This is a genomic window from Desulfofustis glycolicus DSM 9705 (assembly GCF_900130015.1).
GTDB lineage: Bacteria > Desulfobacterota > Desulfobulbia > Desulfobulbales > Desulfocapsaceae > Desulfofustis > Desulfofustis glycolicus.
This window is the reverse complement of sequence record NZ_FQXS01000004.1, coordinates 1-115,343: the sequence shown is the minus strand read 5'-3', so window position 1 is coordinate 115,343 and position 115,343 is coordinate 1. Positions and strand designations below refer to the sequence as shown.

Genomic DNA, 115,343 nt, shown 5'->3' with positions numbered 1-115,343 from the left:
TCAGGGACTCGACATAGTCGAGACGCGCTTCCGGATCCGGGTGAGTAAGCAGGTATTGGGGAACCTGCCCCATTCGATAGCGAGTGATTCTGCGCATAGTCTGCAGCATTTTACGCTGACCGTCCGGGTTTCTGCCAAGTTCCTTGAGCCAGTGGTAGGCAAGCAGATCCGCTTCTTTCTCGTCTTCTCTGCTGAAATAGAGCTGGGCGCTCTGTCCTGCAGCAAGGGACCCGGTTAACAGCGCCTGGGACGCGGCACCGCCGCCTCCCAAGGCGATGGCGGCCAGAGCGGCGCCGAGGGCGGCAATATTGACGATCGTTCCCTTTTTCATCCGAGAGGCCAGATGCCGTTTGGCCACATGGCCGATTTCGTGGGCTATTACCGATACCAGCTCGTCTTCGCTATCCATGGACTGGATCAGTTCGGTATAAAAGAAAATCAGCCCTGAGGGTGCGGCAAAGGCATTGAATTGTTTGCTTTTGACGATGAAAAAGCGGTATTCGAAAAATTGAATGCCGGCAACGTCGAGGACCTCCTGGCCGAGATCATTGATGTATCGATGCAGGTCAGGATCGCCAATGATCGGAAAGGCGGAGCGCACCTGGTAGAGCAGCTTTTCGCCAAGCTCGCGTTCTTCACCGATGGTAAAGGCTCGGGCCGTCGGCAGGGAACCGGAATGGACGAGAAGGACGACGAGCAGGATAGTGATCCCTTGTTTGATCTTGTTGCGCATCAGATGCTGCGAATCCAGGTTAATAATCGCTGCTGTCCCTCAGCCAGTGAGACGATCGGCTGGTATCCTATGTCGCGTAGGGCCTTGGCATGGGAAAAATAGTGTGACCTGGACAGTTGTTCAGCGAGAAATCGTGTCATTTTCGGTTCACCTCGCAGGTTCAACGAACGATAGACTGTTTCCAGCAGTGCTCCGGCGCAATAGGCCAAAGGTCTGGCGACACGGCGGCGCACCGGCGGTATCTGCAACTCGGCAAACAGCTCGTTGATCCACCGCCAAAGTTTTACCGGATGCTCCTGTCCGATAAAATATGCCTGACCACCGCATTTGTCACTCTTTTCCAGACACTGCCAGGCAAGCAGGTGGGCATGGACGACATTGTCGATATAGCTGATATCGACCTGATTGGTGCCGTCGCCGACAATGCTCAACTCTCTCCGCCTCCCCCGGTCGACGAGACGTGGAATCAGATGGGGATCTCCCGGTCCCCAGATCAGATGCGGTCTAATGGCGCAGGTTTTCAACCGTTCCGAATTGGCGGCCAGAACCTGATGTTCGGCTCTTGCTTTGCTGCGCGCGTAATGGCAGAGAAAATTGTCAGAATACGGCAGCGTCTCGTCGCCACCGGTAATATCGGCGCGATCAAAGACTACCGACGGTGTCGATGTATAGACCAGCCGGGCAACCCCATTTTCCCGGCAGGCCTGGATAACGTTGACGGTTCCGTGCACGTTGGTCTGTTCGTACTCCTGCCGCCGCCCCCAGATACCGGCCTTGGCGGCGACATGAAACACTGTCTCGACATCGCGGCAACTGCGCCGGACGCAGTCGAGATCGGTGATATCGCCGATCAGGCTGCGGCCGCCGTGTCTTTCCAGTTCCGGATAATAATGCCTTGCCAACGCGGTGACGCGGTGGCCCTGCTCGCAGAGCCTGGCAACCAGGGCGGAACCGACGAAACCGCCGCCGCCGGTGACGAGTATCGTATTCATCGTGACAAGCGAAGTTGACGTTGTGCCCAGATTTTCAGTTTTTCACGAAAAATCTTGGCATTGTGGCGAATATCCACCGGAAACGAGGGATGGACGAGAATGTGCTCGATCCGCTTGGTCAACGGATGGTGGCCGACCAGCTGCATGACTTCATCGATCACCTCCTGCTTACGTCGTCGCACGCTCGTTTCCAGTTCGATGATTATCACCGGAATTTCCCAGCCGCGGTCGGTATCGACTCCGACGAGAGCTGAACGAAAAACGTCGGGATGGACGTTGATGACGGCCTCGCAGCAAATCGTATAGAGGATCCCGTCACGACTTCGGACTCGGTGGGCCTTTCTTCCGCAAAACCACAGCCTATCCTGCTCGTCCAGGTAGCCGACATCGCCCATTCGATGCCAGAAACCTGAATCGTCGGGGATTTTTGCAAACGTTGTCTCATAACTGTTATTCTCGTACGCTCGGGTTACCACATCTCCCTTGACGATGATCTCGCCGATCTCATCCGGTCCACATTCCCGACACGCTGAAAACGAGGCAAAGGCCTCATCAGAACAGGCGATTACCTTCAGGTCGATCCCGGGCAAGGCTTGGCCGACGCAGGCTCCCCTACCCTGCTTGGTCTGCGACCAGGTCTGAGCGATAATTTCTTTGCCTTCGATGGAAACGATCGGCAGGCTTTCCGTCGCCCCGTACGGAGTGTGGATTTTTCCGTCAGGGGCAATGATTTCCGCCACCGCGGCGACCAGTTCGCCACTGACCGGGGCACCGGCCATCAACACGGTTTTCAAGGTCGGACATGATCGCTTGTGGAGATGACACCACCTGCTCACCACTTTCCAAATGGCCGGCGAACCGAAGGAATAGGTGACGCCGTAACGATTGATCGAGGCAACGAATTTTTCGGGATCGACCTGGGCCGGCCGGGTCGGATCCATATCCGGAATCACGGCTGTTGCTCCAAGAGCAGCGGAAAACAGGGCAAACAGTGGAAAACCCGGTTGGTCGATATCGCCCGGTCCGATGTTGTAAAACGAACGAATATGCTCCAGCTGGGCGGCGAAAATGCGATGTTCAAAACGGACCCCTTTGGGGGGGCCGGTCGAACCCGTCGTAAAGATAATGGCTGCCAGAGAGTCTTCATCCGGCACGAACTCGGGGTGGGCCAATGAGCCGTGTCGGGCCGCCTGTTTCTTGACATCCGTCGTGCCCAAGCCGGGTGCCGGACCACAGGAGAATCTTCTCCTGATCGTGCGAAACGGCCGCGGAAACAGGCGGCTGAGCAGGATGACGGCAGGGATGCCGAGCAGATGATCGGGCCTGACCGACTGGATACAGCGCAACACATTGCGATAGCCCATGCCGGGGTCGATAAGGATGACCGGTGCCCCGAGGTGAAACAGCGCGAAGGCCAGCGAGATGAAATCAGCCGAGGGCCGGACCATCAGCATGACCCGATTCCCCTCGTCGACACCGTTCACGGAAAGAAACGAGGCGTAGCGGCGGGCACTTTCGTCAAGTCGTTGAAAACTCAAGCTACGGCCGCTGCGCGCCTCAATGAGCCCGGTTTTTTCGCCGTGCTGTCGGGCAACAGCGGTCAGTGTGGCAGCGATGTTGTTCATGGTAGCCGAGTTCCCTCTAATCGTGCAGAAATGATGCGATCAGCGGCTCTACCATGCCGTGCCCATCTTCCAGCACATAGTGACCGGCGGCGGCGAGATAGTGACACCGGGCGTGGGGAAAACGTGTGGTCCATTGCCGGTAGAAATGATCGTTAAAGCAGAAATCCTTGCCTCCCCAGACAAGCAAGGTCGGCGTCTGGCGCTCGGCCAATCGATTGAGGCCGTCCCCGATCTCAACCAGGGTCCGGAAAGACGGGTGGGCCGGAGAAAGCGGGATATCCTTGACGAATCGATGGATGCCGACGCGCTGCCGCCAGGAACCATATGGGGCGAGATAGGCGGCCGCCACCTCTTTGGCCAGCGGTTTTTGCACGGCCATGAAGGTAGCCGGCCAGGCAAATCCGTTGCAACCGCGAACAATCAGTGCACCGAGCAGCGGCCACCGGCAGATCCTGATCCGCAGCGGTATGCGACGGGATGGAAAGGCAGCGGTATTGAGGATGACGAGCCGCTGAATGGACGCGCTGTTTCTGGTCGCATAGCCCATGCCGATGGCTCCGCCCCAATCGTGGACAACAAGCGAGCAGCTATTGATATGCAGATGGTCGAGCAGATACGATATATTGTTAATGTGATTGTTTAGACAATAGTCGTATCCTTCTGGTTTGTCGGACAAACCGCAGCCGATATGATCGGGGGCAATGACCCGGAACCGAGACGACAGGGCGGTGATCAGGTGCCGATAATAATACGACCAGGTCGGGTTGCCATGCAACATGATCACGGCCGGTCCGGACCCTTCATCGATATAGTGCATGCTGCCGCCCGGAGTCTGGACAAAATTTGCAGCGAACGGATAGTCTGGAAACGTCGGCCGCCTCTGTCCGGCATTCATTTGTGTCAAAGCGAGATCGGTCATGACCAGTTCAGGTTCTTGCCGTTTCTGATGACAGCAAGCAGGGTGCGTACGCCGATCCCGGACGGCCCTTTCGGGATATAGGGCTTTTTCGTGAAATCCCAGGCGGTGCCGGCTATATCGAGGTGTGCCCACGGCGTATCGCCAACGAATTTTTCCAGGTACGCCGCAGCGGTTATCGCTCCGGCTTCTTTGCCGCCGATATTTTTGATGTCGGCAACATCTGATTCAATCTGCTTGCTGTACTCCGGACCGAGCGGCATGCGCCAGAGCGGCTCGCCGGTCGCTTCCCCGGCTGACAGAACCTGTTCGGCAAATTGATCGTGATTACTGAATAAACCGCTGCGATGATGCCCCAAACCGATGATAACCGCCCCGGTCAGGGTGGCCAGATCGATCACTCCATCCGGCTTGAATTTCTCGATGCCATAGGCAAGAGCGTCGGCCAGGATAAGCCGTCCTTCCGCGTCGGTATTGACCACTTCCGCAGTCGTGCCGTTGTAGTGGGTAATAATATCGCCAGGTTTGAGGGCAGCGGAACCGGACATATTATCTGTTGCCGGTACAACGCCAATAACCCGCAGGGACGGTTTTTCCGCAGCCACCGCTTGCATAACGGCCAGAACGGCGGCGCCACCGCACATATCGTATTTCATGTCCTGCATGCCGGCTGCCGGTTTCAGACTGACGCCGCCGGAATCGAAGGTAATTCCTTTGCCAACCAATAACAGTGTCCGTTTATAGCTTTTCGGTAGGTACTCGAGCACGATGAGTTTCGGTCCGACAGCCGATCCGCGATTCACGGCCAGAATACCTCCCATGCCGGCTTTCTGCAGATGGCTTTTTTCCAAAACCGTGTACTTCATGTTTTTGCCCTTGCCGAGATCGCGAGCAAAGTCGGCAAACGACTGAGGCGTCCATGAACTGCCCGGTTCATGGGCCATGTCACGGGCGACAATCGCAGCCTGGGCGGATACTGCGGCACGCTTCGCCGCCTTTCTCACCGATTGTCGCTGCGAGGTGAGCAGCGTCAATTCCTCGATCCCGGGGAAGAAGGGATCTTCCGGATCCTGCTTTTTGTATTTGTTGAAGTGATAGTCGCCAAGCAGCACTCCTTCGCAGATCTGTTCAGCACCACGGTCCGTAAGATCGATTAAAAAATGCGGGGCGACGACTGCCACCGACTCGGCCTTGACCTTTTGTGCCGTCCCGGCGATGATACCGCCGGCACAGCGCAGACGCTCCAGGAGCTCGGGTTGCGGTAATTCTTTTTTTAACTCGCCGAGACCGATCAGCAGCAATCGCTTGGCAACAACAGGACCGGCAAGCGATACATATTGGCCGTAGTGTAGGCTTGTCTCCTCTTTTTTACCTTTGAAATCGCCAAGATGAAAAAGATCGGCAACGAGATTGGCAATCATCTCGTCGGCGGTCGGCGGTGCACTCTTCTGTTCGGCGGTCAAAAAGACAAGCAGGGAGGCCGCGCACGCCTGAGGAGAGTGATCAGAGACGACTATTTTGGTGTCTTTCATACAATGATTCCTTTGCAATAGAGCCTTTTGCAAAATTTAGATTTTCGTTCAAAATCAAGACATGCGAAAAATTTTACCGCAGGCATATACATGATATTCCGAGGATAAAATTTTGAGCATAACGCAGAGTTTGGGCGAAAAGATTGTTTTGCAAATGGCTCAATAGTTTGTCCGATTAGCGATGCCCAAACAGCCGACACCACCATACCACAGATCTATACCATCTTCGACTCTGTGATTGATCATATCGATGAACCAACGCGCCTCAATATTTCTCTCGCCGGGCTCCTATCCGGCAGACTTCGGCAGAACCGGGCGACCCGGGAAACTGATTTTTAGAAAAAGACCGCTCAGGTTCCCGGGATCCCTTTTGTATAGAAATAAGATCATCAGGTTACTATTATAGAGGAGCTTGAAAATTCGGAATTTCGTTCAAGATCGAGGCGCATAAGAAAATTTTACCGCAGGCATATGCATGATACTCCGTGGATATAATTTGATTGCGCAACGATGAGATTGGGCGGAATGATAATTTTTCAAGGTTCTCTATAGTTCAACCTCGCCAGGCTGATTGCCGCGACGGCGTGTTTTGTGGGTATCCGCCGGGAAGCCGTTTCATTAGGTAGTGAACTGGAAAACCTGGCACGACCTCCGGGCAGCAGACCGTTGTGGTTGTCGTGTCACCGCAGGTCCGACTGTTTCGGGCGAGCCGTTCTTATCGGTGGAGAAGACACATGTTGCAAACACTCGTCTTGGCTGTTTCCCTGGCCATAATCGTTTCCGCCGTCTGTTCTCTGTGCGAGGCTGTCCTCTACTCCCTTACCACGAGTCAGGTAGAAATGTTGCGAAAATCGGGAGCCCGGGCAGGGACCATTCTGCAGCGACTGCGCGAGGATATCGACGAACCGATAACGGCAATCCTGACGTTGAATACCATCGCCAACACGATCGGCGCCGCCGTTGCCGGGGCCACCTTTGCGAAGCTTTACGGGGACGAGAACATCTTCGTTTTTTCCGCGGTTTTTACCCTATCGATCCTGATTTTTTCCGAGATTATACCGAAGACCATCGGCGTCAGTTATTCGTTTCGGCTGGCATCGTATATCGCATTGCCGTTGCGCTTGATGGTTGTAGTGCTGAAGCCGATTATCATCCTCTGTCGAGCCATCACCCGCCTCATTCCGCAAGACCGGGAAGATGGCATGATTTCCGCCAAGGAACTGCAGACCATCGCCGCCCTGTCCCGGCAATCCGGCCACTTGGAAGAAGCCCAGGAACGAGTTATCAGCAATATCATCGATCTTAAGCAGAAAACGGTCCGCCAGGTAATGACGCCGCGCACCGTGACCTTTTCCCTCGAGGAAGAGATGACTGTCAACGATGCGATGCAGATGCTTGCCCAGTTGACGAGTCACAGTCGGGTACCCGTGTATCACGAAGAGTCTGACAACGTTACCGGTATCATCATGCGTAAAGATGTGTTGCTGGCAGCCGCCCAGCAAAAGCTCGACAGCCGGTTGACCGAATTGAAACGGCCCGTCCACTTCGTTGCCGAATCAATGCCCCTCAATTTGGTACTGATCGATTTTTTCGAACAGCGCCAGCATCTTTTTATCGTTGTCGATGAATACGGCTCAGTAACCGGGGTTATCTCAATGGAGGATGTCCTGGAAGAAATCGTCGGCGAGGAGATCATCGATGAGTCGGATCGTACCAGGGATATGCGCGAGTTGGCCCGCCGACGTGGCCGTTTTTAGGCCACTCACCGGTGCGTGCAATTGTTACTGGACTGCGGTCAGTTCAACGCTCGTGGTAAACGACCGTCCTTCGCGGATACAGGTCAGCTCGACGGTATCGCCAACCCGGAATGATTCGAGGACGGTACGGATATCATCATAGGTGTGTACCCGGGTGCCCGCCACCTCGACGATGATGTCGCCGAGGACAATCTCGCCCAGGTGCTGTCTAGTCGCTTGCAGGCCGGCACGTTCCGCCGGTCCGCCGGGCTCGACTTCCCGGATCAGGATGCCGTCGATACCGAGCTGCCGGGCGACCCGCTCGTCGACCAGTGTCGCGCCGATCCCCGGCTTGATCAACCGACCGTGTCGAATCAACTCCGGGATGACCCGATTGACTTCTTCTACCGGGACCGCGAAGCCGATACCGGCGTATGCGCCCGACGGGCTGTAGATAGCCGTATTGACGCCAATCAACCGACCGGCGCTGTCGAGCAGCGGTCCGCCGGAGTTGCCGGGATTGATCGCCGCATCGGTCTGGATAACGCCGCGGATGGTCCTGCCGGTAATGGCGGTTATTTCTCTATTCAATGCTGAAATGATGCCGGAGGTGATTGTCTGGTCCAGGCCGAACGGGTTGCCGATGGCAAAGACCTTCTGGCCGACCAACAGGTCGCCGGCCGCCCCGATCGGGATCGGTCTGAGCAGTCGCTCGGGAGCACTGACCTGCAGAACGGCCAGATCCTTGTCCGGTTCCGCGCCGATCAGCACCGCTTTGTGCGTTGATTGATCAGCCATGGTGACCTGGATTCGGTTGGCATCCGAGATGACATGATAATTGGTCACTACCCGCCCCTCGTCATCCCAGACAAATCCGGATCCGGTGCCGGCCGGAATTTCAACTGCATTGAGGGAAAATAGACTGCGCCGCAAGGCGATGCTGGTGATATAAACGACCGATGGCGACGTGTTGCGAAAGATCTCGATCGTGTTTTTTTCGTCTTCTGCCAGATCCCCGCGTGCCGTTATCGCCCGCGGCTCGGCGTTGTAGGTGACGGGGCGCCTGATGGAGTCGCCGAAGATCAGCCAGAGACCGACGGCAACCAGCAGCAGCAGGATAAACGGGTTGATTCGGGACACGGTCATCTGGCTCCAATAATAAGGACACTGTTCCGGTTGCTGGTAGCGCTGCTCGCTTAAAGTCCGAGGATGAGTTTGGCTGAATAAAAATACATCAGAACGCCGACTATATCGATCGCCGTCGTGACAAATGGCCCGGTGGCGATTGCGGCGTCAAAATCGAATCGTTTCAAAACCAGTGGGATCAAGGTCCCGAGTGTTGCCGCCATGATCATGGTACAAAAAATGGAAATGCCGACGACCAGGCCGAGCAGCTGCATTTCCTGATGGAGAAAATAGGACAGGGCGCCGAGGAAGAGGCCGTAAATGAAGCCGAGAATGACCCCGACCCGCATCTCCTTGAAAATAACTCTGAACAGCGCGTTCATATTCACCCGGCCGGTGGCGATGCCGCGGACGATAATCGTCGAGGATTGTGTCGCGATATTGCCGCCCATGCCCATGACGACCGGAATGAAGGAGGCCAGTGCCAATACCTTGGCCAGCTCTTCTTCGAAGGACCCTATGATCACCATCGCCATTACACCTCCGAGCCAGGAGGCAAAAAGCCAGGGGGCCCGCAGCATGGCGTTTTCAAAAGTCGATTTGAGAAGGATTTCCCTGTCTTTACCGGCACCGGCCATCTGCAGGAATTCTTCGGTGGCCTCCTCCCTTATAACATCGATGATATCGTCGACGGTAACGATTCCAACCAGATTGTATGAGGAATCGACGACCGGTACCGCGAGAAAATTATACTGTGAAACAACATGGGCGACTTCGCCCTGAGTGGTGTCGGTGTTGACCGATATCACATTGGGATTCATAATATTCTTAAGCTTCATGCCCGGCGAGTTCATCAACAATTCGCGAAGCGAGATCACGCCGGCGAGTTTCCCGTCGCCATGGGTGATGTAGAGATAGAAAACCATTTCCATCTCCTCGCTTTTTTGCTGCACGATAGCGATCGCTTCGCTGACCGTCAGGTACTCGTCCAGACTCATGAAGTCGGTGGACATCAGGCCGCCGGCAGTTTCCGGGTGATACTTGAGCAAACCCTCGAATTCTTCCCGGTCCTGCTGCTCCATATGCCTGCGGACCTCATCGGCCAGCTCGACCGGAATGGTCTCCAGCAGGTCGACGGCATCGTCCGTTGCCATGTCGGAAACGATATCGGCGAGATATTGGGGAGTGAGCTGTTGCACGAGGGCGATCATGATGGCGTCGTCCAGTTCGCTGAGGAATTCACCTACCTGCTTGGTCTGGGCGATGATGTTGAAAATTTTCTGCCGTTCGTCTTCGTTGAGATGCCGAAAGACCCAAGCCATGTCGGCCGGATGGGTTTTTTCGATGAGCTTGAGCAAATGGCCGGTGGCTCCCCGACGATTGAGCCGTCGCACCATGTCAAGCAGGACCATCCCTTCATTGCCGAGCAATTCCCGTTTTGTTTTTTCACCCTGCAGCATGGCCATGGTCGAATCTCTCGGGGCAGATATTAAGCTCCCTTGCGGCGAACAAGGACAACCTGTATAATAACGTCCATCATTTATAGTCAATACAGTTCTATTTGCACGCCATTTCTCAAGCGCACACAGCGCGCCGAAGAACCAATCAAAAGACCTGCATGCACCGTCCGTGTAGCATCCAGCCAGCAGCTATTATTGGATCATGTATCACAACGAACCTCTGACACAACAAGATGTGGTGAAACAACTTGATGAAGCATGCGCATTGCACCAGTCCGGCGCATACGCCGAGGCTGAGGCGCGCTATCGTCGCCTATTGTCGCACCTTCCCGACTGTTGGCAGCTGCTGTACAATCTCGGGCTGCTCCTGCACGATTGCAAGCGCTACGATGAAGCCACCGAGAGCTACCGTCGCGCGCTCCGTCTCGGCATTGAAGACGGTGATCTCTACTTTAACCTTGCCTTGACCTGTAAGCAACGAGGTCACCTCGATGAGGCGATCATTTATTATCAAAAAGCGCTCGATTTGCAACCCGAGGACAGTGATTACCGCTATAATCTAGCCGGCTGTTACCTTGCCGATGGCCGCCACGACGCGGCCATCGCTGCCTATGAAGCGGTGCTCCGGTTCGACCCCGGCCATCTACCAGCGCTCAACAACTTGGCGTATCTTAACCATATAACAGGAAAGATTGAACGTGCCATCGAGCTCTACCAACTCGTGCTGACGCTTCGTCCGGACAGTCCCTCCGCCGAGTACATGCTGGCCGCCTTGAGCGGGGAGCGGCGGATTACCGCTCCGGCAAACTATGTTCGCGACATGTTCGACCAGTATGCCGATCACTACGAATCAAGTCTGCTCAGCAACCTTCATTACAGCGTCCCGAACCGTCTGGGTGCGCTGGTAACATCGGTTACCAGCAAAGAGGTGTTTTCCGGTATGCTCGATCTCGGCTGCGGTACCGGTTTGATCGGCGAGCGTTTTCAGGACAGTGTTGAGCAACTTCATGGCATCGATCTTTCCAGGAAAATGATATCTCTTGCCGCCAGCAAAAATTGTTATGATGCTCTTTACGTAGAAGAGATTGAGCAGTTTCTCCGGCAGTGTACAGAACGTTATGACTTGATTGTTGCCGCCGACGTTTTTCCCTATGTCGGTCAGGTAGATAACATATTGCAGGGCACCAGAGACATCGCCACCGACGACGCCTTGTTCTTTCTCACCATCGAAGAATTGACCGGCAGCGATCGGGCACTGCACCTCGGTCCAAGCGGCCGATTTGCCCACGCGGACCACTTTATTAGACGCTGTGCCACCGATTGCGGCTGGACGGTGCTTTGTGCGGAACGCATCCCGCTACGAAAGGAGCGTGACCAGTGGGTTGCCGGTATCATCTACGGACTGAGTACGTCTCCTCGGTAGTCCGGTTCAGTCTATGGCCGGTGCCCCGCCGCACAAACGCCAAAACGTACGTTCCTGCCGGGGCTTCAAAAGGAAGCAACTATTGAAAGGAAACGTCAGGAAAACAAGGAGGTTTTCTGTACGACCCAGCAAATCAGGAGCCCACCACCAAGAGAGATAAAGCCAAAGACTCGCATGGTTGCAGGCGGCAGCTCGCTTAGCGTGAGCAGCCATTCCCTCATCTTTTCGGGAGCGACCGCATACGGCAATCCTTCAACTATCAAAACCATCCCCAGGATGAGCAGCAATAATTTCATAACATACAATTGATTTACCGACCGGCCTGCAGCCAGTCGGTAAATAGACTATTTATATTTACAAATCAGAGCCAATAAGGTATGAAAAAGCTCTCTTCCAATCGGCAGTCAGTGAATATCAGAAACCGTCTCATACAATCGATTTACCGCTCCGTCTCCTTGAGCAGGTATCAGCGTAAACCGGCGATGGGGATTTCGCAATCATCATTTTTTTTCACTACCAACGATCATGACTGAAAACAAAGGTTCTCAAAAATATCGCGAAGCCGGCGTCGACATCGACAAAGGCAATGCTTTTGTCGATGGTATCAAAAGCATTGTCGCTTCCACTCAGCAGCGAGGCGTTTTAAACGAGGTCGGCGGATTTGCCAGTTTTTATGCCATTGATAAAAACGCCTATACCAACCCGGTACTGGTCTCTTCCACCGACGGTGTCGGCACCAAACTGGCCGTGGCCATCCGTTGCAACAGGCACGATACGATCGGCATCGACCTGGTCGCCATGTGCGTCAACGATATCATTGTCAGCGGGGCCAAACCTCTCTATTTTCTCGACTACTTTGCCGTCGGTCAACTGGACCAGGAAATGGGTACCGATGTCGTCAAGGGAATCGCCGAAGGCTGTCGCCAGGCCAGGTGTGCGCTGGTCGGCGGCGAAACAGCCGAAATGCCGGGACTCTATCAAGACAAGGACTACGACTTGGCCGGTTTTGTCACCGGCATCGTCGACCGGGATGAAATTATCGACGGTTCGATCATCAGAGTCGGCAACAAGATCATCGGGTTGGCTTCCAACGGCTTGCACTCAAACGGTTTTTCGTTGGTTCGGAAAATCTGTTTCGACGATCTCGGCCTCTCCGTAGATGATAATATCGAACATCTCGGAACGACGCTCGGTGAAGAGCTGCTTCGGCCGACCCGGATTTATGTCCAGGCGATATTGAACGTGGTCAAACACTTCAAGATCAACGGTATGGTGCATAATACCGGAGGCGGTTTTTACGACAACACTCCTCGCGTCCTGCCCCAGGGGTGCAAAGCGGTCATCAACAAGTCGACCTGGCCGGTTCCCCCAATTTTTTCATTTCTCGCCGAAAAAGGAGGCGTGGATGAGACGGAGATGTACCGGACGTTCAATATGGGGATCGGCTTCATGCTGATCGTCGAGGAGCGCTCCCTCAACGATATCATGCAGCAACTCACCGCGCTCGGCGAGACACCGTATTATATAGGCGATATTTTACCGGGTGGCGACGGTGCTCCGTCGGTTGAACTGATCGACTGAAACACCGCGATCAACAAGGATGGGCCTATTTGAGGTTCTTCTTCAGACGCATGCACACGCGCGGTGCATCGATATGGTCTCTCCTCGGGAGGCGACGGATGGCGCCGCTGTAGGGCGTCTCATGAAAGTTTCCGGGGAAAACCACGAATGGCCGAACGAGGGTGGGCTTTAATCCGGACAAACCATTCATTGCTAGACGGCAGCACAGTCTGCCGGGGAGCCTTTGATCTTGTCCAAGGCATGATGCAAGGCCGGCAGAACGACGCTGATATTTTCCAGGGCCGCCTTACGACTGCCTGGAAGATTGATGATCAGGCTGCCACCCCTGATTCCCGCACGTCCCCTGGATAAAACCGCCTGCGGCGTGATGGCGAGACTCGTAGCCCGCATTGCCTCGGCGATCCCAGGCACTTCCTTGTCGAAAAGCGAGTCCATCGCTTCCGGGGTAACATCCGATGGCGACACCCCGGTGCCGCCGGTAGTCACAACCAGATCGGCACCGTCTTCGTCGATCGCCCGTTTGACTGCGATGATGATCGCTTCGATATCGTCGGCAACCATGGAGTAGTGACAAAACCGGTATCCCTGCCGGTTCAAAAGTTCCTGCAGAGCCGCCCCACTGGTATCTTCCCGTTCACCGCGCACGCCCTTATCGCTCATCGTAATGACGGCATAACGATACGTCGACCGATCGCCTAGCCGGCCCTGTGCTTCAGGACTGTTCTGCATTGCGTGCAGCAACCACTTTCTCGGCGATTTGCGCCGGAACTTCCTCATAATGAGAGAACTCAATGGAGAATGATCCAAGTCCGCCCGTCATCGAAGTCAACTCATTGGCATAGGTCTGCGACTCGGCCATCGGCACCTGGGCAGTGATTATTTCACCTTTTGGGGACGAATCCATCCCCATGACTTTGCCGCGGCGCGAGTTGAGATCGCCCATGACATCTCCGACACTATCCTTGTGCACCGTAATCACAATGTTCATGATCGGTTCGAGCAAGACCAAACCGGCTTCCGGAGCTGCTTTTTTAAAGCCGAGCGAACCGGCGATTTTAAACGCCATCTCCGAAGAGTCGACCGTATGGTAGGACCCGTCATAAAGTACCACCTTGACATCGGTTACCGGATAGCCGGCCAGCACCCCTCTCTCCATTGCCTCAATGATGCCTTTCTCGACAGCTGGTCGGTACTGCTGGGGAATAACACCACCGACGATCTGATCGACGAACTCGAACTTCTCACCGGGGATCGGTGAGATCTCGATCCAGCAATCACCGAACTGACCGCGCCCGCCGCTCTGTTTCTTGTGTCGTCCCTGGGCCTTGGCGCTGCCGCGGATGGTTTCCATGTATGGTATTTTCGGCAGGCTGAGTTCCATCTCAACGCCGAACTTTTTCTTGATCCGGTTGCCGACTACTTCAAGATGCACCTGGCTCATGCCGGAAACAAGCGTTTCTCCGGTCTGCTGCTGCCGAGACATCTTCAGAGACAGATCTTCGTCGAGCATCTTGCTGATCGAACCGAACAATTTTTCCTCTTCGCCCTTTTTCGCACTGACTGCATAGGTGATGACCGGGGCGAGCGGATCGGGTGCCGGCAGGATGATCTGGTTGTCGGAGTTGCAGAGGGTGTCACCGGTGGTTGTTTCCTTCAGTTTGGCGACAGCGACGATCATCCCCGGGCCGGCACTGTCAACGGGCCGCTGCTCTTTTCCCTCGATGAGAAATAGGTGCCCGAATCGCTCCTGGCATTTCTTGTTCGCATTATAAAACGATTCTCCAGACAATGTTCCTGAAAATACACGGAAGATTGTCAGTCGGCCGGCATATGGATCGGCCATGGTCTTGAAAACCAGACCGGCGAAGGGTGCATCGGCGACCGGAGCGCACGTCAACGGCTCGTCACTGCCGGGTTTGATACCCTGACGCGGTTGACATTCGGCAGGTGACGGGAGATAGTCGTTGATCAGGTCGAGTACCGCCGCGGTCCCCTTGTTCAGTGTTGAGCTGACCGGGCATACCGGTGAAATTTCACCGGCAAGGACTGCCTTTTTCAGACCCGCCACCATTTCCTCTCTGCTCAGTTCCCCTTCCTCGAGGAATTTTTCGATTAATTCCTCGTCGGTTTCGGCGATGCTTTCCATCAGCGACTCGCGTTGTACTGCCACTTCGTCGGCGAGGTCATCGGGAACTCCGGTCTCCTTGAGCCCCCCCTTGCCAGTATCGTCGAACAGATAGGCGGTATTTGCAATGAGGTCGACGATGCCGTTAAACTGATCTTCCGCTCCGATCGGCTGAAAGACCGGCACCGCTCTGAGCGGCAGTTGATCTTTGATCTGCTCGACCGTCTGCGCAAAATCGGCCCGTTCCCGATCCATGTTGGTGATAACAATCACCGACGGAACGGAGTTATCGGCGATCAGGTCGGCAAATTTTTTCGTCTGCCCGCGGACACCGGCCACCGCCCCGATAGCAAACAACGCACTATCACATATATGAGCAGCAAAGATGGTTTCGTTGAAGAAGGAGTCTTCCCCTGGTGTATCGATCAGGTAGACATCGTGCTTCTTCCACCTGTAATTGTTAAAAGAAGTACTGATCGAAATGGTTCTGCTGATTTCTTCTTCGTCGAAATCCATACTTGCACTGCCGTCATCCACCTTGCCGAGTCGGTTGATCTTGCCCGCAGTATACAACATGGCCTCAGCCAAGGAAGTTTTGCCACTATTTCCGTGTCCTATCAGTGCTACGTTCCTGACCATCGTTGTATCCTGCATCTGATTCTCCTCGATTTCTCTGTTTAAACCGTGACAAGCTCAACATCTGAGCAAGAAGCCGAATGGTGTATGGGTGAACCGAACCCCACCATATATTCAATTCTCGCGAAATAATGTCAAGTCTGAACGAGCGTGGACCACTTTTTCACGCAGCTGTGAGATGTCAATGCAATTTCCTTCGCGGACTGCGAAGGATTTGCTCGTAAATTTACCGAGGAATGGGTAACCTTGCCACGCCGTTTTTCTATACGAAAATCAGTTCCACAGGCCGAACTCCTCGGGTTGGTTGATTCTCTCGGAGGCTGCCTCGTGAAGGCCCGGCTGGGCTAAGGATCGGCCCGAAGGGTGGCGGACAGGCCATGGATGGCCTGTCTATCGGCCTCGGAGGCCAACCGATCAGGCCGCAGCGCAGCAGCCGAAGGGAGGATCAGCCAGTCCATCCGACAACGATGTCGATTTTCATGCTTCGTTGTGACCGTCAGTCATGGGGGGTATATCAGTTCCCCGGGCTAGCCGGCCCTGCCGGAGGCTGCAGCGCGATAGTGAGCAGAGGACGGGTTAAAACCTGTCCCGCCGTTGGCCGCAATTCAGCTGATTTTCATTGTTTTTTTTGAGACTTCCAGCCATGGGGGTTATACAATTTCTGTAAGCAGCTTCCCCGTTTCCCTATACGAACCGTGAGTAACCCCAACGACGCATCGCCGGGTCTGGCTCGGTCAGCGGCCACCGTCTCAATTGCCGTCATGTTCAGCAGAGTCCTCGGCCTGATCAGGGAACAGGTTTTTGCCGCCCTGTTCGGTGCCGGGTATGCCTATGATGCATTCGTGGTCGCTTTCAGGATACCGAATCTTCTCAGAGACCTGTTTGGCGAGGGTGCGCTTTCCGCTGCTTTTGTCGCGGTATTTTCCGACTACAACGCAACCCGCAGCAAGGAAGACACCTGGCGTCTCGCTTCCAATGTGCTGTGCTTCTTTGCCGTTGCCGTGTCAATCATCGTATTGCTGGCCGCACTGAGTGCCGGGTGGATCGTCTCCGTTCTGGCCCACGATTTCGCAGCATCCCCCGGCAAGCTTGCGTTGACGGAGACAATGACCGTCATCATGATGCCCTTCCTGCTCTTTATTTCTCTAGCTGCTGTCGTCATGGGCATGCTTAACACCAAAGGGAAATTTTTTGTTCCGGCCCTGGCTTCGAGTTTTTTCAACCTCGGCTCGATCATCGGCGGTACATCTCTGGCTTTCATCCTGCCGACTTACGGACAGCCGGCAATCGTCGGCATGGCCTGTGGAACCCTGATCGGTGGTTTTCTGCAACTGGCCGTGCAAGTACCAACGCTGAAAAAAACCGGCTTCCGGTTCAAACCAACGCTCAGGCTTACCGATCCCGGACTGGTGCGTATCTTGAAGCTGATGGTGCCGGCGACCATCGGCCTGTCTGCAACCCAGATCAATATCTTTATCAATACAAATTTCGCCGCATCCTGCGCGGAAGGTTCGGTATCCTGGTTGAACTATGCGTTTCGTCTCGTTCAGTTGCCGATCGGTCTGTTCGGCGTGGCCATCTCCATAGCCGCCCTGCCCGTTCTGGCCCGCCAGGTATCCCTGGGCAACACGGAAGAGATGAAACAGACCTTTGTCTCATCCCTGGCGCTGGTATTCTGTCTGACCGTACCGGCGACCATCGGTCTGGTGCTGCTGTCCGAGCAGATTATCGGGATTATTTTCGAGCACGGGGCCTTCTCGGCGCTGGACACCCGAGCAACTGCGGTGGCCCTGTCGCTCTATGCGGTGGGATTGTTCGCCTATTCGGCCAACAAGGTGATCGTGCCGGTCTTTTATGCGATCAATGCCGCCCGGTATCCGGTTATCGGCAGTTTTGGTGCCATTGGCGTGAATATCATCATTGTCCTGCTGACCATCGACGCCTATCAGCACAAGGCGATCGCCCTTTCGACATCCATCACGATGATCGTCAATTTTATCTTCCTGGCAACGGTACTCTATGTGAAAATCGGTGGATTTTCGGTACGATATCTCGGCGCAGGACTGCTCAAGATCAGCGGTGCCGGGATCGTTATGGGCAGTGCACTATTTTACGTTCGGTCGGTTTTTTCTCCTTACGTTTCTTCATCCCTGTTGCCGCAGGTAGCCTTTCTGCTGCTACTCATCGTATCGGCGGCCCTGCTCTACGGAGCCCTGCTACGTCTCTTCGGTCTACCTGAGCTGAACTCCGTGCTGGCGGTCATCGGCAGGATGCGCAGTCGTTTCAGGTCACGCTGATGGGCCGCCGCTCTGTTCAAGAATCTCCAGTTTAGCTTTGATCTCGAGAAGTTCGGTCCTTAGTTCGGCGAGATCCGACTTGGAGGCGCAATCCATTTTTTGCAGTACCGCCTGGACCTGCTCTTCAATTTGTTTTTTCAATTCAGCCCGAGATTCTTCTGATTTTTTCAACAGTTCGGCGACGAGCTTTTCACCTTCTTGTTCTGACAGTTTGCCCTTATCGATCAAATCGCGGGCCACCTCCTCGATTTTCTCCTTGCTGAGACTGAGTACGCCGATACCGGTGAACATTGCCTTCTTGACGAAATCGAACATCATTCCTTCCTCCTCTGGTGGTACGGGGTTCATGCCGCCTGGCGAAAGAATTCGCCGGCGCGTTCAGCGGCCTGTTCAAGCGACGAACTGCTTTGCACTCTACTTGCCAGCAGGTGACCGAAATCGTGGGCAGATGCGAAATAGTGGGTGAATTGTTTCAGTCTGCCGAGCCGCCTCTCCTGCGGAAATCGCTGCTTGAGCAGGTCAATGAACGCGAAGTATAGTCCTTCTCGGGAATACTGCGCAAGGGGTGATTGGCAGCAATACAACTCTCGTGCTATGTCACTGATGAGCCACGGCCAGCGAACCACACCCCGGCCGATCATCAGGCCGGCGGCACCGGTGCATTCGAGACAGCGGCGGGCGTCTTCGACACTGAAGATACCGCCGTTGGCCAGCACCGGCACGTTGAGCCGGTCGGGCAGTCCGTCCAGAAGCTCCCAGCGGGGACGTCGACAGAATTTATCCCCGGCCAGTCGTGCATGGATGGTTATCAGGTCCACTCCTTCGTCTTCCAGAAATCGACAGGTCTGCAGCAATCGGGTTCGATCCGGCTGATCACCGATTCGGATCTTCACACTGACCGGCAGTCTTACAGCTTTGCGCAAACGGCGCAGAACGTTGACAAGTTCGCCGGGCCGATCGAGCAGAAACCTGCCGGCCCCGATTTTTTTTAATTGCGGCGCGGGGCAACCGAGGTTGAGATCGACTCCCTGCGCATCGAGTTCAACGAGCTTGTCCACCGCCGCTTCGATAGTGCTGCTTTCACTGGCATAAATCTGATAAAAAAGGGGGCTCTCCAGAGGGACTCTGATCAGGCCCGGAGATATCGTCTCGTTTTCAGAGGGCAGCCGTTTGGCACTGAGCATTTCCGAAAACAGCAGCCCGACGCCACCGAGTTGGACGAGCAGCGTCCTCAAGGCGGAATGGGACAAGCCAACCATCGGCGCCAGGGCAAGAGGCGGATGGATAGCGAGATCTCTGATCTTCAATACCATGTGGTTCGTACCGTGCGCTTTGAATTGGGGAAAGTGGGCAGCAAGCGATATCGGTCAGATATCGAGGTTAACGACCTGGGTTATATCGTGGGGTTCCATGTTCCGGTAGAATCGCACATGCACCGAAAAGTGTTGGTCGTCATCCCGGTGTCCCTGAACACCGACTATTACACCGAAACATTTCAGGATATTACCGTCAGCCAATCGCATTTCCGAAACGATTTGCCGGCCGAGCAACAAACGGGCGTTTTCCCGGCTCGTGATATGCACGGAAAAACAGAGCCCTCCTCGCGATATATCGGCCAACTCACCCCTGAACTTTCTCTTGCCGGCGTTGCCATACGGGTCGAGCAGCAGGTTGTTGATGAAAATATTTACGCCGTAGCGAGGATATTCGCGGCGATCAGAGCCGGCCATTTTCAAAAGTTCCGGAACGGTATCGTATTTGTTGCAGAAGGCAAAAAGTTTGTTTGCTAGCTCCGGATACGTCGCGGTCAGCATTTCGTAGTTTTCCCGGGATAAGACATGCACCTGGGTTTCGGTCTGGGCAGCGAGCGAGATCGTCCAGACCGAAGCGGAAAAGAATTGGGCAACTCCGATTACCTCGCCGGGCCGAAGCCGTTTCAGAAAAGTTTCCCGGCCGCCGCTTTTACAACTCATGCGAATGATGCCGGCGTTGACAAAATAGAGGCTCGGATCAGTCTCCCCTTCCCTGACAATAATCTCGTCTACCCGGTAGACCTCCTGTTTCATCGCAAAATAGAGCGCGTTGAACTCTTCAGTGGTCATCTGTTCATAGAGCTCGCTCCACACCGCAACATGGTGATTGGAGAGCGAGGAACTCTTTTCTTCTTCGATAATTTCGCCCAGACGGATCACCTCGGACAACGCCAGTGGGTTGATTTCAAGCATTTTGTCACGCAAGAGCTCGGCCGAGGCGAAGTCCTTGTCGCGAGCGGCGGTAACGGCGTTAGCAAAGAGCTTCTGGCCGGCGCGTTCTAGATCGCCCTGTGCGACGAGTTCCTTGACGCTTCTTTCAATTCTCCGCAGCGACCCGGCCTTGTCGGTGTCGGTAGCGAAACGGAAATCCGATTCGACAGAATCTGTTTCTCCGCCCGCCGCTTGCGACTGGTGTCGATAGCGCGGTTCGAGAATGAGCAGAGTGTCCCGGGCGGCGACAATAACCGGATCGGATGGACCGGCATGCCTCTGTCGTTCATCGATCAACTCGTTGAGAGCCGGGATGACATCTCGGGTCGATGAAAACTTAAAAGCGACACAGATCTTGACCAGCAACTCGATATAGGTTTCCCGATTCAGGCTGTCTCGTGACCTGAGCAGGTCGAGCAGAGCAGCGACGACTTCGTCTCCGCCGATCTGACTGAGCTGCATGATAATCTGCATTTTCAGATCGTCATGCACCAACGGCAGGGCCTCGATCAGACGACGCTGCAGTTTCCCGCCACTGATCTTGACCATGCAGCTCAAAACCTGCTGCTGGACTCTGATGTCTGGATGAGATAAGTAGGGCCTGACGATATTGTATAAAGAACCGTTGTTGAGTTCGGAGATGATGAAAACGATGTTGCGGATAACATACCACGGCGGCTTTTTGTCAAGACACTCTGCGAGCACCGGGACGGCGACATTGCCGGTTCCGGGGATCAACTTGATCAATTGCAGACGCTCCTCCTTGCTCTGTGAATGCATCAGGCGATTGAGAAGATAGACCACCGAGCGGCGCCCGAGGTTCGTCATGATCGTTTCGGCGCTATACTTCAGATTGGTCCGTTCCTGCAGATAGCAGGTTGCCAGGGTATCAAGGAGCTGTTTGGTTGCCAGGCTCTCCAGCAGCTTGACAGCCATGCCGCGGATCGAGTTGTTGCGATCGACAACCCCTTCCTGAATATGGTGCAGGGTGATCAGCAGCGGTTCGGTTTCCGACCAATATTTCTTATTGCCCAGGAGCTTCTGGGCGAGTTTGTGCAGTTGACTGCAGGCGATGCCGAATCCGCTGATGTATTTTTCTTCGCACTGTATCCAGGCTACCAGCGGCTTGAACGTGTTGAGCAGGAGCTCGAGGTCGTTATACTGGTCGAGCGCGGCCGAGCTTTTGCTTAAGGCATCAACCGCTTGCTCACGCAAGTCGTGGTCACCGTCGCAAACCAGGTTGCCGAGCATGGCCAGGGTATCATGAACAATCTGGCGCTGACCCGATTGATAACAGTGGAGAAGATGGGAGCCGAGAGCGGAAGCAATTTCCTGTCGGAGTAATACTTCACGGTCTCCGGCAAGGAATTGCTGGACGGCGTGATTTATTTTATCTCTGTTTTTTTCCTGTTCCGCCTCCAACAGTACCTGTCTAGCTTTCTCCAAGGCCCGTTGCTGTTTCACGTGTCGTCTGCCCGTCAGAGGTGATGGCAAGAGAGGCGGTCTGCCCCTCCACACCGGATTATCCGGACTCTGTGGCGCGCTCCCCTGCCGGAAATGGACAGATGTCCGTCATCGATCCGTGTCCGGCAGGTCCTTCAAGCTCTTGGAGTCCCGGCGGGACCGAGTTAGTTCTAATTGCCGATAGGCTCGCCGAACGGATTGAGCTGTTTGGCGGCGGCAACATCCGAGGTAATGTATAACTCGACATAAGTCTTGCCGAGGGCACCGCCGAAACCTTCGGAAAGAACGACCATACAGGTCTTGTTCGGTTTCGTGAAAGCGAGCAGGATGTTTTCATAGGAAGCTTCTCCGACATGCTTCCATTGATTGTTCTTCATTGAAGAAATGACGAAGTCTTTGAGCGAATTGATTTCGACCCGACCGGTGTAGTGAAGAATGCCGCCGCGAAACGATTCAGTTTTAATGGACATCGTCTTTTTCAGGTCCAACTCCATCTCAGCCGGCAATTCGATATCATCGAAGTTGCTTATGACACTTGGGATCGGACTGATCTCGACCGGCGGAACCGTGGCCGACTGCCGGGCGCAACCGCCAAGACCGGTGAAAAAAGAGAAAGAAACGATACAGATCAGGGCGGTCTTCAGGACTCCTTTAAACATAGTGGTTCTCCATTTTCCTTGCCGGTAAGATTGATGGTGTGTACAAATGTACCTGTCTTGTGCATTTTCAGGATGGAGCAGTTCACGAAAAAGCGGAAACGAGTTCCCTGAGGCAGGCCCCAGATCATCACTCCGTTTCGTTAAAAATAGCGTGCTTCATCGATAGATTGTAATCGATTCAAATAAGAACCACAAGATTGTTGGCGCTCCAAAAACGCAACGGCGTCTCCGTCTTCCGATGGAACCAATCTGCAAGCATTTGCGTCCACCCCATTTCCCGACAGATGATCAGATGAAAGAACACGTGGTCGAAATTGGTGGTTACCCGATCCGCCTCGGTCAGTTTCTCAAGCACGCCTCGGTCGTTTCCGACGGCGCTGCAGCAAAAGAGCTTATCCGCACCCATCGCATCGAGGTAAACGGCGTCATCGAGACACGTCGCGGCCGGCAATTGCAGCCGGGAGACCGAGTCTGCTTCGATACTACCTGTTACATCTGCCGTTGACCGATACCATGGCTAACCAATTGCCGTTACGCGAACAATCGCCCCTGGCCGAGCGGTTACGACCGGAAAGACTCGATGATTTTTTCGGCCAGCACCACCTTCTCGGGCCAGGGAAATTCCTGCACAGCCTGGTATCCTCGGGTTCTATCCCGTCCCTGATTTTCTGGGGACCACCCGGTACCGGGAAGACGAGCCTGGCCAAGATCATAGCCCGTCGTATCGGCGGCCACTTCGTCTTCTTTTCAGCAGTTCTTTCCGGTGTCAAGGAGATCAGGGAGATTGTCGCCACGGCCCGGGAACGACTGGCAACCAGCAAGCAGCAGACCGTCTTGTTCGTTGATGAAATTCATCGTTTCAACAAAAGCCAGCAGGACGCGTTTCTGCCCCATGTAGAAAACGGTGTATTAAAGTTGCTCGGCGCAACCACTGAAAATCCGTCGTTCCAGGTCATCGCGCCCCTGTTGTCCCGCTGTCGGGTTATCGTGTTGGAGCCGTTGCAGGATGAAGATTTGTTAAAAATCTTCCGGCGGGCGTTAACCGATAGTGAGAAAGGTCTCGGCAAACATAACCTGGACCTTACCGACGAGGCAGAGGCGCTGTTGGTTGAATTGGCCGATGGCGATGCCCGCCGGGGGCTCACGATTCTCGAGGTGGCGGCAACCCTGACACTGCAACAGCATGGCGACCAAGACACGGCAGCGGTGCTGACGGCAGAGATTATCGCCGAAGCGGCGCAGAAAAAGACCCTGCGTTACGATAAGCGGGGCGAAGAGCATTTCAACCTGATATCCGCTCTGCATAAGAGCCTTCGTGATTCCGACCCGGACGGCGCTCTCTACTGGTTTTATCGGATGATCGAGGGGGGAGAAGACCCGCTCTACATTTCCCGGCGTTTAACCAGGTTTGCCGCAGAGGATATCGGCCTTGCCGACCCGCAGGCCCTGGTCCAGGCCAATGCCGGCAGATCCGCATTTCAAGCCTTGGGGCCGCCGGAAGGACTGCTGGCATTGGCGCAAGTCGTTGTCTACCTGGCCACCGCTCCGAAAAGCAACGCGGTCTATGCCGCGGCCAACGAGGCAACCGCGTTAATCGCAAAAACCGGGTCCCTCCCCGTTCCGATGCACATCAGAAATGCGACGACCGGGCTCATGAAACAGCTCGGTTATGGGAAGGGCTACCGGTATGCACACGACGACAAGGATGCACTGGTCAGTCAGACTCATTTGCCCGAAGAGCTTGCCGGAAGAATTCTGTACCGGCCGACCAATCGCGGCTACGAAGCACTCGTCAAAGATCGTCTGGAAAAATGGCGAACCATCTTAAAGAGCAGAGAACAATGAAAGCAAAAGATACTTTCCCCATCGGTCCCCTGATTGCAATCCTCTTTCTCGGCTCCTCGCTCCTCTTCCAGCCGTCGTCCGGTTGGGCCGAGCCGGCCGACTTTGCCGTCTTTTTTTCCGGCAATGTTTTTGGCGAACTCGAGGCCTGCGGCGGCTGAGGCGCCAACAAACTGGGCGGACTGTCCAGAAAGGCAGGAAGAATCGATGAAATCGCGAGGGAGCACAACCTCCCCTATCTGCTGGTTGACGGGGGGAACCTGCTGTTCAACCGTCCCGGCGTCGACGCCTCCGGGCAGCAAAAGGTCCGAGTTGAGACGATGGCAGCCGTCTATCGGCAGATGAACTATGATGGCGTTGCCGTCGGTGCCTATGATCTGGCGGCCGGCCTCGATGTCGTCTTGACGGCGGGTAGGCTTGGCGTGCCGTGGGTTTCCGCCAACCTGACGGATACAAACAACACTTTGCTCTTCACGCCGTATCGCAGCGTCCGTGTCGGCACGCTGCGTGTTGCCGTGATTGGCCACACGGCCGAGGACGATGCTCGTGGGCCAGACGAGTATCTGGTTATCCCGGCAAACGAGGCCCTCTCCGGTCTGCTGCCGGACATATCCGATGATCACGACCTGATTGTCCTACTGAGCAGCGGCTCTATCACACAGGCAACGCAGATTGCCGAACGTTTTCCGGAGATCGATCTGATTGTCGGAGCCGACCCGAAACGTGACAGTGTTCCCTCTTTTCTTGCCAACAACGCAATTGTCGTGCAATCCGGCAACCGCGGCATGTCGCTCGGTTTTCTCAAGGCTCGTTGGACAGGACAACCGTGGGGGATCGATCCGGAGCAGGAACGGGCTCGCCTGATGGAGCGACTGGCCTCGCTTTCCTGGCAGATTAGTCGGCTCACGAATCAGAGTCATCGAGAACCGTCTGCCTCCAGCCGAAAAATGGAGGCGTTGCTAAGTGCTCAACAGCAGGCCGAAACGGAGTTGGCCCGGATAACAGCAACACGTTCCGAGAGCGTCACCGGCGACAGTCCAAGCACGTTGCAGGCGCTCCTGCTGCCGTTGCGTAGCTCCTTTGCCGAGGACCCGACAATCCGTGCTTTGATAGATACAGGAAAACAGCGCGCCATGGCACAGAACGGGAACAACTAAGAAAAAGACCCGGTTGCCGCTGTTGCGACAACCGGGTCTCCATCATCCGCCTCAACCTGCCGGGCGGGAAAAACGCGCGAGCGAGCGGCTAGCAGCCAAACGCTTTTTGCAGGTTCGGAACGGTCTGTTTCTTGCGGCTCATCATGCCGTCAATCCACATTGAATTGTTTTCCAGCTTACCGTTGAAAGCTTTTTCGATCAATGCCGGATCGTCAGACAGCACGACCAGATCGGTGCCCTCCTTGACAACATCGGTCAGCATCAGCAGAACACTGTGACGCCCTTCCGCCTTGACTGCTTCCATCGCCTTGAACAGTTCACCGCGCACATCGGCAACCTGGTCGATGGTGGCCAGTTCGAGTTGGCCGACGCCCACTTTTTGGCCTTTCATATCAAAATCCTTGTAATCGCGGAAGAGCAGGTCTTTGGCCGGTACGCCGGCAACTGCCGATTTGGCTTTGAGCATATCCATGAACAGCGCGTCGGTATCGGCTACACCGGCGACGGTTTTAAGGTCGGCGACAGCGGCTTTGTCATCATCGGTACAGGTCGGCGATTTGAAATTCACCGTGTCGCTCAAGATAGCGGCAAGCATACCGCCGGCCACATCTTTGGGGATGGCCACGCCAGCTTCCTTGAACATTTTGTTTAGTACGGTTCCGGTACACCCGACCGGCTCGGCCCGGAAAAGGATTGGGGTGTTGGTCGTCACATCACCGATTTTGTGATGATCGACAATGGCAACCACTTCCGCTTCGGCTAGATTGGCGGGTCCCTGGGCAAGATCGCTGAAATCGACGAGTGCGATCTGCTTGCCGGCTGCGTCGGAGATCTGCTCCGGCATCGCCAGACCGAAACGCTCGATGACCACTTTGGATTCGGGATTCAGCGCGTCTGCCGAGCTCTGCATACAGGCTTTGGCATCCTTACCCTGTGCTTTCAAAAGAGCTGCATATGCGATTGCCGAGGTAACGGAGTCGGTATCGGGGTTCGAATGGCCTACCACACAAATTGTCATGTTGTTCCTCCCTGTGAATGAATTTCTTTTACATTTTTTCGTAGTGGAAACGCTGTCATAAATTATGACATTTCTTATCTGAGACAGTCGCCTAGCATAGTGTTTTCGCCGGTGTCAGTCAAGCAGAAAAGCAGCGGCAACGACGCTGCGCACAGCACCTGCCGTTTGCTTGAAGGTCACGATAACCAGCTGATACGGTATCTCTTTTCCCGGTATTTTCGAAGAACAATTCGTTCGTGACTTCTCACTGATGAGACAGTATAGTGGGTCAGCTGAATGAGTCCGGTAAAATAGCCACCCCTATCCTGTCGCTTGCAATGACCGAACAGAATCAGACTCCTCCACCAAAACGGCGTGTAGAGCGGAACGCAACAGCTAAATTCGTTATCGGGTTGCTGTTTCTGATCATCGCTGCACTCGGCACCATCTACGTTCTGTTTCCTGAATCTCTGGATACGTTCACCGCCTGGACCGACCGCTCGAAGACCATACCCAGTGGGCAATCACCGGCCGAATCAGCCGAAGATCGGGGCCAACCGGAGCAGGACGACCGTGCCGCAGATACCTCCGTTGCCACCGGCGCAGATGGCTCGGTCAGGCCCTCCGAGTCCCTACCCTCGGAGACTAGCGGGCGACTCTCAGATACAGCGTTGCCAACCATCGCACCGATCGGCCGAACCGAAAACGAAGGCCGCGACCAGTCTGCCGCCGAAGAAACTTCCCGGGAAATAGGCTGCGCACGGCTTGCCGATCCTGTTGAAAATTTTTTCGACACACTTGATACCCGACCGTATCTGCATGCCTTTCAACTCGACGAAAGAAGCAGCAGCTATTTTCCGCAACTGATTCAGAAACTCGTCGACAACCCGCCGGTGGTCACCGGAGAAACCGACGACCTGTTCACCATCCTGCAAAATACCGCACATTTTTTCCGTATCATCGGCAAAAAGAACATCCTCGTGCTTAAAGGCATTCTCGATCGCGAACGGGACACCTTTGAGCAGGTTCTCGCAGATTTCTACCAATTGACCGACTATCCTGATTGCCTGCAGCAGCGGTTCGACCTGGAGATCGGCGATGAGCCGCTATACCAGTACGCCGGTTTTTTTCTCAACACGATGGGCGGCCGGCTCTATCTGTTTCGCCGCGATTCGATGTCCAGAATGGTGGTCGTTTACTATGCGATCCTGACCATCGACCAGGCCAACCGGGAAGGCAGGAACAAATACGGCATCGACGTCGGCCCCGCTATCGACCGGTTGATCAATGAGATAGAAAGCAGCAACATTGATCTGCGTTTGCGCGATCGCTACCTCGAAACACTCTATGGACTGGAAGGAAAATACCAGTAACTGCACCATGAAGGCTCCCCTGGCAGACAACCAGCTTAATCCCCAGACGACCGTTAGCCGTGCGGTTTGGATCTCTTTCGACAACCGCCCCGACTAGTTTGCAAGCAACCCGATATGACGAGTATCTCTCCCGCCTTGGTTAGCCAGATTTACAACAGATCAGGAGCCTCCGGCAGTACCGGCGTGTCGTCGTCGGCCCCGGCTGGACACGAATCTTCCGCTGCGGACGCACCGGTCGGCTTCATCGACGATATTGTCGAGGTATCGTCGCAAGCTCGGCGTAATGCACTATCAGATGGTGCCAGTTCTCGCGGCGACGATGCAAAACGATCGACAGCTCCCGGTCACCCCGAGCGGTCTGCTGCCGCTGCCGAACAGACCGTGGTGCGCGAGTTGCAGAGCCGCGACCGAGAAGTCCGAACACACGAACAGGCCCACCTTGCCGCCGCCGGTGCCTATGCCCGGGGAGGCGCCTCCTTCGTCTACCAGAAAGGTCCTGATGGCCGCATGTACGCAGTCGGAGGAGAGGTCGGCATCGATGTTGGCCGTGCTGCTACGCCGGAAGAAACCATCGTCAAAATGCAGACCGTCAGACGCGCGGCATTGGCTCCGGCCGAACCGTCCGCCGCCGATCGCCGGATTGCCGCTCAGGCTTCGATCAGGCTCGCAGAAGCTCAGCGTGAACTGCAAGCCGCTGCATCGCATGAGCAGGACACGGCGGCAGACGGTTCGGCCGGCGATGGTTCAGTTTCGTCTTCTCCGCAAGCGGCGCCAATTCCCGCTGCCGAAGGAGCTCCCGACAACAGGAGACTGCTGATTATCGCCGCCTACCAGGCGGTCACCGAACTCTTCTCGCCACGGCCCGGGTAATAATGGCAATCACCGACTCAGTCGCATCGCTCTTTTCCTTTATCCAACGCAGCCCGACTCCGTTTCATGCCGTCGCCACCATGCGACAACGCCTGTTGTCTGCCGGCTTCAGTGAACTGCCGGAAGGAAAGCCGTGGCTCCATGTCGGCACCAAGGGTTTTGTCTGCCGGGCCGGCTCCCTGATCGCTTTTTCGTTTCATCCGGAAGCCCCCTTAACTGATGGGGTGCGTATTATCGGCGCCCACACTGACAGCCCCGCTCTCCAGATAAAACCGAACATCAGTCGTCGATCACCGCCGTATCTGGCCGCCGGAGTCGAGGCCTACGGCGGGGCGCTACTTCGCTCCTGGTTCGACCGTGATTTGTCACTCGCCGGCAGAGTTTGCTGTCGCACGCAGGAGGGTTCCGGGGAGATCGTGCTCGTCGATTTTGAACGACCGGTCGTCTGCATTCCCAGCCTCGCTCTCCATCTTGACCGAAAGGCCAATGAGGGGCAGGAAATCAACGTCCAACGCGATCTCTGCCCGATCATCGGACTCGATTCCGACAGCGCCCCCGCTACCCTGCAGGAAATGGTGCTCGACCGGATAAAGGCGGTTTACCCGGATCTCCGCGCAACCGAGGTGCTCGGCCTTGATCTGTTCTGCTACGACCGCACTCCCCCCTACCTGGCCGGCCTGAATGACGAATTTATCGCGTCTCCCCGCCTGGACAACCTGCTCAGCTGTCACATCGGGATCGAGGCCATCTGCAGTCACCAGGGTCCGAGCAACTGCCTGTTGTTCTGTCTCAACCATGAAGAAATCGGCTCAACCAGCTATAGCGGTGCGCAGGGCAATTTCCCTGCCGTCATCATCGATCGACTCCTGCCGACCAGCGAAGATCGAGCCATCTGCCTGCATCATTCACTGCTTCTTTCATTGGACAATGCCCACGCGACCCATCCAAACTATCGTGACCGGTCGGATGAAAATCATGAGATTCTGCTGAACCGCGGTCCGGTGATCAAGCTCAATGCCGCCCAGCGCTACAGTTCTACGGCCGCATCGGCGGCGATTTTTCGGATGATTGCCGTAGAGGCGGGATTAACGACACAGGATTTCGTAATGCGCAGCGACCTGGCCTGCGGCAGTACCATCGGTCCGCTGACCGCGGCGAAGCTCGGTGTTGAAGCGGTCGATGTCGGCGCACCTACCTGGGGGATGCATGCCATCCGCGAGATGACCGGAGTCAAAGATCCCGATTTGCTGCTCCGGGCCGTCGATCATTTTGTCAATCGTCCCGTTCTGCCGGTAATCAGCGAACGCTGGTAGACGCGAGGATGTGGGCGGCGATTCCGTTCCCGTTGTTCAGACGGCCAGATCTATTTGTTGTATCGTGCCGGTCGAACCGTTTTCAGAGAGAAATAATCCGGTCGACCGAACCTGGCCATGGAGATTGTTCGACTCGTCCTTCAGAGCAAACGGCGTGTTGACATGTTCCAGGTAGATGGCGCCGACTCCTTTCTGACCAAGGGAAAACAAGTGCGACTGCCCTGCCTCATCGCGGGTCCAGATACGCAATCGGTCGTAGACGGCGTCGTTTTCATCGATCCAACCGTTGCGATCGGAATCGAATTGCTGCAGTTCGGCGAACCCCTCACCACTGAGTGGCCCGAACAATTCGCTGCCGTCATTAATGACCTCATCGCCATTTCGATCCAGGGCGAGAAAGCCGCTGCCCGCGCCGACGAAGTGGATCTGATCGGAAGCTCCGTCATGATCGATGTCAAAAGCGAATCGTGTATCGGACAATTCGGCGGCTGTCCCGGCAAAATTGATTACCAGCGGATCCTTCAGAGCATCTCCGGCGCGAAGGGAGACATGTTCTTCGCTGAAGAACTCCCTGCTCATGGTTAATCGCGCCTGAAAGGAGATTTCTTGCCCATCTGCGGTAACGATGGTTCCCTCGGCGCTGAAGTCGGTTTGTTCCTGTTCGTAATGCGATTCGTAATATTCATAAATGATCCCCCAGCCCTCTTCGCCGGCGGCGTCTTTGGCGGCAGCATGCTTTTCGCCTGCAGGAGCGGCTGTGTCTGCCTGCTTCGCAGTAAATCGGGCCGGATCTTCAATTTCGATTTTTTTCCCGAACATGCGTTCGAACAATGCCTTGAGTATTCTCATCTTGAGATCGGCTATCGGCATGTCCTCCGGGTCGATCCCTCCCGCCAATTCCCGAACGAACCGCGGCTGAGCCTTACCGGCCGCTGATACATCGACCAGCACCGCTTCCCGCTGGGCGATGAATGCCTGAGCGTCCCGTGCCGCTCCGGCACCGTCGGCAACCTGTAGTTGCCGGCCGGCTTGCCAGGCGGTCATTGTTTCCCTGACAGTATGTTCTTCCTGGTGAACGTGGTCACTGGTAAGATTGATTGCAGATGCGGCGATGATCACGGCATGCCCTCCATGGCAGGTGATGTTGTTGGCTGGGGGGTCGTCGTCCTGACAAACCGGTCCCCATCACGTATCGGCGCAATCGACGTTCATCTTAAGTGCTGCACCACTATTTTTTTTAAAACAGTGCGGTCTGCAATCCGGTCAGGCGATTGTCATTGCAGCACAGGGGTCTCGGCAAGAATAGTTGAACAGATGATTGTTTTCCTTTGCTTGCCAATACCTCTTGTCGTAGAATGGAGGTCATCTTTTCTACGGAGGAGAAAGAGCCGTTATCTTTCTTAGCGGTTTCGGAAAAACCGGTGTGCCCCGGCGATCACTATGTCAGACGAAAATAGGTGGTTGATGGTTAGGCAAACACGGTTTTGACGATTTCGTCAACCTTTCACTACAAGGAGGCACCATGAGAAAATCGTTCATTGTGGGGCTGGCCTGTTTTGCGATCACAGCACTGACGGCGTGGGGAGCCTTCGGTGCCGGCGGTCCGAAACCGGAGCCACTACCCAAGGCGAAGACAATCAAGGAACTTGCTGAACGCTATGATTCCAGTAGTTGCATGGATTGTCACGAAGACATCCACGACGAGTGGTCCAATTCTCTGCACGCGCGGTCGATCCTCGGCACTCCCCGAACAGCACCGACGATCATCACTGCCATTGAGAACGGGTTGAAAATTTTCCCCTACTCCGGTGTTACCAAAGATGAGGATATTACTGTTGAGCACTTGATGATGTGCGCCAAATGCCACCTTCCGCAGCTCGATGAAGCAACGGACGATGTCGCCCGGGAGATCGTCGCGACCATCCGCGGCTGGCAGCAGGCATACCGAGACGGAGACTATGACAAGGTCGACGAACTACAGGAAACCATCGAGAGCCTGAATATCGGCTGCACCGTCTGTCACAACAAACTGGCGTTTATCCATAAGTGGGCCGACGGCTACGCCCAGCCTGACACCATCTACGGCGCCATGGAAGGCGACCACGAAGATGAGGTCTACACCAAGATGGCCGAAGCGCCGGCCCTTGGCGAGTCGATTTTCTGCGGTCAGTGCCACGGTCTCGGTCCCAACTTCGAGCTCGAACATCCTTCGCAGTGCGCCACTCTGTACGGCAGTTACCTTTACTCTTACGTGGCTCACGGCGGCAGTGAATCGTGCCAGGAATGTCACATGGAGAAATCGGGACTCGGCCACGACATGCAATCATACAAAAGTGATGAGATGATTGATATGGCCGTCGATGTCACGGTGGAAGGACGCTCGTTGTTCTGGCGAAAGAACAAGGAAGACGGTGTTCTGCCGATCGGCGTCATCAATGTCGAGATTTACAACAAGGCGGGCCACGTTATCCCGGACGGCTGACCGACTCCGAACCGGCTGGTCCTGGATGTGACCGCGACAAACACTGATGACAAAGTTATTTACAATAGCCAGAAAATCTACATGCCGTTCCCGGGAAGATTGGGACAGGGCAAAGAAATGGGCCGCGGCCCCTACGAGAAGAGCGGCCTGCTCCGGGAAACAAGCATCCCGGCGCTGACCAGAAAACATGAGACGTTCGAAATTACCTACCCGTTTGAAGATGTTGAAAAAGATGGGAAGACCACGAGAGAACTAATCAATGACGAGCTCAATGTCACGGTTACGCTCTGGTACCTGCCCTTCGGTGAGTTCGACGGCAACGAAGTTGCCTGGTATGAGGAAGAGAAAAAACTCGATCTGCAGACCGAATGGGTTTGGAGATAGACTCATCCAGAAGAAACTATCGACGTAATTCCTGACCGCGGGGAGATGTGCGGGTGGTGTCTTGGAAAAGACGAAAGCCGCCCATCTCCCCGCCAATGTTATCCGCCGCTCGCTTACCCTGCCTGGTCACCGCAACCCACCGGCGACTCTTGTCTCTTCACCAGTTCATCATTACTCTATTGAAAACTCGTTAAGATAGCGACGTCCGGCAACTGACACTTAATAGTGAAGTGTTTCCGGCTCGCTACCATCAGAGATCCGCGCAAAACTACGATCACCGATCAGGCAGGCGTGGTTCTCTTGTATTCTGCTGCAGTGCAATTGCACGGCGATTTCCGCTCATTTTCATCGAGGCGTTGCGTTCGCCCTCAGTCCCAATTTGGATGCCCGGCCTCTCGGTGAAACCGGCGAAAGAGAGTGGAAAAGATGTTACACACCTTTATTAATTAATTATTTACTTTATTAATTGCGCCGAAATTGGTAAAATCCTGTGCGAAGGATGATCGTGACGATTACAACTCAAGGAGGAATTACTATGAAGAATCATTGGCTACGGCTTGGTATCCCACTTACCCTCTTGGCTGTGACGCTGTTGTTTGCCGGATGTGCCCGGGACACGGCAAGCGTTGCCCAGCAGGAGCAGGCATCAAGCGCCCAGACAGAAAAGCAGGCAGCCGCTGTCTATACCGGCTCCATCGTCGGCAAGTCAAACAAGGCCCAAACGGTATCAATCGAAGTGGGCAAAGGTGCCGACGCTCAGACCTACATGCTCAAATTCGATGACGATACCACCGGTATTGAACATGCAGAACCTGGCGAAGCGGCAATAATCAATTGGGAACAGCGAGGCGAAGACAAGTTCGCCGTTGATATCAAGCCGAAGCTGGCCACCCTGCCGGAAGGCGTGACCGAAATCGATGTCGATGAGCTATACCAGCTGATCGAAAACGATACTCCGATGGTTCTTGCCGATGCACGGCCGGAATCAAGGTACAACCAAGCGCATCTGCCTGGAGCAGTCAATCTTCCGGTTCCGCTCTTGACAGAAAAAAAGGAAGCGGTACTACCGAAAGACAAAGACACCCTGCTGATTTTCTACTGCGGCGGCTTCACCTGAGGTATGACAGGTGCTAACGCCGGTCTGGCGAAAAAACTCGGTTATACCAACGTTCGCGGCTTTTTGGGTGGAGAACCGGCCTGGGTCAAGGCAGGTCATCCGGTGTATGCTTCCTACGATTACGTCGAAAAGGGCAATATCGTTCTGATCGACCTGCGTCCCGGTGGGGAAACAGTGGAAGGCCGGATCCCTCGCTCCATCCCATTGACCATCGACGAACTTGAGCGACGGATCAACGACATTCCTCGTAACGCACCGGTCGTGCTGTATGGCGATGATCAAGACGATGTAATGTACGCTTTTGATGAACTGCGCTGGCAGGGATATAAGAACGTTTCCCTGGTGCGCGGCAATTATGAAGGTTGGGTCGCCGCCGGCAAACCGATCGTCACCGGTCCGGTTTTCTCGACCGAGATCAAGTGGGTCAGAAAACTCGGCAAAGGCGAGGTATCCGTTGAAGAGTTCAGGAAGGCAACGCTCGGCCAACTGCCCGACACCTTTGTCATCGACGCCCGTACCGACGAGGAAATCGCGCAACTGGGGATCTTCAAGAATACCGTCAATATTCCGCTCGACGAGATTCCCAAGCGCATGGATGAGATTCCGAAAGACAAGCGCATTTTTATCCACTGCTCAACCGGAGCACGTGCCGATCTTGCCTATCGCGAGCTGGTCAAAAACGGCTACGACGTAAAATTCCTGTTGCTCGACATCTCCGATCCGGAATGTGATTGCCCGATTATCAGACCGTAAGCAACGAGCCATTTTTTCAAAAAGGGAACCTCCGGCCTGCGCCGGGAGTTCCCTTTTTTCGTTTTCCCGTGTAGAGTGCACCCCGTAAAACCACCGTTCAAAAACCTCCGCCACCCACAATTGTTATGAGCAACGACGAGCAGAAAGTCATCTATTCGATGATCAAAGTCAGTAAATTCTACGACAACAAACCGGTTCTCAAAGATATCTCGCTCTCCTACTTTTACGGGGCGAAAATCGGCGTGCTCGGTCTCAACGGTTCCGGCAAATCCACGCTGTTGCGCATTCTGGCCGGTCAGGATACCGAATTCAACGGAAAAACGGTATTATCGCCCGGGTACACCGTCGATTACCTGGAACAGGAACCACAACTCGACCCGAATAAAACGGTCAAAGAAATCGTCGAGGAAGGTGTCCAGGAAACGGTTGACTTGCTGAGCGAATTCAACACAATCAACGAGCGGTTTGCCGAACCGATGGACGATGACGAGATGCAGGCGCTGATTGAGCAACAGGCCGTGGTCCAGGATAAGCTCGATACCCTGTCCGCCTGGGATCTTGACAGTCGCCTCGATATGGCCATGGATGCCTTGCGCTGCCCGCCATCGGACACTTCGTGCGACGTTTTGTCGGGCGGTGAACGACGACGGGTAGCCCTGTGTCGTATTCTGCTGAAAAAGCCCGACATACTTCTTCTCGACGAACCGACCAACCATCTTGATGCCGAATCCGTCGCTTGGCTGGAACGCCATCTGCAGGATTATGCCGGCACCGTCATCGCGGTAACCCATGATCGCTATTTCCTTGACAACGTAGCCGGTTGGATTCTCGAATTGGATCGCGGGGTTGGAATTCCCTGGAAAGGCAACTATTCCTCCTGGCTTGAACAAAAGGAAAAACGACTGGCCAAGGAGGAAAAGCACGAAAGTGAGCGCCGCAAAACCTTGCAACGGGAACTGGAGTGGATCCGGATGTCGCCGAAAGGTCGACGCAGTAAAGCCAAAGCAAGGATAACCTCTTACGAGGAACTGCTTTCTTCCGGTTCTGTCGAAAAAGCGAAAGATCTGGAAATTTATATTCCTCCCGGACCGCGCCTGGGTAAGAAGGTTATCGAGGCCAATGGGGTAAAAAAAAGCTATGGGGATCGGCTGATTGTTGACAACATGAGTTTTAATCTGCCCGCCGGTGGCATCGTCGGCGTTATTGGACCGAACGGCGCCGGCAAGACGACACTGTTCCGCATGATAACCGGCCAGGAAAAACCCGACGAAGGTTCGATCAATCTCGGCGAAACGGTCAAACTGGCCTATGTCGACCAGAGCAGAGAGACGCTTGATCCGGAACAGACCATCTGGCAAGAAATTTCCGACGGTCAGGACACGATCTGGCTTGGCACCAAAGAAGTCAATTCCCGTGCCTACGTGGCGCGTTTCAACTTCTCCGGCACCGATCAGCAGAAGAAGGTCGGCCTGCTGTCCGGCGGTCAACGCAATCGCGTTCATCTCGCCAAAATGCTTAAAGAAGGTGGGAACGTCCTGTTACTTGATGAACCTACCAATGATCTCGATGTCAATACGCTCCGCGCGCTTGAAGAGGCGTTGGAACACTTTGGCGGGTGTGCGGTGGTTATCAGCCATGATCGCTGGTTCCTCGATCGGATTGCCACCCATATCCTTGCTTTCGAGGGGAATTCTGAAGTTGTCTGGTTTGAAGGAAACTATTCCGACTACGAGAAAGACCGCAAGAAGAGGCTGGGCGCCGCAGCAGACCAGCCACATCGTCTGAAATATCGACAACTGACACGCTGAGCAGCGCCTGCGGTCGGAGATCCACACCTGCCAAGCCTATTCCGGCGGCAGCCTCCGGCAGTACCGGCCAGTACGGAAGAGAAGATAATCACAGCGTTTGTAGCTCCACGCCGAATCGCTCCAAGACCGAAAGGTGTTCTTGCGCAGCGGCAAGATCGTTGGCCCGTGCCGCCGTTTCAATGCTCAGGGCTACATCGCGGATGCCGTGCATGCCGAGGCTGGCGGCGGCACCCTTGATCGAGTGCGCCGCTGCTCGTACCTGCTCCGCATCGTTGTTTTCGAGTCCTCGTTCGATCAGAGTGATATCGTTGGCGCAGGATCCTTTAAATAATTCGAGGAGTTCCTGAAGCAGATCGGCATCGTCTGCCGCCTGTTGCAAGGCAAATTCCTTGTTCCAATTGAAGTTCATCATGGCTGCCGGTCCACAGTTCCTGTTTATCATCCTGACACTGATCGCTTCCTGAATGGGTTGTACGCACCTGGTATGCGAGCATTACCATGAGCCGGGAAAAAACTCAATTACCGTGTATCGGCATGCCGGTCGCCGTCAACAGGGAAAAATCGATTCTACCAGCCCTTATCAGTCGTAACTCCCCCCCTTCCTGGGTTATGACCGTGGAACATTTGCCGCCGTTTCGTTCACCGTCGTCGAGGATCAGATCGATCGTATCTCCGAACTGGTGATAGATCTGCTCCGCTGACCGTGCCGGTTCCATTCCGGAAATATTTGCGCTGGTCGCCGTGATCGGGCCGCCAACGGCCCGACAGACGCCGTTGGCAACGGGATCGGAAGAAACCCTGATACCGACTGTTGCAGTTGCGCCGGTCAGCCACGGAGAAAGAAGGGGCACGGCGGGAAAAATCATCGTCAACGGCCCCGGCCAATACGTTGCCAGCAGCGGTCTATAACAGGCGGGGATAGCTGCGGCCAGCTGTCGTAGCCACTCGGTCCCATCTATCAGCACCAACACCGGTTTGTGGCGCGACCGCTGCTTGACGGCGAAGAGCCGCCTGAGTGCTTGCTCATTGAACGGATCGACAGCAAGCCCATAAGATGTCTCGGTCGGTAGAGCGACAATGCCCCCCGCAGCAATGAGCGCCGCCGCTTTTGCCAATGCGGCAGCGCTCACCACCTGAATCCGGTCAACCTTTGAGCGCTCGGGCCTTTTCATGCACTTCCGCAACCATCTTGGCGCGGAAATCACGCAATTTCTGAGCGATTTGCTGATCTTCCAAAGCCAGGATACGGCAAGCGAGAACTGCCGCGTTTTTCGCTCCGGCTTTGCCTATCCCCATTGTCGCTACTGGAACGCCGGGCGGCATCTGGACGGTTGCCAGCAACGCATCCATACCACCCAGCGGCGATGCATCGAGCGGAACACCAATTACCGGCAGATCGGTATGGGAAGCAATGACACCGGCCAAATGGGCTGCCATGCCGGCCCCGGCGATGATGATCTTGATCCCCCGCTCCGGTGCTGATCGGGTATACTCCATAACCAACTCCGGCGTGCGGTGCGCAGAGGCGACCGTCATTTCGCACGGTACCTGCATACTCGCAAAAATATCCGCGGCAGCGCGCATTACCGGCAGATCGGAATCGCTGCCCATCAGGATGCCGACCACCGGCTGCGATCCGGCGTCCGACCTCCGCTGTATAGCTTTATTACCGATATCAGAACGATAATGGCAACCGGCCCAACTGATCTTGGCAACCGCCCGGTAGGCGCAGTCGCGTGCTGCGTCAAGGCTCTCGCCGATGGCAGTAACGCCGAGCACTCGGCCGCCGGCAGTCACCAGTCGCCCCTTGTTTCGCTTGGTGCCGGCGTGAAAAACGGTCACCTCAGGCGAATCCGGAACCGCTTTGAGTCCACGAATCTGTTTGCCGGTTTCATATGACCCGGGATAGCCACCGGATGCCATGACGACGCAGACGGTCGGTCGTGGATCAATCTCCAACTGGAATTGTTCGAGCCTGCCGTCGATAGTCGCCTCAAATATATCGATAATATCGGTCTTCAACCGCATCAATAACGGCTGGGCTTCCGGATCTCCGAATCGGCAATTGAACTCAAGAACATTGACGCGACCGTCGTCAATCATCAGCCCGGCATAGAGCATCCCTTTGTAGAACCTTCCCTCGGCCGCCATGCCGCGCACGGTCGGCAACATGACCTCTTCCATGACGAATCGGGAAATCTCGTCGGTAACCACCGGCGCCGGCGAATAGGCGCCCATGCCACCGGTATTCGGCCCTTGATCGTCGTCAAAAACCGCTTTGTGATCCTGCGAGGTGGGCAGCGGCACTACAGTCTTGCCATCGGTAAAAGCGATAAATGACGCCTCTTCTCCAACCAGACATTGTTCCACGACGACTTTACTGCCGGCACTGCCAAATTTTTTCTGTTTCATGATCAGATCAACCGCTTCTTTCGCCTGATCAATTGTGGCCGCAACAATAACACCTTTCCCTGCAGCCAGACCGTCGGCCTTGACGACGATTGGGGCGCCGCATTTCTCAATATATTTTTTCGCCTTCTTCGCTTCGCCAAAGATTTTGAAATCAGCGGTGGGAATCCGGTATTTCTTCAGGAACTCCTTGGAGAACGCCTTGCTGCCCTCCAGAGCTGCTGCGGCACGGTTCGGGCCGAATATTCTCATGCCTTTTTGTTCAAATGCATCGACGACTCCGGCTGTCAGCGACGCTTCCGGGCCGACCACGGTCAAGTCAATGGCATGCTCTTCGGCAAACGCCGTTAAGGCCTCGATATCGGTGACATCGATAGCGACGCATTGAGCGAGATCGGCGATTCCTGCATTACCAGGCGCACAGTAAATATCGGACACCTTGGAGCTTTGTCTGATTTTCCAGACCAGTGCATGCTCCCTGCCTCCTGAACCAATAACCAGGATCTTCATAACTCCCCCTTTTACGATTCTGACGAAATGGGCCTTTCACCGGTCGATGAAGGCGCCGTTTCTGCTCGGAAATGTCACGACACGAGACCGAGACCAGAGCGTCTCGGTCATTCCGGCACTACGTTCACGGAGACAACAGTCACCCCGCACCTTCCGAGAGACCGGCTTGGAAAATTCCCCCTGCAGGCCCGCAGCCGACGAACGGAGCTGGCATGTTCCAGAGTAACCTATAAGGGGAGCTTGAAAAATCGTCATTTCGCCCAATCTCGTCGTTGCGCAATCATATTTTATCCTCGGAATATCATCTATTCCTGCGGAAATATTTTCTTGCGCGCCTTGATCTTGAACGAAGCTCGGAAATGTTCAAGCTCCCCGTAAGATTAGTCGATTTCGACAATCTTACAATCACAATATGTTCAGTCAAACGTTTCGCCCGGCCGCCCTCACCGTACAATTGTTGAGAAATTTTTCCAGGCCGGCGTTGACAAATGGCATGCCAATGAGTAGATGAATGAATAGTCATTCATCTACCCTTTACACTGTTAATCTAAATAGATGTCATGAAATCCGTCGAAAAGCACAACAAGATTCTCGTCTCAGCGACCAAGGTCTTTGCAAAGAAGGGGTTCTTTAATGCCAGGATCTCCGATATAGCCAAAGAGGCCAAGGTTGCGGACGGCACGATTTATCTCTATTTCAACAATAAATTCGATATCTTGATCTCCGTTCTTGAAGAGGAAATCGGCAAAATTATCGAACAGATACAAAAAGCGATTAAAAAAGAGACTGATCCGCACAAGATGCTTACCATTTTCGTCCACAAGCACCTGGCGGCGATGAAACAGAACAAAAATCTGGCCGAGGTCATTCACATCGAGCTTCGGCAGAGTGATAAACTCGTCAAAGAATATCGCAACAAAACATTCAAACAATACATCGACCTGATATCGGAAATCATCAGGCTTGGCCAAGAGCAGCACATCTATCGCAAGGAAATCATGCCGGGAATTGCCAAGAGAGCCTTTTTCGGTGCACTGGATGAAGTCTCCCGTGTCTGGACGGAAACAAGCACTTCGAGCTACTCTCTGGAAGAAACGACGGAGCAGGTCCTATCCCTTTTTCTGTTCGGCATGATAGAGAGAAGAGACTGACAACAAGACGCACCTCTTGTCAGGCAATCTCGGCGGCCGAGATGCCGGTGACCTCAAACTCCCTATTGCCCCCCGGGGTTCGAGCCAGGACGTCATCCCCGACTTCTTTGCCGATCAGGCAACTCCCCAGAGGCGAGAGGACTGATATCGATCCCTTTTTGACATCCGCCTCCTCCGGCCCAAGGAGCTGATAGCTGATTTCCTCATTGGTATCGAGATCGAGCAGACTGACGATCGTGCCAAAGACGGCACGGTCACATCTGACTTTTGTGCAATCGATCACCTCGGCACGGCTCAGTTTGTCCTTGAGCTCAAGGATCCGGCCTTCTATGTGGCCCTGTCGTTCTTTGGCCGCGTGATATTCAGCATTCTCCTTCAGATCGCCATGCCCCCGTGCGGTTTCGATGGCCTGAACAACCTCGCGCCGATCCTTCCTTTCTAATCGTTCCAGCTCTTCCTTGAGTCGTTGGTAGCCGGTTTTTGACATCGGTATGCGTTCTACCATGTGCTGCCTCCATAAAAAAAAATACCTGCCGCGGCCTGCTGAAGACCGGTGCAGGAAAAACTTACGTGCGCAACTTACCAACGGTACGCCAGGGAGGCGGACACGCCGTAATGATCGTAGTCGTCCGACCAATCGGACGAGAACCCTCCTTTTACTAAAAATAACGGACTCATTTCAAGTGAAATAGTAAAAGTCAGTTTCTGAACCAGTGAGTCTCCCTTTTCGATGCCGAGCCCATAAAGGGCTGAAACATAACTCGTTCCCCCCTGCAGTTTGCCTGTCGGCCATAGATCGAACCTGTATTCGGCCGTTGCCAAGTGCTGCCAATACTTGCCGGGGCTCCAATACGTTAATTCGGGGCGGAGCGTATCCTCCTGGTCGTCACCATATTCGTTATCGATGCTGTTTTCGATCTTCTGGTATCGATAACTGAGATCAAAGGAGCTTTGTTCCCTAAAAAATCGATAGGAAGCAAACAAGTTGAAGACCCGTCCGTCGTTGATATCGCTGTAGTCGTGCATGCTGAAATCAAAGCCGAGAAACACCCGCGGCAGATAATCGATGGTGATACCGGACCTGAACTGCTTTTTGTACAGTCCGGCAGTCAGGGATTCTATGGTATCCGCCACCGGACGCTGGTTCAGTGAGACAAAGATATTGACCTTTTCTTCAAGATTTCCCTCAAGCCCGATATCGAACACGACAAACGATTTACCGTCGGTGTCAAAATCCTCAAACCCGGCATTGATCTCCCCTTTCAGATATTCATTGAATTGCAGGGCGTATCGGCCACTGATATACACGCTTTTGGCCAATGTGGAGGCATCGCTGTTACCGTATTCATTGCGGCCGAACCAGGCACCCGCTTCGTGAAAAACGGCAGGGTTGAATTGCACGTTCGCTCCGGCATACCCTTGCGTGATATCGATGTGTCCATCGCGGCCCTGTTCTTCACGGTATCGCGAGTCCAATGACAGGTGAGGCTGTCGCTGACGCACGATTTTTTCTGCCGCCTCTTTGAGGACCGGTACCTCCTGCTGGCTTTCCTTCAGTTTCTCGAAAAGCTGCGCTTCCTTCTGGCGTTTGCCCAGACGGCTGTAAATTGTTGCCAGATCTGCATAGGATGATTGTACCGCCGACTCGTCAATATCCTGCAATTCTTGATAGGTACGTTCAGCCTGGTAGAATTCCCGGGCATTGATGGCCAGCTTTGCTTCACGCTCCTTGTTGATGATCTTCCACCAGCGATAAGAAGCGTAGGACGACGCTGCCAGATCGACGATATCCTCGGTTCTGGCAGCCACGAAAAAAGAGGGAGACATGATCTCGTCGAGCATCTCTTCGTCTCCTTTGGAAATCAGGACCATCCGGCGCGCCGATTCGGGAAACGTACGACGAAAGGTTTCGGTACTTTTTATTCTCTCCAGGACGCCGAGTACCTGCTTGTCGAGAACCTGCTGTACCGTTCCATAGAGTTTCAAAGCTTCGTCCCAGCGATCCTCGGACCATAAAGACCGGGCCTGAAGGACAGCCGATCGGGGATCGGCAAGGATGTCCTCCGGCTCGTCGATGCGCCCGGCTCCGGTTAACCTCGCTTTCGGCCGTCCGAGCAGTACAGCCAGCTGTTCAGCCTCCTCGGAAAAGGATTGTTCATTGGGAAGCTGCTGATACAAAGCCAGAAATTCCCGTTCGGCCCGCTCGTGTTTGCCTGAAGCGGAGAGGGCCTGGGCAACTAAAACGCGAGCCCGGAGAGTTTCGGGAAGATCGCGCTGAACCCGCTCACCGATGGCAAGCGCTGCCTGTGGCTGCTGGAGCCCGATCAAGATGTGACACGTATCGAGACGCTCGGCGAGCGGAAGCGCCTTCAAATGCCGGGACAGTGCGTCAATCGTTTCGTCTTTGATCTCAGGACCGCCGCTCAGTAGTTCTGACAACACTCCGGCCAGTCTTTCCGGTTTTACGTTTTGCAGCAGTTCCTTAAAACGAGCTGTTTCAGCTGCCGCCTGCCGTTCTTGTAAAAAAACACCCATGAAAAAAAGCAGCATATCCTGCTCGACACCACTGAGCGGCTTTGTCGGTCTGGTGTTGGTAAAGTATTGGAAGAGCTGGTTCAGAGCCTGTTGTCGATTGCCGGTATACCAGCGCAGTTTGGCTTGGAGATGGAAAAGCGTTGGTTTGCGTGTCGCTCCGATGTCACCGGCAACTTTTGTGCCGGCTAGTTGTTCCGCTGCCGCCAACCAGACGGCAGCGCCGTTATAATCGTGTCGATCCAGTGCGAATCCGGCAAGAGACAGCAGTGCCTCAGGAGAGTCAGGCTGCTCGGCGAGCAGCGATCGTAAGACTTCTTCAGCCTGATACGAATTGCCGCGAACGGCGAGAATTTCAGCCCTCCGGCGGAGAAGCAGCGACCGATTCTGCGGATCGTCGCCAAGCCGCACCAAAACGTTATCGATCGCACGCTGCGCTGTCGCGTAGAGGTGGTTGGCGATCAGTGCATCAAGATAAGCCCGCAGCAGTACCGGCGTCTTTTCCACCGCGGCGGACGCATCCGTCTTCAGCTTTTCCACCGTGTCGATAAAACCGAGACGGCCGGCGAGTTTGATAGCGTCACCCCGGACGTTCAGATCACTCGAACGGTGCTGCAGATAAGCAACAAGGCTATTTAATTGTTCTACATCGTCACCAGCGCCGCGCTGGCACCGGGCCAGAGTCAGCTGCAGGGGCACGGGAAAATCGTCCCTGCTCCGGTGCGTCTGCAGCAACGAGATACATGAAGCAAATTGTTTGTCATCAAGGTAGAGCCGGGCAAGCATGCTCAACGAATCGGTATCACCTGGCTCGTGCAATACGATGATTTGCAGTACCTCGGCCAGTTCCTGTCGCTTGCCGAGTTTTTCCAATAACCCCGCCATTGCCCGGTAAATGCCGATTCGATCGGGGGTTACCGTGGCAAGATCACGCCAGAGCATCCAGGCGCCGTTATTCTCGACAATGGTCAACAGATCATTGGCGAGGATCAGCTGGATGTCGGCGATCCGAGCGGAAACATCTTTTCCGGTCGGAAACTCATTTCGGTATTGCTCGAAATAGGCCAGAGCCCGGTCTATACGTCCTTCCTCATACAAATAGATATCGGCGATGACAGGCAGCAGCTCTTCGCGCCTGATGCCGTGTTCGACCAGGGCCAGGAGATGGGGCAAGGCCAGGCGCTTCTGGTCGCGATCGATACGGTAATCGGCAAGCTTTTCGTGGTAAAACAGGTCATCCGGTCGTTCTTCGAGCAATCTCTGCCAGAGAGCGGCGGCATCATCGATCCGTGACCGATTCTTAAAGAGTTCGGCCGCTTCCTCGAGGATTGTCGGAGCAACCCGGTATTTCTTGACCAACACCGCGTAGTAATGACACGCTTTGTCATAGTCTCCAATTCGTTCCGCAGCACGGGCCAGATCGAGAATCAGCTCAGGGTTTGCGCTGCCGCGTTGATACAACTGCTCCATCAGCGGGATAGCGAGATCCACCCGGTCCCGGTTTCTCAAGGACTGCACCATCCCGGTCAGTGCTTCGTTTGCCTGACTGGAAAACGGGTCCTGTTCGAGTACCTGACCAAAAAGTTCAAAGGCGCGTTCATTGTCGTTCTTGGCAAGCGCAAGCGTTCCTGCACTGATCAAATAGTCGTTCCTTGTCGGATCAAGTTCCAAAAGACCTTCCAGATACCAGGACGCCCGCTCGTAATCGCCGACGGTAATCAATACTTTGCACAATTCCCATCTGACTTCCTCGATATGCGGTTTTTCTTCAAGAACTGACAAATAGGATGTGATTGCCGCTTCGTATTGCTCTTTCTTGACCAATTCACGGGCTCTGTCCCAGAAATGTTTCCAGGCCGGTTGCTCACCATCTCGGGTGACGATGGTGATTGTTTTTTCAGGAGCAAGCGGCAGACAGACTGCCGGCCGGATACCGGGCAGAAGAGACCAGCAGCCTGCCAGGAAAAGCGTCCAGAGCAGAGCAAGCGCCGGGCCGGCATGATACCGGATCGGGCGTGGGTGTTGCGGACGCCGGCTGCAGGCCATTTTTACGGCGTCACGTGATCCGGTATGACAGGGCGATACCTGGTGATCAAAGGACATGGCTGTCGGGTATCGTGCACCAACTGGGTGATACCACGCCGGCTAGCCGTAAAACGCCTGAATGGTTTGCACGACATGGTGTTGCATTTCCTCAGTCAGGCCCGGAAAGATTGGCAGAGCCAACGTTTCCAGGGCTGCCTGTTCGGTGTGAGGCATCGGGACGGAAGATGAAATCGGCTGCAGGCACTGCTGCTGGTGAAGGCCGAGCGGGTAGTAAATCTCGGTGGTCACCCCGCTGTCCTGCAACCATATCCGCATGGCATCCCGCTCCTGTACCCTGATAACATACTGGTTGTAGATATGGTAGTTGACTTCTTTCGTCTGCTTTGCGGCCTGATCGGCAAAAACGGCGCGGGGCAACGAGATACGTCCATTGCCTAACAAACCGCTCGCCGTGAACAATTCGTCGTAACGATGCGCGTTCTCTCGTCGCTGGGCATGCCAGACGTCAAGTTGGGGAAGTTTAACACGCAGTACGGCCGCCTGAATCGGGTCGAGACGGAAATTCCCGCCGACAAGGGCATGGTAATACTTCGGGTAGGCTCCGTGATTGCGTAACAACCTGATTTTCGCTGCCATATCCGGATCCTGGCTGATAACCATACCGCCGTCGCCGATTCCTCCGAGGTTTTTGCTCGGAAAGAAAGAAAAACAGCCCGCGATACCGAGCGTCCCGGCTCGACGCCAGGCAGGTGACGATCCGGGACGAGAAAACGGCACCTCTGCACCGATCGCCTGCGCGGCATCCTCGACGAGGGGTACCCGATAGTGTTCACACAAGGAAACAATTTTCGTCATCTCGGCACATTGGCCGTAGAGATGAACCGGGATTACCGCTTTGATCCGGCGATCACGATCTTGCGCCAGCGCGATTTCCAGCTGGTTCGGATCGATATTAAAGGACACCGGGTCGATATCGGCAAACACCGGACGTGCTCCGAGGCGAAGGATAACACCCATGGTCGCGAAAAAAGAAAACGGGGTGGTGAGGACCTGATCGCCGGGACCGATGTCAAGTGCCATCAACGCCACGAGCAACGCGTCGGTACCGCTGGAGACGCCGATCGCGTGAGCCCCGCCGCAATAGTCGGCCACCTCCGCTTCCAGGGCATCGACTTCGGGTCCTTGGATATAACGCGTCGAGTCGATAACTTCGATCACCTTTTCGATGATCTCTTCACGCAACTCGTCGAGTTGCGGCTTCAGGTCGAGCAACGGTACGTTCATTGGCCGGCGAAAAGGCAGAGGTTGACGGGAAACGAGCGGCCGTCACTCAGGACGGTGAAGACCCGGAGGTGTTGACGATGATTTTTTCTCCGTCGAAGAAATCGACGATGTCAGGCATTTCTGCCTCGAGGTACTTCTTCATTTTCGCAAGGAGGTTGACTTCGATCTGACGAACCCGTTCCCGGGAGATGGCAAATTTATCGGCGATGGTCTGCAGGGTCAGTGGTTCGTCGGTCAGCAATCGCTCCTCGAGGATCATCCGTTCTTTATCGTTGAGATTTTCCTTGAGTTTCTCGAGCAACTCCTGGAGCCGCTGCTTCATTTCCCGGCCGGCGATCCGTGATTCGATGCTCGGGTCGTCGCTTGGAATAAAGCTTTTCTGCTCGTCGTCTGAATCGTTTTTGACCGGACTTTCCAGGGAAACATCCCAGCTGTCCATCCGCTGGCTCATCTCCACGACTTCTTTTTCTTTGACGTTGAGCCGTTCGGCAAGCAGTTTGGGTTCCGGTTGAAAGCCCTGCGCCTCGAGAAGTTTCTTTTCTTTGTTGAGACTGAAAAAGAGTTTTCTCTGAGCCTGGGTCGTGCCGATTTTCACCAAACGCCAATTATCCATTATGAATTTGAGCACATAGGCCCTAATCCAATAAGCTGCGTAATAGGAAAATTTAACGCCTCGATAGGGATCGAATTTCTTTGTGGCCTGAACTAGTCCGACATTTCCTTCCTGGATCAGATCCATGAAATTTTGCATCCAGTATTTCTGGAAATCCATGGCAACTTTGACAACCAGTCGAAGATTCGAGGAAACGAGCCGGTAGGCAGCATTCGGGTCGCCGGTTTCTCGAAATCGTATCGCCAGCTCTTCCGTCTCTTCACGGGATAATAACTCATACTGGCTGATTTCCTGGAGATATCGATGGAGGGCCGGGTTGCTGAGCGCCGGCAGGTTCTCATCGTCGGGAACAGAGATCAGCGGATTTTCGTGTTCCTCCAGATCCACCGTTGTTGTGTTGTCGTCTCTACTCATACTATTATTCGAGGCTCCACGGTACCCCTGGTCATTTCTTGAAAAAACTGTTATTTTACTTCATCAGAGAAAAAGTGCAATTGCTATGTCCACGGTCTTGTTTTAGGCCCCCCTGCACCACAGTCCATCCTACCACATCCATCGGGTAGAGAATATTTTATTTTTTATTTTTCAGTTTTAATGATAGAAGTCCTGAGCCTTTTGCAAAACTTAGATTTTCGTTCATAATCAAGGCATGCGAAAAATTTTACCACAGGCATATAGTTGATATTCCGAGGATAAAATTTTGATCATAACGCAGAGTTTGGGCGAAAAGATTGTTTTGCAAATGGCTCGTCCTGGTTTGCAAAAACCCGAACGCTGACCAATCTTCTTCCAGCCAGTTATCTTTTCGTAAACAATGATGAACCATATCCGTAATTTCAGCATAATAGCCCATATCGACCACGGAAAGTCGACCCTTGCCGACCGCATGATCCAACTGTGCGACCTGGTGACTGCCCGCGAATTCAAGGACCAGCTGCTCGATACAATGGACATCGAACGGGAACGCGGTATCACGATAAAAAGTCAGACAATTTGTCTGCCCTATACGGCACGCGACGGCAACACTTACGCCCTGAATCTGGTCGACACACCGGGCCATGTCGACTTCAGCTATGAGGTCTCCCGGGCCCTGGCCTCCTGCGAAGGCGCCCTGTTGCTCGTTGATGCGGCCCAGGGCGTCGAGGCCCAGACGCTGGCCAATCTCTATCTGGCGATGGAAAACGATCTTGTCGTGATTCCGGTGATCAACAAGATCGACCTGCCCTCGGCCGAACCGGAACGGGTAACCTTCCAGATCGAAGAGGATCTCGGACTCGAAGCCGACCTTATTCAAATGTGCTCTGCCAAGAACGGGACCGGAGTCGCCGAGATTTTGGAAGCCATCGTCACCCATCTGCCCCCTCCCAAGGGCAGCATCGACGCTCCGCTACAGGCCCGTATCTTTGACGCCACCTACGATTCCTATCGCGGCACCGTAATATCGTGCCGGATTATCAACGGCAGCGTCAAGCAAGGGGACCAGATTGTCCTCATGTCTACCGGGGCGTCTCATCGGGTCGAAGAAGTCGGCTTGTTTCGTCTGCGCAAGGAGCCGTGCAAACAATTGAGCGCCGGTGAAGTCGGCTACATCCTGGCCGGTATCAAATCGGTAGGTGACGCCAAACCCGGCGACACGATCACGTTGCGGGACAGGCCGTGCGCTGTTCCGCTCGCCGGTTTCCGTGAAGTCTTACCGGTCGTCTTTTCTTCGCTCTATCCGATTGCTGCCGACGATTACGAAGATCTGGTCGCAGCACTGGAGAAACTGCAACTCAACGATGCCGCCCTCTCCTTCCAGAAAGACTCTTCCGCTGCCTTGGGTTTTGGTTTTCGTTGCGGATTTCTCGGTCTGCTGCATCTCGAAGTCGTCCAGGAACGGCTCGAACGGGAATTCGATATTTCCCTGATTCTGACAGTGCCGTCGGTCCGGTATCGTTTTACGCTGACCGATCAGACCGAGATCATGGTCGACAATCCGGCCCATTTCCCCGACCCTTCCAAGATAGCCCGGACCGAAGAACCGTATATCAAGGCATCGATCCTGATTCCGGAACGATATATGGGGGCGGTGATGAATCTGTGCATGGAACGGCGCGGGGAAAATACCAACTATCACTACCCGACGCCGGGCCGTATCGAATTCACCTGTGAACTGCCGCTCGGCGAAGTCATCTACGACTTTTATGATCGCCTGAAATCCATCACCCAGGGGTACGGTTCCTTCGATTATGAACTGCTCGATTACCGCTCAAGCGATCTGGTGAAGCTCGACATCCTGGTCAACGGTGAGGTCGTGGACGCCCTCTCTCAATTGGTTCACCGCTCGAACGCCAGGGAGCGCGGACTGAGCGCCTGCGAGCAGCTCAAGGAAGAAATCCCGCGACAGATGTTCAAGATCGCCATCCAGGCAGCCATCGGCACAACGATCATCGCCCGGACTAATGTCTCCGCCCTGCGCAAAGACGTGACCGCCAAATGTTATGGCGGCGATATTACAAGAAAGCGAAAACTGCTGGAAAAACAGAAAGCGGGAAAAAAGCGGATGAAAACCGTCGGCAATGTCGAAATTCCGCAAAGCGCGTTTCTTTCCGTGCTCAAGCGCGACGCGGATTGATATCAACACCGGCGGATAACGTAACGTACCGGGAAGGTGTCTGGGGAAATCCGGCTTAGTGATCGATCCTGCCTCGACAGGGAAAGGCCATCGTCGAAATGTCGATTCCCTTTCTCATCATGATCTGCTCCATCTCCTGGTGGGACAGCACCGATTCTTCCTGACGGGAGAGAAAAACGATACAGTCCTGGCAGATGTTGAAGGCCGTACTGTCGACCTCACTGAACACCTCCCAGCAATCCTTGTGCGGGTTCAGCTTGGCAGGGCACTCCTTGTCTTCGGCACAATTCATGATAGTCCAGCAGGGAAGGTGGGAAAATGGGGACATGGTTCATCTCTCCTCTGAATGAGTATACGTCGGATGAACTGGGAACTTAATGCATTAAGCAGATCTGTTCAAGAGAATTTACCAGGAACAGACGTCGATTCGAGCACAGATTCGCCGATTGACGACACCTCTGGCAAACAGCAACGATGTGCAAGTTGTGCCTCATCGCTTGGCGATGCCGGCAATGGTCTGGAGTCGTTCAATAAGTGGTTCGCGGCCGAGCCTGCTGGTCGCGGAAAAGATAATTCTCTCGTCCGGTCGCAAACCATGTCCGGCATCGAGCAGGCTACTGTTTCTGCTCCGTTCGTTTCCGGAAAGCTTGTCGGCCTTCGTGTAGACGGTGAGAAACGGAACACCGTGCTGGCGTAGCCAGCCCAGCAGCTCGCTGTCGAGATGCTTAACCCCGTGCCGCAGATCCATGATGACCACAACGCAGGCTATTTGACTGCGGGTCTGCAGGTAGGAGGTGATCAGTTTGCCCCATTGGGTGCGGAGATCTTTGCCGACTTTGGCATAGCCGTAACCCGGCAAATCGACGAAATAGGCAGCGTTTTCAACGAGGAAATAGTTGAGTCCGGTGGTCTTGCCGGGACGGGAACTGACTTTTACCAGCTGTTTGCGGTTAAGCAGGGTATTGAGCAGGCTTGACTTGCCGACATTGGAGCGGCCGGCAAAAACAATCTCCGGTAGATTATCCTGCGGTAATTGGTCGAGACGATGGGCGCTGACGACGAACGCGGTCTCGAAGAATTCCATCGCTTCAGATGACCTTGTTGAGCGGATATTCGATAATTCCCTCGGCGCCCCTGGCAATCAGGCGGGGAATGAGATCCCGGACGATATCTTCAGAAACAACGGTTTCCACGGAAAACCATGTCGACTGGTACAACGGCGCAATCGTCGGCGCATTGAGACTGGGCAGGATGCTGACCAGTTGATCGAGATTGGTGTTCTCCACATTCATCTTCAGGCCGACGATACGATCAGCTCTCAGCGCCCCCTGCAGCAGCAACGAGATATTTTCTATCTTCTGCCGCTTCCACGGGTCGTTCCATGCGTCTTTGTTGGCAATCAGCTGGGTGTTCGACTCCATCAACTCGTGGATGATTCGCAGACCGTGGGCGCGAATGGTGCTCTCCGTTTCGGTAACCTCGACGATTGCATCGGCAAGTCCTGAAACCACCTTTGCCTCCGTGGCTCCCCAGGAAAATTCGATATCGACGGCGATATTGCGGGACGCAAAGAACCTTCGGGTAACATTGACCAACTCGGTAGCTACCCGCTTTCCCTGCAAGTCTTCGATCGACCTGATTTCTGAATCTCCGGCAACGGCAATGACCCACCTTGTCGGTTTATTACTGACTTTCGAATAAATCAGGTCGGCAACAATCACCGCCTCGGACTCGTTCTCCTCGGTCCAGTCTTTTCCGGTAATGCCCGCGTCGAGCATTCCCCCTTCGATATAGCGCGACATTTCCTGGGGACGACAGATCGAACAATCGAGTTCTGGATCGTCGATTTTGGGAAAATAATTCCTGGCTGCCGGCTTAATCAGCCAGCCTGCTTTTTCGAACAACTCGATCGTCGCTTTTTCCAGGCTTCCTTTGGGAAGCCCTAATTTCAATACCTGCATCTTGTCACCCGGTCGTATCGGCGCTGAAACAGCTGTCCGCTATTTTTTGTATACAGTTTCAGGATCAAAAACACGCTGTTCGACAACCTGCAGCGCCCCGTCTTCGACCCGTCGATAAAAACAGGAGGGATATCCTTTATGGCAGGCTGCCCCGCCCTGTTGACGAACGACGTAAACGATCGTGTCTTCGTCGCAATCAACAAGAATTTCGACTATCTCCTGCCGATGCCCCGATGTCTCGCCCTTCTGCCACAATGTTTGCCGGGACCGGCTCCAATAATGGGCATAACCGGTCACCAGCGTTTCTGTGAAGGCCTGCTGATTGATATAGGCCAGCATCAAAATGCGACCGGTTTCCGCTTCCTGGACAATTGCCGGCAACAGCCCGTCCGCCGACTTGCTGAAATTGAGTTGTATCATACCCGCCATGCCTGTGTTTGCTCTGTTGTACCGGTTATCCCGATGCCCGCAACGCCAGGCGGTGAGAACCCGTCTGGCCGGGGCACCCTACATTAGGGGGCCGAACACCTTTTGTCAAGAAAACCGCTGAGAAAATTTGACACGCATCACTCCAGTCACTAGTATTGTCGACCACCGAGAAATAAGATGGTGACGCGTTGCTGTACAATCATTTTTTACTGGCGCGTTGAGAAGACACCAGCAGAGCAATAAGCAAGAGCATCGAGGGAACATGGAACCCATAGTAGAAAATCAAGATCGGATCACTCTTACCTTCATCGGAAAACTGGATAACGGTGCAGTTTTTATGAGGGTACCCGCAGACAAGCCGATGTCGCTGCGTATCGGGGATGCAGAATTGCCACCGTCCGTTGAACAGACCTTGACCGGCATGAAGATCGGAGAAACGAGAACGGTACGAGTGGATCCCGACGAAGGATACGGTCCCCGGATGAAAAACCTGCTTCACGAAGTCCCCCGAAACACCATCGGACATCGGTTCGAACCTAAAGCGGGGATGCTCATCTCACAAAAGGTCGAACGTGACGGCAAACAGCATTCGGTCCCGGCGACCATTATCGAGGTGCACGACGAGACGGTGGTGCTCGATTACAACCACCCATTGGCCGGCCATCATCTCACCTACGAACTCACCGTCGTGGCAATAGAAAAATTCTCCCAGCCCTGACTCACCAGCAAGTGCTCCCCGACACCCGACGATCCCCTGCCTATCCTGCCTTTCAGAAAAATTCCTGTACTTTCATTATTCACTATGTATAGAATTAACTGATTAGAATAACCATTTCGCTGCAGGGGTGATTTATGCACATTGAAGATGACGAAATTTTACAGGGATTTATTGAAGAATCGCTGGAACATCTCGCCGATATAGAAAACGACCTGTTATCTATTGAAGAAAATGCCGCCGATGTCGACGAGGACCTTGTCAACAAAGTCTTCCGCGCCGCCCATTCCATAAAGGGTGGCGCCGGATTTATGGGATTGACGACGATCCAGGAACTATCCCATGCCATGGAAAACGTCCTGGGCATGATTCGCAGCAAGACGCTCGTGCCCACCCCGGAAATCGTCAATGTATTGCTGCTCGCCTCGGATCAGTTGCAGCGAATGATCGAGGATGTGCAAAACAGCAACGATGTGGATATCGAATCACATCTCGTCCCACTCAACGCGATCGCAAACCATGAGTTCGCCCAACCTGCGGAACGTTCCGAAGCCCGGAAAACGAAGACGAAGATAACGACCCCGGCTGAGCCGGAAGCAGCCCCTGCCCCCCCGCTCTCCGTCGAACCGGCGGAAGATAAAGACGAGGCAATTGAAGAAGCCGAAGCAGCCGAGCAACTCGAGGCGGCCACGGCCTCGGAAGAAGAGAGCGCAAGCGACCCTGAGGATCAGATCGAACATCCGCACCTCACCGCTGATATCGACGACCCTGCCGACCTGACGGCGGAAACCGTTTCGAACCGGGATAACGGCAGCTCCAAGGGCAAGATGGAAACCTCGATTCGAGTCCATGTCAGCCTGCTCGATCAATTGATGACCCTGGCAGGAGAACTGGTGCTGAGCCGCAATCAACTATTGCAGACCATCGGCGGCGAAGATTTCCGCAATATGGAGGCGGTCGGCCAGCGGATCGATCTGATCACGTCCGAGTTGCAGGAAGCGATCATGCTGACCCGGATGCAACCGATCGGCAACGTCTTCAACAAGTTTCCCCGGGTCGTCAGAGACCTTTCGAAAAAGCTCGGCAAGAAAATCGATTTGACCATTATCGGCAAGGACGTCGAACTGGACAAAACAATCATCGAGGCGATCAACGATCCGTTGACACACCTCGTGCGCAACTCCGTCGACCACGGTATCGGGCTTCCCGACGAGCGCCGCAAGGCCGGCAAATCGGAGACCGGTGTCGTCCAGCTTAAGGCCTTCCATGAAGCCGGCCAGGTCGTTATTGAAATCGTCGACGACGGCCGTGGCATCGATGGCGACGCCCTTGCCGCCAGCGCGGTGAACAAGGGTCTGCTCACCCTCGAGCAGACCCAGGCGATGTCGGAAAAAGAAAAGGTCAACCTGATCTTTTTGCCCGGATTTTCCACCGCCAAAGAAGTTACTGACGTTTCCGGCCGCGGTGTCGGCATGGATGTCGTCAAGACCAACCTCGACAAACTCGGCGGCCATGTCGACATCATCTCCGAGGTCGGTCAGGGAACCACCATTTCCGTCAAACTGCCGTTGACTCTGGCCATCATTCCCTGCCAGATCATCATGACCGCCGACGAGCGATACGCTATCCCGCAGGTCAACCTCGAAGAATTGTTGCGCATTCCCGCCAGTCAGGTCAAGGAGCGCATCGAACGGGTCGGCACTGCTGAAGTGGTCAGGCTCAGAGGCAATCTGCTGCCGCTGATCCGCCTCTCCGACGTGATCGGCGCCGACCGCACCTACTACGACCCGAAAGAAGATATGTTCAAAAGCGATCGCCGACAACTAATCAGTGACCGGCGTAGCCAGGAATCACCGCTGTTTATGGACAAAACCCAAGCGCAGGAGGATCGCGCGAACGCCGAATCGAGCCGGCATGACCGCTCCGTCAAAGATCGACGCACCTCTGCGGCCAGTGCCCTGAACATCGTCGTCGTCTCCACCGGCTCGATCAAGTACGGCCTGATCGTCGACAAATTGCAGGATTCCGAAGAGATCGTCATCAAACCGCTCGGCCGGCACCTGCAGCAGTGCAAAGGATACGCCGGGGCCACCATCATGGGCGACGGCCGCATCGCGTTGATCCTTGACGTCGCCAATCTCGCCAGAATGGCGAGGCTGACCTCGGTTGACGGCAGCGATCGCGCTACCGAACTTGCCATTGCCGCAGAAGAAGCGGTCAAGTCGAAAAAAGACCGGCAGGCATTGCTGGTCTTCCGCAGCGCCGAAGACGAGCAATTCGCCGTGCCGCTCAATCAGGTCGACCGGATTGAGAAAATCAAGCGCAGTGAAGTTGAGATTGTCGGCGGCAAGCGCGTCATGCAATATCGAGACGGCAGTCTTTCTTTGATGTGCGTTGATGACGTGGCCATGGTCAAACCGCTGGCGGATCACGAGGATCTCCTGGTGGTCGTTTTTCACATCGCTTCGCGCACCGTCGGTTTGCTTGCCATTGGCCCGATCGATGCCCTGGAAATCAGCGCCGACATCGACGAATCGACCCTGAAGCAGACCGGTATCATGGGATCGGCCATCATCAATGGGCACACGACGATGTTGGTCAATGTCTTTGAACTGACGCAAACCTTGCATCCCGAGTGGTTCGAGAACCGGGAAGTGTTCGAGTTCAACGAAAAGAGCGGCACCCAACCGCCGACTATCCTGATAGCCGAGGACTCCAATTTCTTCCGTAATCAGGTCAAAGGCTATCTCTCCGAAGCCGGCTACCATATCCTTGAAGGAGAGGACGGCCAGGTCGCTTGGGATCTCCTCGAAGAGCACCATCAGGACGTAGCTCTCGTCGTTACCGATATTGAAATGCCTAATCTTAATGGATTTCAGCTGACCCAGCGGATCAAGTCCGATCAGCGATTCTCCGGTTTACCGGTTATTGCGCTGACCACGCTGGCCGGGGAAGAAGACATCGCCAAGGGAAAATCGGTCGGCATCGACGAATACCACATCAAACTTGACAAGGAGCGACTCATGGCCTCCGTTCATGATTTTGTCAAACGGGGTCGCTGAGCAGCTTTGCACCAGTCAGACAGATCGGGGACATGAGCGGAGACCGCGCCGTCATTATCAGCACAGGGACAGACTATTATGGCACAAAAGAAGACTGATTCTGTAAAACGGATGGTAGAACTTGCCACCTTTTATGTCGGTGACGCCTTATGCGGCATGGATATCCTCAAAATTCAGGAAATCAATAAACTGACACAGATGACCAAGGTGCCCCAGGCCCCTGAATACGTCATCGGTATCCTCAATCTGCGCGGCCAGATTGTTACGATAATCGACCTGGGAAAAAAAATCGGCCTCGGCGAGACCGAAATCAACCAGGATTCCCGCAATATCATCGTCAACGATTCCAGCGGTCACGTCGGACTGCTGGTTCGGCAGATAAGCGATGTGGTCAGTGCCGACATGGAGCGGCGCGAATCCGCGCCAGCCAACATGCATGGCATTCAGGGAGATTTCTTTACCGGTGTCTACAAGACCGAGCAGACGCTGATCGGCATCCTCGACGTCGACAAAGTCCTCAGCATCGAGGAATGATCGGCAAGAGATGATTCCAACGAAAAAAATCCGCGTTCTCGTCATCGACGATACCATTGTCTACCGCAAGGCGGTTTCCGATATCATCGAGGAACTCCCCTGCGCCGAACTTGCCGGTGTCGCTCATAACGGCAAGATCGCCGTTGCCAAGATCGCCAGCCTGAAGCCTGATCTGCTGACCCTCGACATAGAAATGCCGGTGATGAACGGCATCGAAGTGCTCCAGGAGATCCGCCGGCAAAGGCTCGATGTTGGCGTTATCATGCTCTCGACACTGACCGCCGAAGGCAGCGACATGACCATGCGCGCCCTCGACCTCGGCGCCTTCGATTTCCTGCTGAAACCGCAGCAAAGCGCCGGCCAGGCTGACGGGAAGCGGCAGCTTAAAGAGATGCTGCAGCCGATGATCGAGGCCTTTGCCCGTTCCCGGATCGCGGCCGGGATGGTTTCCGGACGAGCCGGGTTGCAGCGACCCACCGGAGCGAGAGGGCGCGACGGGTCCCGAACGGCGGTTCCTCCGGCCCGCCCGATGCCCGTTGCCACACGAACCCCGGAACGGAAAACGAAATCGGAGATTGTCGTCATCGGTATTTCGACCGGCGGCCCAAACGCGCTTGGCCAGATGCTGCCGGGACTTCCTGCCGACCTCGGCGTTCCGATTCTCGTCGTCCAGCACATGCCGCCGGTCTTTACCAGGTCGCTGGCCGCCAGTCTCGATAAAAAGTGTCGTTTGACCGTCAAAGAGGCCAGTGAGAGGGAACCGCTAATGCCCAACATCGTCTACATCGCCCCCGGCGGCAAGCAGATGAAAATCGTCGCCGCGGCGGACGGCACCAATCGAGTTATCAAAATTACCGACGATCCTCCGGAAAACTCGTGCAAGCCGTCAGTCGATTATCTCTTCCGTTCCATTGGTGATTACTACGTCAACCGGGCTACAGCGGTGATCATGACCGGCATGGGTTCCGACGGCACCAAGGGGCTGCAGACCTTGAAAAGCAAAGGGGCGCGGATCATCGCTCAAAACGAAGAGACGTGTGTCGTCTTCGGCATGCCCAAGGCCCCGATCGAACAGAAGCTGGTCGATGTCGTCGCCCCACTCGGCAGGATCGCTGACGAAATCATCAAAACGGTTAAAACCTAAGCCCAGAGGGATGCCTTGAAACATTCGAATGATCATGTAAAATCAAGGCGAGCGAACACTATGTTCAGCAACGATATCGTTGCTGTCTCACCGACGGGTTATGTGCGCTCAGCGCCCCACCGAGAGGAGTTGCCAACATTTGCCGCGATCGTGTCGCCGGGTGCCTCATGCTGAAGATCCAGACCGGCGAACTCAAGGTCATCGCGCAGTACATCCACAGCGTCTCCGGCATATATCTCGATCACAGCAAATCCTATCTCTTTGAAACACGGCTCAGCTCGATTGCCGAAAAACTCGGCTGCGCGTCGTACCAAGAACTCTACAACAAGGCGCGCTCGGACGGCAGTAAAACCATCGAGCGCCAGATCGTCGATGCGATATCGACCAACGAGACGCTGTTCTTCCGGGACAAAGCACCCTTCGAACTACTGCAGCACAAGATGCTGCCGGAAATCATCGACGCACGCACCCCTGCCGCGCCGAACCTGAAAACGCCGGTCAAGATCTGGAGTGCCGCGGCCTCTACGGGTCAGGAACTCTATTCAATCGCCATTATCATCAAAGAGTTGGTCAGGGATCTTCCCCGGTATCAGTTCACTCTGCTCGGTACCGATATCTCCGATGCCGCTCTCGCCCAGGCCAGTTATGGGAAATACAACCGCTTCGAAATTGAACGAGGCCTTGATCAACGTTCCCTGCAGCGCTATTTCACGTTATTTGGCGACTCATGGAAGATCAAGGATGAGATTCGTTCGATGGTCAGCTTCCGCAAGTACAACCTGATGCAACCGTTCACGGGCCTCGGCAAATTCGATATCATCTTCTGTCGTAATGTGGCCATCTATTTTACTCTGGAAGATCGCAAGGTTCTCTTCAACAAGATCGCCGACAGCCTGGCCGATGATGGGTTCCTGGTTATCGGTTCCACCGAATCGTTGACCGGTGTGTGCCCTCGGTTCGTCCCGAAACGGCACTTGCGCACGATCTTTTACCAGAAGTCTTAGCAAAAGGTACCCAGCCATGGAAAATCTCACGATTCTTGTTGTCGACGACGACCCGGTTATCCGGCGCCTGCTTGAACAACGACTGGCCAAGCAGTCCTATGTCGTGTCGGTTGCCGAAAACGGCCAACAGGCGGAAGCCGCGCTCCGGGAACAACCGTTCGACGTCGTCCTCACCGATTTGATGATGCCGGGCGGCATTGGGGGAATCGAGGTTCTGGAGATCACGAAAAACCTTTATCCGGATACCCAGGTGGTGCTGATTACCGCCCATAGCTCGATTGATTCGGCGGTGGAAGCGATGAAAAAAGGAGCTACTGATTATCTGGAAAAACCGATCAATTTCGATGAATTATTCCTCAGACTCGACAAAATCGCCAACGTCAAGACCATTCTTCGTTCCGCCAAGGACATCGAGCAGGCGATGACGGTTACCGAGAGCGCCGCTTCGGAAACCATTCAAAATCTTGAAATGACCGTCGCCAAAAAGCAGCAACTCATCGATGCGGTAGAAGATCTGTTGACCGACGATACGCTGCCGGAAGACGAGCGTATCGCCAGGGCCATTACCATCCTTTGTGAAAACGGCAATTAATTGCCGTCAGTTCCGACCGTGCCGGCCCGTTCTCGCTGGTGTTCGCCACCTTTGTTTTATTATATGAAAATCAGTTTCACAGGCTGAACTCCCCGGGCTGGTTGGTTCTCTCGGAGGCTGCCTCGTGAAGGCCCGGCTGGGCGGAGAATCAGGCCATAGCGCAGCAGTCGGAGGGAGGACCAACCAGCCCATCCGCGGCCACGATGCCGATTTTCAGGCTTCGTTGTGACGCCCCGTCATGGGGTCAATCAGTAGTTGTCTGATAGCCGATCGCACCACTGAAATCAGCTTCATCCGTTTCGGCCCCGGAAAACGAAGCACCGCTGAGATCGGCACCTGAAAAGTCGGCCTTGTAGAGATCGGCCTTGTCGAGCCGTGCCTTGGTCAGCGTGGCGTTGCGAAACGAAACATTTTTCAGGTTGGCACCTTTAAGGCTCGCTCCACTCAGATCTGCCCCCGTCAAATCAGCACTCTCCAAATCAGCTTCGCTCAGATTTTTCCCGCTGAGATCAGCCCCGGCCAAAGTGCATCGATAGCAGGACCCGGTGTTCAGCAGTCTGGCCAGGGCTGCGGCCAAGTCTTCATCCGGATCGGCCGGAGCCACTCCTCCGCGCTCTGCCTGCACCTGATCGGTACTCGCCGGCAAATCGTCCGGCCGGTTATTTTCGGCCTCGACCGGGCCATCGTCTGTCGACTGTTGCCCGCCGACTGCTGCCGGCTGCTCAGTAGCGCCGGCAACAGTCGGCGCGTTTTCCGGAATCGCGGGTCGGGTACTGGTTGTCGGGGAGGCATCGGCATCGATTTTCACCGGGGACGGAGGGGCGATTCGCTTCTCCGGCAGCGCTTGCAGCGCTCCCGATCCGGGCCGTTGCCGCTCCATCGGATCGACCTGTTGCTCGACAAGGCCGGCTTTTTCCTCGGTAGCTCCGTCAACGGAACGCACGTCCTGTTCGTCGGCAACCGGTTCGGCTGTATCCAACTCTGCCTCGGCCAGCCCGGGTTCGTCATCCATTTTCGTGCCGACGGTATAGGCCCCGGCAAAAACGGCACCCTGCAGATCGGCGCCCCGCAAATCGGCATTGGCCAGATCGGCCCCGCCGAACTGAGCTCCCTGCAAATTGGCACCACGCAAATCGGCGTCAGCGAGGTTGACCAGGTAGAGTGAGGCACCGCTGAGATCGGCATCACGCAGATCAGCGCCGGTCAGATCGAGCCGGTTGAGATCGGCCCCCCGCAGCTCACAGCCGGCGCAACTATTTGTTTTGATAAGGGTATCGATGTTGTTTCGAACCTGTTCATCCTCCTCGCCGGCGATACCGAGACCGGGCTGGCAGAGGATTCCGACTACGCCGCTGAGCAGCACCGTCACCAACGTTTTGTGAGCTGTGATTTTCATAACAAATCCTTTCAGAAGATGGTCCTGGAGCATCATGTTTCTGTCGTTTCCGGTGCCCGCCGCCGATTCCGGAGCATGGCGACATCGACCGTAACATCCCTCTCCCAGCCAATGCGTTCCGCTCGATGGCCCCTGTCGTCAGCGACGCGTAGCTTTTTGTGCTTTCCAGCGCCAGGGCGGCACCGGCCGCTGCTGTCGCCACAGTCCAATCTTGCGCGAACAGGCCTGCTGCTGCTGAGCACGCCAGCGATCACAGATTGGTATCCGGCAGTACCGTGGGTGCACCCAGGCTTGTCCGGTTCTCACCTGTTCCTCGTTAACGGACCCAACTCCGGCGCTGATCAGGGCAACGGTTCGGCCGTAGACATCGTGATCAATGACTTCCATCAGAAGTGCTCTACCGGCGACCAACGCCGCAAGGTGTTGTCTGGCAGCCTTCGACCCTGGTTGATCAAACTCCGGCGCATCGATGCCGAACAATCTGACTTCGATATCCTGATTGTCTTTCTTAACCATTATCGAGTCACCGTCAATAACCGAGCCAGCGCGAACCGTAATTTTCCGGCCTATCTCCAGTTTTTCGGCACGAGCCGGCTGCAGCACGGTCAGGCTCACCATCAGAAGTGCGCAGATAAACGACACGCTGCCGAACCGGCAGTGAAACCCGGTTGTGTCCATCCCGATACCGTTCGTTTGTGTCATTTTTCTGAACCTTCATCGGATCGATACGTTCCAGTAACAGACATCGCTTTCCCAATTGTTGCCTTTTCTTGAGAAATGCCGGACATGATCTTGTTATCGAATATTCGACTGTGATATAGTAAAGCCAGTTTGCATGGTGTCCGTTTTTTGACAGACGGATCGAAGCTGGGACACTATAGCAGATTTTTCGGGGCAGCGGCCGACGTGTCAATCACTTACGTTCCCTTACTTTATAACGGATGATGCAGCAGACCAAATTATCAGAATCTGAAGAGGATACCAGACACTTTCTGGTCAGCCTACCCATTTTTGACAGTTTCCATGTCGATGAACTCACCGTCCTTGCCCGGCACATGAGTTTCATTCACTTGCAGCGTGGTGAATTTTTGTTCGTTGAAGGTGATCGCGGCACCTTTATGGGCTTTGTCGTCAGCGGTGTCCTCGAGGTCCTGAAAAAATCGGAGACCGGCGAAAACATGGTAATAGCCCGATTAACCAAGGGAAGTTCGATCGGCGAAATGGCCTTGATTGACAAATCGACGCGTTCGGCCACGGTCATGGCCAAACAGCCGACTACCATGGTAACGCTCACGGAAAAGGGCTTCGATCTGCTGACCCAGAAATCGCCGGCACTGGGCGTCAAGATTATGCAGAAAATCGCCCGCCTGCTCAGCTTGAACATGAGACGCACCTCCAGCAAGCTGGCAGATCTGATGCAAAGCAAACGATGAGTGATCGTACCGGTTATTCATGACTCGTCAACTGTCCACCCGTATTCTTGTCGCTGTTCACGTCCAGGATCAATGCTCCGTGATCCTCCAGTCCATGCAGGAGATCCTGCCAACCAGCGAGGTGATCTGCGTCAATGAAGATCGCGTCCTGCCCGAATTGGGGGCGCAGGTCCACCAGGCCCTGATCATCTCCGACAGCAACGGCATCGCTGCCTCGTTTGCGGCCCAGTTGCGTAAAATCGCCTCGTATCATCCCGATCTGCTGATCATACCGGTGCTGGCTGCCGACAGCCAAACACATCTGCAAACGGCAATCGAACTCGATGTTTTTTTCTACCTGACCACACCACTCGATCCGGTCGAGGTGGATCTGGCAATGAAACGGTTACAGGCCAAACTTGCCCATAGCCCGGCGACCGCAGTCCGGAGGGCGGCCGCCGCCAATCGTAGAATCCCCGGTTTTATCGGCGGCGGCCCCGCGATGAGTATGCTGTTTGAACTGATCCACCGGGTCGCCCAGGACGACTACGCCACCGTACTGATTCGCGGTGAATCGGGAACCGGAAAAGAACTGGTGGCCAAGGCCATTCATGCCAAAAGCAAACGGCGAGTCCATAATTTCGTGCCGGTCAATTGTGCCGCCATCCCGGACGATCTGCTGGAAAGCGAGTTGTTCGGCCACCTGAAAGGTTCGTTTACCGGGGCCGGCCAGAACAAGACCGGACGCATCCAATATGCCGACCAGGGCACCCTCTTCCTCGATGAAATCGGTGATATGAAACCCGCCCTGCAGGCCAAACTCCTGAGGGTTCTCCAGGAAAAGGAGTTTGAACCGGTCGGCTCGCTCAAAGCGATTCCGGTGGATACCAGAATCGTCGCCGCAACCCATTGCGACCTCGAAACGTTGGTCAGGAAAGGTGATTTCCGGGAAGATCTCTACTATCGCCTCAGCGTCGTACCGATCCAGGTACCGCCTCTGCGAGAACGCTGTGAAGATATCCCCCTTTTGCTCGAACGTTTCATCGAGGCCTTTACTGTCGAGCGCGGCCGGGAAAAAATCGCGTTTTCGCCGGAAGCCGTATCGCTGTTGATGCAATACGACTGGCGCGGCAATGTCCGCGAACTGGAAAACCTCGTGCAACACATGTCGATTCTTTATAGCGGCAGAAGAATCCGGCCCCAGGACCTACCCGACAAATTCCTTCGCTCGGCCTCTGAAGTGGTACCTGAAACAGACGGCAGCCTATGGCCCAATAACGGCCTGGAGAATGAAATACTCCAGGAACGAGCCGATCTCTTTGCCGCCTTCGCCATGCCCGAAAAGGATCAGTCAATCGATCTCGCCAGCGGCCCGGTTGATTTCAACGACCTGATCAATGAGTTCGAGAGCGAACTGATCTTGACGGCCATGAAATTCACCGCCGGCAACAAAAAGGAAGCGGCCCGCCTCCTGTGTTTGAAACGGACCACCCTGCTGGAAAAGATCAAAAAAAAGGGGCTGGAAGGAACGTGGCTGTAAGGATCGTCGCGACGATCCTGATCACGCAGCCAGGCTGATTATATTGTTGTTTATTTTTTCTTCGATGTCCGAATCTTCGGCAGGCGTCAACAAGATATCGGTCACCCCGTATTTGACGGCGCGCAGCACCTTGCTGCGGGTCCATTCCGGACCGGCGGCGATGATCGGCAACGAACAGTTGGAGCTGATCTTGATGGCCATGCCGAACGCCTGTTCATCGACACGCTTCATAACCAGAAACACTGCCTTATAGCTTCCCGGCAGGTGTTTTTTCAGATTGTCTTTGAAACTGAGACGCTTCCACCTCAACTCCCGTGCGTCCAGCACGTTCTGGATCATTATCGCGTCTTGCTCGCAATCACTGACGAGCAACACCTCGCCACTGACCGATTCACCCGACGATGCGGCCGCCTGCCGGCTTGACCGGTAGTCATCGGAAGCTTCAACGGCTGGCTCACCGCCCGGGGCCCCCGCAGCATCCTCTTGATCGTCGGACGGCTGTCCGAGCAGTTCCAGTTCAAGGAGCCGTGCCGGGAAAAGCATCTGCAGTCGGCCGTATTGCGTTCCGCCGATAGAAATAGACATACTGCTCAGGTAATAAAGCAGGTTCGGAACCGGCTCATCGGCGTCCACGTCGACCTTCATCGGGATCACCTGATCGATGTCCTTTTTGATGAAACGCAGCGATTTCGTGTAGTGTTCTTCAAAAACTGCGGTATAGACGCCGGCGATGATATTGGCGATTTCGCCGTAGGCATCCTGGCTGTCGGCGCCGAAATCCTCTTCCGCGACAGCGGTCTCAAGCTCACTCGGCGGCAGCATGATCAGGGTGCCACCGATCCTGATTGCATCCTTGAGGCTGACGAACAAAAAGCTCTTGTCCTCCTGATCGCCGACCACGTCGAGTTCGGCAATAACCTGTTTACCGCTCGTTTCTTCCAAGAAAAACGCTTCTTTGGTAACCGGTCTGTTGTCCGCTTCGCCGCAACTGACAGTAACCCCGAGCAGTGCGCCGACCTCATCGCCGACCCGCTCCCGGCAGGACTGCAGCAGTGAATCGACCTTCTTGCGCTGTTTCTCCAGACCGGCAAGCGCGGCTTGCCGGTCGCTACCGCCGCTTGATGGTCCGGCCGCTGAAGCTGACCCTTGTTCCTGGGCGGCGGGTTGCACGCCGGGATCCGTGTCGGCAAGAGAAGCCGCCTCGGCCTCGTCGGTAGCCGCTTCATTTTCTTCTGTCGCCTCCTCGCCCGTCTCCGCCGCTGTTACGTCGTCGGTAGTTGCGTTCTTGACCAAGTCGAAGGCGGCAGCCGGCACCAACATATACATGGTACCCATTGGCCGTTCCTCGAGGTCCATATCCATGGCAATCTGATAATACTGCTGGTCGGGAATCGGCTCGGCCGATGATGCGTCGACTTTCAACGGTGAGACGACCGTTTGTTCTTTCCTGACAAAACGGGTCGCCTTGGGATACATTTCTTCGAAGGTCTTGGTATAGGATCCGGCAATAATATTGGCAATTTCACCGTAGGAATCCTCGGTTTCTCCGTCATAGCGCTCATCGGCCACGACATCTTCGAGTTCGCTCGGAGGCAGCATGATCAACGTGCCGCCCAGCCTGATGGCGGCCTTTACCGAAACGATCAGAGCCCCTTCCCCGCTCACCTCGCCGGTCAGGTCCATGCAGGCGACGACCAACTTGCCCGCCGGTTGGCTGAAAAAATCTTCTTTGGTGACGACAGCGCCGGGCTGCAGCGTCAGCGTCAAGCGTTCTCCGATCAGCGAGCTGACTTCTTCCTCAATCCTGCCGCGAACCGCTTCTATGATTTTTTCAAAGCGTTGCAATGCTTTCATTTCCGTGCCGTCAATAGATAGTCGTCGTCATTTTCAAGGTTCCCTCCAGACTATGTATCGACCTGTCGAGATAAAACATTTATCGCCCGGTCCCTGTTTTTCTCTGCGTTGTTCATATCGGGCAGACTGCTGTACCGGCGCCGTCCGAAATTCACGCTTCGAGGTATTTCAATTCAATCCAGAGTTTCCCGGCTGACGCGGAGAATTCAAGGACCACCCGCTTGGCGCCTCTCAGTCCACTGATGTGTAAACAATCTCCTACCACCGAATTGGGAATGGCCAAGTCGATGTCGATACCATTTTCACCGCACGCTGATTTCAGGGCGCCGGCAATCATATTGGCAATTTCGCCGAAGGCATCTTTGACATCATCGTCGAGGTGTGCAATCTCCATTCCCAATAATGAACCGGTTACTATTTTGGCCATATCCGCGGTAGCTGAAACACCAATCATCCCTTTGATCGTTCCGCCGAAACCGATCATACCGGTCACCCGGGCATCGGTCAGCGTGCTGTCTGAATGTTCCGTAACACGCTGAAGAACGATCGGCAGCATGACCATTGTTTCGAAGATCTCCACGGTTCCTTCTTGCAGCACTGTCACGTAGTCCATATTGATCCGTTCGACAAAAAAAGGGCGCCGGCTATGGACCGGACACCCTTTTCGCCATTCCCCGTAAGTGTTATCGTTCCAGCTGCAGTTCCACGGAAAACGTACCGGTATCGGTGGCGAACGCCAGAGCCGTCACCTCGACATCCTTGGCCGTCTGGAAATCATAGTTGGTTCCGGAAATCGTGGTGGGCAGAGACAATTCAATATCCCTGCCATTCTCCGAGAGGATGGTCTTGACGTTTCCACCGAGCATATTGGCCAGCTCACCAACCGCGTCCTCGACATCTTCGTTGATTTCCTCAACCTCCATGCCGAGAAAACTACCGGTTATCGCCAGGGCCACCGGAGCGGGGATATGTATGGCAAGCACCCCTTTGCGTGTTCCGGCCAGTCCGATAATTCCCGATATCCCGTCTCTAATCGCCTGCCGGGCGGTCGGGTCCTGATCGACAACCGTGACATCCATCATCACCATGGTCGAAAATATTTCTTTCGTCGATTCGACAATCTTGTCTTTAATATCCACGCCATCCTCCGAAGGTGGTTATAACAGCGGACCGAGGATCTCGTTCACCTTGTCCGGAGTAAACGGCTTTTTGATGGCGCCGACCGCTCCCAATGATTTCGCCTCACCGATAATATCGTCACCGGTTTCGGTAGATATCATCAACACCGGTATGTCTTTGATATCATCCCGCATCGACTTTTCCCGAAGAAAGGATATACCGTCCATATTGGGCATGTTGATATCACTGAGAACAATATCTACTCGTTCTTTCTCGAGAATCGCCAAGGCCTCCAACCCGTCTCCCGCCTCAAAAATATTGTCGAAAGAAATACCTGCCTGGCGGAGCGATCTGCCGATGATCTTGCGCATCGTGCTTGAGTCATCTACCAGCAAAACATTTTTCCCCATTCGAGCCTCCTGTTCGAGCGATTCATCGACCCGTGCGTCGATCGCGTCACTGTTATTTTCCCGCCGTCGACCGGTCATCGACCGATGGTCTGCGAGTTCCCTGTTGCACGTTGAAATTTTAGCAGTAATGAGAGAGAAAAATCAAATCTCATCTGTGATCGGTGCCGAAAAACCGCCCCGCACCTTGTGGCAGCACAATGGAATGCATTTTGCATAATTTCCCCGCAGAGATAGTGGAGACTCCATGAAACGATTCGTTGTTCTGATAATCATTACCGTTCTATTGTCTTCGACCACTGCGATCACTGCCGGCGGTGCTTCGATATTGGAGCGAATCAGCAAGTCCGAGAGCCGTGAGCAGGTGCAAGTCTTCCTTGGCTTTGACCGGCTGCCGCGCCATGACGAGAAACGCTCGGATCGGCGCTTTGACATCATCTTGCACGACACCGTTCCTGCTGACAAGCTGACCGTCTTTGAGCAGGATGAAACCATAGTCAAAATTCTGACGAGCGTGCATGAAGAGGCGACCGTGGTCAGTTTTTTCTTCCGCTACCCCCCGCAAAAAGCAACTGTCTCGACCGATAATGATCGGACATTGGTCCTCGAGATTCTGCCCGGCAACAGATTCAGCAAGACCTACGACGAAGTCAGCAGACAATTGTCCGGCATCACCCTGCTCGATAGAGAAGGTCCCGATTACACCAATCCACTGCTGTCATCGCCGTATGCCCATGACTGGCGCAGTTTTTTTTACACCTACGAAACAGAGCCGACGCTGACGGCTCCGGTCAGTTTCACCATTCCCGATTTTCCGTTGGTTGCCGCCATCCTTCCTGGTGAAACAGACTATCGGGAACTGCTTGACGGCCAACTCCTCGAACGTGTCGACCGCCAGTCCTGGGCAGAGATGGCACCGTTGCTCGAACAACGGCTGCAAGCAACGCAAGACCTGCAAACCGGCAAATATCTGGCCCTGCTGTACGGTGATGTTCTGCTCAGGATGAATCATTTCGAGGGGGCATACAAGCAACTGTATCTGCTCAGACAGAGCTACCCGGAAGAGCAGGTCGGGGTGCTTGCCGCCTACCTGCTGGCGATCCTGCTGGCGGTCAACGACGACCCGTACACCGCCGATTCCGAGTTGCGCGCCCTGGCACAGAAGTTTCCGCCACGCCACCCGCTCACCCCGCACTATCTGATCTCACTTGCGGAAACCAGCCTCGCCACCAGACAATTCGAACAATTGCGCCGTGTCCTTGAGCGAACCGATGTTGCCTATCCGCCACCGTTGCTGGCCGTACGTGCGCTCCGGCAAGCGGATCTGCTCTATGCCACCGACCGCTCGGTGCAGGCCTTTGTCAGTTACCGCCTGCTTCCGGACCCCGTTGCGCTCCGTCAGAGGCCCTTTTCCCTCAATGCGTTCTGCGCAACGCTCTATGAGCAGAAGAACTGGCAGGAAGCAACCTCCTGTTATCAGGATCTGACGCAGATATTGACCGAACGTCAATCCCTGGGCATGGCCTCCTTCCGCACCGCCATGGCCGGTCTGCATCGTGGCGACGCTAGCACCGAGATCGCCATCCAGCTGGGCCGCATCGAAGATACCTTTCCCAACACCGAAGCTGCTTTCAGGGCGGCGGTGAAGCACACCGATCTCCGCTATCTTGACGATTCCGCCTGGCATCCGACGGCGCAGACATACTATCACGCCCTTGCTGAAGAATCGCCGTATCGAGCCGTCTCCGGAGAGGCCTATTTCAAAGAAGCGTTGCTCTATCATCTGCACAACGACGACGCTACGGCGATCGTTAAGCTGATGACGCTGACCAGAAATATACGCAGCGGCTCCATCGTTCCTCACGCCGAGGCCCTGTTGATCCAGATTCTGCCCGGCGAGATCAGACGTTTGATCGAGGCCGGCAGCTATCTCGAGGCCGTGGTTCTGTCCCGACAGAACCGCCGCTTTTTCGACAACAACTGGTTCGATACCGCCCTGCTGACCGACCTGGCCTTGGCCCACGAACGGCTCGGGTCCTATCGGGAAGCCCTCGATCTCTATCTCTATCTGGCAAGCCAGGCAACGAGCAGCGAGCGGGAACAATTCTATCTGCCGCTTGCTCGCAGCGCCTATGCCAGAGGTGATTTTTCCCTGGTGGAAGACTTTGCCGATCAATACAATTTCAATTTTCCGGACGGCCGCTATGCGCACGATATCCTGCTGCTGAAAATCAAATCGCTCTACATGACCGACCAGTTCGACCGAGCACTCAAGCTACTGCCCGAACCGCTGCCCGACCGCCTGGATTTCAAGGAACTGGCAGCCACCCTGCACTTTCACGCGCAACAATTCGAGACTTCCGCCAATCTTCTGGAAGAACTGGCCCGGTCCGCTGACGAGCCGACCGATGAGACCGTCTTCATGCATGCCGAAAGCCTGTTTCAACTCGGGCGCAACGACGAAGCCACCGAATTATTCCGGCGCTGTCGGGATCAGGCAACCTGCCGAGGGCAGAGCCTCTATCGCCTGTCGCAACTCGCCGAGCGGCGCGGCGATACCAGGGAAGCCCTAAATCTCTTGCAGGAACTGGCCGAAACAACAGATGACTCTTTGTGGCGGCAGCTGGCCCAAAAAGAGCTACAAACACGCCCACTCTTCAGTCCATAAGGGGAGCTTGAAAATTTTTCAATGTTCCCATAAACGGGAGACACCATGGATCCGCTCACCCTCTCAGACTCGACAATGGCCCTGCTCACCAAATCTCTCGATCTCCGCTCGACCAATCAGCAGGTGATCGCCGCCAACATCGCCAATGCCGAGACCCCGGGCTACGCACCGGCGCGATTCGAATTTGAACAGGCCCTGCAGGAGGCTGTCAAAAAATCGACCATCGCCCTGGAGACGACGCAACCCGGTCACATTTCTCCGCAAGCGCCGTCCGTTGCCGACGTCCACGGCAGGGTGGTTCGGGAGCCGGATAGTACCGGTATCGGGGACCAAAACGGTGTCAGTGTTGACGACGAGATGATCGCCCTGTCGAAGAATCAGTTGATGTACGAAACAGCGGCACAATTATTGAAAAAGAAAATGACGATGCTGAAATACGCGGTATCGGGCGGACAATAATCCCTGGAGGGATCATCATGGATATCTTTACAACCTTTGCGATCAGTAGTTCGGCACTGAAGGCACAGAAAATCAGGCTCGATACGGTCAGCTCAAACCTGGCCAATGCCGAAACCACGTCGACACCGGAAGGCGGTCCGTATAAAAAGAAATCGGTCTACTTCCAGAGCACGCCGACCAGCTTTGACAAGCATTTCGACAGCGCTCTGCGGGGCAGCGCCCAGAGCGTCGCCGTGACGAAAATCATAGAGGACCCCGATCCGCCGCGAAAAGTCTATAACCCGTCACATCCCGATGCGGCTGAAGACGGCTACGTCGACATGCCAAATGTCGACGTACTCAAGGAAATGGTAGATATGATGTCGGCAACCCGGTCCTACCAGGCTAATGTAACCACCATCCAATCGGCCAAAAGAATGGCGCAGAAAGCGCTGGAGATAGGGAGGTAACCGAAGATGACGATCACACCGCTGCCCCCTGCCGGCGCGAACACCGCCCTGCCGATCAATCGCATCGACGGGGAGGCGATCACTGCCTCCCGGAATGATTTTACCTCCTTTCTCGAAAACAGCATCGATCAGGTGAATCAAGCCATGAGCCGCGGCGATCGCTCGATCGAAATGCTGCACAGCGGCCAGGCGCAGAGCCTGCATGAGGTGATGATTGCCGTCGAGGAGGCGGATATTTCGCTGCGTATGTTCGTGCAGATCCGCAACAAGGCCCTGCAGGCCTACGAAGAGATCATGCGCATGCAGATCTGATGGGGCCCGCCGGCTGCATAGAGAGATTACTCAGGTGAAACAAGAACCATGGCAACCGAACAACCCACCACCGATGTAACCACCGCGGGCGACACACTGCCGGCAAAACCGGAACGCAAACGGCTGATAGATCTGATCAGGGCCTGGCCGCTGCGTCGGAAAATCGCGCTCGGCTCGCTGGCGGTCATCGGCGTATCAGTATTGCTTCTACTGATCCTGCAGGCGCGCGTCAGCGACTACCAGCTGCTCTATGCAAACCTCGCCGAAGCGGACGCCGGCAGCGTAGTTACCTGGTTGAAAAACCAGAAGATTCCCTATCAATTGAAAAACAACGGCAGGGATATCTGGATCGGCGCCGACAAAATTTACGAAACGAGACTCGACCTGGCCGCCAACGGTCTACCGAGCGGCGGCGATGTCGGCTTCGAGGTCTTTGACAAACAGAGTTTCGCCCTCACCGACTACGTGCAGAAAGTCAATTATACCAGGGCGCTGCAGGGTGAGCTGGCACGAACCATCACCTCGCTGGCACCGGTCGAAGCGACCCGCGTTCACCTGGCCATCCCGGAAAAACGGCTGTTCAAGAACCAGCAGCAGCAACCGAGCGCCTCGGTCATCGTAACCCTTCTCCCCGGCAAACAACTCGATCCGAGCCAAGTGCAGGGCATCGTCCATCTCGTTTCCGGATCGGTCACCGGGCTGGAACCGGAATTGGTCAAGGTGATCGACGCCAACGGCCGGGTCCTCGACCTTGACGAGAAACCGGACCAGGATGACATCCTCAGCGCCGATATGCTCGCCTTTCAACAGGAGGTCGAACACCGGCTGCAAATGCGGGCGCAGGATCTGCTCGACACCGTCATGGGCATGAACAAGGCCATGGTCCGGGTCACCGCAACGCTTGATTTTGCCAAAGTGGAGCAGACCCAGGAGGTTTTTGACGCCGACGATCCGGTGGTTCGCAGCGAACAGATCAATACCGAAACGAGCGGTACCCAGACCACCGGCGGCATACCCGGCGTGCAATCGAATCTGCAAGGCCCCGGCACCATCGAAGGTGAAGGCACCACGCCGTTTCAGAAGTCGTCGCGAACCACCAATTACGAGATCAGCAAGACGATCAGTCGAATCGTCAATCCGGTCGGCACCATCCGCAATCTGTCCGTCTCAATCCTGGTAGCCGATCGCGAAATAACCGGGGAGGACGGCACAATCAGCTCCGAGCCGTTGGCCGAAGAGGAACTCGCTTCCATCGAGAATATGGTGGCCAGCGCGCTCGGCCTGATCCCGGAACGGGGCGATCGCATCAACGTCGTGTCCATGCCGTTTACCGAACCGACACCGGCCGAGATGGTGGCCGAACGATTGCCAGCCGGTCTGTTCTACCAGTTCTTGCCGGCCTTGAAAATCGGTCTGTTGGCCTTTGCCATTCTGCTTTGTTACCTGTTCCTGATCCGTCCTATCGTCAAGACCATGCGCGGCGACCTGGTGGAACATTACAAGACGGTCGAAGAGCTTGAACGCGAGCGGCTGGACATGATCAAATCACAGCATGAGGCGGAGATGGCCGAAAAGCCGGTGCCGGAGGAAGATTACATCATCGCCCTGCGCCGCGATGCCATGAGAAATCCGGCGCCCACCGCTTTCATCATCAAAAACTGGATTCAGGAAGTCTAGCCATGGCAATCGAATCACTCACCGGGCTCAACAAGGCCGCCGTGCTGCTCATCTGTCTCGGCGAAGAAGCGACGGCGAAGATCTTTGAGGAACTGACCGACGACGAGGTCCGCAAGGTGACCCGGGCAATGGCTGCCATCGATCATATCCCGTCGGATATCAAAGATAAGGTCTTCCTGCAGTTCAGCAACGCCCAGGACGAATTTGCCGGCCTGTTCGTCAAGGGCAACGAGTTTGCTCGCAACGCGATTGCCGCAACCAATCTCGGCGAGAGGACGGAGATGCTGCTCGAGCAGTTCATCTCCGGCACCGAGACCCGCTCGCTGGAGACCATCTCCCTGATGCAGCCGCGCATGGTGGCCGGGCTGCTGGAAAAGGAACACCCGCAGACCGTGGCGCTGATTCTGTCGACCCAGCACGTTGAACATGCCGCCGAGATCCTGTCGCACCTCTCCGAAGCCATGCAGGCCGACGTCGTTTACCGGATCGCGAAGCTGGAAAAGGTATCGCCCGAAGTGCTCAACCATATCGAAGATGCGCTGCACCGCGAGATCGGCCTCGTGGCCAGCAAGGAACAGAGGGAGATCGGCGGCCTCGACAAGGTGGTCGACCTGCTCGGCAACATGAAAAATAATCTCGACGTCGATATTATTGAAACGATCGAGGAGACAGATGCCGATATGGCGGAAGAGATCCGCAAGCGCATGTTCACCTTCGAAAACCTGATCGCCCTCGACGGCCGGTCGCTGCAGATGATCCTGCGCGAGGTGAACAACGACTCGCTGACCCTGGCGCTGAAGACCGCTTCCGAGGAAATGAAGGAAAAGATATTCGCCAACATGTCCATCCGGGCCGCCGACATGATCCGTGACGATCTCGAAGCCATGGGACCGGTACGGCTCTCCGAGGTCGAAGCCATGCAGCAGTCGATCGTCAAGATTGCCATGAAACTTGAAGAGGAAGGCAAATTGATGCTCGGTCGCGGAGGCGGCGCCGATGAGCTTGTCTAAGGTCTTCAAGGGGCGCGGCGATTTTCAGCCGGCGCAACTGGTGCCCCGCCCCGCCGATCTGGAAGAGAAATGGCAGGCCGTTACCGTAACCGAACAGCCACCGGCACCAACCGGTCTGGACGATACCGGCGAACGCACCCCCTCCCCCTACGCCAGCGGTCAAGCTGCCGCTGAGCGGTCAACCACCGGCAGCGACGACACAGAGGGAGCTGAGCACCCCTCAGTGGACGATACCAAGACAGCACCGACACCCGAGCCGCAGGAAGAGCAAGAAGCAGTTGCCGAGCAATCGCCGGAGCCGCCGATCGATCTCGACCAACTGCGGGAGACGGCCTTTCAGGAAGGACTGGTACAAGGGCGCAGAGAAGCGCTGGCGCAGACCGAAGCCGATTTCGGCTCGGCCTATTCAGCACTGCTGCAGATCAGCGAGCAATTGAGCGTCATCCGTGAAACCATCCTGAAGAACAGCCGGGACGAGTTGGTCGAGCTGGTCTTTGCCCTGGCGGAAAAGATCATCAGGCATTCTGTTCGCGAACAGGACCAGACCATCCTCGCAACCGTCGAGGAGGCCCTCAACCGGGCCGTGCGCTCCAGCGAATTTTCCGTCTACCTGCACCCGGACGACATGGCGGTGATCAAAGAGCGGGTGCCAGAGTTCGTCGCCAGCCTCAACGGACTCGAGCAGATTGCCGTGAAAAGCGATACGACCATCGAACAGGGCGGCTGTCGTATCGAGTCGGACACCTGTATCGTCGACGCTACCGTGGCCAGCCAACTTGGCATCATCAGCGAGCAGCTGAAACAATCCCGGTAACCAGCAAGCCCCGGTGAACGAAGATGCTCCTTGACCTTGACAACATCGCAGCGATCAACCCCATCAAGGTTTGGGGTAAGGTCACCCGCATCGTCGGGCTGGTCGTCGAAGGGTACTGCCCGCACGCCTCGGTCGGCTCGCTGTGCGAAATCTCGCCGCTCGGCGGCGGCGCACCGGTTCACGCCGAGATCGTCGGCTTCAACGATCTGCGGGCGCTGCTGATGCCGCTCGGCGACTTGCGCGGCCTCGGACCCGGCAGCCTGATACGCAGCATCAAGGACAGCGCCACTGTTCGGGTCGGCAACAATCTGCTCGGCCGGGTCATCGATGCTATGGAACAACCCCACGACGGCCTGCCACCGCCCAGCCTGACCGAGGAACGACCGCTCTACAGTCTGCCTCCGGGACCGATGCTGCGCAAGAACATCACCGATGTGCTCGATCTCGGTATCAAGGCGATCAACAGTTTGATCACCTGCGGCACCGGCCAGCGGATGGGAATCATGGCCGGCTCCGGTATCGGCAAGAGCGTGTTGCTCGGCATGATGGCACGCTACGCCAAAGCCGATATCAACGTCATTGCGTTGATTGGTGAGCGCGGCCGCGAGGTGCGCGAATTCATCGAACGGGATCTCGGCAAGGAAGGTCTGGCGCGCTCCGTGCTGGTCGTGGTCACGTCCGACCAGTCGCCGCTGCTGCGCATGCGTGGCGCCTTTGTCGCCACCGCCATTGCCGAATATTTTTGCCAGCAGGGAAAGAACGTGCTGCTGATGATGGATTCGGTGACCCGCTTTGCCATGGCCATGCGAGAAATCGGTTTGGCCGTCGGCGAACCGCCGACGACCAAAGGCTATACGCCGACGGTCTTCGCCACGCTCCCGAAACTGCTGGAACGAGCCGGCCGTTTCCAGGGCCAGGGCTCGATCACCGGTCTCTACACGGTGCTCGTCGACGGGGATGATCTGACCGAACCGGTCGCCGACTCGGTTCGCTCTATCCTCGACGGCCATATCGTGCTGTCTCGCGACCTTGCCGCCCGTAATCACTACCCGGCCATCGACGTACTGAACTCGACGAGCCGCATCATGCGCGATGTCACCTCTCCGAGGCACCAGGAGCTTGCCGGCCGCGCCCGGACCATCCTGGCCACCTATCAGGAGGCGGAAGACCTGATCAATATCGGCGCGTACGTCAAAGGATCGAACCCGAGCATTGATTTTGCTATCAGCAAAATCGATGCGATTAACAAGTTCCTGCGCCAGAATTTTGACGAAACCGCCTCGATGAAACAGAGCATCGAGGCACTCGGCCAGATTCTCAGCGAGCGCAAAGATGAAGATCGTCAGCAGAAGCAGAACCGGCGCGTCTCCGACAGGCCAAGCGAGGCCTAACCCCCAATGAAACCGTTTTCTCTCGATACCGTTCTCAATCACCGCAAACGGCTTCTCAACCTGGCCCGCGGACGTTTTGCCGAAGCCCAGTCGGAGTACAATACGGTCAAGCTGCAGGTTGAACAGTGTGTCGCAGAACGTAGCGGATTGATCGACACGCTGGCCGAAAGGCAACGCGACGGCATCGATATCGACGAACATGTTCGTTTTGCCAACCGGATCGACCTGCTCAAGACCGAGTTGGAGCGACTGCAACGCCGTCTGCAGAAAAAACACGAGATCGTATTGCGTGAAAGGCAGCACCTGCTGCAGAAAAGCAAGGAACATCAGGTTCTGGAACGGCTCAAGCAACGCCAGGATGCACAGTGGCGACAGTATCTCGAGAGAAACGAGGCAAAGGCACTCGACGAAGTTGCCATCATGGCAAATACCAGAAAATATCGATGACCCCGAGACCGTGATCCTGTTATGGACAAGACCGCTGCCCCCCGTTATCTGACCACCGCGCTGATCGCCCTTGCCCTGATCATCTGCCTGGACCGACAGCTCTTTGCCCAGCAGGACGAATCGGACGGACAAACGGCTTCCTCTGTCGAGCAGCGGCGGTTGGAGGCCACCATCGCCAGTGAACGACAGATACTGCTCGAAGAAAAAAAAGCGCTCGAACTGCGGGAAAATGAGCTAAAGACCCTCGAAGAGGCAGTCGATAAGAAACTTGCCGAGATCGACCGGAAAATTGCCGAACTCCAGCAGCAACAGAAAAAACTTGAAGAGGTACTGGCCCGCAAAGATGTCGAGGAGCAGGCCAAGGTCAAGGAGCTCAGCAAGATTTACGAGCGAATGGCGCCGGACAAGGCGGCCCTTGCGCTCTCCGGTCTCGATCAGCGGCTCGCCGCCGACATCCTGGCCAATATGAAGGTCAAGGCCGCGGCGAAAGTGCTCGACAGCCTCAATAAACAAAAAGCCGTCGAGTTGAGTGAGACGTTTTCAACGATACAACTCGAGTAACCACTATGGATATCATCCCGACCGCGCCGGCCCCCAAGCTCAACGCCCCCTCTGCCAAGACGACACGTGGCGCTGCCGGCACCGAGTCAGGATCGGGATTCGACCAGACCCTCAAGCAGGCCGTCAGCTCTGAGGAGTCGGTCAAACAACCACCGGCCAAGTCGGAAGGAAACGCAGAGCAACAGAGAGACCCCGCCGCCGACCAGGCGACCACCGCAGCGACCGACAAGCTTCCCCCACAGAACAGCAACGAACGCACGGGTGCAACTGCCCCGGAAGAAGCAGCCGCTCCGCCCGAACCCGACGATGTATCACCGGCCGGAGTCGCAGCATCCGTCGAGCAACAGCTGCTTGCCCTGCTCTTTGGCAGATCGGCTCAGGCAGCTGGGTCACCGCAGGTGCCCGTCTCCTGGCAAACACCGGCGGGTCTGATGCTCAACCAGGCGCTGCAATCATTAACCCAAGCCGGAACGCCGATCGAACTGGTGACGGGCAAAAATAGCGCCTTGACGGTCGCCCTCGAGCACGGGAGCAACACGATGGTTCCCCCGGCCACCGGCAGGCAGATGGACGCATTGCTGGCACAATTGCAGGCGCTGATAACCGGTAACAACGACCAGGTGACGGTTACCGCCTCCTTTCAATCGGCAGATCGCGCCGCCCTGCCCGGTTACCTGAGCGGCCCGCTGGTCGATACCCTGATGGCCGGAACGAACGGTGCGGCAAACCAGCAGGCTAACCTGTTCACTGGCTTGCCCGGCGAACAACCGCCGCTAACCGCTGAGGCGCTGCTGCAAAAGCACTCGGAGCTGCCCGCCACGTCTCTGCGCCAGGAAAACGGTGGCCCCGAGCTGCATTCTCGGCTGGCCGTCTTCCAGAACAACTCAGCAGAACAGAAAAACGACCAGGGGGGCCAGCAGCAGCCGGCGCAACACCAGGCTACCGCCGGTCAACAGACCGTCACGACCCTGTTGCCCCAGGCTGATGGCTCCACGACGAGCCATGGGTTTACCGCCCAGTTCCAGGAGGCCGCCACCCAACAGTCCGCTGCCGCCTCCCGTCTCGCCGGCCAGGCGACATCGCTCCCCGCCGGCCAGTACGTGGCCGAAAACGACGTTATCGGCCAGATCATCCAGCGATTTTCCCTGCAAACCAGTCTGCACACCAGCAAGATGAATCTCAAGCTGCACCCGGCCGAACTCGGCGAATTGAAGATCTCACTGGTCGTCAAGGAAGACTCGCTCAAGGCCAACATCTACGCGCAGACAAGACAGGCCCAGGAGATTATCGAAAAACACCTGCCGAGGCTGAAAACCATCCTCGAGGAGCAGGGCCTGGTCGTGGAAGATCTGCTCGTCACGCTGGAATCAGACTTTCTCGAAGATTCAACCAGCCAGCAGAGCCAGTCGTTTGCCCAGCAGATGTCGGAATTCGAACGCGGGCAGGGCGGACGCGGAGACAACAACCTGTTTCACCAATCATTGGAGGACCTGCCGGCCGGCGCCGAGCCTGGTCCGCTTCAATCGTCAGGAGTCAACCTGACCGTTTAGGAGCCCGTTATGAGCTATATTGACGTCATCAACCAGGCCGCCACCACCCAGGCGCAGAGCGACAAGAAGAAAAGCGATGCGTCGCGGGACATCATGGGCAAAGAGGATTTTCTAACCCTGCTGGTCACGCAGCTCAAAAATCAGGATCCGATGAATCCTGATGAACCGACTGAATTTACCGCGCAGCTGGCCCAGTTCAGCTCCCTGGAACAATTGTTCAACCTCAATGAGAGCATGAACAATGTCTCCACGGCGGTCGCCGATTCACAAAAGATGTCGGCCCTCAGCCTGATCGGCAAGGAGGCCGCCTATTTCGGCAGCTCCACCACCTACGACGGGACACCGATCACTATCGGCTATTCCTTGGACGGCCCGGCCACGAGTGTCAAACTGCACCTGCAGCAGGACGGTACGACTATCGCCACGCTGGAAGGGTCCGAGTTGTCCAAAGGCAATCATTTCCTCACCTGGAACGGCCTCGATGCCCAGGGTCAACCGGCGCCGATCGGCGATTATACCATCGTCATCGAGGCGGCCGCAGCTGCCGGCTCCATCGCCGCCGCTCCGCTGATCCGCTCCGAGGTGACCGGCGTGGATCTCGATGCCGGCAACGGCGGGCTGCTCTTCACCCGGGCCGGCCAGGTTTCGGTCAACGAGATCAAAGGGGTGTATGAACCCTCCTCGCAATTGACCGGCGAAGAGGAAACCGGTGGGGAAGAAGAGCCCAATGAAGAAGCCGTTGCCGAAGCGGTGATCGATATTGTTGAAGAGACGGTTTCCACGGACGGATAACCAGAGACCTTATTTTTCAGGAACAGGACACAAACCGATTTTCCAGAGCCTGCCGGGCTCTATCCGTTAACGGAGGAACCACAGATGGGTATTACCAGTGCATTATACAGCGGTGTCAGCGGCTTGAAGACCAACTCTCATGCAATGAGCGTCATCGGCAATAACCTGGCACACACCAATACGGTCGCCTTCAAGGGGGCACGCACCATTTTCTCCGATCTGCTCTCCTCCTCGGTTGCCGGCTCCGGCGGTCAATCGCAAATCGGCCGGGGTGTCAATCTCTCCAAAGTCGATAACCTCTTCACCCAGGGGACGTTCGAATCGACCGAATCGGGACTCGACGTCGCCATCGAGGGAGAAAGTTTTTTCATGCTCCGTGAACCCGGCAATGAAACGACCTATTATTCCCGGGCCGGCGCTTTCAGGTTCGATGAAAGCGGTTATCTCGTCAACCCGGAAGGCTTTCGTGTCCTGGGCCAGCAGTACAACGTCGCCACCGGCGAATTGACCCCCGGCGACCCATCCGACATCCGGGTCACCAACACCGGACTGATCGAGGCCAATGCTACGACGCAGATCACGATGAATACCAACCTCGACGCCAGCGATGTGGAACCGGCAGACCCCGATTTTTTCTACCAGGACCCGCTGACCTACAACTACTCATCATCGACCCAGGTCTTTGATTCCCTCGGCAACACCCACCTGGTAACGGTCTACTTTCGCAAGGATGCCGCCCCGAACACATGGAACTGGTATTACACGACCCAGGACGCCAACGGCGTCGATATCGGTAACACAGCGGACGGTGCCGGTGCGTCGGGCCAGATCACCTTTGATAACCAGGGCAACAAAACGGCGCCTATCGGACCGATTGCCCTGCCGCAGATCAACTGGGACAACGGCTCTGATCCCAGCGACATCGCGCTTGATTTCAACACCACCCAGTTCAACAGCGCCTCGGTGGTCATTTCGCAAGACCAGGACGGCTTCGGTGCCGGCGACCTGACCAGCATCGACATCAACGAGGAAGGCATCGTCGTCGCCTCTTACTCCAACGGCGAGCAGATCAATATCGCCCAGCTGACCCTGGCCAAATTCCAGAACCCCGGCGGCCTTGAACTTGCCGGCAGCAACATGTACCTGGCCAACGCTTCGACCGGGGCCCCGCGAATCGGCCTGCCCGGTCCAGAACTCGGCAAGATCTTCACCAACTCCCTGGAACAGTCCAACGTCGACATGGGCACCGAATTCGTTCGGCTGATCACCACCCAGCGCGGTTTTCAGGCCAACTCGAAGATCATCACCACCGTCGATGAACTGCTCAATGAATTGATCAACCTGAAGCGCTGATTGTCAATCTTTTGACGCATGCTGCCACAGGCGGTCGGATCTTCCGGCCGCCTTTTTTTTTTGGGTTTGAAAGACGGCAGTCGGATAATAAATTTTGCGTCCTTGCGTTTCAACCGTCAAAAATCTATGATATAAAGGATTATCGCCAGGTAATCGTCAGGAATTATACGGATTCAACGGGAAAAGCGCGGCGCTGCATCTGTCCCGTATCTCTTTATCACGCTCGATCGCGGAGGCACATTGGATCTTTCGACAATTATCGGTATGGGCGCCGCCTTCGGGCTGATGCTGATGGCTATCCTGCAGGGCGGCCCGCTCACCATGTTCATCAATATCCCGTCGGTATTGATCGTGGTCGGCGGCACCGCCGGTGTCGCCTTCGTCCAGTATCCCGCCAGAGATCTGCTCGACGCCGTCAACGTCGCCAAGAAAACGGTGCTGCACAAAGAAGCCTCCATCAATGACATGATCATGCAGTTGATGGGCTTTGCCAATAAGGCCCGAAAAGAGGGCATCCTGGCGCTGCAGAGTGAAATGGAAAAAATTGACGACGAGTTCCTGGTCAAGGCCATGCAGATGGCCGTCGACGGCCAGGAACCCGATACCCTGCGCGGGATGCTCAACACCGAGATCGATTACATCCAGCAGCGACACGAAAAAGGCGCCAATATCTTTATTTCGCTGGGAACCATTTCTCCGGCCATGGGCATGGTCGGCACCCTGATCGGCCTGGTGCAGATGCTGCAAACCATGGACGACCCGTCAAAAATCGGGCCGGCCATGGCGGTTGCGCTGCTGACCACGTTTTACGGAGCGGTCCTGGCCAACGTTATGTTTCTGCCGATGGCTGGCAAGCTCCGCCTCCGTTCCGAATCGGAGATGCTGATCAAGACCCTGATCATCGAAGGGATGCAGTCCATCCTGTCAGGTGAGAACCCGCGTATCATGGAGCAGAAACTGCACTCATTCATCGCTCCGAAGATGCGTGAATCGACGTTCAACCGGTAGCCCCTCGTTATGGCCGAAGAGAGCACAGCCAATCAGCAATCCCCGCGGAAAAAGAAGAAAGCGGAGAGCCCCGGCGTCCCGGCCTGGATGGTCACCTATTCAGACCTGGTCACCCTGCTGCTCACCTTCTTCGTCCTGCTGCTGTCCATGGCCAACCTCGACCCGGTCCGTTTCACCAGGGCTTCGGGATCGCTGAAAGAGGCATTCGGCGTGCATCCCCGCCCGGCCCAGGTCGAGTTCGCCATCCCGATTCTGCCATCGCCGCCGAAGACCAAATTCACCCCGGTCCAGATCGAGTTGACCCGGAAGATTCATCAGCGGCTCAAGGCGCAGATCGTCGAGATGGAACTGGGAAAGGACGTAGATGCGGTCCAGCAGGACGCCGAGACCATCATCCTCCGGGTCAACAACGCGGTCCTCTTCAACCCAGGAGATCACCGGCTCAACCCGCCGGCCTACCCGACGTTGCGCCATCTCGCCGACCTCATCCGGCCGCTACCGGTGACCCTGCGCATCGAGGGCCACACCGACGATCTGCCGATCAAATCGGAGATCTTTGCCGATAACTGGGAATTGTCCATCGCCCGCGCCGTCTCGGTCGCCCGTTTCTTCGAACAGGGCGATCTCCTGCCCCTCGACCGGATTTCGGCCATCGGTTACGGCGCCGACCGGCCACTCGTCCCCAACATCAGTGAAGCAAACCGCGCCGTCAACCGCCGAGTGGATTTTGTTTTGCGGGTGAAAAACCTTTCAGGCACGACTCCTGCAGAAAACTCTTCGGAATCCGTCCCACTGTAAAAAATTTGACACCTGTCGTCTTACCGGCACGAAAAGGTGGAGCCTATGGCTGAAAAACCCGACAAGGCAAAAGAGTCGCCTGCTACCGGCAAACTCAATAAAAAACTGTTGCTGATCATCGGCGCCGCCCTGCTCGTCATCCTGATCGGCGGCGGCGTTGCCGCCTACCTGCTGCTGAAGTCCGCCGGCGAAGAAGAGCAGGTGGATCCGGGACAACGCGTGCCCGTACCGGTGGTCAACCCGCAGGCGGATATCGGCCCGACGGTCGATATTGCCGAATTTGTCGTAAATATCATCAGCGACCAGGACACGCATTACGTCAAATCGGCGTTGACCATCGAACTCACCAATGATCTGGCCAAGGATGAGATGAACAGACGCATGCCCCAGATTCGCGATGCAATCCTGCTGCTGGTCAGCAACAAGACCTTCGAGGAGTTACGCGATCTCCAGGGCAAGAAGCAACTCAAGGCGGAGCTGCTCAGCAAGATCAACGCATTGATGCAGACCGGCCAGGCGAAATCGATCTATTTTACCGAATTCGTCGTACAATAACCAAAACGTTGCGGTCTCTCTGTGGAACCGGTTCTCTCGAAACAGGAAATCGCCGATCTGCTGCAGGCGATCAAGAGCGGTCAGATTCCCGTCGACCAGGACGGTGGCGACGGTCGTCAGCAGCGTTTTCTCGCCTGCCAAGAGGTCGACCTGTTCACCATTGCCAGTCAGCGTGACAGCCAGATCCGCATCCCCAACTTCGATATCATTCTCGACTCCTTCGGCCAGAACTACGCCATCTCGCTGTCCAATCAGCTCCAGCGCACCTTCTCCATCACCCGGGTCGGCCTCGAGTCCCTGTCCTTCCAGGATTATCTGCTGGCCAAGAAAGAGCCCGGCTCGATGGGGGTGCTCAACCTCTCTCCGCTCAAGCATGGCGCGTTGATTGTCTACGACCAGAACCTCTCCTTCTCTCTGGTCGAGATCATGCTCGGGGCCTCGAACGAGTCGGAGCTGCTGCAACTCGATCGGCAATTGACCAAGATCGAGCTGACGGTTCTCAAGGCCACCATGGAGAAAGCCTGCAGCGATCTCGAACGGGCCTTCAGGCCGATCACTACGATCGAGTCGAAACTCTACAAGATCGAGAACAATCCGCGCCTGGTATCGATTACCGAACCCGACGCCGAGGTGGTTGTCGGCTTATACAACATCACCGTCAGCGATTCGACGAGCAGTTTCGAGTTGGTCTTCCCGGTTGCGGCCCTCGATCCGTTCCGCGAGGAATTCAAAAATCTGCTCAGCGTCAATACGCCGAAGCACGGCGGCTGGACCGATATTTTCATTACCGAACTGCAGGATATAGCTCTGTCCGTCGTCGCCCGTTCCGGAATCATCGATCTCTCCATCGGCAAGGTCCTCGATTTTCGCGAGGGAGACATTGTTCCCGTCGAATACGACTTGAATTCACCCTTGACCATCTTGGTTGAAGGTCAACCGAAATTCTTTGCCATCCCTGGTCTGCACAAGGGAAAAAAAGCGGTCAGCATCACCGGGGTCCGTCACTGATATGAACCTGCAGCACAGCTGCAGAACCGACAGTCAAGCAGGGAGCACAAAACGATCATGGAAGACCAGAAATCCGATAGCACCGCGGCCCGCCCCGCCCCAGAAGAACTCAAGGAATTGCTCGATGAGCAGCCGTCATCCGGCGCTGCGGCCAAAGGTAACCCCGGCGGCGAAAACAGCCCGGACAGCCGCAGTCTCGAGTTCCTCTACGACGTTCCACTCCAGGTATCGGTAGAGGTCGGGCGCAGCAAACTGCTGCTCCGCGACCTACTGAAGATGGGCGAAGGCTACGTTATCGAGCTGGATAAATTGGCCGGCGAGCCACTCGACCTCTATGTCAATTCCCGGTTGATTGCCCGCGGAGAGGCAGTCATGGTCGGGGACAAGTTCGGCATCAGGCTGACCGACGTGGTCAGTACCAAGGCACGGCTCGAAAAACTCGGGTGACGGGGAAACCATGAACAGCCGCCGAATCCTGCCGCTCATAGTGACGGTGCTCGCATTCATGGGCGATCATCGCTGCGCCTGGGCGCTCGGCGACGAGACGCCGTCACTGCTCAACGCATCCTTGCGCATGACCTGGGGTCTGCTCGTCGTGTTGGCCGTGCTGCTGATCATTTACGTCATCGTCAAAAAACGTCTCGCCCCGATGCAGGGACGGAGCAAGGGCCGCATCAACGTCATCGAGACCCGGCACCTGATGCCGAAAAAATCACTCTTTCTCGTCGAGGTGCGGGGCCGGGAATACCTGCTCGGCGCCGGCAGCGACTCGCTGGAACTGATCGCCCGGATCGATGGTGACCAGCCCGGCCGTTCCTTTCAGCAGATTCTGAGCGATACCGAATCGAAGAACACGCAATGAAACGCCTGATCGCCTTCTGCCAGCTGCCGCTGATTGTGCTACTCGTCCTGCTGCCCGACCTCTGCGCCGCGATCAGCGTGCCGACCATCACCTTCGGCGTCGATGAAGCGGAGTCGCCGCAGCAGGTATCCGGCGCCCTGCAGGTATTGTTTCTGCTGACCATCCTGTCGATTGCCCCGGCAATCGTGCTGATGACCACCTGTTTCACCCGGATCGTCATCGTCCTCGGTTTCGTCCGCCAGGCGATGGGCACCCAGAACATGCCGCCGACCCAGGTACTCATCGGTCTGGCTCTGTTCCTCTCCTTTTTCATCATGTCGCCGGTCATCAATACGGTCAACGAGCGGGCCCTGCAGCCCTATCTCGATGAAACCATCAGTCAGCAAGAGGCATTCAACGTCGCCCTGGAGCCAATCCGCCAGTTCATGTTCAGCCAGGTCGATGAGAGCGAGCTGATGCTGCTGGCAGATATCACGTTGACCGACGAGCCGCTCGATCAAACTGAAATTCCGACCATGACCCTAATCCCGGCCTTCATGCTCTCCGAGCTGAAAAAGGCGTTTCAGATGGGCTTCATGATCTACATCCCCTTTCTCGTCATTGACATGATCGTCGCCTCGATCCTGATGTCGATGGGTATGATGATGCTGCCGCCGGTCATCATCTCGATGCCGTTCAAACTCCTGCTCTTTGTCTTGGTTGACGGCTGGAGCCTGGTCGTCGGCTCACTGCTGAAAAGTTTTTCCTGACCCGCACGGAGCGCAAGGAACGTACCATGACCCCCGATATGGCCATCAATATCTGCCGCAAAGCGGTACAGACCGTCCTACTCTGCGCCGCGCCGATGCTGCTGGCGGGCATGATCGTCGGCCTGATGGTCTCCATCTTCCAGGCGGCGACCCAGATCAACGAGCAGACCCTGACCTTTGTGCCGAAGATCGTCGCCGTCTTTATCACCCTGTTGATCTTCGCCCCTTGGTTTATTAGAATTCTTATCGCCTTTACCCTCGGCGTCTTCGACACACTATCGACGCTCTGAAGGCCATGGCTATTGAACTGGTCCCGATCGAGCAATTTCAGATCTTTTTGATTTGTGCCGCCCGTATTGCCGGCTTTATCGGCGCCATTCCGGTCTTTTCCGGAGCCCAAACTCCGGTTCAACTCAAAGCCGGCCTGGTCTTCGTCGTCTCGCTGGTCCTCTTTCCAGCTGTGGCTTCTACCCTGCCCTCACTGACGACATTCGAACCCGCTACCTTTATCGTCTTTCTCGTCTCCGAGGTGCTGATCGGCGCGATTATCGGACTGATCGCCCGCTTAATCTTCACCGCTGTCGAATTTGGCGGCACCATTATCGGCTACCAGATGGGATTTGCCGCCGCCAACGTATTCGACCCGCAGAACGAGCGGCAGATTTCACTGATCTCCCAGATGCAGAACGTCTTTGCCGTACTGATCTTCCTGGCCATCAGTGGACACCATGTATTTATCAGAACAGCGGTCGAGTCGTACCGGATCCTGCCGCCCGGCGGCATCGATTTCTCCGGAGAAGCCGTTCCCTTTCTGATGGAACTCGCCTCGCACATGTTCGTGCTCGGCGTTCAGTTCAGCGCCCCGGTCCTCGCCGTCCTGCTGCTCTCCGGATTGATTCTCGGCATCCTGGCCCGCACTTTCCCCCAGGGCAACGTCTTCCTGCTCTCATTCCCGCTCAACATCGCCATCGCCTTCACCGTCATCGGTTTGACACTGGGCATGGTCTTCATCGTCCTCAGTCGGGAATTTGACAACCTCGCCGATCATTTCTTCACGATGCTCACCCTGCTGAACGGCTAGAAAAAAAGGGACAGTCCCCTTTTTGATCAAAAAGTGGACTGTCCCTTTTTTTCTGTCCCTTTTTTCTCCCGATATCTCTTCCCTTGTCACTTTTCTTGCATAGCCTTCCATGATCACCCGGCTATTTATCACCTGCAGACCACCACAGAGCTGAGCCATGGCGGAAGAAGCACCGAGCGGCGGCGAACGGACCGAGGCCCCGACAGCGAAACGGCGACAGGATTTTCGCGAGAAGGGACAGGTGGCCCAGTCCAAGGAGGTTCACACCGCCGCGCTGTTTACCTTCTGCCTGGCCCTGTGGCTCTTTTATATGCCGTCGTTCTTTTTACGGATGAACGATCTGATTGCGCACATCTGGCGGTCGAGCGGCACCTTTGAAGTCACCCCCCCGGCGATTGTTGCACTGTCCGCCTTTATCCTGAAAGATGTCGCGTTGCTGCTGGCGCCGCTCTTCGTGCTGGTGCTCATTGTCGGTTTCTTCTCCAGCGTCTTCCAATTCGGCTGGCTGCTGACCGCCAAACCGTTTGTGCCCGACATCAGCAAATTCGACCCGATCAAAGGACTCGGCCGACTCTTCTCGAAACGCTCACTGGTCGAGGTCGCCAAATCCCTGGCCAAGATCAGCTTGATTGCCTGGCTCGCCTATTCGACGGTCATAAACCATATCGAAGAAGCCCTCATTCTCATCGATACCCAGCCGATCACCGCCCTGGTCTATATCGGTAAAATGGCGGCGCTCATCCTCGCCAAAGTCTGTGGTCTCCTAATCTTTTTGGCTTTTCTCGATTTTCTCTATACCCGCTACGAGATGGAAGAAAAGATGAAAATGACCAAACAGGAGGTCAAAGAGGAACACAAGGAGACCGAGGGCGATCCGTACATCAAGTCGCAGATCCGATCGATCCAGCAGGAGATGGCGCGCAAGCGAATGATGGCCGAGGTGCCGAAGGCCGACGTGGTCATCACCAACCCGACCCACATCGCGGTGGCCGTCAAATACGACAGCGGCGAGATGGACGCCCCGGTCGTCATTGCCAAGGGACAGGAGTTGGTGGCGCTGAAGATCAGGGAAATCGCCCGCGATCACAACGTGCCGATTGTCGAAAATCCGCCGGTGGCGCGATTGTTGCATAAAATCGATCTGGGTGCGACCATTCCGGAATCGCTGTTCAAGGCGGTTGCCGAAATCCTGGCCCATGTCTATTCACTGAAAGGAATCAGGCCGTAATGCAAGCGACCGATATTCGTCAGGCCATAACTCGGTATAACTACCGGGGTCTGTTGAACCGCAGCGACGTGATGGCGTCTCTTGGGCTGGTGGGCATCCTGTTCATCATGATCATCCCGCTGCCGTCGATCATGCTCGACCTGTTCCTGTCGATGAACATCACCCTGGCCCTGCTGATCCTGATTATCAGCCTGTACACGACCAAGGCCATCGAGTTCTCGATCTTCCCGTCGGTCCTGCTGACGACGACGCTCTTTCGCCTGGCCCTCAATGTCGCCTCGACCCGGTTGATCCTGCTCAACGGCGACCAGGGCGCCGACGCCGCCGGTACGGTCATCCAGTCCTTCGGCCAATTCGTGGTCGGCGGCGATTACGTGGTCGGTATCGTTATTTTTGCGATCCTGGTGCTGATCAACTTCATGGTCATCGTCAAGGGCGCCGGCCGGATCGCCGAGGTGGCCGCCCGCTTCACCCTGGATGGTATGCCCGGCAAGCAGATGGCCATCGATGCCGACCTCAATGCCGGCCTGATCGACGAACACGAGGCACGGCGACGGCGCGAGGAAATTTCCGACGAGGCCGCCTTTCACGGCGCCATGGATGGTGCCGCAAAATTCGTTCGCGGCGATGCGATCGCCGGCATCATCATCACGCTGATCAACATCGGCGCCGGCTTTGTCATCGGCGTGCTGCAGAAAGGCATGCCGATGGCCGAGGCGGCCCAGACCTATACCATCCTGACCGTCGGCGACGGTCTGGTCAGCCAGATCCCGGCGCTGATCATTTCCACCGCCGCCGGTCTGCTGGTGACCCGCGCCACCGGCGAAAAAGACTTCGGTTCGGACCTGCGCAAACAGTTCTCTGTCCATGCCATCGCCCTCTGGGTCGTCTCCGGCATCCTGTTGGTTTTTGCTTTGATCCCCGGCCTGCCCTTCGTGCCCTTCCTGATTCTGTCCGCCGCTCTGGCGGTGATGGCCTTTTATCTCGATCGCAGCAAACGCGAAGCCGTCGCCGAAGAGGTCATGGAACCGCCGACGCCGCAGGTCAAACCGGAAGAAAACTACGACCAGATGCTCTCCGTCGACCTGCTCGAACTCGAGGTCGGCTACGGCCTGATCCCCTTTGTCGACTCGGCCCAGGACGGTGAACTGCTGACGCGCATCCAGTCGATCCGGAAACAGTTCGTCCTCAACCACGGCTTTATCATCCCGCCAATCCATATCAAGGACAACCTGCAGCTCAGTCCGAACCAGTACGTCATCTCGCTCAAGGGCGTAAGGGTCGCCGAGGCCGAGATCCTGCCCGGTCACTTTATGGCCATGGATCCCGGCATCGTCACCGAGACCATCAAGGGCATCCCGACCAAGGAACCGGCCTTTGGCCTCGACGCCCTGTGGGTTACCGAAGACAAGCGCGAGCGGGCCCAGATGGCCGGCTACACCGTGGTCGACTGCACGACGGTGATGGCCACCCATATCAGCGAGATCATCCGGCGCCACGCCCACGAGTTGATCGGCCGCCAGGAGGTGCAGAACCTGCTGGACAACCTGGCCAAGAGCTCGCCGAAACTGGTCGAGGAAACGGTGCCACAGATGGTGTCGCTCTCCACGCTGATGCGGGTGCTCCAGAACCTACTGCGCGAAAGCGTTTCCATCCGCGATCTGCGAACCATCCTGGAAACCCTCGGCGACTGGGCGCACGCTACCCAGGATCCGGAAATCCTGACCGAATACGTACGCCACGCCCTGTCGCGCACCATCTGCGCCGAGCTCGCCGTAAATCAGACCATTCCCCTGATAACCCTTGCAAAACCGGTTGAAGATGCCATACTAAGCGCAGTGCAGCACAAGGAAACCGGCAGCTATCTGGCCATCGACCCGCAGACCGCGCAGCGGATCCTCGACTCCATCGGCAAGGGGATCACGCTCTTCCAGGGCGGGCAAAAGCCGGTACTGCTCGCCGCACCACAGATCCGGCCCCACGTGCGCAAGCTCGTCGAGCGCTATTACCCGGAGCTGGTGGTCATTTCTCATAACGAGGTGGTCTCCACGTACAAGGTTCAATCGCTCGGAACGGTGACGCTTGATGCAGGTTAAAATTTTCGAATCTCCGGACATGGCAACCGGTCTGAAGATGATCCGTCGGGAACTCGGCCCGGAAGCGCTGATTCTCTCCACGCGCACGGTCAGAAACGGACGGCTCGGCATCCTCGGCAAACCAACGCTGGAGATCACTGCGGCGGTCGACAACCGCGTCGATTCGGCCCCGCTCGAGTCACCTGCCCGGCAGCCGGCAACACGGTCACTGCATGGCACCGCCCGGCAGGCCTACCTGGAACAGACCCGGCCGGAGGCCCCTTCGCAACCTGCCCCCGACGAGCGATTGTCCGCGCCCCGAGCGTTGCGTAAACCGGCCGCCACCCGCCTTGCCGCCGAGGCCCCGACAGATCCCCCGACCGACAAGCAGCGCGACGTGTCTCGGGAACTTGGCGAGCTCAAAGAAATGGTCTCGGCACTGAGCGGCGAGCTCTCCCGCCTGTCGAGCCGACCAGAACACCCGACGGCACCGCCCGACAACGGCGGTGGTCAAGCAGCCTTTGGAGCCGCATCAGCTGCCCAGCGCGACCCGGTAGCCGGCTACCTGCTGGCCTACGACATCTCTCCGGAAAACGCTGCGACCATCGCCGGGTTTGCCCGAGAATCACTCTCCTTTGCCGATCTCTCCCGTTCGGACGTCTACACCGCTTTTCTGCGCGACACGATCGGCGGCCTGATCGATGTCCAGCCGCCCGCTTTTACATCGGCCGAAGGCCAGCAGCGCATCGCCCTGGTTGGTCCGACCGGGGTCGGCAAGACGACAACCCTGGCCAAGATCGCCGCCGCCTGCCTGAGCGTCTGGTCGCCGTCGATCGCGCTGATCACCATCGATACCTACCGGATCGCGGCCGTCGAGCAGCTCAAGGTCTACGGCGAGATCATGCGTTTGCCGGTCGAGGTGGTCATCTCGCCGGCGCAGCTCGACGCGGCGCTTGAGCGCCATGCTGATAGCGACCTGATCCTGGTCGACACGGCCGGACGCAGCCCCCGCGACAGCGTCTGCATCGAAGAGCTGGCCTCTTTTCTCACCGCCGAGCGCGGTTTCGAGAAACACCTGGTGCTCTCCGCGGTGACCCGGGAGAAGGAACTGCTCGACACCATCGAGCAATTCGGCCGGCTCGGCATCGATCGCACCATCTTCACCAAACTCGACGAATGCCGCACGCTCGGCGTGCTGCTCAACGTGCAAATCAGCAATCCCGCGCCGCTGTCTTTTTTGACCAACGGCCAGCGGGTGCCCGAGGACCTGCTGCAGATCGACCGGGAGACAGTTTCCCGCCTGATCCTGCCCGCAGGCGAAGGAAACCAGCAATGACCGACCAGGCGCACACCTTGCGTTCCCTGAACGCCGACCAGCCGTCCACCGCCTTTGCGGCAGACGACCAGGTTGCCAGCGTTTTCTCCGTTACCAGCGGCAAGGGCGGCGTCGGCAAGACCGCCGTCGTCGCCAATATCGCCGTATCACTGGCGACGCTCGGCAAAAAAGTGCTCATTTTCGACGCCGATCTCGGCCTGGCCAATATCGATGTGGTCTTCGGCCTGACGCCACTCTACAACCTCAACCACTTCTTTTCCGGCACCAAGGAGCTGAGCGACATCCTGATCGAAGGGCCGCGCGGCATCAAGATCCTGCCGGCCGGTTCCGGTATCCAGTCGTTCATCCGCCTCGATACCCGCCAGAAAATGCTGCTCATGGAAGGGCTCGACGGTCTGCACGACGATTTTGATTACGTCCTCATCGATACCGAGGCCGGCATCTCGGAAAACGTCACCTACTTCAACACCGCGGCCCAGGAGATCATCCTGGTCACCACGCCTGAACCGACCGCAATCACCGATGCCTACGCGCTGATGAAACTGATGTCTACGACCTATCATGAGCGTCATTTCAACCTGATCGTCAATATGGTACGAAGCGACAACGAAGCGCTCGAGGTCTACAAGAAACTGACCACCGTGGCCAACCGCTATCTCGACGTATCGATCGATTATCTCGGCTCGATTCCGGTCGATCGCCAGATGAACGACGCTATCAGGAAACAGCGGGCCTACGTCGAGCTCTTCCCGTCGTCGAAGATCGCCGCCGCCTTTGCCGCCCTGGCCGGCCGGCTGTGCAGCGAAACCGGGCCCTCGGTACCGAAAGGAAACATCCAGTTCTTCTGGAAGAAATTGCTGCGTATCGGCGGAGAACACGGATAAATGCTCTACCAGCAGACCCTGCATAACGAGGATCGCTCGAAGTTGATCAGGGACAACCTCTATCTCGTCGATATCCTGGTCAACCGGATGCTCACCCAGGTACCCGCATTCATGGGGCACGACGACATGAAGAGCGCCGGTATGCTTGGCCTGATCGATGCCGCCAACAAGTTCGATGCCTCGAAAAACATCCTCTTCAAGACCTTTGCCGAATACCGTATCCGCGGCGCGATCCTCGACGAGATGCGCAAACTCGACTGGTTTTCCCGCAGCCTGCGCGACAAGCAGAACCGCATCGGCCGGACCCTGACCGACCTGGAACGCAGCCTGGGACGATCGCCTGAGGATTTCGAGGTGGCCGACGCGATGGAGATCAGTGTCGACGAGTACCAAAAAATGCTCGGCGAAGTCAGTCATCTCGGCTGTGTCAGCCTCAATGAGACACTCGACCATTCCGAGGAAGGCCGCTCCTTTCTCGACACGTTGGTCGACGAGCGCAGCGAATTGCAACCGGCCGAGCGATTGGAGAACCACGAACTGACCGGGATCATCGCCGGTGTGCTCGAAGAACTGTCAGAAAAAGAGCGTCTCGTCGTATCGCTCTACTATTACGAGGAGTTGACCCAAAAGGAGATCGCCGAGGTCCTGCAGGTTTCGGAAGGCCGGATCTCTCAGCTGCACAGCCAGGCCCTGATCAAACTGAAAACCAAGATGCAGTCCCGCCTCCATTGAACAAGAAACAAGATGACGATCATGACCGCTTTACCTGACATGACTCCGTGGGCCCTGACCATAGGGATTCTGACAGCACTGCTGCTGGCAACCGGCGCCGGACTGCTCTGGCAGTATTATCGTTACCTGAAGTTACACGCCTCCTATCGAAAGGTGCTTGCCGAGCAGGACCAAGCGGCAACCGGATCATCGCGCAGCACTGGACAAGGGCACGCCTCCGCCACCTTCGCCGCCGACCTGAACCAGGCCGAGCTGACCACCAAACTCCAGTATCCCCGTCTCCGGGATTACGGCGCGATTGCCGAGCGCACCGCGCCGGAGCGCTATCGTTATGCCCACCGGCTCAGCCAAAACGGCATGGAGGCGGAGCAGATTGCCTCCATGCTGACCATCTCCCAGCACGAGGCGCAACAACTCGTACACCTATCTCGCCTCTCCGGACCCTGATCGCACCGCAGTTTCCACCTCTTAGCAATAGATGCGTCACCGCGCCCGACAGGGTGTCCGGGCAGACTCCACGATGCCTTCTGCCGCTTGGCAAAAGAATAATATTCCACAGGAATTTCCTTAAATATTCGGCAAACAAACCGATACGTATGGAAACCCAGTACCGATTACCACCATCACCAAAAGAGCCCCATGGTTTCAGGAAAATACAGTGCGCTCGCCGGTGCCGTCTCCCGGGAACAATCGCTGGCCAACACGTCGCACAACCTGGCCAACGTCAGCACCACCGGCTACAAGCGGATGATGATCAGCTTCGAGTCGATCCTGCGCGGCGAGCAGCAGACCAGCCAGGCCAACGGCATCAACTATAACCGGATCAAACACAACTTCAGCGATTTCAATCCCGGCCCGTTGAAAGACACCGGCAACCCGCTCGATGTGGCCGTTCAGGGGCCTGGATTTTTCAAGGTGCTCGGCCCGGACGGACCGCTGCTGACCCGCAACGGCGCCTTTGTCGTCGACCAGGACGGCGCGCTGCGCACCCAAAACGGTTACGCGGTGCTCAACCAGGGCGATGCCCCGATCGAGCTGGGAGAGGCCGCCCGGGGTACGCTTTCGATCAGCGGCTTCGGCGTTATTTCGTCGATCGACGCTCAGGGCAACCGTGAAGAGCTCGACCAGCTAGCCGTGGTCGATGTCGACAACCCCGCCGGCCTGCAGCGCCGCGAACAGGCCGCGTTTGCCCTGGGCGAAGACGCTATCGAACAGCCTGTGGAAGAGCCGACCATCGTCTCGGGCTCCCTGGAGATTGCCAACGTCAATATGGTCGAGGAGATGGCGCAGATGGTAGATAGCCACCGCCTCTATGAAATCTACCTGAAGGCGATCAAGGCCTATTCGACGATCAGTGAAAAACAGGAAGACCTCGGCACGCTCTCTTAACCAGTCACGACCAACCAGACGAGACGCAACCTATGATTCGATCATTGTGGACCGGCACCACCGGCATGAATGCCCAGCAGTTGAGCATTGACGTCATTGCCAACAACCTGGCCAACGTCAGCACCACCGGGTTCAAAAAAAGCACCACCGAGTTCAAGGACCTGCTCTACGAGATGATCAAGGTCCCTGGCAGCCAGACCTCGGCCAACACCGAATCGCCGACCGGCATCCAGGTCGGCATCGGCGTGCGACCCGACGCGGTGTCGAAGATCTTCACCCAGGGCGATCTGATCGGCACCGAAAACGAGCTTGACGTCGCCATTGACGGCCCGGGCTTTTTCGAGGTCGAGCTGCCCAACGGCAACAGCGCCTTCACCCGGGCCGGCAATTTCAAGCGCGACAGCACCGGTCAGATCACCACCGCCAATGGTTATCCGATCTTGCCTGCTCTGGTCATTCCAGATGGCTCGCGCGATATCGTTATCAGTGAGACCGGGGTGGTCAGCGCCGTGATCGGCGACGACACGGACAGCACCGAGATCGGCAACCTGGAACTCACCACCTTTACCAACAACCAGGGGCTGCGCGCCCTCGGCGACAATTTGTTCCAGGAAACCGCCGCCTCGGGCATCGCGACGCCCGGCGTCCCCGGTGACGAGGGCTACGGGGTGTTGATCCAAACTTACCTGGAGGGATCAAACGTCAATATCGTCTCGGAAATGGCCCTGCTGATCACCACCCAGCGGGCCTACGAGATCAATTCCAAGACGATCCAGACCTCGGACGAGATGATGCAGGCCACCGTCAACCTTGCATGATAACAACGCCATGATACGAACAATTCTATCGCTGGTCGTCTTCGCCGTGTCGGTCGCCGCCGTCGCCGGTATCACCGCTGCCGCGCCGCTGGAGGTGACCTTCAAGCAGGCCGCCGAGGTGGACGGCGACGCGATCACCATCGGAGACATCGCCACGCTCTCCGGCGAGTCACCGCTGGCCGACAGCCTGGCCGGGCAGATCGTCGAACAGTCGCCCGACCCGGGCCGGTCGATCGCCCTTGATGCCCGAACCATAATCAATCGCCTGGTTCGCCAAAACGCCTCCCTGCTGAGCGTGCTCTGGCAGGGTGCGGCCACGGTCAACGTCTCACGCTCATTCGTCACCGTCAGCTCGGAGCAGATCCTTACAGCCATCGACGATTTTCTCGAAGCAAACCGGCACCGGCTGCCGCAGGCCGATATCCGCTTCATCCCCGACTCGCCACCGCTGCCGATCAACCTGCCGACCGGCGAGACCAGCTGGCAGGTGATTCCGTCCAGCCCGGCGATCATCGGCAGCTCACGTTTTTCCCTGATCTATAACGTCGATGGCCGGGTGCGGAAGAACTTTTCGGTACTCGGCCGGGTCGAGGCCATCGCGCCGGTGGTCATCGCCACCAAGACCCTGAAATACGACGAGATCATCAGCGACGATGCGGTGAGTGTCGAACCGCGCGACCTCGGCCAAATCGCCAATCCGACCGGCGTGACCGAACTGGTGGTCGGCTCCGTCGTCAAACGAACCATCCCGTCGGGGGCGGCCATCGACACCACGGCCATCGAGCAGCCGCCGGTGGTCCGGAAAGGCGAGCTGGTGAAGATTTTCGTCACCCATAAGCGCATGGTCCTGACCGCTACCGGCATCGCCAAGTCGGACGGTCGCAAAGACGAGACGATCCGGGTGCAGAACAGCTCATCGAACAAGCTCATTTACTGCCGGGTCAACGCGCCCGGCGTCGTGGAGGTGACCCTCTGATGAAATTTCGGCTCTTGTTTCCGCTCCTGCTCCTGCCGGCCCTGTTGTTGCCGGGCTGCGCATCGAAAACGACCGAAGTGGTGCTCGTTCCGGAACCGCTCGAAGAAATCCGCGAAGCCCAACCGATCGAGACGACAAACGGCTCGTTGTGGACCACCCAGTCCGGTTCCCTGTTCGAGGATCACAAGGCCCGGGCCATCGGCGATATCGTCACCATCGTTATCTCGGAACAGGCCAGAGCCTCCCGCGAGGCGAGCACCACGTCCGGTCGGGACAGCAATTACGCCGCCGGCATCCCGAACTTTTTCGGCCTGGAAAACCACGACTTCGTTGTCGAATCGAACCTTGACATGAGCAATATGCTTAACGCCAATTTCACCAACTCGTTCCAAGGCTCGGGTAAGACCGAACGTAGCGGCGATTTGACCGCATCCCTGTCGGCGCAGATCATCGATGTCTACCCCAACGGCAACTATAAGGTGCGCGGCGGCAAGGAGGTGATGGTCAACACCGAGGTGCAGATCATCTACCTGTCCGGCATCGTCCGGCCGGTCGATATTACCGCCGGCAACACCATCGACTCCAACAAGATCCTCAATGCGCGGATCTCCTATACCGGTCGAGGACCGATTGCCGACAAACAGGAACCAGGCTGGCTCGGACGAGCTATCGACCATGTTTGGCCATTTTAGAACATTTTCCTCAGGTAGCATCTCAACTTTTACCGGTGCAGCCATGAAACGTCTTTTCGCCTTTTCTTTCGCCACGCTGCTGCTCGGTTCGCTGCTCCTCGCCGCTGCCGCGCCGGTGCAGGCGGCACGCCTGAAGGATATCGCCCGGCTCAGCGGGGTCAGGAGCAACAGCCTGATCGGCTACGGACTGGTCACCGGTCTCAACGGCACCGGCGACGATATGAAAAAGTCCTATTTCACGTTGCAGGCCATCTACAACCTGATGGTGCGCAGCGGCATCACCGCCGATCCGGAGGAATTGAGCAACATCAAACTGAAAAACGTCGCCGCGGTTATGGTTACCGCCGAACTACCGCCATTCGCCCGGCCCGGTTCGGACATCGACGTCACCGTCTCATCGATCGGCGATGCCAAGTCGATCTCCGGCGGCACCCTGCTGATGACCCCGCTCAAGGGCGCCGACGGCCAGGTCTACGCAGTCGCCCAGGGGCCGGTGACCAACGGCGCCTTCGCCTTCGGCGGCAAGGCGGCGGAAGTCCAGAAAAACCATCCGACCGCCGGGCAGATCGCCAACGGCGCCAAAGTCGAGAGAGGAGTGCCAATCGAGCTCGGCACCTCCGGGCTGCTCCACTATCAGCTCGACAATGCCGATTTCACCACGGCGGCCAACATCACCGAGCGGATTAACGCCCTCTATGGGCCCGACACCGCCTATCCGTCCGACTCCGGCACGGTAACCGTGACCATCCCGGAGCTGTTTCGTGACTCGGTGGTGCTCTTCGTTTCGGAGATCGAGGGCATCGACGTGGACACCGACTCCACCGCCCGGGTGGTGCTCAACGAGCGCACCGGCACCATCGTCATGGGCCGCGACGTCAAGCTCTCCACCGTGGCCGTCTCGCACGGCAACCTCAGCCTGGTGATCGACGAGCGTACCGAAGTCTCCCAGCCAAACCCCTTTGCCGAAGGCGAGACCGTGGCCGCACCGCGCACCGATCTGACCCTGACCGAAGACGAAGGCCGGCTGACCGTGCTCAATATGGAGGAAGGCGTCAGTATCGGTGAGATCGCCACCGCGCTCAACGCCATCGGCGCCACGCCGCGCGACCTGATCGCCATCTTCCAGGCAATCAAGGCTGCCGGCTCGCTGCACGGCGATCTGATCATCATGTAAACAGGGAGGAGCCGCGATGAACCTGACCCCGATCGATCCGCGCACCATGCTCAGCGCCACGAAGCCGACCCTCGACCCGGCCCGGCAGAAAGAGCGCAGCCTCGATGATCTCCGGCAATACACCCGGGAGTTCGAGGCCATCTATATCAACGAGATGTTCAAGGCGATGCGCAAGACGATCCCCGACGGCGGACTGATCGAAAAGAACATGAGCACCGAGATCTACGAAGAAGCAATCGACCTGGAACTGGCCCGCTCCGCCAGCGCCGGCCGGGGCATCGGCCTCGGCGAGGCAATGTTCGAACAACTAAGGCAACTAATCTAGGGGTCAGACTTGATTTGTTGATCCTAGGGGTCAGGCTTGACTTGTTGGCAAACCGCTCGCGGTTTGCCAACAAGTCAAGCCTGACCCCGCTTTTCTGCTCCGCGTTTCCCGCTTTCCCCTAAACTTTCCCCCCACCCAATCCGATATAAAACTCAGAAGAACAGCAACACCAAGTTGCTCCAGTGCACGGATGCACACGATTCAGACGCATGGAGGCGGATGATATGATTCAGGGAATTGACAACAGCCAGATCGGTTACAGTGCCAGTGCTACCTATAACAAAACCATTACCGGCGCCAGTCTGTCCATCGGTGGGCACATCGATAAAGACGGCGCTTTTACCGGTGACCAGGTCAGTTTCAGTTATTTCGAGATTGAACAAAGCGCTACCTATAACCGGTTCGGCACCATAACCGCCGCTGCCGATGCGGCCTACGATCTGCTGCGCAGCCATGTACTCGACGTCTTTGAAAAGCAGGGACTCGGCACAACGATCAACATCGGCGACCGCGGTATCGACCTGCAGCAGCTCAGTCAGCAGGACGCCCAGGCGCTGATCGCTGAAGACGGATATTTCGGGGTTGAACAAACCTCCGATCGTATTGTAGATTTTGCAATCGCCATCGCCGGCGGCGACCCAACCCGGTTCGATGCCATCCTGGCAGGAGTGGAAAAAGGCTTTCAAGAGGCCCTAGAAGCCTTCGGCGGCTGGCTGCCTGATATTTCCTACCAGACCTACGATGCGGTCCAACAAAAACTTGATACATGGGCAAACGGAAATCAAGCCGTTTCTTAACCAGAAGGTGATGTCATGATGATCGATTTCTTCGGAGTCGGCGGTCCGCCCAACATCGGTGGCCCGAAAAAAGTTGTGAAGCCGCAGGGCGGAGCAGCCGGCGAGACCAAGAAAAGCGACCAGGTCGAATTCTCCTCGGTGCTGCAGCATGTCAACAAGGCTCAATCCGGCAGCAGCGGTGCCGAGATCGAACGGGCCGCGCGGGTGCAGCAGCTCAAGGAACAGGTGGCCAACGGCACCTACGAGCCGGATATCCATAAAGTGGCCGCTTCACTGCTCCAATACCTCGTTGAGACCAACCAGAAGGTATGACCCCGACAACCACCCACGATAAGCTGGTGCGGCTGCGCGACCTGATCCTCGAGGAGCGGCACCACGCCTCGCACCTCGACATGGCCATGCTTGAAGCCGTCACCCGCGAAAAGGAAGAGTTGGTCAACCAGCTCGGCTTCGCCAAAGAACTCGACCCGGCCGATCGGCAGCTGGCCGAGCAGATCCGCCGCGAAAACCGGCGCAACGCCTTTCTGTTCAGAACCACGCTCGGCTGGATCCGGGAGACTATGGAGTTCTTTGGCCGGCGCACCGTCACCTCGACCTATGCCAAAGATGCCGGCGAGATCCCGGCCCAGGTAAACGGCCGACTCTTATCGGGAAGAATCTGACATGGCCGGACTGTTCAACGCCCTTAACGCCGCCCGCACCTCGCTTGAAGTCAACCAGAAATCGATCGAGATCGTCGGCAACAACATCTCCAACGTCAACACCGAAGGCTACTCCCGGCAGACGGCTCAGCTGTCGCCCTACCCGGCCACCAATTTCGGCGATTTCTTCATCGGCAACGGCGTCAAGGTGGACAACGTCCGGCGTGACCACGATGTCTTTCTGCAGGCCCAGCTCCAGGACAAATACATCGATTTCGGTTTTGCCAACGGCAAGACCCGCTCACTGAGCGAATTAGAGCGTGCCTTCAATATCACCGATGAAAACATCGCCACCGATATCGACCGCTTCTTCGACTCCTGGCAGGAACTCTCCGCCTACCCGAGCGATCTCGTGCTGCGCGACACGGTCATCCAGCGCGGCAGTCTGCTGGCCGTTCATTTCAACAACACGGCCAACGAACTGAACACCATCACCGAAAATATCAACGATACGATCATCGCCAAGATCGAAGACATCAACGACAAGCTCGGCGCGATTGCCGATCTCAACGAGCGCATCTTCAACATCGAGGTGCGCGGCCAAATGGCCAACAGCGCCCGCGACGAGCGCGACGTACTGGTCAAGGATTTGGCCGAACAACTCGGCGCGCTGACTTACGAGGATCGCAACGGCATGCTCAACCTGCAGCTGCCGGGCGGTCTGCCGCTGGTCCAGGGCAATATCGCGATGGAACTGGGAGCCAATACCACCGGGGCCGACGTCACGCTGCAACTGCACGCCGCCGGCGTCACCCGCGATCTGTCCACCAACACGCTGGGCGGCGAGATGCTCGGCCTGTTCACGATGCGCGACCAATTCATTCCCGAGCTGCAGGAAGATCTCGACTACCTCGCCTGGAACCTGGCCGAGCAGGTCAACCTGCAGCACGGTGCCGGCGCCGGCCTCGACTCCGTTGCCGGCCGGGCCTTCTTCAACGACCTGACCGTCGCCGTACCACCGGCCGACTATGCCCACCAGAACGCGGCCCGCAACATCGCCGTAGTGCTGACCGAAGCCGCACACGTAGCCGCCGCCCAGGCACCGGTTGCTCCGGCCACCGTCGCCCCCGGCGACAATCGCAACGCACTGCTGATGTCCAATATCGGCGAGCAATACCTGATAGACGGTCTGGACAATTTCAATGCCTTCTACGGCAAGATGACCTCCCGGGTCGGCATCGAGGCCAACCAGAACGACCTGGCCCTGTCCGGCGCCCAGGACGCCGTCGACCAGCTGGAAAACCTGCGCGACGGCTTTGTCGGCGTCTCCCTTGAAGAGGAGATGATCAGCCTGATCCAGTACCAGCGCGGTTTTCAATCGTCGGCGAAGTTCCTGACCACGGTGGATGAGCTTATGACGTCACTGATCAACATCAAACGCTGAGTCCTGATCCTGAAGATGCTCAGGAGGATATCATGAAAGTCACCGAAAACTCGACCTACCGGCTGATGAACACCAATCTCAACCGGATCACCAATAACCTGCAGGACCTGCGCAACCAGGGCGCCACCGGCCTCAAACTGAACGAGCCGTCCGACGACCCGTCCTCGATCCGGCCGGTACTGACCACCCGCACCCAGATCAGGCACACCGAGCGCTACCTGGAGACCATGGGTGTCACGCTGGACAAGATGCAGGCCACCGACGGTCACCTGGAACACGTCGAAAACATCATGCAGCGGGCCAAAGAAATAGCGTTGAACGCCGTGAACGGAGCGATGAGCGAATCCGATCTGCAAACGCTGGCCGACGAAGTCGTCCAACTTCGAGAGGAATTGCTCGATTCTGCCAATGCAATGATCGACGGCAAGTATATTTTTTCCGGATTTGCCGAGAATACCAAACCGTTTGTCGAGAACCCGGCTTACGATCCGGCTCTTTATGACCCTGCCGATTCGACCACCTGGCGTTACCTCTATCAAGGCGATGCCAATCCGACTGAACTCGAGATCACTCCCGGTGAACTCCTCGAGGTCAACCTGACCGGCAACAACCTTTTTCTCGGGGTCTCCGATGCCAACTGGGTCGACGCGGCCACCCCCGCCGCTGGCCAGCCCGAGCCCGGCCGGGTCGATCTTTTCTCGGTGCTGACCAGGCTTGAAGAAGCTATCCGCGCCAACAACATCGATGATCCGCTCGGCGAAGGCGGCGGTATCCAGAACAATATTGAAAACCTTGAAATCGCCGCCGATCAGGAACGGCGCCTGCGCAGCCGCCTTGGCAACCGGGCCACCCGCGTCGAATCGGCAATAGCCCACCAGGAAACGGTCCTGGTAGATCTCGAACAAATCCTGTCGCGGTATCAAGATGCCGACGCCATCGCTACATTCAACGAGATCGTCAAGCAGGAAACGGCGTTTCAAGCGGCGCTCAATGTCACCTCGCGCGTTTCGAAGATATCCATTCTCGATTATTTCTAGACGGAATCACCTGCGATTTGACATTTTCCCGGTGAAATCATATCATAAGCTACTTATGTCCAGGCGGCTTTCCGTCATGGCACGAGGTTTCGCATTCCTTCTTACAATCGCTGTCCTTTCGGGGAGACGTTTATGCTGGTCCTGTCCAGAAAAGCCGGAGAAGGTTTTCTCATCGGTGATGATATCATTATAAAAATAATTGAGGCCAAAGGCGGCGCAATCCGCATCGGTATTGAAGCACCTCGTGACAGAAAAATATATCGCCAGGAAGTCTACGATAAGATCAAGGAACAAAACGTTGCAGCGGCCCACTGGGAGAGCCTCGACCTCGACGCTCTGAGCAGCAAAATCGTCACCAGGAAGAAATGACATGAGAACGATAGAGACCCGCTTCGGAACCATCGAATACGAGCCGGCCAACCTGCTCCACTTTCCCGCCGGCCTGATCGGCCTGCCGACCCTGCATAACTTCATCGTCATCCCACCGAAAAAGGAAGGCCCGCTCTTCTGGATCCAATCGGTGGACGAGTCCGAATTTGCCTTCGTCCTCACCGATCCGACCAATTTCTTTCTCGACTATCAGGTCATCCCCGACGACTCGGAACGGAATATGCTGCAGATCGGCCCCGACGACGAGTGTTTTATGCTGACCGTCGTAACCATTCCACCGGATCAGGAGATCACCATTAATCTGGCCGCACCGATCCTGTTTGCGCCAAAGAGTAACCGGGCTATTCAGATCATCCTGGAAAATACCGATTATAAATCAAAAACTCCGCTACCCACTATCCGGAAACAGGAGTCAGAAGCAAAGACGGCACCATAACAAAACGCACCTACGGGGGGCAGCCGCTTCACCTGTCCCCTGCCCCCTGTTTTTTTGCACTTTTTCCTAAAGATTCTCTATTCTTCAACCGACATGTTATCTACCTGCGAGGTACATTGAGAGAGCATACGTTTGTGAACGATTGACGCGACGCCATACGTAGTCTTTTCAAGGAGGATTTTCCATGGCATTGACAATCAACACAAACGTCCCTTCCCTGAACGCCCAGCGCAATCTCGGAAAGTCACAATCAGCCCTGGCCACATCCATGCAGCGCCTGTCATCGGGTTTGCGTATCAACTCCGCCAAGGATGATGCCGCCGGTCTGGCAATCTCCGATCGAATGACCTCGCAGATCCGCGGGCTCAACCAGGCGGCTCGTAACGCCAATGATGGTATTTCCCTGGCCCAGACGGCAGAAGGTGCAATGCAGGAAGCCACTAATATCCTGCAGCGTATTCGTGAACTGGCCATTCAGTCAGCCAACGATTCGAACTCTCTCTCCGATCGTGAATCCCTGCAAAAAGAAGTCAGTCAGCTGCAGCAGGAACTCAACCGGATTGCCACCTCCACCGAGTTCAACGAGAAGAAACTACTCGACGGCTCATTTACCTCGCAACTGTTTCAGGTCGGCGCCAACAAGGGCCAGACGATCGCCGTGTCCATCGGCGGCAGCCGGGCCGATCATATCGGTGACTACCAGGTACTGACCAGTCTGAAGAACGCTACCGCCGCCAAGGCGTCTGACCCGATGACCCTGGAGATCAACGGCAACCAGACGACCGAAGAAGTTGTCCTGACCGGCCTGGAATCAGCGCGCGAAGTTGCCACCCTGGCTAACCAGAAGAGCGACGAAACAGGGGTTGAAGCGGAAGCGGTCACCAATGTCAAGATGAACAACCTGACTTCGACCGGAAGCATTTCCTTCAAACTGGTTGGAGCAAACACCGGGGCCGGCAACGAAATCACTATTTCTGCGGTCATCACCGATGCCGACGATTGGTCGCCGATTGTTACCTCGATCAATGACAATGCTGCAGCCACCGGTATCACTGCCCGACTCGACAACAGCGGCGATGTTATTATCACCTCGGCTGAAGGCGACGATATCGCCATCAGCGAATTCCACTTCATGGATTTCGACGGCACGACTGCCCACACAGCCGACTTCACGACAATGGACGCCAACGAGCAGATTCCCGCTACCTCGTCATCGTTAGTAAATGTTCTTGGCGACGGATCCTCATCGGTCGTGGCTCAGGGGCAGTTGACCTTTCATTCCAATCACGCCTACTCCATCGATGTCACCGGGGCTACTGTCGAGCACACCAACTGGTTTGCCCAGGCGGCAAATGCCTCCGGCCTTGAAAACGTCGCCGATATAGATATCTCCACCCGCATCGGTGCCGGCAGCGCACTGCCGGTTGTCGATTCAGCAATCGCCTATATTGACGAACAACGGGCAGCCCTTGGCGCCGTGATGAACCGTTTCGAGTCGACCATTGCCAACCTCAACAACGTCGCCGAGAACCTGAGCGCTGCCCGCTCGCGAATCCTTGATGCCGATATCGCCCAGGAAACCTCGAGTATGACCAAGCAGAATATTCTGCAGCAGGCCGGCGTGGCCATCCTCGCCCAGGCCAACATGACCCCGCAACTGGCCCTGCAATTATTGCAAGGCTAGTCCTCACTCGAGTCGGGCCACCAAAAAATGAAGACGGGTGGCCCGATTATTTTTTTCTAGTTACTATATTGTAATCATAGCCCTTTTACATAAATGGAGCTTTTGGTGAGCGATTCGGTCGTTTTTTTTCTAAACCTCCGCTGCAATCCGGCCGATATGTGCGGTAAGGGACAAAACCGCAAAGGAGAGTCCTCATTAAAGCGAATTGAACGCAACAGGGATAAACCAGCAGACAAGGAGGTGAGCAGACAACACTGACAGCACCAGCAGAACCGCAGTACACACAGTACTTACTCATCGGGCACGGATGCCCGAAACGACCAACCCAACTAATATTCAAGGAGGAATATCATGGGTTTAGTAATCAACACAAACGTAGCATCTCTCAACGCCCAACGGAACCTGGGCAAATCCCAAAGCGCGCTGTCCACTTCCATGCAGCGTCTTTCTTCCGGTATGCGCATCAACTCAGCAAAGGACGATGCCGCCGGACTCGCCATTTCAGACCGTATGACCTCGCAGATCCGCGGTTTGAACCAGGCGGTTCGTAACGCCAACGACGGTATCTCCCTGGCCCAGACGGCAGAAGGTGCCATGCAGGAAGCAACCAATATCCTGCAGCGGATGCGTGAACTGGCAGTCCAGTCGGCTAACGACTCAAACACCGCTTCCGACAGGGCCTCACTTCAGAAAGAAGTCAGCCAATTGCAAAACGAGCTGAACCGGATTGCCGAAACCTCTGAGTTTAACAACCAGAAGCTGTTGGATGGTTCCTTTACCTCAGCTTTGTTCCAGGTTGGTGCCAATAAAGGACAGACCATTGCAGTTTCGGTCGGCAACACGCGTGCAACGCAGATCGGTAATTACCAGATAGCCTCTGAAGTTACAACTACCGACTTCGCTGCAACTTTTGGTGCGCAATCGCTTGAAATCAGCGGTAATCAAACAACAGAAACGGTAACGACTGCCGCCGATGCATCAGCAAAAGATATCGCTGATGCTGTCAACACGAAAAAAGTGGAAACCGGTGTAGAAGCTGAAGCTACTACCAACCTGAAAGTAGATAATCTCGCCTCTTCTGGTAGTGTTAGCTTCTCCCTCAAAGGTGCCAATTCCACGGCTGTAAAAGTATCTGCTGTCATTACTGACAACACCGACCTATCTGCACTGGTTTCTGCAATCAATGATAACAGCGGTGCAACAGGTATTACGGCGCGTCTTGACAATGATGGCGCTATGATCATGACAAGCAGTGAAGGTCATAACATCGCTATTTCCGAATTCAGCTACCTCGGCGATAGTGGCGATGCCGCCTCTCTGGACTTCACCACCTTAAATGCCGACGGTGAAGACCCGAAAGCAACCGCTGGCCCCGATCAGGATGACTTTGATCATGATACTGATGGAACTGACATCGTTGCCCGTGGTCAGGTAACGTTCCACTCTAACAACGCTTACACAATCGAAACCGATGGTGATACCGATCTTCTCGCAGTAGAAAATAACGCCTCCGAGCAAATGAATGTCGGTGATATCGACATTAGCACCCAGATCGGTTCAGGCAACGCCCTTAAGGTCTTGGACGGCGCTATCGCCTATCTGGACTCTCAACGGGCCGACCTCGGTGCGGTCATGAACCGTTTCGAGTCAACGATCGCCAACCTGCAGAATATTTCCGAGAATGTCACTGCAGCCCGATCGCGGATCCTCGATGCCGACATCGCCCAGGAAACCTCCAGCATGACCAAGCAGAATATCCTGCAGCAGGCCGGTGTCTCCATCCTGGCACAGGCCAACCAGATGCCGCAGCTGGCCCTGTCACTGCTCGGATAATCTCCAATCTTCAGCCCCGAAGGCCGGATCTTCCGGCCTTCGGGCCTTTTCAGCAGTGAGCATTCTACAGGGAGGTAGAAGATGAATACGGAAGCATTGGCCGGAACGCTTGCCGCCCAACGAACATCGGTATCGGCCGAGCAAATAGATAGGGTCCGCCGGGCCAAGGACGATATGCCCGAGCAGCCCGCCGTACCGGAAAAGAGTATTCCACCGGAAGAGCTATTGAGCCAGATCAAGGCACTTACCGAAGACGGACTCTATTCGGTACGATTCGAAAACGATCAGGATCTTGGCGGATTAGTCGTTAAAGTGGTCGATCAGGACTCGGGAGAGACCGTGCGGGAAATCCCGCCCGAGGAATTGCGCGAGTTAAGCAAGCACCTGAGCGAGCTGAGGGGCAATCTGGTCGATACGGTCGGCTGATTAGATTAGTATAACAAATTCGTTTCACCTTTTTTTTGAAGGCGCTCTCAGCGATAAGGGATAACCATGGCTATTCAATTCAGCGGTCTTGCATCCGGGATGGACACCGATTCGATCGTCAAGCAATTGATGAATCTCGAACGAGCACCAATCACCCGGATGCAGGGCGACCAGACCTGGCTTAGCAACAAACTGACCGCATACAAGGACTTCGACACCAAGCTCAAAGGCCTGCTCGACAATGTCAGGACCTTGGCCAGCGAGAGCCAGTATAACCAGTACAAAGCCACTGCCGCCTCAGGCGACTTCTTCTCCACCAGCGCCTCGGAAAATGCTCTTGCCAATACCAGCTACCAGGTAGAAGTGGTTTCGCTTGCCCAGGTGCAGAAGAGGTACACCGCCGGTTTTTCCTCCAACACCGAACAAACGTTTGGCACCGGGGAATTGGTGTTTACCGTTGACGGCGTGGATCATGCCATCACCATCGACGAGACGAACAACTCACTAACCGGCATCATGCAGGCCATCAACGACGCCGATATCGGGGTGCAGTCGGCAATCATCAACGACGGCAGTGAAAATCCCTATCGGCTGACGCTGACCGGCGACAACGTCGCCACGGCGTTCACACTTGACAGCAGTGGACTGACTGGCGGCAGCGGGCAGACGCTTGGTGCTCTGTCCGAATCGCAGGCAGCCTCACAGGCCCATATCCGGGTCGACAACATCGACATTTACGGCGATAACAACGCGATTACCGACGCTATTCCCGGGGTCACTCTTGATCTGATCAAAGCAGAGGTAGGAACAACAACGAAAGTTGACATTACGCTCTCCAACGATGCCATCAAGACTAATATTAATTCGTTCATTAGTGCCTATAACGAGGTTGTTTCCTTCGTAACCGGGCAATCGACGTTCGGCGACGACACGCCCGGTGTATTGGGCGGTGATTCGGGACTTGCCAACATCAAGCGGCGTCTGCAGAACATGCTGACAACCAATATAGCTGCCGGTGCCGGCGTAACCAGCCTGTCCCAATTGGGACTCGAAACGCAAAGCGACGGACAGCTTTCCCTGGACGCTACAAGGCTCAGCGCTGCCATCGACACCGATCCCGACAGTCTGATAACGCTGCTTGCCGGCAATGGCGACGATATCGAGGGTATTGGTACAATGATGCAGGATTATCTGAGCAGCCTGACCAGCCCAACCGATGGTCTGCTCGCCGGCCGGAAAAAAAGCATCGAAACAAACCTGGCCCGAATTGACAAACAGATCACCCTGACCGAATCACGCCTGGAAAAACGCGAGGAAACACTCCGCATGCAGTTCAGTGCCATGGAACAATTGGTCAGCACGATGAACTCTCAGTCCAGTTTTCTCTCTTCTCAACTCCAATCTCTTGAAAACCTCTGGAATTACAAGAAATGAACGGCTACGTGAATCAATACCAGGCCAACCAGATCGCCACCGCATCCAAAGAGCAAATCCTGATCCTGCTCTATGACGGAGCGATTCGGTTCAGCCGTCAGGCGGTCAATGCCATGAACGATAACGACATGGCCAACAAGGGGAAATATATCGGCAAGACCATGGCAATCATCGCCGAGTTTGCCGGTTCTCTCAACCATGAAATTGGTGGGATGATTTCTGAAAACCTGGACGCGCTATACAACTTCATGCTCAAAGAATTGTCTCAGGCCAACGTCGCTAATGATCCGGAGAAGATCGAGATCGTGATAACCTTGCTCAAAGACCTCAGGGAAACGTGGGTTGAGGCGATCGAGATCAACAATAAAGCAAAAGCAACCGGCGATTCTTCAGAAAGTCCGCACACCCAACTCGCCGCTTCATCTATCTGATCCAGGATTACGTCATGGAAGACTGCAAGCATCTCGTGGAAAAATCAATTGAGTGCTACAAGGCAATGCTGCTGCATGCCCAGGAATTCAGTTTGGCCATCTCCGACAGAACAATTGCCGCCGACGATTTCCTTAAACACAACGATCGTCTTAAAGCATTGCAGCAAGAGATCGAAACAGCCGATGCCGAATTGATGACCACGTTGAACAACAAAGCTGACTTGTTTGCGTTGGATGGCTTGCTGGAAATGCGTAGTTCGATGATCAAAGAATTGCAGGATCACAACGACAGCATGCTGGCCCGCCTCTCCTCGATGATGGAGATGACCCGCATCGAACTCGATATGCTGCGCAAAGGTATGCACTCACTAGCCGGGTATCATTCAAAAACCATCGAATCGACCGGCAGCATTATCAGAAGCAGTTATTGAATCGAAACAACAGTTTCAGTTTCATCGATCGGCCACTCCAATCTGGCAAGTATTTTCAAGAATTGCCGCAGCCCTTCATGGTATATCTTCTCTGCCGTTGCAACATCTGAAGAAAGGAGCAGGTAGCGATACCAGCTAGTCAGCAGATCGTTGATCAGCCGCTCATAAATCGTCATCCTCAAACACGGGCTGCTCTGTTGGCAGACATTCATGGCGCCCGCCAAGACGCTATCCAAGCGTACGCAGAACTGCGGCCAGTCCCATTGCTCCATCGTCAAAAAAGAGCCTAATGTACTGCTAAAAAGTTGTAAGAGATCTCTTCCGGGCAGATGGTAACGATGCCAGTTCTTCCCCTCTTCGGCCATCTGAAAAGCACTGTAGATCGTTTGCAGATCGTGAGTCTTGCCGGGATACTCGGCTAAAACCATCTCAGCACTTCGCGCAGAGCTTGTTCCTTCGATGCGTGCGCCATCGGACAAATTGCAGCAATGCATCCCCTGCCGATGCTCCCTGAGTTCACGTTCGACATTGATCTTGACGCCATTGAAAAAGGGAGTTGTGTATACACCCGCTTCACCCGAATGATTGGAAAAATTTGCCGGAACAACGTGGAGATTGTCTTGTTGTTGAGGGCGATTATCATGAATGCCGCCACTAATCGCCTGTGTCTCAATATTGTGAAATCCAAGGTCGAGGCCGAGCAGGTATAGTTCGTCAGGATGGCAGAAACAGGCAAACGATAGAGCCAGCGTCGCCGTTGAAGGATGTGTGTTTACCAGCAATTGTTCAAAGTGAACAGGGTTTGCTACATCGCGCTCGACAATCAACAGCGGCAGGTCAACCGCGGCGAGCAACGGCGAAGAGGCTTTGAAATAGGCCACCAACGGTACATCGCGGTGCAAGTGTAGTGCTTGCACAACGTTTTCATCAAGATGCATATCGACGGCGAATTGCAAGTCAGGCTTAATGCCATTGGCCATCAGTGGTCTGACAGCACTATGCACAGCGAAAATTAGCAGACAATCCCGATTGTGACGCAACCATTCATAGTCTTGAGCCAGTGATGGTCCAGAAGCGACTATAGCAATGCGCGCCCCTGCGGATAGTCTCGGCTTGCTGTTGAGAAATTGTCGCCGTTCACGAACAGACTGCCAGCCAGCTGCAATACCTCGGTTCTCGTTATCCACCGAAGTGGTCATACCGTCGAGAATCCGTTGCTGCAGGACAAACTGCTTAAAAATTGGTTCTATTCGCTCTGAAACATATCCCGGCAATAATCGCATCCACAACCGACTGGTGACCTTATCGCTTGAGTGGAACCATCGCATTATAACCTGGTCGGCCTGGTCGCCAATGCAAAGCGGCAGCGCGCCAAAGCGTCTAGCTATCTCCTCGTAATCAAGAAAATAGCAGGAGACTTCGAAGCGCTCCGGCTCCGGCTCGATCAGAGCAATTCGGGTGACCTCTGTTGTTGCCAGGAAGTAATCGATATGCAGCCCATGAAAAATACCGACAAAAACAACCGGAGGTGAAAAATTGACGCCGGCACCAGCAGTTTTCACTTTAACCGTCCCCGTATCCAGAAGCTGTGCCTGCTCGAAAAACACCTCGTTCATGCCATCCTGGAAATCGCGGAGAAGCGAACAATGCACGGGAGAGTTATGCGGTTCGACCCGCTCCGCATTTACCAGATCGATCCAGCCTTGGTGATCGCCTGAGCCGAGCATCTCGGCAAAATGATCAAGGCCCGTCTCCGGGTGCCCAAGCAAGCCACTCGGCGTGTGTACGATATTGAGGAATGTCTCTGTTAAATCGATATGATACGGGCATGACCCGGAATCGAGGAATCGAGCGATAGCAGGCTGATTCTTTATAAAATAGCGACGATTCTTATCGTAAAGCCCAGTAATGATCGCAGGTCGCCCGGCGGCATCAACCTCTCGTAACCTGGTGATCATTGACATATTCGACTCCACTTTATCAGATGCCTATCTTTAAAGATTCTGCGCAGCCGCCAACCCGGCCCGACTACCGAAGACGATCGCCGCAGTAATCATCATCCCCCCTACCCGATCCCCACCATGCATGCCGGTAGCCATTTCCCCAGCCGCATAAAGATTTCTCACGCCGGTCTCTCCATTAATGCCAATCTCGACGCCACCATTTGAGGCCTGCGTATGTGGTAGAATCTGATGGAGACACTGTCCTCCCAGGTCAAGAACCCGAATTGCGTATTTCTCTTCACTTACTGGAATAGCAGACATGAGCAATTCATCTAACATTCTATCCCGTTGCAGGTTGGCAATGGGAACATGCGATTTCCTTGCCAACTTAACTTCTTCCGGCAGATCATGAATCATGATCTGCCGGCCGGTATAATCTACAAACCGCAATCGTCGATCCAGGAGCCGATGAAAGGGGAATCGCGGCGCCCCAATTCGGGCATCTTCCCATACCAGTTGTCGATAGTCCATATTTTTCAAAGGAACTCCGATCTCCTGCAGCATCCGATAGCCATCGCCGGTTAATCCAGCATCAACGATGTGAGGATTGTGGAGCGCAGCATTGCCACCGCAGGCCATAATCGTCGCCCTGCTTCTGACCTTTACCTCTTCGCCCTTTTCATTCACGGCCAGGCATCCGCAACAACCGTTGTCATCCATTAGAAGCCGAATAGCCCGGTGCCAATCAAAAATGTTCACCACTGTCCGATCAATGTGCCGGCGAAGACATTCACTCAATTGTTCGGTCGAGGAGATGATTGAGGCAAGTGGTTGATCATGAAAACAGGGAGAAATTCTGTTGGTAGTTCCGTTATTACCGGCAAATCGGACGCCAAGATGAAGGAGCGCTCGATAGGCGCCATGAGATGATTCTACTGCAATAGAACTCAATTGAGGATTGTTGTTGCCACACGCAAGGTCATTTATCCTGGCGAGAAGGAGATCATTTTCCTGGTCTGTTGTTCCGTAAGTAATCCCCCACTTACCGTTAAGATTGTCAAACGAAGATCCAGATTGGAATATCCTCCCTTTGTTTAAAACAACAATAGACCGACATGTCTTTTTTTGCTGCGCGGTATATATTGCAAAAAATCCCGCAATTCCTGATCCGACAACAAGAATATCAGCCGTGACATGGTTCATGAGATGAAATGTACAGTTATCACGGTTAATTATGACTGCAACGAACGAAGGTCGTTTTCCACCATTTCACAAACCATATCATGGAAAGATATGCGTGGTCGCCAGTTAAGCTTTTCCTCAGCCTTTCGAGAGTCACCTTGCAAGATAGCAGTTTCGTGACGATAAAATTGTGGATTGATATCAACCCAATCTCGGTAATCAAGGTCCACATAATTAAAGGCGATCGCGCAGAAATCACGAACCGAATGAAGCTTACCTGTCGAAATAACATAATCGCCAGGCTTGTCTTGCTGCAACATACGCCACATCGCATCAACGTATTCCTTGGCATGCCCCCAGTCGCGCTGTGCGTCAAGATTACCGAGTTCCAACCGTTCCTGTGATCCTTGTTTAATTCTAGCCACCGCGGATGAAATTTTTCTCGTTACAAATTCAAACCCACGCCGTGGCGACTCATGATTAAATAAAATACCGGTAGCGGTAAATAATCCATAGTTTTCACGATAATTGCACGCTAGGTGGTAACCGGCCACCTTTGAGATACCATATGCCGATCGAGGTTTGAATTGACTTTCTTCATGTTGGGGTGGATTTTGAGAACTGCCAAACATTTCGCTGGATCCGGCAAAATAGAATTTTGCCTGCGGTACCAATTCCAAACAAGCTGCCAACAACCCATGTGTGCCGTTTATATTGGCGCTGATCGTGGAGAACTCATCCTCAAAGGAATAATTTACAAAACTCTGCGCGGCAAGATGATAAACCTCATCGGGCTTCGATTCTCGTAACGCCCGATACAAAGAAGGGTAACTTTCTAATGTCCCGGAAAGCAGACGAATATCTTTGAGAAGATGCTTAATTCTCGATAATCGGTTCGACTGGTCTTCCAATGACGCTCGTCGCGTCAAACCATAAACCTCGTATCCCTTCTCCAAAAGAATTTCTGCAAGGTAACTGCCGTCTTGACCGGTAATTCCAGTAATAAAAGCAATTTTCATGGTGAGATTCTAACAAAACTACTCAGTAGAAAGCCTCGCAAGACATCCTCCATCTATAACAATGGATTGACCTGTCATAAACCCAGATTGAGAATTATCAGCGAGGAAAAGGACAGCGCGAGCTATTTCCTCAGGCTGACCAATTCTTCCTGACGCGTGCCTCGACGCAAGCTGTTGTATTTGCTGTTGGTATCCTACTGATTTGTGATTTCGATTCAGTCCAGCCTTGAGCATTTTTGTATCAATAGCCCCTGGTAATAAAGCGTTAGCTCGAATACCCATCTCGCCAAATTCTAAAGCCATGGATCTTGTCAAGGATAACAAGGCGGCCTTACCTGCAGCATACGCACCAATATATTTTGAAGTAGCAAGAGCATGGACAGACGATATATTCACTATTGATCCTCCGGAACGCAACAAAGGGAGGAATTCTTGGGCCAAAAACAATGGAACTTTGAAATTGAGAGACATCACCTGATCAATATCTTGACCAGTAGTTTCCTGCAATGATTTGATTATTTGTATTGCAGCATTATTTACCAGAACATTCAAACATGTCATCTCCCGTGCAAAGGAGAAAACCTCTTCCAATCCAGCATCGGTAGTCAAATCAATTTTTAGAAAATGAGAAAAAAGATGATCATCCTCAGGCTGGAGTACATCAACCCCATAGACAAGCCAATTCTCGTCTGCAAAGGCGCGAGAACAAGCTAAACCAATGCCTCGAGCAGCACCAGTGATAAACACAGATCGCTTCATTCGGATTTTTCCAGTACCGCCATTAGATTATCTATTGTATTTCGATGAACCCTTTCCCAATACAAAGCACTTGAGTTAGCATTGTGAGGAGCCAATAGCACATTGTCCATTTTTAGTAACTGACTTTTCAAAGGAGGTGGTTCGACTTCGAAAACATCAAGTGCTGCACCGGAAATACGTTCTTCAATCAATGCCTCGACAAGAGCCTCTTCATCAACCACTGGTCCACGACTGAGGTTGAGCAGATAAGCATCGGGCCGCATTAATGCAAACCTTTCACGATTCATCAGATGAAAACTTGTGGTATTGAGATCCGTATGTAACGATACAAAATCTGCTTCCTGAAGCAGTTGTTCTTTCGTAACCATGCGAATGTCAGTCAATTCAATAAATTCCTGCGGCATCTCCTTGATATCATTTCCGAGAACTTTCATTCCTAAGGCTCTTGCTCGGGAAGCCACAGCTTTACCGGAATCTCCAACTCCAATAACTCCAAGAGTGCATTCTTCCAGTACACGTCCCGGAATCTTTTCCCAAATTCCACGATGCATGAGCCGATCCATAAAAAGCAACTTCCTGGTGAAACAAAGAATATATCCAAGTACCGATTCAGCGACAGGAGTACTAAAAGCATTAGGATTTCGACAAATAACTACACCTCGTTCTGCACATGCATCGGCATCCAGTGAGTCTATTCCGGTTCCCCATTTTGACAAAACTTTAAGCTTAGGAGAGGATTCAATCACTTTACGAGTAAATCTGTCATCACCACAGATGACGCCATCTATGTCTGTCATCAGGTTTAACAAATCTATTTCTTCCAACCGTTCAAGTACTGGAGGTACTACCAGTTCCACTCCTTTTTCTTCCAACTCGCTCTGAAACCGTCCTAATATAGGTTGCATGTATGGGGCTGATACAAGAACTTTCCATTTCATCGCGCAATCCTTTTGATAAGTGTGGGGATACAGATGTTCACAAGATTATATTGCTCCGGTGTCTAAATATCGAAGTCATGCCGCATATCGGACAAGTGGATGTTTGAAGTAACTTTTGACATGATTTGGTCGTCGCTGAAGGGTCTTCATAAACGACCTCGTTTTCTTTGCCAGATCGTCACTATTTCTGGCCGGCAAACCGGACCGTATTCGTTGCTTGAGATTCCCGTTCAAGTATTCATCCGGGTTGTGTTCCGGCGTATACGGCGGCAGATAAAAAACTTCTATCTGGTCCTGATGTTCAGAAAGCCATTTCCGCACGACCTTGCTGTGATGAACCCGAAGGTTATCCAGGATCAGAAAGACCTTTCGCT

General features: G+C 55.4%; 111 protein-coding genes (1 of these 111 running past the window's edge). 72 read left to right on the top strand and 39 right to left on the bottom strand.

Annotated elements, in window-relative coordinates; all coding sequences use genetic code 11:
- The 5 genes from BUC26_RS05010 to BUC26_RS04990 all read right to left on the bottom strand — a co-directional run.
- Positions 1-733 carry the 5' portion of a beta-barrel assembly-enhancing protease gene (locus BUC26_RS05010; RefSeq protein WP_073373861.1) on the bottom strand. It extends 683 nt beyond the left edge of the window, so 733 of the gene's 1,416 nt are visible here — the first part of the coding sequence; its start codon is at positions 731-733; the stop codon falls past the left edge of the window.
- The gene (locus BUC26_RS05005) at positions 733-1,725 is read right to left on the bottom strand and encodes an NAD-dependent epimerase/dehydratase family protein (RefSeq protein ID WP_073373859.1); all 993 of its coding nucleotides are present in this window, start codon (positions 1,723-1,725) and stop codon (positions 733-735) included. The genes BUC26_RS05010 and BUC26_RS05005 overlap by 1 nt, the downstream gene beginning before the upstream one ends.
- Complete coding sequence (locus BUC26_RS05000) at positions 1,722-3,350, bottom strand: fatty acid CoA ligase family protein (protein WP_073373857.1); 1,629 nt, start codon at positions 3,348-3,350, stop codon at positions 1,722-1,724. The genes BUC26_RS05005 and BUC26_RS05000 overlap by 4 nt, the downstream gene beginning before the upstream one ends.
- Before the next feature lie 16 nt (positions 3,351-3,366).
- Positions 3,367-4,167: an alpha/beta fold hydrolase gene (locus BUC26_RS04995; protein ID WP_244155790.1), complete on the bottom strand. Its 801-nt coding sequence runs from the start codon at positions 4,165-4,167 to the stop codon at positions 3,367-3,369.
- Positions 4,168-4,265: 98 nt separating this feature from the next.
- A complete protein-coding gene (locus BUC26_RS04990) occupies positions 4,266-5,798 on the bottom strand; it encodes a leucyl aminopeptidase (RefSeq protein ID WP_073373855.1) in 1,533 nt (510 codons plus the stop codon).
- Positions 5,799-6,532: 734 nt separating this feature from the next.
- Here BUC26_RS04990 and BUC26_RS04985 point away from each other — a divergent pair.
- Positions 6,533-7,555 (top strand): hemolysin family protein, encoded by a 1,023-nt coding sequence (locus BUC26_RS04985; RefSeq protein ID WP_084540459.1) that lies wholly within the window; start codon positions 6,533-6,535, stop codon positions 7,553-7,555.
- A 24-nt stretch (positions 7,556-7,579) separates the two neighbouring features.
- Here the strand turns inward: BUC26_RS04985 and BUC26_RS04980 are convergent, their stop codons facing one another.
- A complete protein-coding gene (locus tag BUC26_RS04980) occupies positions 7,580-8,680 on the bottom strand; it encodes a S1C family serine protease (protein ID WP_073373853.1) in 1,101 nt (366 codons plus the stop codon).
- Between the two features lie 50 nt (positions 8,681-8,730).
- The gene (gene mgtE, locus BUC26_RS04975) at positions 8,731-10,125 is read right to left on the bottom strand and encodes a magnesium transporter (RefSeq protein WP_084540458.1); all 1,395 of its coding nucleotides are present in this window, start codon (positions 10,123-10,125) and stop codon (positions 8,731-8,733) included.
- 196 nt (positions 10,126-10,321) lie between these two features.
- On the opposite strand from mgtE, the gene BUC26_RS04970 reads away from it, so the two are divergent.
- Positions 10,322-11,542, top strand: a complete 1,221-nt coding sequence (locus BUC26_RS04970; RefSeq protein ID WP_073373851.1) for a tetratricopeptide repeat protein — start codon at positions 10,322-10,324, stop codon at positions 11,540-11,542.
- Positions 11,543-11,637: 95 nt separating this feature from the next.
- Here the strand turns inward: BUC26_RS04970 and BUC26_RS04965 are convergent, their stop codons facing one another.
- Complete coding sequence (locus BUC26_RS04965; RefSeq protein WP_073373849.1) at positions 11,638-11,838, bottom strand: DUF2065 domain-containing protein; 201 nt, start codon at positions 11,836-11,838, stop codon at positions 11,638-11,640.
- A 229-nt stretch (positions 11,839-12,067) separates the two neighbouring features.
- Between BUC26_RS04965 and purM the strand changes: the two genes are divergently transcribed.
- A complete protein-coding gene (gene purM / locus BUC26_RS04960; RefSeq protein WP_073373847.1) occupies positions 12,068-13,123 on the top strand; it encodes a phosphoribosylformylglycinamidine cyclo-ligase in 1,056 nt (351 codons plus the stop codon).
- A gap of 192 nt (positions 13,124-13,315) precedes the next feature.
- Here purM and BUC26_RS04955 read toward each other — a convergent pair whose 3' ends face one another.
- Positions 13,316-13,852, bottom strand: a complete 537-nt coding sequence (locus tag BUC26_RS04955) for a MogA/MoaB family molybdenum cofactor biosynthesis protein (RefSeq protein WP_073373845.1) — start codon at positions 13,850-13,852, stop codon at positions 13,316-13,318.
- Complete coding sequence (gene fusA, locus BUC26_RS04950) at positions 13,836-15,902, bottom strand: elongation factor G (protein WP_073373843.1); 2,067 nt, start codon at positions 15,900-15,902, stop codon at positions 13,836-13,838. Before fusA ends, BUC26_RS04955 begins: the two co-directional genes overlap by 17 nt.
- A 677-nt stretch (positions 15,903-16,579) precedes the next feature.
- Here fusA and murJ point away from each other — a divergent pair.
- A complete protein-coding gene (murJ, locus tag BUC26_RS04945; protein WP_073373841.1) occupies positions 16,580-18,181 on the top strand; it encodes a murein biosynthesis integral membrane protein MurJ in 1,602 nt (533 codons plus the stop codon).
- On the opposite strand, the gene BUC26_RS04940 is transcribed toward murJ, so the two are convergent.
- The 4 genes from BUC26_RS04940 to BUC26_RS04925 form a co-directional block, all read right to left on the bottom strand.
- Positions 18,173-18,499, bottom strand: coding sequence for a phasin family protein (locus BUC26_RS04940; RefSeq protein WP_073373839.1), 327 nt, complete (start codon positions 18,497-18,499; stop codon positions 18,173-18,175). The genes murJ and BUC26_RS04940 overlap by 9 nt on opposite strands.
- Positions 18,500-18,525: 26 nt before the next feature.
- The gene (locus BUC26_RS04935; protein ID WP_073373837.1) at positions 18,526-19,494 is read right to left on the bottom strand and encodes a tRNA-dihydrouridine synthase family protein; all 969 of its coding nucleotides are present in this window, start codon (positions 19,492-19,494) and stop codon (positions 18,526-18,528) included.
- Positions 19,495-19,548: 54 nt separating this feature from the next.
- Positions 19,549-21,888: a cyclic nucleotide-binding domain-containing protein gene (locus BUC26_RS04930; protein ID WP_143165912.1), complete on the bottom strand. Its 2,340-nt coding sequence runs from the start codon at positions 21,886-21,888 to the stop codon at positions 19,549-19,551.
- Positions 21,889-22,058: 170 nt separating this feature from the next.
- Positions 22,059-22,547 (bottom strand): hypothetical protein, encoded by a 489-nt coding sequence (locus BUC26_RS04925; protein ID WP_084540457.1) that lies wholly within the window; start codon positions 22,545-22,547, stop codon positions 22,059-22,061.
- A 292-nt stretch (positions 22,548-22,839) separates the two neighbouring features.
- Here BUC26_RS04925 and BUC26_RS04920 point away from each other — a divergent pair, with 292 nt between their 5' ends.
- From BUC26_RS04920 to BUC26_RS04910, 4 genes are all read left to right on the top strand, one after another.
- Complete coding sequence (locus BUC26_RS04920) at positions 22,840-23,052, top strand: RNA-binding S4 domain-containing protein (RefSeq protein WP_073373833.1); 213 nt, start codon at positions 22,840-22,842, stop codon at positions 23,050-23,052.
- 8 nt (positions 23,053-23,060) lie between these two features.
- Positions 23,061-24,392: a replication-associated recombination protein A gene (locus tag BUC26_RS04915; protein WP_073374067.1), complete on the top strand. Its 1,332-nt coding sequence runs from the start codon at positions 23,061-23,063 to the stop codon at positions 24,390-24,392.
- A complete protein-coding gene (locus BUC26_RS23390; protein ID WP_153307076.1) occupies positions 24,389-24,550 on the top strand; it encodes a hypothetical protein in 162 nt (53 codons plus the stop codon). Before BUC26_RS04915 ends, BUC26_RS23390 begins: the two co-directional genes overlap by 4 nt.
- Positions 24,551-24,709: 159 nt before the next feature.
- Positions 24,710-25,546, top strand: a complete 837-nt coding sequence (locus BUC26_RS04910) for a bifunctional UDP-sugar hydrolase/5'-nucleotidase (protein ID WP_073373831.1) — start codon at positions 24,710-24,712, stop codon at positions 25,544-25,546.
- A gap of 88 nt (positions 25,547-25,634) precedes the next feature.
- Here the strand turns inward: BUC26_RS04910 and BUC26_RS04905 are convergent, their stop codons facing one another.
- Positions 25,635-26,564 carry a manganese-dependent inorganic pyrophosphatase gene (locus tag BUC26_RS04905; protein WP_073373829.1) on the bottom strand — a complete coding sequence of 310 codons (930 nt, stop codon included), beginning with the start codon at positions 26,562-26,564 and terminating at the stop codon, positions 25,635-25,637.
- A 263-nt stretch (positions 26,565-26,827) separates the two neighbouring features.
- Between BUC26_RS04905 and BUC26_RS04900 the strand changes: the two genes are divergently transcribed.
- From BUC26_RS04900 to BUC26_RS04890, 3 genes are all read left to right on the top strand, one after another.
- A complete protein-coding gene (locus BUC26_RS04900) occupies positions 26,828-27,916 on the top strand; it encodes a hypothetical protein (RefSeq protein WP_143165911.1) in 1,089 nt (362 codons plus the stop codon).
- Positions 27,917-28,030: 114 nt separating this feature from the next.
- The gene (locus BUC26_RS04895; protein WP_084540456.1) at positions 28,031-28,786 is read left to right on the top strand and encodes a putative metalloprotease CJM1_0395 family protein; all 756 of its coding nucleotides are present in this window, start codon (positions 28,031-28,033) and stop codon (positions 28,784-28,786) included.
- Between the two features lie 2 nt (positions 28,787-28,788).
- Positions 28,789-30,099 (top strand): M18 family aminopeptidase, encoded by a 1,311-nt coding sequence (locus BUC26_RS04890; protein WP_073373823.1) that lies wholly within the window; start codon positions 28,789-28,791, stop codon positions 30,097-30,099.
- A 36-nt stretch (positions 30,100-30,135) separates the two neighbouring features.
- Here BUC26_RS04890 and BUC26_RS04885 read toward each other — a convergent pair whose 3' ends face one another.
- Positions 30,136-31,218, bottom strand: coding sequence for a hypothetical protein (locus tag BUC26_RS04885; RefSeq protein WP_073373821.1), 1,083 nt, complete (start codon positions 31,216-31,218; stop codon positions 30,136-30,138).
- Positions 31,219-31,621: 403 nt separating this feature from the next.
- On the opposite strand from BUC26_RS04885, the gene extKL reads away from it, so the two are divergent.
- The 4 genes from extKL (at position 31,622) to ettA (ending at position 36,643) form a co-directional block, all read left to right on the top strand.
- Positions 31,622-32,965, top strand: coding sequence for a multiheme c-type cytochrome (seleno)protein ExtKL (gene extKL, locus BUC26_RS04880; RefSeq protein ID WP_248595805.1), 1,344 nt, complete (start codon positions 31,622-31,624; stop codon positions 32,963-32,965).
- Positions 32,966-33,500: 535 nt separating this feature from the next.
- Complete coding sequence (locus BUC26_RS04870) at positions 33,501-34,082, top strand: rhodanese-like domain-containing protein (RefSeq protein ID WP_073373815.1); 582 nt, start codon at positions 33,501-33,503, stop codon at positions 34,080-34,082.
- A 3-nt stretch (positions 34,083-34,085) separates the two neighbouring features.
- On the top strand, positions 34,086-34,835 hold the full coding sequence (locus BUC26_RS04865; RefSeq protein ID WP_073373813.1) for a rhodanese-like domain-containing protein: 750 nt from the start codon (positions 34,086-34,088) through the stop codon (positions 34,833-34,835).
- A 125-nt stretch (positions 34,836-34,960) separates the two neighbouring features.
- Positions 34,961-36,643, top strand: coding sequence for an energy-dependent translational throttle protein EttA (ettA, locus tag BUC26_RS04860; protein ID WP_073373811.1), 1,683 nt, complete (start codon positions 34,961-34,963; stop codon positions 36,641-36,643).
- A gap of 88 nt (positions 36,644-36,731) precedes the next feature.
- Here the strand turns inward: ettA and BUC26_RS04855 are convergent, their stop codons facing one another.
- The 3 genes from BUC26_RS04855 to purD form a co-directional block, all read right to left on the bottom strand.
- The gene (locus BUC26_RS04855) at positions 36,732-37,055 is read right to left on the bottom strand and encodes an Hpt domain-containing protein (protein ID WP_073373809.1); all 324 of its coding nucleotides are present in this window, start codon (positions 37,053-37,055) and stop codon (positions 36,732-36,734) included.
- A 103-nt stretch (positions 37,056-37,158) separates the two neighbouring features.
- Entirely contained in the window at positions 37,159-37,815 is a 657-nt protein-coding gene (locus BUC26_RS04850; protein WP_073373806.1) for an L-threonylcarbamoyladenylate synthase, read from the bottom strand.
- On the bottom strand, positions 37,787-39,562 hold the full coding sequence (purD, locus tag BUC26_RS04845; RefSeq protein WP_073373804.1) for a phosphoribosylamine--glycine ligase: 1,776 nt from the start codon (positions 39,560-39,562) through the stop codon (positions 37,787-37,789). The genes BUC26_RS04850 and purD overlap by 29 nt, the downstream gene beginning before the upstream one ends.
- A 560-nt stretch (positions 39,563-40,122) precedes the next feature.
- Between purD and BUC26_RS04840 the strand changes: the two genes are divergently transcribed.
- The gene (locus tag BUC26_RS04840; protein WP_073373802.1) at positions 40,123-40,713 is read left to right on the top strand and encodes a TetR/AcrR family transcriptional regulator; all 591 of its coding nucleotides are present in this window, start codon (positions 40,123-40,125) and stop codon (positions 40,711-40,713) included.
- 19 nt (positions 40,714-40,732) lie between these two features.
- Here BUC26_RS04840 and greA read toward each other — a convergent pair whose 3' ends face one another.
- From greA to BUC26_RS04820, 4 genes are all read right to left on the bottom strand, one after another.
- Entirely contained in the window at positions 40,733-41,218 is a 486-nt protein-coding gene (gene greA, locus BUC26_RS04835; protein WP_073373800.1) for a transcription elongation factor GreA, read from the bottom strand.
- Positions 41,219-41,292: 74 nt separating this feature from the next.
- Positions 41,293-45,348 (bottom strand): tetratricopeptide repeat protein, encoded by a 4,056-nt coding sequence (locus tag BUC26_RS04830; RefSeq protein ID WP_084540453.1) that lies wholly within the window; start codon positions 45,346-45,348, stop codon positions 41,293-41,295.
- 42 nt (positions 45,349-45,390) lie between these two features.
- Positions 45,391-46,575 (bottom strand): DegT/DnrJ/EryC1/StrS family aminotransferase, encoded by a 1,185-nt coding sequence (locus tag BUC26_RS04825; protein WP_073373796.1) that lies wholly within the window; start codon positions 46,573-46,575, stop codon positions 45,391-45,393.
- 46 nt (positions 46,576-46,621) lie between these two features.
- Positions 46,622-47,602: a sigma-70 family RNA polymerase sigma factor gene (locus tag BUC26_RS04820; protein WP_073373794.1), complete on the bottom strand. Its 981-nt coding sequence runs from the start codon at positions 47,600-47,602 to the stop codon at positions 46,622-46,624.
- A 403-nt stretch (positions 47,603-48,005) separates the two neighbouring features.
- On the opposite strand from BUC26_RS04820, the gene lepA reads away from it, so the two are divergent.
- Complete coding sequence (gene lepA / locus BUC26_RS04815) at positions 48,006-49,802, top strand: translation elongation factor 4 (protein WP_073374065.1); 1,797 nt, start codon at positions 48,006-48,008, stop codon at positions 49,800-49,802.
- Positions 49,803-49,857: 55 nt separating this feature from the next.
- Here lepA and BUC26_RS04810 read toward each other — a convergent pair whose 3' ends face one another.
- The 4 genes from BUC26_RS04810 to hisI all read right to left on the bottom strand — a co-directional run bounded on the left by BUC26_RS04810 (position 49,858) and on the right by hisI (position 52,183).
- Positions 49,858-50,130: a hypothetical protein gene (locus tag BUC26_RS04810; protein WP_073373793.1), complete on the bottom strand. Its 273-nt coding sequence runs from the start codon at positions 50,128-50,130 to the stop codon at positions 49,858-49,860.
- 162 nt (positions 50,131-50,292) lie between these two features.
- Positions 50,293-50,886, bottom strand: coding sequence for a ribosome biogenesis GTP-binding protein YihA/YsxC (gene yihA / locus BUC26_RS04805; RefSeq protein WP_073373791.1), 594 nt, complete (start codon positions 50,884-50,886; stop codon positions 50,293-50,295).
- 4 nt (positions 50,887-50,890) lie between these two features.
- Positions 50,891-51,763 carry an ATP phosphoribosyltransferase gene (gene hisG / locus BUC26_RS04800; protein WP_073373789.1) on the bottom strand — a complete coding sequence of 291 codons (873 nt, stop codon included), beginning with the start codon at positions 51,761-51,763 and terminating at the stop codon, positions 50,891-50,893.
- A 39-nt stretch (positions 51,764-51,802) separates the two neighbouring features.
- Positions 51,803-52,183 (bottom strand): phosphoribosyl-AMP cyclohydrolase, encoded by a 381-nt coding sequence (gene hisI, locus BUC26_RS04795; RefSeq protein WP_073373787.1) that lies wholly within the window; start codon positions 52,181-52,183, stop codon positions 51,803-51,805.
- Between the two features lie 271 nt (positions 52,184-52,454).
- On the opposite strand from hisI, the gene BUC26_RS04790 reads away from it, so the two are divergent.
- The 6 genes from BUC26_RS04790 (at position 52,455) to BUC26_RS04765 (ending at position 59,243) form a co-directional block, all read left to right on the top strand.
- Positions 52,455-52,910, top strand: a complete 456-nt coding sequence (locus tag BUC26_RS04790; protein ID WP_073373785.1) for an FKBP-type peptidyl-prolyl cis-trans isomerase — start codon at positions 52,455-52,457, stop codon at positions 52,908-52,910.
- 134 nt (positions 52,911-53,044) lie between these two features.
- A complete protein-coding gene (locus tag BUC26_RS04785) occupies positions 53,045-55,969 on the top strand; it encodes a hybrid sensor histidine kinase/response regulator (protein ID WP_073373783.1) in 2,925 nt (974 codons plus the stop codon).
- Positions 55,970-56,047: 78 nt separating this feature from the next.
- Entirely contained in the window at positions 56,048-56,503 is a 456-nt protein-coding gene (locus BUC26_RS04780; protein WP_073373781.1) for a chemotaxis protein CheW, read from the top strand.
- Between the two features lie 10 nt (positions 56,504-56,513).
- Positions 56,514-57,647 carry a protein-glutamate methylesterase/protein-glutamine glutaminase gene (locus BUC26_RS04775; RefSeq protein ID WP_073373778.1) on the top strand — a complete coding sequence of 378 codons (1,134 nt, stop codon included), beginning with the start codon at positions 56,514-56,516 and terminating at the stop codon, positions 57,645-57,647.
- A gap of 167 nt (positions 57,648-57,814) precedes the next feature.
- Entirely contained in the window at positions 57,815-58,651 is an 837-nt protein-coding gene (locus tag BUC26_RS04770) for a CheR family methyltransferase (RefSeq protein ID WP_073373776.1), read from the top strand.
- 16 nt (positions 58,652-58,667) lie between these two features.
- Entirely contained in the window at positions 58,668-59,243 is a 576-nt protein-coding gene (locus tag BUC26_RS04765; protein ID WP_073373774.1) for a sigma-54-dependent transcriptional regulator, read from the top strand.
- A 244-nt stretch (positions 59,244-59,487) separates the two neighbouring features.
- On the opposite strand, the gene BUC26_RS04760 is transcribed toward BUC26_RS04765, so the two are convergent.
- Together BUC26_RS04760 and BUC26_RS04755 are read right to left on the bottom strand one after the other, a co-directional pair.
- Entirely contained in the window at positions 59,488-60,639 is a 1,152-nt protein-coding gene (locus tag BUC26_RS04760; RefSeq protein ID WP_161949799.1) for a pentapeptide repeat-containing protein, read from the bottom strand.
- A 138-nt stretch (positions 60,640-60,777) separates the two neighbouring features.
- Positions 60,778-61,341, bottom strand: coding sequence for a thermonuclease family protein (locus tag BUC26_RS04755; RefSeq protein WP_084540452.1), 564 nt, complete (start codon positions 61,339-61,341; stop codon positions 60,778-60,780).
- Between the two features lie 239 nt (positions 61,342-61,580).
- On the opposite strand from BUC26_RS04755, the gene BUC26_RS04750 reads away from it, so the two are divergent.
- Together BUC26_RS04750 and BUC26_RS04745 are read left to right on the top strand one after the other, a co-directional pair.
- A complete protein-coding gene (locus tag BUC26_RS04750) occupies positions 61,581-62,072 on the top strand; it encodes a cyclic nucleotide-binding domain-containing protein (protein WP_244155789.1) in 492 nt (163 codons plus the stop codon).
- 19 nt (positions 62,073-62,091) lie between these two features.
- Positions 62,092-63,591, top strand: a complete 1,500-nt coding sequence (locus BUC26_RS04745) for a sigma-54 interaction domain-containing protein (RefSeq protein ID WP_244155788.1) — start codon at positions 62,092-62,094, stop codon at positions 63,589-63,591.
- Between the two features lie 21 nt (positions 63,592-63,612).
- On the opposite strand, the gene BUC26_RS04740 is transcribed toward BUC26_RS04745, so the two are convergent.
- The 4 genes from BUC26_RS04740 to BUC26_RS04725 form a co-directional block, all read right to left on the bottom strand.
- Complete coding sequence (locus tag BUC26_RS04740) at positions 63,613-65,445, bottom strand: hypothetical protein (protein ID WP_073373770.1); 1,833 nt, start codon at positions 65,443-65,445, stop codon at positions 63,613-63,615.
- Positions 65,446-65,596: 151 nt separating this feature from the next.
- A complete protein-coding gene (locus tag BUC26_RS04735) occupies positions 65,597-66,025 on the bottom strand; it encodes a chemotaxis protein CheX (RefSeq protein ID WP_161949798.1) in 429 nt (142 codons plus the stop codon).
- Positions 66,026-66,128: 103 nt separating this feature from the next.
- Positions 66,129-66,584 (bottom strand): chemotaxis protein CheX, encoded by a 456-nt coding sequence (locus BUC26_RS04730; RefSeq protein WP_073373766.1) that lies wholly within the window; start codon positions 66,582-66,584, stop codon positions 66,129-66,131.
- Between the two features lie 18 nt (positions 66,585-66,602).
- The gene (locus BUC26_RS04725) at positions 66,603-66,974 is read right to left on the bottom strand and encodes a response regulator (protein ID WP_073374057.1); all 372 of its coding nucleotides are present in this window, start codon (positions 66,972-66,974) and stop codon (positions 66,603-66,605) included.
- 244 nt (positions 66,975-67,218) lie between these two features.
- On the opposite strand from BUC26_RS04725, the gene BUC26_RS04720 reads away from it, so the two are divergent.
- The 47 genes from BUC26_RS04720 to BUC26_RS04490 all read left to right on the top strand — a co-directional run bounded on the left by BUC26_RS04720 (position 67,219) and on the right by BUC26_RS04490 (position 109,128).
- Positions 67,219-69,639: a tetratricopeptide repeat protein gene (locus BUC26_RS04720; RefSeq protein ID WP_073373765.1), complete on the top strand. Its 2,421-nt coding sequence runs from the start codon at positions 67,219-67,221 to the stop codon at positions 69,637-69,639.
- A 45-nt stretch (positions 69,640-69,684) separates the two neighbouring features.
- On the top strand, positions 69,685-70,098 hold the full coding sequence (flgB, locus tag BUC26_RS04715; protein ID WP_073373763.1) for a flagellar basal body rod protein FlgB: 414 nt from the start codon (positions 69,685-69,687) through the stop codon (positions 70,096-70,098).
- A 17-nt stretch (positions 70,099-70,115) separates the two neighbouring features.
- Positions 70,116-70,547, top strand: coding sequence for a flagellar basal body rod protein FlgC (flgC, locus tag BUC26_RS04710; protein WP_073373761.1), 432 nt, complete (start codon positions 70,116-70,118; stop codon positions 70,545-70,547).
- Between the two features lie 6 nt (positions 70,548-70,553).
- Complete coding sequence (fliE, locus tag BUC26_RS04705; RefSeq protein WP_073373759.1) at positions 70,554-70,859, top strand: flagellar hook-basal body complex protein FliE; 306 nt, start codon at positions 70,554-70,556, stop codon at positions 70,857-70,859.
- A 48-nt stretch (positions 70,860-70,907) separates the two neighbouring features.
- Positions 70,908-72,536 (top strand): flagellar basal-body MS-ring/collar protein FliF, encoded by a 1,629-nt coding sequence (gene fliF / locus BUC26_RS04700; RefSeq protein WP_073373757.1) that lies wholly within the window; start codon positions 70,908-70,910, stop codon positions 72,534-72,536.
- Between the two features lie 2 nt (positions 72,537-72,538).
- Positions 72,539-73,546, top strand: a complete 1,008-nt coding sequence (fliG, locus tag BUC26_RS04695; RefSeq protein WP_073373754.1) for a flagellar motor switch protein FliG — start codon at positions 72,539-72,541, stop codon at positions 73,544-73,546.
- Entirely contained in the window at positions 73,533-74,360 is an 828-nt protein-coding gene (locus tag BUC26_RS04690; RefSeq protein ID WP_073373752.1) for a FliH/SctL family protein, read from the top strand. The genes fliG and BUC26_RS04690 overlap by 14 nt, the downstream gene beginning before the upstream one ends.
- A gap of 23 nt (positions 74,361-74,383) precedes the next feature.
- Positions 74,384-75,751: a FliI/YscN family ATPase gene (locus BUC26_RS04685; protein ID WP_073373750.1), complete on the top strand. Its 1,368-nt coding sequence runs from the start codon at positions 74,384-74,386 to the stop codon at positions 75,749-75,751.
- Between the two features lie 6 nt (positions 75,752-75,757).
- Complete coding sequence (fliJ, locus tag BUC26_RS04680; protein WP_073373747.1) at positions 75,758-76,198, top strand: flagellar export protein FliJ; 441 nt, start codon at positions 75,758-75,760, stop codon at positions 76,196-76,198.
- A gap of 21 nt (positions 76,199-76,219) precedes the next feature.
- Positions 76,220-76,759 carry a MotE family protein gene (locus tag BUC26_RS04675; protein ID WP_073373745.1) on the top strand — a complete coding sequence of 180 codons (540 nt, stop codon included), beginning with the start codon at positions 76,220-76,222 and terminating at the stop codon, positions 76,757-76,759.
- Between the two features lie 5 nt (positions 76,760-76,764).
- A complete protein-coding gene (locus BUC26_RS04670) occupies positions 76,765-78,309 on the top strand; it encodes a flagellar hook-length control protein FliK (RefSeq protein ID WP_073373743.1) in 1,545 nt (514 codons plus the stop codon).
- A gap of 9 nt (positions 78,310-78,318) precedes the next feature.
- A complete protein-coding gene (locus tag BUC26_RS04665) occupies positions 78,319-79,101 on the top strand; it encodes a flagellar hook assembly protein FlgD (protein WP_073373741.1) in 783 nt (260 codons plus the stop codon).
- 84 nt (positions 79,102-79,185) lie between these two features.
- Positions 79,186-80,454 carry a flagellar hook protein FlgE gene (locus tag BUC26_RS04660; RefSeq protein ID WP_073373739.1) on the top strand — a complete coding sequence of 423 codons (1,269 nt, stop codon included), beginning with the start codon at positions 79,186-79,188 and terminating at the stop codon, positions 80,452-80,454.
- A gap of 240 nt (positions 80,455-80,694) precedes the next feature.
- The gene (locus BUC26_RS04655) at positions 80,695-81,462 is read left to right on the top strand and encodes a motility protein A (protein WP_073373737.1); all 768 of its coding nucleotides are present in this window, start codon (positions 80,695-80,697) and stop codon (positions 81,460-81,462) included.
- A 9-nt stretch (positions 81,463-81,471) separates the two neighbouring features.
- The gene (locus BUC26_RS04650; protein WP_073373734.1) at positions 81,472-82,260 is read left to right on the top strand and encodes an OmpA/MotB family protein; all 789 of its coding nucleotides are present in this window, start codon (positions 81,472-81,474) and stop codon (positions 82,258-82,260) included.
- Positions 82,261-82,305: 45 nt separating this feature from the next.
- A complete protein-coding gene (locus BUC26_RS04645) occupies positions 82,306-82,815 on the top strand; it encodes a flagellar basal body-associated FliL family protein (protein ID WP_073373732.1) in 510 nt (169 codons plus the stop codon).
- Positions 82,816-82,836: 21 nt separating this feature from the next.
- A complete protein-coding gene (locus BUC26_RS04640) occupies positions 82,837-83,823 on the top strand; it encodes a flagellar motor switch protein FliM (RefSeq protein WP_073373730.1) in 987 nt (328 codons plus the stop codon).
- A 57-nt stretch (positions 83,824-83,880) separates the two neighbouring features.
- Positions 83,881-84,270 (top strand): flagellar motor switch protein FliN, encoded by a 390-nt coding sequence (gene fliN / locus BUC26_RS04635; protein ID WP_084540450.1) that lies wholly within the window; start codon positions 83,881-83,883, stop codon positions 84,268-84,270.
- A gap of 10 nt (positions 84,271-84,280) precedes the next feature.
- A complete protein-coding gene (locus BUC26_RS04630; protein ID WP_244155786.1) occupies positions 84,281-84,685 on the top strand; it encodes a flagellar biosynthetic protein FliO in 405 nt (134 codons plus the stop codon).
- Positions 84,682-85,434 (top strand): flagellar type III secretion system pore protein FliP, encoded by a 753-nt coding sequence (gene fliP, locus BUC26_RS04625; protein WP_073373728.1) that lies wholly within the window; start codon positions 84,682-84,684, stop codon positions 85,432-85,434. The genes BUC26_RS04630 and fliP overlap by 4 nt, the downstream gene beginning before the upstream one ends.
- A 26-nt stretch (positions 85,435-85,460) precedes the next feature.
- Positions 85,461-85,724 carry a flagellar biosynthesis protein FliQ gene (gene fliQ, locus BUC26_RS04620; protein WP_073373726.1) on the top strand — a complete coding sequence of 88 codons (264 nt, stop codon included), beginning with the start codon at positions 85,461-85,463 and terminating at the stop codon, positions 85,722-85,724.
- A 5-nt stretch (positions 85,725-85,729) separates the two neighbouring features.
- On the top strand, positions 85,730-86,515 hold the full coding sequence (fliR, locus tag BUC26_RS04615) for a flagellar biosynthetic protein FliR (RefSeq protein WP_073373724.1): 786 nt from the start codon (positions 85,730-85,732) through the stop codon (positions 86,513-86,515).
- A gap of 157 nt (positions 86,516-86,672) precedes the next feature.
- Positions 86,673-87,743, top strand: coding sequence for a flagellar biosynthesis protein FlhB (gene flhB, locus BUC26_RS04610; protein ID WP_073373722.1), 1,071 nt, complete (start codon positions 86,673-86,675; stop codon positions 87,741-87,743).
- Positions 87,743-89,839: a flagellar biosynthesis protein FlhA gene (gene flhA / locus BUC26_RS04605; protein ID WP_073373720.1), complete on the top strand. Its 2,097-nt coding sequence runs from the start codon at positions 87,743-87,745 to the stop codon at positions 89,837-89,839. The genes flhB and flhA overlap by 1 nt, the downstream gene beginning before the upstream one ends.
- Positions 89,829-91,154, top strand: a complete 1,326-nt coding sequence (gene flhF, locus BUC26_RS04600; protein ID WP_073373718.1) for a flagellar biosynthesis GTPase FlhF — start codon at positions 89,829-89,831, stop codon at positions 91,152-91,154. The genes flhA and flhF overlap by 11 nt, the downstream gene beginning before the upstream one ends.
- Positions 91,151-92,038, top strand: coding sequence for a MinD/ParA family protein (locus BUC26_RS04595; RefSeq protein WP_073373716.1), 888 nt, complete (start codon positions 91,151-91,153; stop codon positions 92,036-92,038). Before flhF ends, BUC26_RS04595 begins: the two co-directional genes overlap by 4 nt.
- Positions 92,039-92,770, top strand: a complete 732-nt coding sequence (locus BUC26_RS04590; protein ID WP_073373714.1) for a FliA/WhiG family RNA polymerase sigma factor — start codon at positions 92,039-92,041, stop codon at positions 92,768-92,770. It abuts the gene before it with no gap.
- A gap of 21 nt (positions 92,771-92,791) precedes the next feature.
- Positions 92,792-93,217, top strand: coding sequence for a hypothetical protein (locus tag BUC26_RS04585; protein WP_143165910.1), 426 nt, complete (start codon positions 92,792-92,794; stop codon positions 93,215-93,217).
- Positions 93,218-93,409: 192 nt separating this feature from the next.
- Entirely contained in the window at positions 93,410-94,159 is a 750-nt protein-coding gene (flgF, locus tag BUC26_RS04580) for a flagellar basal-body rod protein FlgF (protein WP_073373710.1), read from the top strand.
- Positions 94,160-94,191: 32 nt separating this feature from the next.
- Positions 94,192-94,977, top strand: a complete 786-nt coding sequence (flgG, locus tag BUC26_RS04575) for a flagellar basal-body rod protein FlgG (RefSeq protein ID WP_073373708.1) — start codon at positions 94,192-94,194, stop codon at positions 94,975-94,977.
- A gap of 10 nt (positions 94,978-94,987) precedes the next feature.
- The gene (flgA, locus tag BUC26_RS04570; protein ID WP_073373706.1) at positions 94,988-95,953 is read left to right on the top strand and encodes a flagellar basal body P-ring formation chaperone FlgA; all 966 of its coding nucleotides are present in this window, start codon (positions 94,988-94,990) and stop codon (positions 95,951-95,953) included.
- Complete coding sequence (locus BUC26_RS04565; protein ID WP_073373703.1) at positions 95,953-96,645, top strand: flagellar basal body L-ring protein FlgH; 693 nt, start codon at positions 95,953-95,955, stop codon at positions 96,643-96,645. The genes flgA and BUC26_RS04565 overlap by 1 nt, the downstream gene beginning before the upstream one ends.
- Before the next feature lie 43 nt (positions 96,646-96,688).
- A complete protein-coding gene (locus tag BUC26_RS04560) occupies positions 96,689-97,819 on the top strand; it encodes a flagellar basal body P-ring protein FlgI (protein ID WP_084540449.1) in 1,131 nt (376 codons plus the stop codon).
- A 16-nt stretch (positions 97,820-97,835) separates the two neighbouring features.
- Positions 97,836-98,144 (top strand): rod-binding protein, encoded by a 309-nt coding sequence (locus BUC26_RS04555; RefSeq protein ID WP_073373701.1) that lies wholly within the window; start codon positions 97,836-97,838, stop codon positions 98,142-98,144.
- A gap of 224 nt (positions 98,145-98,368) precedes the next feature.
- Positions 98,369-98,941 carry a hypothetical protein gene (locus BUC26_RS04550; protein ID WP_073374049.1) on the top strand — a complete coding sequence of 191 codons (573 nt, stop codon included), beginning with the start codon at positions 98,369-98,371 and terminating at the stop codon, positions 98,939-98,941.
- 15 nt (positions 98,942-98,956) lie between these two features.
- Complete coding sequence (gene flgM, locus BUC26_RS04545; RefSeq protein ID WP_073373700.1) at positions 98,957-99,253, top strand: flagellar biosynthesis anti-sigma factor FlgM; 297 nt, start codon at positions 98,957-98,959, stop codon at positions 99,251-99,253.
- Positions 99,250-99,603 carry a flagellar protein FlgN gene (locus BUC26_RS04540; protein ID WP_073373699.1) on the top strand — a complete coding sequence of 118 codons (354 nt, stop codon included), beginning with the start codon at positions 99,250-99,252 and terminating at the stop codon, positions 99,601-99,603. Before flgM ends, BUC26_RS04540 begins: the two co-directional genes overlap by 4 nt.
- 1 nt (position 99,604) lies before the next feature.
- Positions 99,605-101,026 (top strand): flagellar hook-associated protein FlgK, encoded by a 1,422-nt coding sequence (gene flgK, locus BUC26_RS04535; protein ID WP_073373698.1) that lies wholly within the window; start codon positions 99,605-99,607, stop codon positions 101,024-101,026.
- A gap of 32 nt (positions 101,027-101,058) precedes the next feature.
- A complete protein-coding gene (gene flgL, locus BUC26_RS04530; RefSeq protein ID WP_073373697.1) occupies positions 101,059-102,063 on the top strand; it encodes a flagellar hook-associated protein FlgL in 1,005 nt (334 codons plus the stop codon).
- A gap of 132 nt (positions 102,064-102,195) precedes the next feature.
- Positions 102,196-102,432, top strand: coding sequence for a carbon storage regulator CsrA (gene csrA / locus BUC26_RS04525; RefSeq protein WP_073373696.1), 237 nt, complete (start codon positions 102,196-102,198; stop codon positions 102,430-102,432).
- A 1-nt stretch (position 102,433) separates the two neighbouring features.
- The gene (locus tag BUC26_RS04520) at positions 102,434-102,889 is read left to right on the top strand and encodes a flagellar assembly protein FliW (RefSeq protein WP_073373695.1); all 456 of its coding nucleotides are present in this window, start codon (positions 102,434-102,436) and stop codon (positions 102,887-102,889) included.
- Positions 102,890-103,073: 184 nt separating this feature from the next.
- Complete coding sequence (locus BUC26_RS24380; RefSeq protein WP_073373694.1) at positions 103,074-104,573, top strand: flagellin; 1,500 nt, start codon at positions 103,074-103,076, stop codon at positions 104,571-104,573.
- A gap of 351 nt (positions 104,574-104,924) precedes the next feature.
- Positions 104,925-106,406, top strand: coding sequence for a flagellin (locus BUC26_RS24490; protein WP_073373676.1), 1,482 nt, complete (start codon positions 104,925-104,927; stop codon positions 106,404-106,406).
- 81 nt (positions 106,407-106,487) lie between these two features.
- Positions 106,488-106,832, top strand: coding sequence for a flagellar protein FlaG (locus BUC26_RS04505; RefSeq protein ID WP_073373673.1), 345 nt, complete (start codon positions 106,488-106,490; stop codon positions 106,830-106,832).
- Positions 106,833-106,898: 66 nt separating this feature from the next.
- On the top strand, positions 106,899-108,266 hold the full coding sequence (fliD, locus tag BUC26_RS04500) for a flagellar filament capping protein FliD (protein ID WP_073373671.1): 1,368 nt from the start codon (positions 106,899-106,901) through the stop codon (positions 108,264-108,266).
- The gene (gene fliS / locus BUC26_RS04495; protein WP_073373669.1) at positions 108,263-108,697 is read left to right on the top strand and encodes a flagellar export chaperone FliS; all 435 of its coding nucleotides are present in this window, start codon (positions 108,263-108,265) and stop codon (positions 108,695-108,697) included. The genes fliD and fliS overlap by 4 nt, the downstream gene beginning before the upstream one ends.
- Before the next feature lie 14 nt (positions 108,698-108,711).
- The gene (locus BUC26_RS04490; protein ID WP_073373667.1) at positions 108,712-109,128 is read left to right on the top strand and encodes a hypothetical protein; all 417 of its coding nucleotides are present in this window, start codon (positions 108,712-108,714) and stop codon (positions 109,126-109,128) included.
- On the opposite strand, the gene BUC26_RS04485 is transcribed toward BUC26_RS04490, so the two are convergent.
- The 6 genes from BUC26_RS04485 to BUC26_RS04460 form a co-directional block, all read right to left on the bottom strand.
- Entirely contained in the window at positions 109,122-111,092 is a 1,971-nt protein-coding gene (locus BUC26_RS04485; RefSeq protein ID WP_073373665.1) for a 6-hydroxymethylpterin diphosphokinase MptE-like protein, read from the bottom strand. The two genes, BUC26_RS04490 and BUC26_RS04485, sit on opposite strands and share 7 nt — an antisense overlap.
- Positions 111,093-111,122: 30 nt before the next feature.
- Positions 111,123-112,274 carry an FAD-dependent oxidoreductase gene (locus BUC26_RS04480; protein WP_073373663.1) on the bottom strand — a complete coding sequence of 384 codons (1,152 nt, stop codon included), beginning with the start codon at positions 112,272-112,274 and terminating at the stop codon, positions 111,123-111,125.
- A gap of 29 nt (positions 112,275-112,303) precedes the next feature.
- Positions 112,304-113,272: a GDP-mannose 4,6-dehydratase gene (locus tag BUC26_RS04475; protein ID WP_073373662.1), complete on the bottom strand. Its 969-nt coding sequence runs from the start codon at positions 113,270-113,272 to the stop codon at positions 112,304-112,306.
- A gap of 18 nt (positions 113,273-113,290) precedes the next feature.
- Positions 113,291-114,031: an SDR family NAD(P)-dependent oxidoreductase gene (locus BUC26_RS04470; RefSeq protein WP_073373660.1), complete on the bottom strand. Its 741-nt coding sequence runs from the start codon at positions 114,029-114,031 to the stop codon at positions 113,291-113,293.
- Positions 114,028-114,969: a phosphoglycerate dehydrogenase gene (locus tag BUC26_RS04465; RefSeq protein WP_073373658.1), complete on the bottom strand. Its 942-nt coding sequence runs from the start codon at positions 114,967-114,969 to the stop codon at positions 114,028-114,030. The genes BUC26_RS04470 and BUC26_RS04465 overlap by 4 nt, the downstream gene beginning before the upstream one ends.
- Before the next feature lie 75 nt (positions 114,970-115,044).
- A partial coding sequence (locus BUC26_RS04460) for a transposase (protein ID WP_208609727.1) occupies positions 115,045-115,343 on the bottom strand: 299 nt, incomplete at its 5' end.

What these genes read in the sequence shown, in the direction of transcription:
- BUC26_RS05005 (WP_073373859.1), bottom strand. Translation starts at nt 1,725, where the DNA reads ATGAATACGATACTCGTCACCGGCGGCGGCGGTTTCGTCGGTTCCGCC.
- BUC26_RS05000 (WP_073373857.1), bottom strand. Translation starts at nt 3,350, where the DNA reads ATGAACAACATCGCTGCCACACTGACCGCTGTTGCCCGACAGCACGGC.
- BUC26_RS04995 (WP_244155790.1), bottom strand. Translation starts at nt 4,167, where the DNA reads ATGCACTATATCGATGAAGGGTCCGGACCGGCCGTGATCATGTTGCAT.
- BUC26_RS04990 (WP_073373855.1), bottom strand. Translation starts at nt 5,798, where the DNA reads ATGAAAGACACCAAAATAGTCGTCTCTGATCACTCTCCTCAGGCGTGC.
- BUC26_RS04985 (WP_084540459.1), top strand. Translation starts at nt 6,533, where the DNA reads ATGTTGCAAACACTCGTCTTGGCTGTTTCCCTGGCCATAATCGTTTCC.
- BUC26_RS04980 (WP_073373853.1), bottom strand. Translation starts at nt 8,680, where the DNA reads ATGACCGTGTCCCGAATCAACCCGTTTATCCTGCTGCTGCTGGTTGCC.
- mgtE (WP_084540458.1), bottom strand. Translation starts at nt 10,125, where the DNA reads ATGGCCATGCTGCAGGGTGAAAAAACAAAACGGGAATTGCTCGGCAAT.
- BUC26_RS04970 (WP_073373851.1), top strand. Translation starts at nt 10,322, where the DNA reads ATGTATCACAACGAACCTCTGACACAACAAGATGTGGTGAAACAACTT.
- BUC26_RS04965 (WP_073373849.1), bottom strand. Translation starts at nt 11,838, where the DNA reads ATGAAATTATTGCTGCTCATCCTGGGGATGGTTTTGATAGTTGAAGGA.
- purM (WP_073373847.1), top strand. Translation starts at nt 12,068, where the DNA reads ATGACTGAAAACAAAGGTTCTCAAAAATATCGCGAAGCCGGCGTCGAC.
- BUC26_RS04955 (WP_073373845.1), bottom strand. Translation starts at nt 13,852, where the DNA reads ATGCAGAACAGTCCTGAAGCACAGGGCCGGCTAGGCGATCGGTCGACG.
- fusA (WP_073373843.1), bottom strand. Translation starts at nt 15,902, where the DNA reads ATGCAGGATACAACGATGGTCAGGAACGTAGCACTGATAGGACACGGA.
- BUC26_RS04940 (WP_073373839.1), bottom strand. Translation starts at nt 18,499, where the DNA reads ATGATGTTCGATTTCGTCAAGAAGGCAATGTTCACCGGTATCGGCGTA.
- BUC26_RS04935 (WP_073373837.1), bottom strand. Translation starts at nt 19,494, where the DNA reads ATGGTATTGAAGATCAGAGATCTCGCTATCCATCCGCCTCTTGCCCTG.
- BUC26_RS04925 (WP_084540457.1), bottom strand. Translation starts at nt 22,547, where the DNA reads ATGTTTAAAGGAGTCCTGAAGACCGCCCTGATCTGTATCGTTTCTTTC.
- BUC26_RS04920 (WP_073373833.1), top strand. Translation starts at nt 22,840, where the DNA reads ATGAAAGAACACGTGGTCGAAATTGGTGGTTACCCGATCCGCCTCGGT.
- BUC26_RS04915 (WP_073374067.1), top strand. Translation starts at nt 23,061, where the DNA reads ATGGCTAACCAATTGCCGTTACGCGAACAATCGCCCCTGGCCGAGCGG.
- BUC26_RS23390 (WP_153307076.1), top strand. Translation starts at nt 24,389, where the DNA reads ATGAAAGCAAAAGATACTTTCCCCATCGGTCCCCTGATTGCAATCCTC.
- BUC26_RS04910 (WP_073373831.1), top strand. Translation starts at nt 24,710, where the DNA reads ATGGCAGCCGTCTATCGGCAGATGAACTATGATGGCGTTGCCGTCGGT.
- BUC26_RS04905 (WP_073373829.1), bottom strand. Translation starts at nt 26,564, where the DNA reads ATGACAATTTGTGTGGTAGGCCATTCGAACCCCGATACCGACTCCGTT.
- BUC26_RS04895 (WP_084540456.1), top strand. Translation starts at nt 28,031, where the DNA reads ATGACGAGTATCTCTCCCGCCTTGGTTAGCCAGATTTACAACAGATCA.
- BUC26_RS04890 (WP_073373823.1), top strand. Translation starts at nt 28,789, where the DNA reads ATGGCAATCACCGACTCAGTCGCATCGCTCTTTTCCTTTATCCAACGC.
- BUC26_RS04870 (WP_073373815.1), top strand. Translation starts at nt 33,501, where the DNA reads ATGAAGAATCATTGGCTACGGCTTGGTATCCCACTTACCCTCTTGGCT.
- BUC26_RS04865 (WP_073373813.1), top strand. Translation starts at nt 34,086, where the DNA reads ATGACAGGTGCTAACGCCGGTCTGGCGAAAAAACTCGGTTATACCAAC.
- ettA (WP_073373811.1), top strand. Translation starts at nt 34,961, where the DNA reads ATGAGCAACGACGAGCAGAAAGTCATCTATTCGATGATCAAAGTCAGT.
- BUC26_RS04855 (WP_073373809.1), bottom strand. Translation starts at nt 37,055, where the DNA reads ATGATGAACTTCAATTGGAACAAGGAATTTGCCTTGCAACAGGCGGCA.
- BUC26_RS04850 (WP_073373806.1), bottom strand. Translation starts at nt 37,815, where the DNA reads ATGAAAAGGCCCGAGCGCTCAAAGGTTGACCGGATTCAGGTGGTGAGC.
- purD (WP_073373804.1), bottom strand. Translation starts at nt 39,562, where the DNA reads ATGAAGATCCTGGTTATTGGTTCAGGAGGCAGGGAGCATGCACTGGTC.
- BUC26_RS04840 (WP_073373802.1), top strand. Translation starts at nt 40,123, where the DNA reads ATGAAATCCGTCGAAAAGCACAACAAGATTCTCGTCTCAGCGACCAAG.
- greA (WP_073373800.1), bottom strand. Translation starts at nt 41,218, where the DNA reads ATGGTAGAACGCATACCGATGTCAAAAACCGGCTACCAACGACTCAAG.
- BUC26_RS04830 (WP_084540453.1), bottom strand. Translation starts at nt 45,348, where the DNA reads ATGTCCTTTGATCACCAGGTATCGCCCTGTCATACCGGATCACGTGAC.
- BUC26_RS04825 (WP_073373796.1), bottom strand. Translation starts at nt 46,575, where the DNA reads ATGAACGTACCGTTGCTCGACCTGAAGCCGCAACTCGACGAGTTGCGT.
- BUC26_RS04820 (WP_073373794.1), bottom strand. Translation starts at nt 47,602, where the DNA reads ATGAGTAGAGACGACAACACAACAACGGTGGATCTGGAGGAACACGAA.
- lepA (WP_073374065.1), top strand. Translation starts at nt 48,006, where the DNA reads ATGAACCATATCCGTAATTTCAGCATAATAGCCCATATCGACCACGGA.
- BUC26_RS04810 (WP_073373793.1), bottom strand. Translation starts at nt 50,130, where the DNA reads ATGTCCCCATTTTCCCACCTTCCCTGCTGGACTATCATGAATTGTGCC.
- yihA (WP_073373791.1), bottom strand. Translation starts at nt 50,886, where the DNA reads ATGGAATTCTTCGAGACCGCGTTCGTCGTCAGCGCCCATCGTCTCGAC.
- hisG (WP_073373789.1), bottom strand. Translation starts at nt 51,763, where the DNA reads ATGCAGGTATTGAAATTAGGGCTTCCCAAAGGAAGCCTGGAAAAAGCG.
- hisI (WP_073373787.1), bottom strand. Translation starts at nt 52,183, where the DNA reads ATGATACAACTCAATTTCAGCAAGTCGGCGGACGGGCTGTTGCCGGCA.
- BUC26_RS04790 (WP_073373785.1), top strand. Translation starts at nt 52,455, where the DNA reads ATGGAACCCATAGTAGAAAATCAAGATCGGATCACTCTTACCTTCATC.
- BUC26_RS04785 (WP_073373783.1), top strand. Translation starts at nt 53,045, where the DNA reads ATGCACATTGAAGATGACGAAATTTTACAGGGATTTATTGAAGAATCG.
- BUC26_RS04780 (WP_073373781.1), top strand. Translation starts at nt 56,048, where the DNA reads ATGGCACAAAAGAAGACTGATTCTGTAAAACGGATGGTAGAACTTGCC.
- BUC26_RS04775 (WP_073373778.1), top strand. Translation starts at nt 56,514, where the DNA reads ATGATTCCAACGAAAAAAATCCGCGTTCTCGTCATCGACGATACCATT.
- BUC26_RS04770 (WP_073373776.1), top strand. Translation starts at nt 57,815, where the DNA reads ATGCTGAAGATCCAGACCGGCGAACTCAAGGTCATCGCGCAGTACATC.
- BUC26_RS04765 (WP_073373774.1), top strand. Translation starts at nt 58,668, where the DNA reads ATGGAAAATCTCACGATTCTTGTTGTCGACGACGACCCGGTTATCCGG.
- BUC26_RS04760 (WP_161949799.1), bottom strand. Translation starts at nt 60,639, where the DNA reads ATGAAAATCACAGCTCACAAAACGTTGGTGACGGTGCTGCTCAGCGGC.
- BUC26_RS04755 (WP_084540452.1), bottom strand. Translation starts at nt 61,341, where the DNA reads ATGACACAAACGAACGGTATCGGGATGGACACAACCGGGTTTCACTGC.
- BUC26_RS04750 (WP_244155789.1), top strand. Translation starts at nt 61,581, where the DNA reads ATGATGCAGCAGACCAAATTATCAGAATCTGAAGAGGATACCAGACAC.
- BUC26_RS04745 (WP_244155788.1), top strand. Translation starts at nt 62,092, where the DNA reads ATGACTCGTCAACTGTCCACCCGTATTCTTGTCGCTGTTCACGTCCAG.
- BUC26_RS04740 (WP_073373770.1), bottom strand. Translation starts at nt 65,445, where the DNA reads ATGAAAGCATTGCAACGCTTTGAAAAAATCATAGAAGCGGTTCGCGGC.
- BUC26_RS04725 (WP_073374057.1), bottom strand. Translation starts at nt 66,974, where the DNA reads ATGGGGAAAAATGTTTTGCTGGTAGATGACTCAAGCACGATGCGCAAG.
- BUC26_RS04720 (WP_073373765.1), top strand. Translation starts at nt 67,219, where the DNA reads ATGAAACGATTCGTTGTTCTGATAATCATTACCGTTCTATTGTCTTCG.
- flgB (WP_073373763.1), top strand. Translation starts at nt 69,685, where the DNA reads ATGGATCCGCTCACCCTCTCAGACTCGACAATGGCCCTGCTCACCAAA.
- flgC (WP_073373761.1), top strand. Translation starts at nt 70,116, where the DNA reads ATGGATATCTTTACAACCTTTGCGATCAGTAGTTCGGCACTGAAGGCA.
- fliE (WP_073373759.1), top strand. Translation starts at nt 70,554, where the DNA reads ATGACGATCACACCGCTGCCCCCTGCCGGCGCGAACACCGCCCTGCCG.
- fliF (WP_073373757.1), top strand. Translation starts at nt 70,908, where the DNA reads ATGGCAACCGAACAACCCACCACCGATGTAACCACCGCGGGCGACACA.
- fliG (WP_073373754.1), top strand. Translation starts at nt 72,539, where the DNA reads ATGGCAATCGAATCACTCACCGGGCTCAACAAGGCCGCCGTGCTGCTC.
- BUC26_RS04690 (WP_073373752.1), top strand. Translation starts at nt 73,533, where the DNA reads ATGAGCTTGTCTAAGGTCTTCAAGGGGCGCGGCGATTTTCAGCCGGCG.
- BUC26_RS04685 (WP_073373750.1), top strand. Translation starts at nt 74,384, where the DNA reads ATGCTCCTTGACCTTGACAACATCGCAGCGATCAACCCCATCAAGGTT.
- fliJ (WP_073373747.1), top strand. Translation starts at nt 75,758, where the DNA reads ATGAAACCGTTTTCTCTCGATACCGTTCTCAATCACCGCAAACGGCTT.
- BUC26_RS04675 (WP_073373745.1), top strand. Translation starts at nt 76,220, where the DNA reads ATGGACAAGACCGCTGCCCCCCGTTATCTGACCACCGCGCTGATCGCC.
- BUC26_RS04670 (WP_073373743.1), top strand. Translation starts at nt 76,765, where the DNA reads ATGGATATCATCCCGACCGCGCCGGCCCCCAAGCTCAACGCCCCCTCT.
- BUC26_RS04665 (WP_073373741.1), top strand. Translation starts at nt 78,319, where the DNA reads ATGAGCTATATTGACGTCATCAACCAGGCCGCCACCACCCAGGCGCAG.
- BUC26_RS04660 (WP_073373739.1), top strand. Translation starts at nt 79,186, where the DNA reads ATGGGTATTACCAGTGCATTATACAGCGGTGTCAGCGGCTTGAAGACC.
- BUC26_RS04650 (WP_073373734.1), top strand. Translation starts at nt 81,472, where the DNA reads ATGGCCGAAGAGAGCACAGCCAATCAGCAATCCCCGCGGAAAAAGAAG.
- BUC26_RS04645 (WP_073373732.1), top strand. Translation starts at nt 82,306, where the DNA reads ATGGCTGAAAAACCCGACAAGGCAAAAGAGTCGCCTGCTACCGGCAAA.
- fliN (WP_084540450.1), top strand. Translation starts at nt 83,881, where the DNA reads ATGGAAGACCAGAAATCCGATAGCACCGCGGCCCGCCCCGCCCCAGAA.
- BUC26_RS04630 (WP_244155786.1), top strand. Translation starts at nt 84,281, where the DNA reads ATGAACAGCCGCCGAATCCTGCCGCTCATAGTGACGGTGCTCGCATTC.
- fliP (WP_073373728.1), top strand. Translation starts at nt 84,682, where the DNA reads ATGAAACGCCTGATCGCCTTCTGCCAGCTGCCGCTGATTGTGCTACTC.
- fliQ (WP_073373726.1), top strand. Translation starts at nt 85,461, where the DNA reads ATGACCCCCGATATGGCCATCAATATCTGCCGCAAAGCGGTACAGACC.
- fliR (WP_073373724.1), top strand. Translation starts at nt 85,730, where the DNA reads ATGGCTATTGAACTGGTCCCGATCGAGCAATTTCAGATCTTTTTGATT.
- flhB (WP_073373722.1), top strand. Translation starts at nt 86,673, where the DNA reads ATGGCGGAAGAAGCACCGAGCGGCGGCGAACGGACCGAGGCCCCGACA.
- flhA (WP_073373720.1), top strand. Translation starts at nt 87,743, where the DNA reads ATGCAAGCGACCGATATTCGTCAGGCCATAACTCGGTATAACTACCGG.
- flhF (WP_073373718.1), top strand. Translation starts at nt 89,829, where the DNA reads ATGCAGGTTAAAATTTTCGAATCTCCGGACATGGCAACCGGTCTGAAG.
- BUC26_RS04595 (WP_073373716.1), top strand. Translation starts at nt 91,151, where the DNA reads ATGACCGACCAGGCGCACACCTTGCGTTCCCTGAACGCCGACCAGCCG.
- BUC26_RS04590 (WP_073373714.1), top strand. Translation starts at nt 92,039, where the DNA reads ATGCTCTACCAGCAGACCCTGCATAACGAGGATCGCTCGAAGTTGATC.
- BUC26_RS04585 (WP_143165910.1), top strand. Translation starts at nt 92,792, where the DNA reads ATGACCGCTTTACCTGACATGACTCCGTGGGCCCTGACCATAGGGATT.
- flgF (WP_073373710.1), top strand. Translation starts at nt 93,410, where the DNA reads ATGGTTTCAGGAAAATACAGTGCGCTCGCCGGTGCCGTCTCCCGGGAA.
- flgG (WP_073373708.1), top strand. Translation starts at nt 94,192, where the DNA reads ATGATTCGATCATTGTGGACCGGCACCACCGGCATGAATGCCCAGCAG.
- flgA (WP_073373706.1), top strand. Translation starts at nt 94,988, where the DNA reads ATGATACGAACAATTCTATCGCTGGTCGTCTTCGCCGTGTCGGTCGCC.
- BUC26_RS04565 (WP_073373703.1), top strand. Translation starts at nt 95,953, where the DNA reads ATGAAATTTCGGCTCTTGTTTCCGCTCCTGCTCCTGCCGGCCCTGTTG.
- BUC26_RS04560 (WP_084540449.1), top strand. Translation starts at nt 96,689, where the DNA reads ATGAAACGTCTTTTCGCCTTTTCTTTCGCCACGCTGCTGCTCGGTTCG.
- BUC26_RS04555 (WP_073373701.1), top strand. Translation starts at nt 97,836, where the DNA reads ATGAACCTGACCCCGATCGATCCGCGCACCATGCTCAGCGCCACGAAG.
- BUC26_RS04550 (WP_073374049.1), top strand. Translation starts at nt 98,369, where the DNA reads ATGATTCAGGGAATTGACAACAGCCAGATCGGTTACAGTGCCAGTGCT.
- flgM (WP_073373700.1), top strand. Translation starts at nt 98,957, where the DNA reads ATGATGATCGATTTCTTCGGAGTCGGCGGTCCGCCCAACATCGGTGGC.
- BUC26_RS04540 (WP_073373699.1), top strand. Translation starts at nt 99,250, where the DNA reads ATGACCCCGACAACCACCCACGATAAGCTGGTGCGGCTGCGCGACCTG.
- flgK (WP_073373698.1), top strand. Translation starts at nt 99,605, where the DNA reads ATGGCCGGACTGTTCAACGCCCTTAACGCCGCCCGCACCTCGCTTGAA.
- flgL (WP_073373697.1), top strand. Translation starts at nt 101,059, where the DNA reads ATGAAAGTCACCGAAAACTCGACCTACCGGCTGATGAACACCAATCTC.
- csrA (WP_073373696.1), top strand. Translation starts at nt 102,196, where the DNA reads ATGCTGGTCCTGTCCAGAAAAGCCGGAGAAGGTTTTCTCATCGGTGAT.
- BUC26_RS04520 (WP_073373695.1), top strand. Translation starts at nt 102,434, where the DNA reads ATGAGAACGATAGAGACCCGCTTCGGAACCATCGAATACGAGCCGGCC.
- BUC26_RS24380 (WP_073373694.1), top strand. Translation starts at nt 103,074, where the DNA reads ATGGCATTGACAATCAACACAAACGTCCCTTCCCTGAACGCCCAGCGC.
- BUC26_RS24490 (WP_073373676.1), top strand. Translation starts at nt 104,925, where the DNA reads ATGGGTTTAGTAATCAACACAAACGTAGCATCTCTCAACGCCCAACGG.
- BUC26_RS04505 (WP_073373673.1), top strand. Translation starts at nt 106,488, where the DNA reads ATGAATACGGAAGCATTGGCCGGAACGCTTGCCGCCCAACGAACATCG.
- fliD (WP_073373671.1), top strand. Translation starts at nt 106,899, where the DNA reads ATGGCTATTCAATTCAGCGGTCTTGCATCCGGGATGGACACCGATTCG.
- fliS (WP_073373669.1), top strand. Translation starts at nt 108,263, where the DNA reads ATGAACGGCTACGTGAATCAATACCAGGCCAACCAGATCGCCACCGCA.
- BUC26_RS04490 (WP_073373667.1), top strand. Translation starts at nt 108,712, where the DNA reads ATGGAAGACTGCAAGCATCTCGTGGAAAAATCAATTGAGTGCTACAAG.
- BUC26_RS04485 (WP_073373665.1), bottom strand. Translation starts at nt 111,092, where the DNA reads ATGTCAATGATCACCAGGTTACGAGAGGTTGATGCCGCCGGGCGACCT.
- BUC26_RS04480 (WP_073373663.1), bottom strand. Translation starts at nt 112,274, where the DNA reads ATGAACCATGTCACGGCTGATATTCTTGTTGTCGGATCAGGAATTGCG.
- BUC26_RS04475 (WP_073373662.1), bottom strand. Translation starts at nt 113,272, where the DNA reads ATGAAAATTGCTTTTATTACTGGAATTACCGGTCAAGACGGCAGTTAC.
- BUC26_RS04470 (WP_073373660.1), bottom strand. Translation starts at nt 114,031, where the DNA reads ATGAAGCGATCTGTGTTTATCACTGGTGCTGCTCGAGGCATTGGTTTA.
- BUC26_RS04465 (WP_073373658.1), bottom strand. Translation starts at nt 114,969, where the DNA reads ATGAAATGGAAAGTTCTTGTATCAGCCCCATACATGCAACCTATATTA.